Raw genomic sequence first — 113,485 nt, forward strand, 5'->3', positions numbered from 1 at the left:
CAAGGCAAAACCCGCCGCGAAGCCATCCGCTGCCTCAAGCGCTATCTCGCCCGCAGGATCTTCCGGGCCCTCGAAAACGGCCCAGCACCGGCTGCGAAGGCCGCTTGACAGAACATAGAAGCGTCAACCTCGCGGCCGCCGTCACCCGACCATGAGCCGGTACCGTTCCGGGCCGGTCAGCGTGGCGGAGGCCAGGTACCGCGTCGTGGCCGGGTCCCGGCCGGCCGGGTGGCGTGGCCCGCGCCCGGCCGGCCCCGGGGAACGGGCGGCGGCGTGCCGGCCGAGCGTCAGGCCGGACTCCTCGGTGAGGGTCTCTTCGCCCGTGGCGTGGGGATGCAGCGCCGCCAGCGCCTCCTCGACTTCGGGAGCGGGGTATCCGAAGAGGTCGATGCCCTCGTAGACGACCGGGACGGCCGCCGGGGCGTCCGGGAGAGGATCACTCCGCCGGGCGAAGCGGATCTCGTCGAGGCCGGGGGCATGTCCGCCGGGACCGGGACCACCGCTGACGCTGATGACGAGATCCTCGTACTCGGCGTAGAACGCCCACGCCACGCCGGCCGCTCGTGATCTGACGCAGAGCCGCTCCTCGCGGACGTCGGCCAGTGTCGAGGTCGCCCACTGGGCTCGCTGCTCGGACATCCCGAACCTCAGCAGCCCTGCCCGGTGGGGGAGCTCGACCCCGACCGCGGGCAGCAGGGTGAACATGAGAGGAGCTCCCTCCTGACCGCTCAGCCCCGGTGAGCCGGGGATCCGTCGGATGCCGAGGCCTCATCCCGGCTCGTCTCCGCTGTCCGTCCGGGCGTCCAGGCGCTGAGGATGCGCAGGGCATCGTGCGATGGGGAGCCGGGCTCGGCGGTGAGGAGCATGAGCCGCTGCCCGGAGCCGTCGGGGCTGCTCCAGGTGTCACAGTCAAGGGTGAGGTCACCGACCAGCCGGTGGTGGTAGCGCTTGGTGCCGTAGGCGGCGCCGTTGACACGGTGCTCGGCCCACCAGGTGCGGAAGTCGGCGTCCTGGACGGACAGCTCGCCGACGAGTCGTGCGAGCTCGGGGTCGTCGGGGTCCGCGGCGGCCTCCATGCGCAGCGCGGCGACGGCGTCGCGGGCGTCGTGCTCCCACTCCCGGTGCATGCCGCGGATGGCCGGGTGGGTGAACAGCAGGAGCAGGTAGTTGCGCCGGCTCGCCGGGATCAGCGAGAAGTCGGTGTACAGGGCCGCGGCGCCGGAGTTCCAGTCCAGGATGTCCAGCCGTCGGCCCAGGATGATGGCGGGGGTTCCGGTGAGCTGGTCGAGCAGGCGCCGCATGGCGGGCCGCACGCGCTGCGCGGGCCGCCGCCGGCGCGGCCGGGCGTCGGCCTTGCCCGCGAGCTCGTACAGGTAGCTCTGCTGGTCGTCGTCGAGGCGCAGCGTACGGGCCAGGGTGGCGAGCACCGACGCGGACGCTCGGACCCGGCCCTGCTCCAGCCGGGTGTAGTAGTCCACGCTGATCGCCGCGAGCTGCGCGACCTCCTCGCGGCGGAGCCCCGCGACCTTGCGACGGGAGTCCGTGTCCGGCGGGCCGAAGTCCTCCGGCGCCAGCTGCGCCCGGCGGGCCTTCAGGAACGCGCCGAGTTCGCTGCGATCAGGTGCGGGAGTCATGCCGTCCATTGTCACGTCCGCGGCGGGAATCTGAGAGGGCAGGTTCTTTCCCAGGCAGGAACCCGCCTCTTTTGCGCACCCGGGGACCGCGGCGACCGTGGAGACACGCCCGGCACGGTGCCGGGCCCGGAGCCCACTCTCTCGGCGCGGCTCCGGTGCGACAGTGAAACGGAGGACCCCGTGGCGAAGATCGACGTCACCTTCGACAGCGCCGGCATCCCCCTCGCCGGTCACCTCCACCTCCCCGGCGTCCCGGCGGAGGGCCCACGCCCGGCGATCGTCGTCGGCCACCCCGGCACGGGTGTCAAGGAGCAGACCGCCGGCCTGTACGCGCGGCTACTGGCGGACGCGGGCTTCGTCACGCTCGCCTTCGACGCCGCCTACCAGGGCGAGAGCGGCGGCGAGCCCCGCGGCCTGGAGGATCCCGCCCACCGCGTCGAGGACATCAAGGCCGCCGTCTCCTTCCTCACCACCCGCCGTGAGGTCGACCCGGACCGCATCGGCGTCCTCGGCATCTGCGCCTCGGGCGGCTACGCGCTTCCCGCCGCGGCGGGCGATCACCGCATCAAGGCCGTCGGCACGGTGAGCGCCGTCGACGTCGCCCGGCAGTTCCGCCTGGGGGCCGACGGAGCACAGGACCCGGCCGTCTTCCAGGGCATGCTGGACGCCGCCGCCCGCGCGCGGACCGCTGAGGCCCGTGGGGAGGACCCGCCGGTGCTGCCCCTCTTCCCCGACACCCCCGAGCAGGCCCGCACGCTCGGCGGAGAGCACGGCGCCGAGGGCTTCGAGTACTACCGCACTCCGCGCGGCCGGCACCCTCGTTCGGGGAGCTTCCTGACCTGGACCAGCATCGACAGGATGGCGGCCTTCGACGCTTTCGCCGCGGTCCCGCTGATCGCGCCGCGGCCGCTGCTCATGGTCGTCGGCACCCGCGCCGTCACCTCGTGGATGAGCGTCGAGGCGTTCCAGCGCGCCACCGGCCCCAAGGAGATCCACTGGGTGGACGGCGCCAGCCATGTCGACCTCTACGACCAGCGGCGGTACGTCGACCCCGTCGTCGAGAGGCTCGCCGGCTTCTTCGCGAAGAACCTGAGCCAATGAGGCGCTCCTGCCGGGAGGCTACGCCCGCGCGGCGGCGTGGCGGAGGTGGCGCCTGACGTCGCCCACGAGGGTGACGCGGACGTGCCGCTTCGAACGACGGCGTTCCTCCGAGCTTGGAACTCAGCGGTGGCGCTCCCTCGCGGATCGGAGCGCGTCGAGCGTGGACCGGTCCGGCTGGTCGAGAGCGGCTTTCGACTCGTCGACGAGGCCGGTCAGCCGGCTCACCTCGGCGTCGGTCAGCTCCGCCGCGATGTCGGCCGCGGCGACGTTGGCGCGCAGGTGCTCAGGATTCTTCGTGCCGGGGATGACGACCACGGCGGGAGACCTGCGCAGCAACCAGGCCAGCGCGATCTGCGCCGGGGTCACGCCCAGGCGCCGCGCGGGGCCGGTCAGCTCGTCGTAGCCGGTGAGGCCGCCGGAGGCCAGCGGGTAGTACGGGACGAACATGATGCCCTGCGCCTCACAGTCGGCGAGGACCTGCACGCCGCTGCGGTCGAGCAGGTTGAAGCGGTTCTGCACGGCGGCGATCGGCGTCATCCTCTGCGCGCGGGCCAGCATCTCCGGCGACGCGCCGGACAGCCCGATGCGACGGATGAGCCCTTGCTCGTGCAGCTCCACGAGCACGCCGAGCGAGTCCTCCAGCGGTACGTCGCTCGGCGGCCCCGGATAGTCGCCGCCCAGCCGCAGGTACGTCAGCTCGCTGGTCTCCGTGCCCAGGTCGGCCAGTGCCTCGTGCACCTGCCGGCGGACGGTGTCCGGGTGGTCGGTGATGATCCACGATCCGTCCGGGCCGCGCCCGGCGCCGACCTTGTTGCCCACGATCACCCCGTCCGGGAACGGCCGCAAAGCTTCGCCGATCAGCTGGTTGACCGTGCGCGGCCCGTAGGCGTTCGCGGTGTCGAAGAACGTCACTCCCAGCTCGACCGCCAGGCGTAGCACCTGCCGCGCCGAGTCGAGGTCGTCCGGTGGCCCCCACACGTTCGGCCCGGCAAGCTGCATGGCCCCGTATCCGACACGGTTCACTGGCTCTCCCTTGATGTATCACTGAAACGCTAAAATGCGTTGCACTGTTCGAGTCAGTGATACGCCTAATGCCGTAGCATTGCAACCGTGGACGACGTGAAGACCCGTACCCGGCGGCAGATCATCGAGGCGGCGGCCGAGATTCTGGAACGGGAGGGCACTCAGGCCCTCTCCACCCGCTCAGTCGCTGCGGCGGCCGGCATTCGCGCCGCCTCCCTGTATCAGTACTTCGGGGACAAGGACGGCCTCCTCGCGGCCCTGGCCATCCATGGCTTCGACCTCTACCTGGCCGAGAAGCACGCGCTGGCGCGCACCGAGGACCCGGTCGCCGACATGCGCCGAGGCTGGGACACCCACGTCGACTTCGGCTTGCGCCACCCGGCGCTCTACCTGCTGATGTACGGCACCGACCGCCCCGGCCGCCGCCCGCCCGCCGCCGATGAGGCCGGCGCCTTCCTGCTGAGATTCCTCGACCGTGCCGCCGACGCCGGGCGCCTCCGGGTCCCGCCCGTTCTCTCCGCCCGCCTCTGCCTGGCCGCCGTCACCGGTGTCACCCTCTCGCTGATCGGGACCCCGGCCGAGGACCGCGATCCGGAGCTCTCCCCGAGGACGCGCGACATCCTCATCGACTCCCTCATCACCGACCCGCCTCCGGCCGCCGACTCCGGCCTCGCCTCCCGAGCCCTCGCCCTCGACGCCGCCATCGCCACCGCCGGAGAGGGCGGTTTCCCCCTCCGTCCGGCCGAGACGGCTCTCCTGCGCGACTGGCTCGACCGGCTCGCCCGCTGATCTACATCGCCGCCTACGGCCGGCGGCCGCGGGTCTGGTGCTTCGTGTCGTAGTCCCGGCGTGCCTGTTCGACCTTGTCCAGGTTGACGGACCATTCGGCGAGTGTCACGAAGAGAGGTACCAGGCTGCGGCCCAGGTCGGTGATCTCGTACTCCACCCTGGGCGGGACCTCTGGGTGATAGGTGCGCGCGACGAGTCCGTCGCGCTCCAGCTGCCGGAGCCGCTGGGTCAGCACCTTGGGCGTGATCGTGCTGATGCGGCGTTCGAGTTCCACGAAACGCTGCCGCCGTGATCGCCCGGTTGAAGGCGCGTGAGAGCGACCGGCGCAAGGACTGGGTGGAGCAGGCCTCCACTGATCTGGCCCGCCGGTTCGATTTCATCCGGGTCGAGGACCTGAAGGTCAAGAACATGGTGCGGTCCGCGCGCGGCACGACCGCCGCGCCGGGCAGGAACGTCCGGGCCAAGGCCGGGCTGAATCGCTCGATTCACGCCGCCGGCTGGGGTCTGCTGGTCACCCGTCTGGAGGGTTCCGGTCCCATCATCGTCCCGGGGCCGGGCTGGAAGGTGAGCAACAGCTTCGGCACGTCGGCACTGTGCGCGAGCCAGTCGTCGTACCTGTCGACCCGGGCCACAACGTCGGCCGGTTCGCCGCCGAGCGGCATCGACCGCGAAAGGACGCCGTCTCGGCGGGCTGAGCACGAGTCGCGCCGGTTGACCTTGACACAGTGACAAGGTCTTCACTGTGGTCAGGGAGGTGGTCCCGGTGACCATGCCGGAACAGGACACGGAGACGATGCGAGTTCTCCAGGGGCTGGAGAGCGGTAATCCGTCCGTGCGGCTGCAGGCGGCGATGGCGGTCGGGTCGACCCCGGACCCGAGGTTCGTCGACCGGCTGATCGAACGATGCGCGATCGAGCCGGAGTTCTTCGTGCGGGAGATGCTCACGTGGGCGCTCACCCGCCACTCGTCGTCGATGACGCTTCCGAAGCTCGTCGATGAACTCCGCTCGGAACGGGTGCAGGCGCGCAGCCAGGCGTTGCACACCCTGTCCAAGATCGGTGATCGGCGAGCGTGGCCGGCGATCACCCGGACGCTGCTGACCGACACCGACGATGAGGTGGCGCGGAGCGCGTGGCGGGCGGCGGTCGTACTCGTGCCCGAAGGTGAGGAGTCCGAGCTGGCCGGAGTGCTGGCGACACAGTTCGGGCGCGGCGAGCGTGAGACGCGGCTGAGCCTCAGCCGGGCGCTGATCGCGCTCGGTGAGGCGATGGTGCCGCCCCTGCGCGCCGCGATGATGGATTCCGACCCTCGCGTGCGTGAGCACGCGATCGCCACGGAACGGCTGTCGCGCGACCCGGATGCCGGATTCGAGTCCGCGATCGAGGAGGCGAAGCGCCTCGTGGCCCTCGGCACGACCGGCGAGGAGGAGCGGTAGACGGTGTTGATCGGTGATGTGGCACGGCGGTCCGGGGTCAGCGCCCGCATGCTCAGGCACTACGAGTCGCTCGGCCTGGTGCGGCCGATGGGCCGTACCGAGGCCGGCTATCGGGCGTACTCCGGCGAGGACATCCGGCGGATCTTCCATATCGAGAGCCTGCGGTCCTTGGGGCTGTCGCTGCGTGAAGCCGGGTGCGCGCTGGATGATCCGGGTTTCAAGCCCTCGGAGCTCATCGACGACCTCATCCGCCGGACGCGAGAACGCATCGCGGCCGAGACGGAATTGCTCACACGACTCCGTCGGATCGATGCCGCGGAACCCACAGGCTGGGAGGACGTCCTCCAGACCGTCGCGCTCCTCCAGGCCCTGGGGTCGGAGAGCGCCGGGAAGCGCCAGCGGGCGGCCCTGTCCTCGGCCGAGGAGGTTCCGGTGCCGATGGAGGCGCTGGTCGAGGCGGTGCTGAGCGAGACGGACCCGAACGTCGCCGGTGCCCTTCGGTGGGCTCTGGCACGATCGGGCGATGCCGGATTGGCGCTGCTGGCGGAGGGCCTCGGCTCACCGGCGGCCGAGGTACGGAGACGCGCCGTCCAGTCCATCGCCGAGATCCCGGACGGTGCGGCCACCACGCTGCTGCACGAGGCCCTCACGAACTCCGACGTCGTGGTCCGCAGGTGTGCGGCTCTGACGCTCGGGGCACGTGGAGTGGCCGACGCGGTCCCGACGCTCATCGACATGATCGTCGAGGAGGTGAACGACGTCGACGCGGCCGATGCGCTGAGCGCGCTGGCGAGTGATCCCGCGCTGGCGGATCAGATCGCCACCAGGCTCGTCGACCGCCTCACCGACGGCGCCATCGGCACGCTCGCACGCCGGCGGCTGACAGAGGCGCTCGCGGACATTCCGGGGATCACGACGACCCGTGCCCTCGCGGAGCTGTCACAGGACGAGGACCGCGCCATCGCGCTCACCGCGACGTACATCCTCAAGCTGCGCGACGCGCGATAAGGGATCCTGAGGATGAGCAGGGCACCACGTGATCGACTCACCGTCTCCCCGGGATCCTGGTGCCCAGCACGGCGACGGCGGTGACGAGCCCCGTGGAGATCGGCAGCGCGAGGTGAAGGCCGTTGACCGGGCCGGTCCCGGCGGCGAGCGAGCCGAAGAGCGCGACGCCGAGAACGCTGCCCGTCTGGCGTGCGGCGTTGAGCGCTCCAGAGGCCAGTCCCGAGCGCGAGCGGTCCACGCCGCCGAGCAGGACCGAGGTCATGACGGGGACGATGAGGCCGAGACCGAAACCTTCGGCCAAGAGCGGGAGCGTCAACGCGGCATACGCGGTCCCGGCGGTGGAGCCGAGCATGGCAAGGCATCCCCCCCGCCAAGAGGGCGGCGCCGACGAGGATCACGCGGCGAGTGCCGAGCGCGCGGGTGAACCGGTTGGCCGTGAGGTTGGCGGCCATGATCGCCGCCATCATCGGTGCGAAGGCCAGACCGGTCCACAGCGTGGAGGCACGCTGTTCCTCCTCGAAGAACAGGCTGAGGACGAAGATCAGCCCGTAGAACGCCACGTTGACGAGCAGTCCGATCGCGACCGGCAGTCCGAACCGCGCCGAGCCGAACAGCCGTAGCGGAAGCATCAGCCGTGCCCCGTGGACTTCCACGACCACGAACACCGCGCCGGCGATGACGGCGACGGCGACGCTCACCAGCACGATCGGATCACCGGCCCCGTGTGAGCCCGCCTCGATCGTGGCCACCGCGACCGCGGTCAGTGCCACGACCGCGCTGATCTGCCCCCACAGGTCCAGGCCGCGGTCCCGGGAGCACGGTGAGGCGGCGGCGTACCTCAGGGTCAGCCATACACCGGTCACCCCGATCGGCACGTTGACGAAGAAGATCGACCGCCATCCCAGCGTCGCGATCAATACGCCGCCGGCGAGCGGCCCGGCCACCAGCGCCACGCTCGCGCCCGCGGCCCACAGGCCGACGGCCCGCGCCCGGCGGCCGGGCTCGGGGTAGGTGTGATCGAGCAGGCTCAGCGAGCAGGCCGCCAGCATCGCCGCGCCGACTCCCTGGGCCGCCCGCGCGGTGATCAGTCCGGTCATGTTCGCCGCCAGTCCGCAGCCTGCCGACGCCAGGACGAACAGCGCGAACCCGGCGACGAACAGGCGCTTGGCACCGTAGCGATCGCCCAGCGTGCCCGCCGTGAGGATCAGCGCGGCGAAAGCGATGGTGTAGGCATCGACCACCCACTGCAGTGCCGTGACGCCTCCTCCGAGCGCCGCGCCGATCGGCTTGATCGCCACGTTCACCACGCTCACGTCGAGCTTTGTCCGCGCGGATCGCGGGTCGGCGCCATCGGGCCGCGCCATGCGGCCCCCTGTCGAGGAGAAGCCATGAGCCTGTTCCGGCTGGACGCCAGCATCCTTCCCGGCACCTCGGCCAGCGCCGAGCTCGCCGACATCGTGGAGGCCAAGTGGAGCGCCGCCCACCCTGGGGAGCAGATCGTGCGCCGCCACCTGGGCACCGACCCGTTGCCCGCCGACGCCTGGACCCAGGCCACGCTCGCCGGATTCACGCCGGAGCCCGACCGCACCCCCGCCCAGCAGGAGGCGCTGGCCCTGGCCGCGACGCTGGCCGGCGAACTCCAGGCCGCCGACGCCGTCATGCTGGCCGTACCGCTGTACAACTACGGCGTCTCCCAGCACTTCAAGGCGTGGGTCGACCTGGTCATCGCCGGAGCAGGTGCCACCACCCCGATCCTGAAGGGCACCCCGACCGTGCTGGCCACCGTGCGCGGAGGCGGATACGGCCCCGGTACCCCGCGCGAGGGATGGGACCACTCCACCCCCTACCTGCGGCGGGTGCTGGCCGACATGTGGCAGGCCGACCTGACCGTCATCGAACGCGAACTCACCCTCGCCGCCGCCACCCCCGCCCTGGAGCCACTACGCGAGCAGGCCGCCCAACTCCACGGCCAGGCACTCGATGCGGCCCGCGACGCCGGCCGGGCACTCGCCGCCGAGTGACCGTGCTCTTCGGCGACGGGTGTCCGTTCCAGGCGAAGCTCGCCAACGCGAATCGGAGACGACACCGCAGCCGGGACGCCGCCATCCGCGGGCGAACTCCACCGAGTCCGGCCGCATCGGCTCGGGAACCGGCATCCGGGCCGGCGGCAGCGAGGCATCGACGGCCTTGGCGCCGACCGGGCGTAGCGATCAGCGCAGAACAAGCAGGACGGGACTGTCTCGTCCGGCCGAACCCTGCCAGCGGCCGGCGCGCTGAACTGCGTGTTGAACGGGAGGCCCGGACGGTCAGGTCGTGGTCGGGACGCCGGTCATGCGCGCGTCGTAGCCGGTTTCGGGGTTGACGACGCGGCCGGCGGCCCACCAGTTCTCGCGGGCCGTCTCGAGAACCATCATCATGACGTCCTCTTCGGGGACGCCGGCGAGCAGCCGGAGGTCGTCGACGATCGCTCGGAACAGTTCGTTCTTCTGCTCGGCCGTGCGCTGGTTGAAGGACAGCTGGATGAGCATGGTGCGCTCGCTGCGCGGCAGGCCGAACACGACCGGCTGCATGTGGAAGTTGTCGGGCGTGACCTCGTGGAAGACGTGGAACTGGTCGTCATCGGGGATCTTCAGGACATCGACCATGGCCTTGTGCAGGGCGGTGGAGACGTTGCGGCGGTGCTCCGGGGTGGTTCCCTGGCGCAGGTAGACGTTGATCAGCGGCATTGTCGTTGCCTTTCTCACGCGTTTCAGAGTCGGCGTCAGGCGGTGGGTGCCGCAGCGCGGTGCGGGGCGGGAGCGGGGACCTGGAAGCAGGCCAGCAGCGCACAGGTGTTGAGGTACTGGCCGATGAGGTTGACCAGGGCGACGAGCCCTTCGGCGCCGAACACGGCCACCGCTTCGGCATACAGTTCGTCCGGTACCTGGTGGTCGCGGACGAGAGCGACGGCCACGCGGTGGGCGGTGCCGGCCTCGGCGCGCAGGCCGCGGGGTGTGCCGCCTCGGCGGAGCGCCGCGATCGCGGTCCCGGGCACGCCGGCGCGCTCCGCACCCGCGGTGTGGGCGTAGAGCGCGTACTCGGCCTGCCAGTGGGCGGCCACCGTGAGGATGACCACCTCACGGACGTCGACCGGGATGCCGGATCCGGCGATCGCCTGGGCCCACTCCAGCAGGGGCCGGGCTATGCGCGGGCCGCGCAGCATGACGTTGAACGGGCCGATCAGCCTCCCATCGGACAGCGCGGCCATATAGCCCGCCCCGTCCGCACTGCGCAGCCGCGTGACCTGCAGCCTGGCGTGGAGGGCGCGTTGCTCCTCATCGAGGGCATCGGGAGAGAGGAGGGGCAACCGGCCGCCCAACCCGGAGGCTCCGTTGGTGACGTGCTCGTTCATGGCCTTCACGCTAGGAGTCCGGCAGCCATTCCGCCAGCGAATGCCCCGCATAGTGGATATGCTGATTCCTCATGGACTTCACGGTGGTCGGGCTGCGGGTACTGCGCGAGGTGGCCGAGCGGGGCACCTTCACCGCCGCCGCCCAGGCGCTGGGCTACACCCAATCGGCCGTCTCCCGGCAGGTGGCCGGCCTGGAGCAGGCCACCGGTGTCCGGCTGTTCGACCGCTATCCCGGCGGCGTGCGACTGACCACCGCAGGCCGGGCTCTGCTGTACCACGCCGTGACCGCGCTCGACGCGCTGGACGCGGCCGACCGGGAACTGCGCGGCGCGGAAGACGACATCGGCCATGTACGGCTCGGCTTCTTCCCCACCGCCGGGGCGGTCCTCGTGGCCCGCGCCCTGGCGACCCTGCACCGGCAGCGTCCCCGCATCCAGGTCACCACCCGGGAGGCGGGCACCCCATCGCTGGTGCGGGCGCTGCGCGCCGGCACTCTCGACCTCGCCCTGCTGTCCTCCCGGCCACCGCACCGCTCACCCGACACCGACGATCCACCCCTGCATACCGAGCCGCTGCTGGAAGACCGACTGGTCCTGGCGGTGCCGGCCGGCGGCCGGTTCGCCGACCGCGCCGGCGTCACCGCCCGGCACATCGCCGGCGAGACGTGGATCGCCGGCCCGGCCGGCACCGACGAGCCCCTGCTCGGCATCTGGCCGGGGCTGCCCGGACGGCCCCGCATCCACCACGCCACCCGCGACTGGCTGACCAAACTGCACCTGGTCGCGGCCGGAACCGGCGTCACCACCGTGCCCTCCACCCTGCGGTCCGTGATCCCGCCCGGAGTCCGCCTCATCACCATCGAGGACCTCCCCGAGGAACGGCGCCGCGTCAGCCTCGTTCGCCTGCCGGGCCCCACCACGCCGCCGACGGACGCACTCGTCCACGCCCTCCGCCAGCACGCCGCCGACCTCGCCGATCACGACCACCCGCCTGCCGGCCCAGGGGACCGGTGACAGCCGCCGGGCCCCGCAAGGTTCGCGCGACGGGGCAGGTCCCTTCCGTTCGTCATTCGCGGGAGCGCAGACCGTCGAGGACGACGTGCAGCAGGTGTCGGGCGCGGGTCTCCCATTCCTCGTCGAGCCGGGTCAGATGGCCGATGAGCAGGATGACGTCGCGGGCGTCGACGTCGGGCCGAATGGCCCCGGCGGCCTTGCCGGCGTCCAGTAGCGCGGTCATCGCGTCGCCGATCGAAGGACGGGGCAGGCCGGGCGCTGATCGCTGACGGCGAACGGGCCGGCGGAAATTAATCAGCGCTCTTCTTTCTTGAGTGTGGGTGACTCAAGCTTTGGAGGCCTGATGAGCAAGAACGTCACTCTGCCGGTGCTGCCCCTCGACGACGAGGTCGTGCTGCCCGCGATGGTCGTGCCGCTCGACCTGTCGGAGAGCGACGTGCGGGCCGCGATCGACGCCGCGCGGGCGAGCTCCGTCTCCCGGGGACCGGGCATCCGGTCGGAGGACAAGCCGCGGGTGCTGCTGGTGCCCCGGATCAACGGCAAGTACGCCGCCGTCGGCACGCTCGGCGTCGTCGAGCAGGTGGGCAGGCTGCCCGGCGGCGGCCCGGGCGCGGTCGTCCGCGGCGTCGCCCGCGTGCGCATCGGAGCCGGGACGACCGGCCCCGGCGCCGCCCTGTGGGTGGAGGGCACCGAGGTCGAGGACACCGGGCTCGGCGCCCGCGCCGACGAACTGGCCAAGGAGTACAAGGCCCTCGTCGTCGGCGTGCTGGAGAAGCGCGGCGCCTGGCAGGTCGTCGACATGGTCCAGCAGATCGAGGACCCGTCGGTGATGGCCGACCGGGCCGGCTATGCGTCCTACCTCGGCGCCGAGCAGAAGGTGCGCCTCCTGGAGACGGCCGACGTCACGGAGCGTCTCGAGCTCGCGATCGGCTGGACCCGCGAGCACCTGGCGGAGCTCGACGTCGCCGAGACGATCCGCAAGGACGTCGAGGAGGGCGTGGAGAAGCAGCAGAAGGAGTTCCTGCTCCGTCAGCAGCTCGCCGCCATCCGCAAGGAGCTGAACGAGCTCAACGGTGACCCCTCCTCGGAGGAGGAGGACTACCGGGCGCGGGTCGAGGCGGCCGACCTGCCGGAGAAGGTCCGCGAGGCGGCCCTGAAGGAGGTCGACAAGCTGGAGCGGACCTCCGACCAGTCGCCCGAGGGCGGCTGGATCCGCACCTGGCTGGACACGGTCCTCGACATCCCGTGGAACGAGCGGACCGAGGACGCCTACGACATCGCCGGCGCCCGGCGGATCCTCGACGAGGACCACACCGGCCTGGACGACGTCAAGGAGCGGATCGTGGAGTACCTCGCCGTGCGCAAGCGGCGGGAGGACCGCGGCCTCGGCGTGATCGGCGGCCGCCGGTCCGGTGCCGTCCTCGCCCTCGTAGGGCCGCCCGGCGTCGGAAAGACGTCCCTGGGGGAGAGCGTGGCGCGGGCGATGGGCCGCGAGTTCGTCCGCGTGGCCCTCGGCGGCGTACGGGACGAGGCCGAGATCCGCGGTCACCGGCGGACGTACGTCGGCGCGCTGCCCGGCCGCATCGTCCGGGCGATCCGCGAGGCCGGCACGATGAACCCGGTCGTGCTGCTCGACGAGATCGACAAGGTCGGCGCGGACTACCGCGGCGACCCGACCGCGGCGCTGCTGGAGGTGCTGGACCCCGCGCAGAACCACACGTTCCGCGACCACTACCTCGAGGTGGAGCTCGACCTGTCCGACGTCGTCTTCCTGGCGACGGCGAACGCGCTGGAGACCATCCCCGGCCCGCTGCTGGACCGCATGGAGCTCGTCGCCCTCGACGGGTACACCGAGGACGAGAAGGTCGCCATCGCCCGTGACCACCTGCTGCGCCGTCAGCTCGACAAGGCGGGCCTGACCGCCGACGAGGTGACGATCGGCGACGATGCGCTGCGGCTGCTGGCGGGCGAGTACACCCGCGAGGCGGGCGTACGGAGCCTGGAGCGGGGGATCGCCCGGGTGCTGCGCAAGGTGGCGGCGCAGGTCGCGCTGGAGGAGAAGACGCTGCCGGTGACGGTCGGCGCCGACGACCTGCGCGACTACCTGGGACGTCCGCGGTTCACGCCGGAGACGGCGCTGAACGAGTCCGAGCGGCGCACGGCGGTGCCGGGCGTCGCGACCGGCCTCGCGGTCACCGGTGCTGGCGGCGACGTGCTCTACATCGAGGCGTCGCTGGCCGACAAGGAGACCGGTGACACGGGTGTGACCCTGACCGGCCAGCTCGGCGACGTGATGAAGGAGTCGGCCCGCATCGCGCTGTCCTACCTTCGCTCGCGCGGCGCGGAGCTGGAGCTTCCCGTCGGCGACCTGAAGGACCGGGGCGTGCACGTCCACGTGCCGGCCGGTGCGGTGCCCAAGGACGGGCCGAGCGCCGGCGTCACGATGACGACCGCACTGGCGTCGCTGCTGTCCGGGCGGCTGGTCCGCGCCGACGTCGCGATGACCGGTGAGGTGTCGCTGACCGGGCGGGTCCTGCCCATCGGCGGCGTCAAGCAGAAGCTGCTGGCCGCGCACCGGGCGGGGATCACCACGGTGATCATCCCCAAGCGCAACGAGCCCGACCTGGACGACGTGCCCGCCGAGGTTTTGGAGCAGCTGACCGTCCACCCGGTCAGCGACGTGCGGGAGGTGCTCGGCCTGGCGCTGGAGCCGGCCACGACCCGCGACGCCGTCGCCGCCTGAGGCGCGGCGGCCGCCTGACCGGCGGGCGGCCCCGGCACGGCCGGAACCGCGCCCGCCCGACCACGGCGCCCCTCCCCATCGGGGAGGGGCGCCGTTCGCCTATGCGTGCCGGTCCCGTGGTTCGAGGCGGAAGACCCGCAGCTCCCGCCCGGAGCGCTCGACGTACCGGTCGTACGTGGGCCAGATCCGCACCAGCCGGGGCCAGACCTCGGCGCGTTCGTCTCCTTCGAGGAGCCGCGCGGTGACCGGGATCGTACGGCCACGGAAGTCGACCTCGGCGTCAGGCCCGTGCATGAGGTTCGTCGTCCACGCGGGATGGTGCTCGCGGCCGAAGTTGCTGCCGACCACGAGGAAGGAGCCGTCCGGTTCGGGCAGGCAGGCCAGGGGCGTCCGGCGGGGCAGGCCGCTGCGGTGCCCGACGGCCGTCAGCACGAGGCTGGGCACGATGTACTGCGGCAGAAGGAAGCGACCGCCGGTCAGCCGGTGCAGCGCGCGGTCCAGCGGCGGGACCACCTTCGGTCCCACCTTGGCGAACCACGCCGATCCGGCCATCCGCTGGACCGGCGGGGAGATGACGTCCTTCAGCCTGCTCGATGCCATGACGGGTCCTGCCTTTCTACGTCCCGCTCGCGCGGGGGCGAGCCGTCCGGCTCGCGCGGGGGCCAGGTGACCGGCGGAGGCGAGCCAGCGCAGGGAGTCCGCCAGGCTCTCCTCGACCGGCCGGAGCGGAACGCCGAGCGCGTCGACGGTCGCGGCGTCGTCGGAGGGGACGAGGGTCACCATGAGCCGCGCGGCGTCTCCGGTCAGCGGGTAGTCGAAGGGGCGTATCCGCTTGGCCGCGTCCAGCAGCGACCCGAGAGCGACCATCATCCCTCCGGGGACCGGGATCCGGCGGCAGCGCACGCCGGTGAGGGTGTCGCAGTGGTCGGCCAGCTCCGGCCACGTCAGGTAGTGGCCGCCGAGCATGTACCGGCGCGGCCCGAGACCGGGGGCGACCGCGCGGGCCACGGCCTCGGCGAGATCGCGTACGTCGAGGAGCGACACGCCGCCGCCCGGCGTCGGCCAGACGAGGTTGAGCGCCCCGGCCAGACCCTCCATCATCGCGTCCAGGTTCGGCTGCCGGGGGCCGATGACGCCGCCGGGGTAGAACGTGGTGACGGGGGCGCCGTCGGCCTGCAGGCGGCGCACGTAGTGTTCGGCCGCGACCTTCGAGCGGCCGTAGTCCGTACGCGGGCGCGCGAGGGGATCGTCGGCCCGGATCACCGGGCCCGCCGGCGGGACGAACACCGCGATCGTGGACAGGTGGATCACCGGATCGAGCCCGCGGGCGACCGCGCCGCCGATCACGTTGCGGGTGCCGGTGACGTTGACCTCCAGGACGCTCGTCCGCGGATCGGTGACGCCGAGCGCGGCAGCGGCGTGGACGACGGCGTCGCACCCGTCGAGAGCACGGCCGACCGCCTCCGCGTCGCGCATGTCTCCGGGACACGTCTCGACCGCCTCGGCGCCGACGTCGACCGCCACGCCGCCGAGGACCTTCGCCGTCCGGCCGGAGTCGCGGGCGAGCACGCGGACGCGGTGGCCGGCCCGGAGCAGCGCGGCGACGGTGTAGGAGCCCACGAACCCCGAACCCCCGGTGACGAGAACGCGCATGATCTCAAACTAACGCTTGGTGTGCGAGTCTGGGAGGACCGGCCCGGCCGCCGCGCCGGGCCCCCGGCCTGGTCCGGCCATCCCATGGACGGGGCGGAGGAAGCGGTTTAGCTTTGGGAAGCACCCCCTGAATTGTCCTGACAATATCGGTCCAGTGCATGGAACGTTCCAAAACGGCTGTCCCGCAGGACCGTGAGCGTCCGAATGGAGATCGCCGACCGGGAGGACTCTATGAGAATCGGGCTCGCCGGGGCCGGCCGTATCGGCGCCCGTCACGCGGAGACCCTCAACGCGCTCGACTCGGTCGAGGCGTTCGTGGTGGCCGATCCGGACGGTGAGCGGGCGCGCCGGATCGCGGGGGAGTACGGCGGCTCGGTCGCCGACTCGGTCGACGCGCTGTTCGGCGAGCGGCTGGACGGCCTGGTGGTCGCCGCCGCCACGGACGCGCACGCCGAGCTCGTGACCCGGGCCGCGCGGGCCGGGATCCCGACCTTCTGCGAGAAGCCGGTCGCCCCGGACAGTATTGGAACGCTCCAAGTCGTCCGGGAGGTCCAGGCGGCCGGAACCCCCGTCCAGGTCGGATTCCAACGCCGCTTCGACGCCGGTCACGTCGCGCTGCGGGACGCCGTCGCGGCGGGCCGCCTCGGCCGGCTGCAGAGCGTACGGTCCTGCACGCTCGACCCCGCGCCGCCGCCCGCCGCGTACGTCCGGGTCTCCGGCGGCATCTTCCGCGACTGCGCCGTGCACGACATCGACGCCGTCCGGTTCGTGACCGGGCGGCAGGTCGTCGAGGTCACGGCGACCGGGGCCAACAAGGGGGAGGAGTACTTCGCCGCGTGCGACGACGTCGACACCTGCGCGGCCGTGCTCACCCTCGACGACGGCACCCTCGCCATCATCGTCGAGACCCGCTACAACGGCGCCGGATACGACGTCCGCTTCGAGGCGTTCGGCGCGAAGGACAGCCTCGCGGCCGGGCTCGGGGAGGAGACGCCGCTCACGCCGGTCGACCGGGACCCGGCGGCCGCGACGCTCGGCGCCCGTCCCTGCGAGGGCTTCCTCCAGCGGTTCGGGCCGGCGTACGAGGCCGAGCTGGCGACCTTCCTTCAGGTCGCCGCCGGGCAGGCCGACAGCCCGTGCCCGCCGGAGGAGGCACTGGAGGCGTTCTACGTGGCCGAGGCGTGCGACCGTTCCCGCCGGGAGCGGCGCGCCGTGAGGATCGAGGAGGTCCGCCGGTGAGGATCGCGGGTGCGCCCATCTCCTGGGGCGTGTGCGAGGTGCCGGGCTGGGGCCATCAGATGTCCCCGGACCGGGTGCTGGCCGAGATGCGCGACACGGGCCTGACCGCGACCGAGTTCGGCCCGGACGGGTTCCTGCCGTCCGGGCCGGCCGAGCGCGCGGCGCTGCTGGCCTCGTACGGCCTCACGGCGGTCGGTGGTTTCGTCCCGGCCGTCCTGCACGAGCCGGACCGCGATCCGCTGCCGGAGGTGGAGCGGGCGCTGCGCGGGTTCGGCGACGCGCCGATGCTCGTGCTGGCGGCCGCCACCGGCCGGGACGGGTACGACGAGCGTCCCGTCCTGTCCGCCCGGAACTGGACGACGCTGCTGGCCAACCTCGACCGGATCGCGGCGTACGCGGCCGGCCTCGGGGTCCGGACGGCCCTGCACCCGCACGTCGGCACGATCGTCGAGGGCCCGGATGAGGTGGATCGGGTCCTGACCGGCTGCGGCGTGCCCCTCTGCGTGGACACCGGGCACCTCCTGATCGGCGGAACCGATCCGCTGGCCCTGGCACGGTCGGCCGCGGACCGCGTGGCGCACGTCCACCTCAAGGACGTCGACGCGAGCGCCGCCGACCGGGTGCGCGCGGGACGCGCCACGTACACCGAGGCGGTGCGCGGCGGGCTGTACCGCCCGCTGGGCGCCGGCGACGTGGACACGGCGGGGATCGTGGCCGCGCTCGACCGGGCCGGCTACCAGGGCTGGTACGTCCTCGAACAGGACACGATCCTGGCCGCCGAGCCCGCGCCCGGCGACGGCCCCGTCGCCGACGTCCGGGCGAGCGTGGCCTTCCTGAACGGCCTGAAAAGCGTTGCCGACGTGCGGGGGCGTTAACCGGCCCTCCCACGGGGAATGATCGCCCGCGTCAAGATGGGCGAACCACCCCCCGGCCCATGTCCGAGATCGGCCGACGCGGGGGTTGTGCGGTGTTCACTGGGTTCGTCGGGTCGGGATCCGTTCGTTCAGGCCGCCGAGGCTCGGCCGGCCCGAAGGTCCGGTGGCCGGCCGTCGTCACGATCGCCGCCCTCGGTTCGGCCGCCGGGTGTTCCGGCGGCTCCCACGACAAGCATGGGCCGATGCCCGCGGTCACGGCACTGAAGCCGGTCGCCGCCCAGGTGCAGGACGCCGCGGCACGGGTGTGGCCGGAGTCCTCGAAGATCTGGCCCGGCACCGTGCTGAAGGACCGGCGGGTCATCCTCGGGGACGGCACCCGCGCGCGGATGGTCACCGTGGACGGCGTGACGGACCTGAGCCCGGCCGAGCTGCGCAAACGGAAGATCGACATCCCGCGCGGCGGGTCCTCCTACGCCCTCTGGGACGGGCATCCGGCCGTCGTCCTGAACGTCGCCGACCCCTCGTACCGGACGGACTCGGCGACGTCGGGGATGCCGCTGGCCGCCACGCTGTTCGCCGCCGCGACGGACGAGCTGTTCCACGCCACGCAGCAGAAATGGCGGGCGTGGAAGAAGGGCGGCGGGGAGCTGCGCGGCACGGACTTCCCGCTCGCCGTCACGCCCCGGCTCTACCGCGCGATGGCCTACAACGACCTGGTGGCCGCCTACACCACGCCCCAGCAGCGGAGCCGGCGGCTGGCCGGCGCGGCCTACTGGTGGTCGCGGTGGCAGAAGGAGTTCCCCGATGAGGTGAAGCGGGCCGCGGTCAGCGACATCGGCGACGGCGCGGCCGGCTACTTCGGCGCCGTCGCGATGGCGATGGCGATGGGCGCGAAGCGCGGCGACCTCGCGGCGATCCGCAAGTACACGCAGCTCAAGCCCCTGGACGGGACGGTCGACCCCGGCCAGGTCACCCTGGACGGGGAGAGCACGGCGCTGGGCGGCGTCGCCGGGCTCCTCCTCGACGAGACCCGCAAGGACTGGAAGCGGCAGGTCACCCAGGGCCGCAGGACCCCGGTGGACCTGCTGCTGACGGGAGTGACCCCTGCCGCCGAGCCGGCGTCGGACACGCTGCGGCAGGCCATCCAGAACATCCTCAGCAAGCTGAACACCGACCTGATCCCGCGGGTGACCCCGCTCGTCGCCGCGTACCGGGACACCTCCCACGCGCTCGTCCTCGTCCCGATGAACACGGCGGAGGGCGACCTCGACGCGGGCGGCTACTACGTCTCCCGCGAGGTCCCGTACGAGATCCTCGCCCGGCTCAACGGCACGTTCCGGCTGCCGAGCGGGACGCTCCAGGCGAAGGAGGCGTCCGTGTTCGTGGGAACGGTCGGCGGCCGCGCGTACCTGATCATTCCTCTCGGCGACGCGGGCACCAAGGGCCGGGAGTCGTCGAACCGCGTCGAGTTCGGCGGCGGGACCCTGACCGGTTCCTTCCAGGTGTCGCCGCGCCACGCCGACGGCCGCGAACAACTCGTCGCGCGCTGACCCGATCCCGCGGAGTTCAGCGCGGCGGCGGGGTGGGGCCGGTGGCGGGCGCGCCGATCGTACGGGCGCGGATGTGGCCGATGCCCGACCGGGTGGCCAGCACGACGAGCCGGTCCCCGGGGATCAGCAGGTAGCCGTCCTGGAAGTCCCAGTCGAAGCGGGGGCGGCCGCGGCGGCCGAGCGCGAGCACGCGGGCCTCGCCGGCGAGGTTCGCCTCCCGCAGCGGCCGGCCGTCGAGCTCGGAGCCCTCGCCGATCGGCATGTCGGCGATGAGCATGACGCTGCGGCCGACGGGGATCGTCCCGATGACCTGGCGTTCCATCATGGCGGCGGCGAACGCCGGGGCCGCGAGGAAGGACACGCTGCGCGACACAGGGATCTTGAAATTGCGGTGCACGCGCGCCGCCAGGTCGTCGTCGAACAGCCGGAGCACGACGCGGACGTTGTCGCGCAGGGCCCGGGCGTTCAGCCCGGCCTCGAGGTTGGTGATGTCGTCGCTCGTGACGGTGACGACGGATCGGCAGGTGCCGACCCACGCCGTGCGCAGGGTCTCGGTCCGGGTCGCGTCGCCGAACACGATCGGCAGCCCCAGCCGGCGGGCCAGCGGTACGCCGACGGCGTCCTCGTTCGCCTCGACGCAGACGACGGGGACACCCAGGTCGTGCAGCTGTGACACGACGCGGAGGCCGACCTCGCCGAGGCCGACGACCACGACGTGCCCGCTGATCGGGTCGCGCAGCCGCTCGAGCGGCCCCGCCAGCCGGGCCCGGACGACCGCGTCGACGACCGCGGCGGTGATCGCGGGCACCAGCGCCAGGCTGCTCAGGGTGACGAACACCTGTGTCACCTTGGCCGCTCCGCTGAGCCCAGGTTCGGGGTTCGCGGCGCCCGCGATGTCGAGGAGGACGAGGTAGAGCGAGTAGGTGAAGCCCTGCCCGTCGCTGATGCTGAGGGCGGTGCTTCCCACGAGGATCAGCACGAGCAGGGCCACCGCCACCTGGAGCAGCCGCCTGCTGAGCAGCAGCCGCAGGCTGCGGGTGAGCCCGGACACCGGGCGGCTGGTCACCGGGGGACCGGCGAGGGACGTGCGCGACGTGCCGTCGGCGACCGCGAGCACCAGGTTCGCCCGGTCCTGGTCCACCGGCAGCAGGCGCGGCCTCCCGTCCGGCCCGCGGGTGTCCGCGAGCGCGCAGACGACGTTCCGTACGCGGTCGCTGCGGTGGGCGACGTAGAGGGTGCGGCCCGCGACGCGTACGTGGCTGGGCGGCAGGTCGCCGAGGGCGGCGGCCACGAACGACGGCGCGGCCACCGCGCCGTCGGACAGCACGGCGCAGTCCTTGAAGAGCGTGCGGATGCGGTTGCCCAGGGTGGTGTTCGACATCCGGACGACCAGCCGGATGTCGGGGTTGAGCTCCTGGACCCGCAGCGCGGCGTGGATGTTGCCGACCTCGCTGTTGCTCACGAGGGCCACCGCGAGCGCGGATTCGACGTGCACGGCGCGGAACGTCTCGTCGTTCAGCTCCGCCGCCTCGTGCACCCGGACGCGAGGCAGCTCGCTGATCTGCGGCGCGTGGTTGCGCCTCCGGGTGGGCACGATGACCGTGACGTCCTGCAGGTATCGCGTTGACAGCTCGTCGGCCAGCCGGAAGGCGAGCGGCGTGTCACCGCAGATGATCAGGCGACCGCGAACGGGGCTCCGGAGGCGGGGGACGACCGTCGGCACGGCGTGATCTTAACGGTCGCCGCTCCGACGCTGTGTGTACGGACGCACGCAGCGCGGATCCGATGTGCGGTGGCCTTGCCGCCGCGGAGCCGACTCTCTAGTGTCCCGAGCAAGCGCTTGGCGACGAACGACGGGAGCGGCGCATGCGGCGAGGCGTCTGTCTGCTGGAAGAGGTCGAGTTCCATCCGATGAACTCCCGGCGGCCGCTGGAGTACCTCCGATGGCTCACCGCCTACAAGAGGGAGGACGAGGCGCTCGAATCCGGTCGGCACGTGCTCACCGAGGGACGGTCCATCCGCTCCCGCGACATCGACCTGGTCGGCGCGTTCTACGCCGTCGGCATCACCGGGCACCCGCAGTTCAAGGTCGTCACGCTGTGGGACTGCCACGGCGGCTGGGACGGCGGGTGGCGGCAGATGCTGGAGATCTACACCGGAGTCAAGGAGAACCTCTTCCTGTCCGACATCGACGACCTGCGCTTCACCGCGTACTCCCGGCCGCTCGGCGCCGCGCCGGGCGGCCCCGCGCTGGCCGACGCGACGGGCGCGGAGTTCTTCGTCCTGGAGAGCGCGCGGGTACGGCCGGGCGCGGCGCTCGACTACCTGGCGGCGGTCCGCGAGGAGCGCGTCCCACTGCTCGCCGACCACGGCCACCGCCCCGTCGGCCTGTACGAGGTGCTGCTGTGCGACACCGAGGTGGTCACCGTCTGGGCGACCGACCTGGACTCCCACCTCGCGCTGCAGCGGTCCTACGACGCCGCGCTCGGGCTGGACGACGAGGTCGACGCCGACGAGCGCCTCCTCGCCTGGCGCAAGCGCGCCCGCGAGTTCCTCGACGGCACGTGGCGCGAGACGCTCCTGTCCCCGTACCCGGGCTCCCGCCTCGCGCCCGCCTGACCGGCCGGGTCCCCGCCTCGCGTCCGCTGGCGGGGCAGGTCCCCGCGTCGCACAGGCCTGGCGGGTCGGGTCCCCGCGTCGCGCCGGCCTGGCGGGTCGGGTCCCCGCGTCGCGCCGGCCTGGCGGGTCGGGTCCCCGCGTCGCGCCGGCCTGGCGGGTCGGGTCCCCGCGTCGCGCCGGCCTGGCGGGTCGGGTCCCCGCGTCGCACCGGCCTGATGGGTCAGGTCCCCGCCAGGCGCTCCACGACGGGGGCGAACGCGTCCAGGTCGGCCTCGTGGTGCAGGACGTAGTAGGAGACGCCGAGGTCGTCGCGCCAGCGGTGCAGCGCGTCGCAGACGGCCGGCGTGTCGCCGGTGAGGACCTGCGGGGTTCCGGACTGCGCGGCGGGATCGGCGGCGCTCCACGCCTCGGCCGTACGGTCCGGGCCGACCCGCAGCACCGACGTGCCCAGCTCGATCGCCGGGAACCGCGCCCCCGCCGCCTCCCGTACGATCTCCACCTTCCGCCGGAAGGCGCCGGGACCGCCGTCGCCGGTGTCCGGGCCGGAGCCGTCCGCCCGTACCCGCAGGGTGAGGTTGACGACGTCGGCCTCCCGGGCGGCCAGGCGCAGCATCCGCGGGCCCCCGCCGCCCAGGACCAGCGGCGGGTGCGGGCGCTGCACGGGCAGCGGCCGCTGCTCCAACCCGGTGACCGTGTAGTGCTCGCCGGCGAAGGAGCACGGGCCGCCGCGCCACAGCCCCTTGAGCACCTGGATTCCCTCGGCGAGGCGTGCGACGCGGGTGCCGGGCGGATCGAGCGGCAGCCCGGCGCCCGTGTAGTCCCCGGCCATCCACCCGGTGCCGAGGCCGACCTCGAGCCGGCCGCCGGACAGCAGGTCGAGCGTCGCGGTCTCCTTGGCGAGCACGGCCGGATGCCGGAAGTCGTTGGCGAACACGAGGGTGCCGATCCGGAGCCGCGTGGTCGCGCACGCGGCGGCGGTCAGCGCGGCGATCGGCGCGAACCGGGGGCCGACGAGGTGGTCGGGGACGAGGAGGACGTCGAAGCCGGAGTCCTCGAGCCGGCGGGCCTTGGCGGCCCACGCGGCGGCCGTGTCCGCGTCGCGGAGGACGGCGCCGAAACGGAACGGGCGCTGCATTCCTCCGAGCCTATACCAAGCGCTTGCTCGCTGGAGAGTGAGCGTCTATCGTCGCGGCAGGACGGCGTCGCGGCGCCGCCGACCGAGCGTGCCGGCCCCGGCGTCCGGCGGCCGGGCGGGCGGTTCGTGGCGGCGGCGTCCGGCGGCCGAAGTCCGTGACGGCGACTCGAGGCGGTGGCGATGGCTGCACCCGTACGGGACGTGACCGAGGACGAGGCCCGTTTCTTCCGCGACAACGGCTGGGTGCGGCTGCCCGGCCTGGTCGCCCCGGACCTCGCCGGACGGCTCCGGCGGCGGGCCCTCGACCGGCTGGCCGCGCGCCGCCGGACGGCGGGGAGCGGCCTGGTCGACCGGGCGTTCGGCCAGGACCGCGACATCGCCGAGCACGACGCGGAGTTCTGGGCGCTGGCCGCCTCGCCGGCCCTCGCCCGCGGCGCCGTACGGCTGCTGACCGGCGTCCAGCGGGTCCGCCTGCAGGTCACCAACCTGCTCGTGAAGGAGCCGGGGGAGCACGGGCGGACCGTCTTCCACCAGGACTTCCCCTGGATGCCGATGGACACCTCGGCGATGCTCACCGTGTGGCTGGCGCTGGCCGACGTGCCCGCCGACATGGGCTCCCTGCGGTTCTTCACCGGCTCGCACCGGTACGGCACCCTCGGCCGCACGTTCGTCCGGGAGGGTGACGACGCGCTCACCCGCCACCCGTGGCTGCGCGACCTGGAGTTGTCCCCTCCGCTCGATCTGGCGGCCGGCGACGCCACCGTGCACAGCGCGCTCACCGTCCACGGCGCGCCGCAGAACCGCCGCGACACACCGCGCCTGTCCTTCACCGCGACCTACTTCGACGCCGCCGCGCTCTACACCGGCGCGCCGTACGGCCAGACCGACGGGCTGGACCTGGAGGTCAACCGGCCCTTCGACCACCCCAAGTTCCCCCTCGTCCCGGTGGAGTGACATGGTGCAGACCGTCCGCGGCCCCGTGACCGACCCCGGGGCGACGCTGATGCACGAGCACATCTTCGGGCTCAGCCCCGAGATCCTGTGGAACTGGCCGGACCTCCCCGAAGGCTGGGACCTGGAGGAACGCGCCCGCGAGGCCGCCGGCAAGCTGAACGAGCTCAAGGCCGCCGGGATCGACACGATCGTCGACCTGACCGTCGTCGGCCTCGGCCGGTACGTCCCCGCCGTCCAGCGCGTGGCCGAGCGGACGGAGCTGAACATCGTCGTCGCGACCGGCCTGTACACCTACGACGCGCTGCCGCCGTACTTCGGCAACCGCGGGCCCGGCACGCTGTTCGGCGGCCCGGACCGGCTGGCCGAGTTCTTCGTCCGCGACATCACCGACGGCATCGGCCGTACGGGCGTGCGGGCGGGCATGCTCAAGTGCGCGACCGGACGGCAGGGCATCACCCCCGGAGTGGAGCGGGTGATGCGCGCGGTCGCCGAGGCCCACCGCGCCACGGGCGTGCCGATCACCACTCACAGCGAGTCGGCCACCCGCAACGGGCTGGACCAGCAGAAGCTCCTCGCCGCCGAGGGCGTCGACCTGGGCCGCGTCGTCATCGGCCACGCCGGCGACTCCACCGACCTGGCCTACCTGGAGCAGCTCATCGAAGGTGGCTCGTACCTCGGCATGGACCGGTTCGGCATCGAGTTCACCTCCTTCGAGGACCGCGTCGCGACCGTCGCCGCGCTGTGCGAGCGCGGCCACGCCGGCCGGATGGTGCTCTCGCACGACTCGTACTGCTTCAACGACCGCTTCGATCCCGACGTCGTACGGCGGCGGCACCCGAACTACCACCTGCTGCACATCTCCCGCGACGTCCTGCCCGCCCTGCGCGAGCGCGGCGTCACCGAGGAGCAGATCCACCAGATGCTGGTCGACAACCCCCGGCGCATCCTGGGAGGCGGCTCGTGAGCGGACCCGAGACGGCGACGGACTTCGACGTCACCGCCGACTGGCACGTCGCCGACCCGTACCCCTTCCTGGCCCGCCTGCGCCGCGATCGGCCGGTGTTCTGGAGCGACCACCTGCGCATGTGGGTGCTCACCCGCTACACCGACGTACGGGACGCGTACCGCGACCACCGCCGCTTCTCCTCGGTCGGCTCGCTCACCATCTCCCGTACGCTCACCGACGAGGTCAAGGAGTCGCTCGGCGAGCACCGGTCGTTCCTGGACGACTTCGCCGCCAACGTCGACCCGCCGCAGCACACCCGCATCCGCCGGGCCATCTCCCGCGCGTTCACGCCGCGCGCCGTCGCCCGGCTCGGAGAGGCGTTCGCGGCGCAGGTCGACGCGGTCCTGGACGCGGTCGTGCCCCGGGGACAGGCCGACTTCGTCGCGGACCTGGCGCATCCGCCGTCGGCCCGGCTGACCGCGGCGTTCATCGGCGTGCCGCCCGAGGACGAGGACCAGGTCAAGCGGTGGGTCTACTCCTGGTTCCAGCTCTTCCTGTCCCCGCAGCCGCCCGCACGCCAGCGCGACCTGGCGCAGGACTTCCTGAAGTACCTCGACTACGTCGATCGCCTCGTCACCGAACGCCGCGCCGAGCCCCGCGACGACTTCGCCGGGCTCATGGCGGAGCTCATCGACACCGGCCCGGACGGCCTGTCGCACCGGGAGGTCGTCGAGACCATCAGCGCGCTGCTGCTCGGCGGCAACGACACGGTCCCGAACGGTCTCGGCAACGCCGTCCACCGCATGCAGCGGGACCGCGCCTCCTGGGAGGCCGTCGTCGCCGACCCCGCGCTCATCCCCGGCCTGATCGAGGAGACGCTGCGCATCGACGGCGCCAGCCTCGGCAGCTTCCGCCGCACCACCGAGGACGTCACCCTGCACGGCGTCACGATCCCGGCGGGCGCGGAGGTCTTCCTGCACGCCGACTCCGCCGGCCACGACGAGACCGTGTTCCCCGACCCCGAGCGGTTCGACATCCACCGCGCGAACGCCCGCGACCACATGGTCTTCGGCTACGGCGTCCACCACTGCGTCGGCGCGGCGCTCGCCCGCCTCGAACTCCGCATCGCCCTGGAGCGCATCACCGCCCGCCTGCCCGGCCTGCGCCTCGTCCCGGACCAGGACATCGCCTACCGCAAGAGCCTCGTCGGCCGCGGCCTCCCGAGCCTCCTGGTCGAGTGGTGAGGTTCACGGGCCGCGTCGCTCTCGTCACCGGCGGCGGATCGGGCATCGGCCGCGCCGTCGCGGTGCGGCTCGCGGCCGAGGGCGCGCGGGTCGCGGTCGCCGACATCCGGTACGACACCGCACGTGAGACGGCCGAGATCCTGCGGAAGACGGGCGCCACGGCCCTCGCGCTGGCGGCGGACGTCGGCGACGAGGAGGCCGTATGGCGAATGGTCGCCGACACGGTACGGGAGTTCGGCCGCCTCGACGTGCTGCACAACAACGCCGCCGCGCTCGGCCAGGACGTCTATGGCCGGGACCTGGACCTCACCGCCATGGACGTCGAGGTGTGGGACCGGACGCTCGCCGTGAGCCTGCGCGGGGCGATGCTCGGCTGCAAGCACGCCGTGCCGGTGATGCGGCCCGGCGGCGCGATCGTCAACACGTCCTCGGTGTCGGGCCTGCTCGGCGACACGGACCACGCGGCGTACGGCTCCGCCAAGGCCGCGCTGACCTCGCTCACGCGGTACGTGGCGACCATGTACGGCGGCCGGGGCATCCGCTGCAACGCCGTCGCCCCCGGCCTCGTCCTGACCGACGTCGCCCGCGCCGTGATGACGCCCGAACGGCTGGCGGAGAAGGCCGCCGAACGCGTCCTGCCGTACGCGGCCGAACCCGCGGACGTCGCCGCGCTGGTCGCCTTCCTCGCCTCCGATGAGGCCCGCTGCATCACCGGCCAGACCATCGTCATCGACAGCGGCACCACCGCCCACCGCCCCGAACACGCCATCCGCCAAGCCCGGTCGCACATCTAGCGGCCATGGCTTGTATCGGTCTCATGAACTCGTCTTCTTCCGGCGCCCGTGCTGTAGGAAAGTGGGCTTCGTGCACGGTGAGCCGCTGGTGAGCTTTTCGTGTCAGGATCTCTGCGCTCCGGACCTTCGCCGCCGCGGACTGACCGTTGAGTCGGCGCCGCCGGCGGTCCTGCTCGTGGACATCGAGGCCGATCTGGTTCTCATAGACGGTGACCGAATCGTGTGGTCCGAAGAACGGTTTCCCGTCGCCGAGCTGGCCCGGCAACTCATGCAGTGGCTTCAGACCGCGGATGGTTCGGACTTCGAGTTCGACTCGATGTCCTATGCGGAGACGGGAGCGGTATGCGTTGTGCGCTCCGATGGGGGATGGCGAGTCGGGTCCGTGTTCGAGCCGCCGAAGCTGTGGACATCGCCGCTGCCCTGGGAGGCTCTGGCGGCGATGGTCAGGGCGTTCGTGGGCGAGGTGTGCATGAGCGTGCTCGCGATCGGCATCGAGCCCGGCTTCATCGCGGCTCCCTGAGCGGCCCACATCGGTGAGCTGGCGACCGGACCGCACGGGTGCCGGCGGGGCCGAGACGCCCGCTTCACCGCCGTGGCGGTCACCTTGCCGCCGGGGTGGACCAGGGCCGTCCCATTCGAGCCCTCTGTCCGGTCAACACCGACGGCAAGATTCCCACTGCTGATTCCCCCGCCGTTCAATGGGAGCGGCGGTCAGCGTTTCAGGAGCCTGCTGTCGAACCCGGCGTCGGTGAGCCGGTGGTAGGCGGCGGTCACCTGGTCGGGGATGTGCTGGGCGATGGCGAAGCCGAGCCTCGGATATTCGATGACGCGCTGGAGGTCGCCGACGAGCATGTCGATGACCAGGCGCTCGTCGCCGATGGACTTGACGTAGTCGTCGAAGCTCAACGGCTCGGACGCGCAGACGGGCTCGACCTCAGGCCAGAACTTGCGGCAGGTGACGTACGCTCGTCGTTCCATGTACGGCTTGCTGATCAACAGCACCGAGGAGGTCTCGATGCCCGCCTGCTCAAGTGCTTGGCGGGACATGGTGATGTTGTCGCCGGTGTTCTTCGCGCACGGTTCGATGATGATCGAGGAGCGAGGTACGTCCAGGGCCATGGCCTGTTCGGCGTAGTGGACGGCTTCGCCGCGTGGGAAACGCTCGGCGGTGGTCGGACTGTTGGCGCCGCTGAACACCAGCACCGGGAACAGACCGGCGCGGTACAGTTCGGCCGCGAAGGTCGCCACGCCCAGGTCGTGGCTACCGAGGCCGATCGCCGCCGAACATGGCCGGAGCCGGTGCTGCATCTGGTGGTAGTCCCAGATGAGTTCGGCGTCGGCGCGCTGGGCATCGGTCACGGCGATTCGCGCGTCGGTCACGAAGTCTCCCTTTCAGTCATCGTCTTACGTTGATCCCGCCGGAGTGCTCCGCTTCATGGCGGATAGCATCGATGCTGCGCAGTTGATGGTTCAGCCCGCAGGCACGGGCGAGCTGGCTCGCTTCCTCCAGTCCGGCAATGCCCTCGTCGCGCGTGGCGCGATCGGACACCAAGATGTGCGCGTATGCGGTGTTGAGCCGTACGCGCTGCATGGGCGTGTCCTGAGCTCCACCGGCGCGGGCAGTCTCGATCAAGCGCAGCGCATGATCGAGGTCACCGACGCCGCGGTAGGCCAGTGCGAGCTTTTGGTGGGCCACCGACCAGTCCTCGGCCTCATTGAGGTCTTCGAAGGCGTTCGTCGCCTCGGCCATCACCTGAGCGGCGTATTCGTGCTCACCGGCCTTGCTCAGTGCCGTCCCCACCCACAGCAGGGAGCGGGAGCGGTCGCGTCCGCTGAGCCGCTCGTCGTCGGAGAACAGTCGATAATTGTGTGCGGCACTCTGTAGATCACCGGCCATCTCGTCGATCACCGTCAACGCTAGTGAGACCTGAGCGATCCGGCATGGGATGTCCAGATCGACGAACATGCTCAGTGCCCTCCGGTAGGAGCGTCGCGCCGACCCGGGGCCGACCAGCATGCCCTGATCCCGCTGCACGTCACCCGCCAACACGAGCGAACGGGCATGGAGATATAGCCCTCGGGCGTCGAGCCGGTCGGCGGGGATCTGGAGTAACCATCGGTTGATCAGCGCGGATGCGGCCGGGAAGTTCTGCCGGCTCAGGTAGACGACGGCCCGTTCGATGTCATCGGCCCAGGCTTCGTGATCCCGCAGACGCGCGCTTGCCCAACCGGCCGGTGTACCGACCACGGTACCGGTTTCGGCCAGCAACAGTTGGAAGCGTTGCTGAGCAGCGGCGTCCGCGCGGCTCAGCGCAGTGTCCAAGATCGCCTGGCTGTCGGGCCGCGGCACGATCGCGGCCTGCAGTTTCTCCCACTTGGCAACCGTACGAACGCCGACCCCCAGCTCCTCGGCGAAGGCTCGAATGCTCATCCGGACGGCCCTGCGCAGTGCTCGGGCCTCCCGGCCAGTCCAGTGACGCACCGTGGGCACGCGTATACCACCTCCTCTCAACTCCGATCGAAGCATGACGCCCTCGCTTGATGCATCGAAAGTGCAACGCGAGTACAACACCTGGCCGTTTCGGCCGCGCTTTGCGGCGTCGATGCTCGTTGCCAGCACGAAACGGGGACGGGTACCGGCCGCGATGGCGCGAATGAGCCGCAGGCCGGGGAACAGGGGACAACCGATGATGAACGGAAGCGGTCACAGCCGGGATCTGTGCCGGTTGGTCGAGTTGTGCCGGGAGCTGGCGAAGCTCGGTGTGCACGTGGGGGTCAGCGACGCGCGGCCGGCGGTGTCGGTCCGTGGCGGTCTCACCGATCGGAAGGTGTGGGTCGAGGTCGATGCCGGGTCGTTCGTGTGGCGGCGGGATGACCTGGCGCGGCATCCGGCGGACGACCCGGCCGGCGCGGCGGCGTGCCTGGCCGACTACCTCAAGGACCGCGACGCCGGACCGGGCCGTCGGTCATGAGAGCCGATCAAGCCTGGCATCCGGCTCCCGCCGTGGCTTACCTGTCCGGTGGCCCGGCAGAGGCATCGGAGGCCGATCCGGTCGTTGTGCTTCGGTGGCGGTTCCCCGGCCTGGTCTTCTGGTACGGCCCGCGTACGCGCTCGTGGTGGGCGATGGTGCGGGTCCCGTCGGGGTGGCGTCTGGTCGAGGCCATGGATGCCGATGAGCTGACCCGGGCGGTCCTGACGGCGGCGACCTGGCCGTACCCGCCAGCGCGGCGACCGATTCTCACACCGAGGTGCTCGGGTCACCTCGTCTCGGCGTTCGACGAGAAGGAAAGTGTCATGGGCACATCGGCCAAGCGGCGGGGGAACCCATGACCGCGCTGGAGGACTTCGAGCTGTCGCGGGTGGACGCGTTCTTCCGCAGGATCACCAGTCGGTACGAGGCATCTGAGAGGGTCTCCGCTCTGGTGATCACGCATCTGCTGGGTGAGCGGCCCGCCTTCTTGCGGGCGGTCGGGCGGCTCGCTGAGATCGCCGCCGTCCTGCCCAAGCCGAAGTCGATCGACTCACGGGCGCTGGAGCAGATCACGGCCCTTTTGCCGGTGGATGGTCTGGAGCGTGCGGCGTTCGCCGACCCGGCCCGGGCGCTGGAGTATCTGGAGGTGCGGGCAGCGGGCCGGCGGATCGTGCTGCTGGACGTCGGCGGATACTTCGCACCCGGCCTGGAGCACGTGTGTGCCGACTTCTCCGGCCAGGTCGTGGGAGTGGTGGAGGACACCGAGAACGGACACCAGCGGTATGAGGCGCTGGGCAAGCTGCCGTGTCCGGTGTTCAGCGTCGCCCGCTCACCGCTCAAGGACCCTGAGGACTACCTCGTGGGACAGTCGGTCACCTTCTCCGCCGAGGCGCTGATCCGAGCGCGGGGCGACATCCTCCAGGGCCGCCCAGCGGCCGTCATCGGGTACGGAAAGCTGGGCCGGTCGGTGGCCGCGATGCTGCACGCCAAGCACGTCGGCGTTACCGTCTACGACTGCGACCCCATCCGGCGCACACAAGCCCTCTCCCAAGGGTTCCGCACCACCTCCACCCTGGCTCAGGCCATCGCCGGAGCAGGAGTGATCGTGTGCGCCACCGGCAACCTGGCCTTGCGCGAGGACGACTTCGCCAAGATCTCCAACGGCGCGTACATCGCCTGGCAGGACGCGGTAGCCCAGCCCGGCCACGACATCACCCCGGTGGACATCGACCTGCACACCATCCCCGCCAACCCGGCCAAAGGCGAACCCGAACACTGGCATGCCGACTTCCGCTGGCTGCTCCGGGTGCAGGAGCCGAAGGTCGTGCTCCAGGCCGAAGAGGTCGACGGCTACGCCTGGCGACCCTGCGCCGACGCCCCGACTCCGAAGCTGGCCAAGCTCGCGACCCGTCTTGTCCAGCACCCTCGAAGATGAGGAGTGACATGAGCGCCCGGAAGGCGTGGGCCGACAAGCGGGCCGAGATCCTGGGCCGACCGGGTGCCGGTGCGGCGTACGAAGCGGCGCGTGTCCGCTTCGATCGGCGTGCTGAGCGCCGTCTTGCCGGGACCTCAGGCAGCCGGGGTGAAGCGGGCGGCGATGTGGTCGAGGGTGCGGGCGATGGCGATGGTCTCGTCGAGGGGCATGCCGGCTGACTCGGTGCGGCCGTCGGCGAGGCAGCGGGCGACCTCCTCGGCCTGGTAGGTGTAGCCGTGGCCGGGCAGGTCGGCGGTGAACGTCTCCGGCTCGGCGCCCTTGCGGTACAGGGTCATGGCCGACGGCCGCCAGGCCGGTGACGCGACCTCGACGCGGCCGGTGGTGCCGACGATGGTCGCGGTCTGCGGTGAGTCGCCGAGCAGGCCGCAGTGCAGGAGCGCCACCGCGCCCGAGGCGTAACCCAGCAGGATGCCGGTGTTGGCGTCCACGCCGGTGGGCGCGGTGCTCGCGAACGCCTGAACGTTGTCGGGCTCGCCGAGCAGCATCCACGCGAAGGACAGCGGGTAGACGCCGAGATCGAGCAGTGCGCCGCCGGCGAGTTCGGGTGCCCAGAGGCGGTGCTCCGGGTCGTAGTCGGCGGCGAAGGAGAAGTCGGCGTACACGGCCTTGACGTCGCCGATCGCGCCGTCGGCGATCAGCTCGCGCATCCGGACGACGATCGGGTTGAACCGCGTCCACATCGCCTCCATGGCGAACAGGCCGCGCTCGCGTGCGAGGGCGGCCAGCGCCTCCGCGTGGGCGGCGTTCGTCGTGAACGGCTTCTCGACCAGGACCCCGCGACCGGCCTCCAGGCAGATCCGGGCCGCGTCGTAGTGGCCGCTGTGCGGCGTCGCGACGTAGACCACGTCGACCTGGTCGTCGGCCGCGAGCTCGGCGTAGGAGCCGTACGCGCTCGCGATGCCGTAGCGGTCGGCGAACGCCTGGGCGGTCTCCGGGGCCCGGGAGCCCACGGCCGCGACCTTGTGGCCGAGCAGGAGCAGGTCCTCGGTGAACGTGCGCGCGATGCCACCGGTCCCGAGGATTCCCCACCGAATCGTCATGAGCGGGATGGTACGGGATGATCTGCAGCCGCTTTTGTTATAGTTTTTCTATAACAAACAAGCGAGGTGGTTCCCCGGCATGATCGTGGTCCTTGACGTCGACGGTGAGGTGCCGCTCTATCAGCAGCTGCGCGATCGCATCGTGGAGGCCATCGCCGACGGCCGGCTGTCCGCCGGGGACGCCCTCCCCACGACCCGTCAGCTCGCGGCCGACCTGGGCATCAACATGCACACGGTCAACAAGGCGTACGACCTGCTGCGCCGCGAAGGGCTGATCCGGCTCGCCCGCCGCACCGGCGCGGTGGTGATCCGCGACGCCTCGACGGGCCCGCCTCCGGACGAGGTGGCGGACGAGTGGGAGGAACGCGCGCGCACCCTCCTCGCCGAGGCGGTGGCCAAGGGGCTCGCCCCGGCGGACGTCGCCCGGCGCGTGCAGCGGGTCCTGGAAGGTTTCCCCGCCGGATCGCCGATCCGGCCGACCGCTTGAGAGGCAGGGATGACCGGCTTCATGCTCTTTCCCGTGCTGCTGATCGGGGTCGCGCACTGGCTGATCCCGTCGCTCGTACCGCCGACCGTGCCGTTCGGGGTTCGCGTTCCGCGTGATCGCGCGGACGCTCCGGTCGTCGCCGGGTGGCGCCGCCGCTACCGGGCCGGTGCCGCGGTGGTCACCGTGCTCGCGGCGGCGGCCGTGCTCCTGGTCTCCGGCCCGGTGACCGGGCCGGCGGCCGTCGGCGGCGAACTCGTCGCCGGGCTCGTCCTCTACCTGCTCGCCCGGCACCGGATCACGGCGGTCAAGTCCGCCGAGGGCTGGTTCGACGGCCGGAGGCAGGTCACGGTCGCCGACACGTCGCTGCGCACCGACCCGGAGCGCTATCCGTGGCCCTGGGCCGTCCCCTCGATCCTCCTCACGGCCGCCACCGCGGTGATCGGGATCGTCGACTATCCGCGGCTGCCGAGCCGACTGCCCACGCACTTCAGGATGTCCGGCCACCCGGACCATTACGCGGCCAGGTCGGTCGTGACCGCCTTCGGGCCGGTGCTCGTCCAGGCGCTGCTCACCGTGCTCCTGCTGGCCATGGCCAGGGCCGCGCTGCGGAGCCGGGCGCAGCTCGACGCCGAGGATCCGCAGGCGGGCGTACGCCACCGCGGGTTCGTCTCCGCGATCGCTCGCGCGCTGCTCGTCATGGCGGGCTGCCTGAACCTGGCGTTCCTTCTCCTGGCGCTGCGGACCTGGAGCCTGATCGGCGGCGGGCGGACGATCGCGGTGGGGGTCCCGGCGCTGACGCTGCTGGCCACGGTGGCGCTGCTGACCGTCGCCGCGCACGTGGGGCAGGGCGGCAGCCGGCTCCGTCTGCCGGACCGGACGGGCCGGGCGCCGGGCGACGGCCGCCGGGGCGCGCCCGTCAACCGGGACGACGACCGGCTCTACCGGCTGGGACTCTTCTACTACAACCGCGACGACCCGGCGCTGTTCGTTCCTAAACGGTTCGGGATCGGCTGGACGGTGAACATGGCGAGGCCGCTCGCCTGGGCCTTGCTCGCCGCCACCCTCGCCGTGGCGGCCGCCGCGCCGCTGCTCGGCCGGTAGCCCGCGGGCCGGGGCCGGCGGGGGGAATGCCGGCCCCGGGGTTTGCAGGGGTCAGGCCATGCGGGCGATGGACTTGTACTCCAGGTAGGCGGCCAGTCCCTCGGGGCCGAGCTCGCGGCCGACGCCGCTGCCCTTGTAGCCGCCGAAGGGCGACGACGACTCGATCATGTACATGTTCACGCCGTACGTTCCGGCGCGGACCTGTCGGGCGATCTCCAGCCCGCGGTCGCCGTCGGCCGTCCACACGGTTCCGGCGAGTCCGTACTCGCTGTCATTGGCGATCCGGACCGCGTCGGCCTCGTCCTCGTACGGGATGACCGACAGGACGGGCCCGAAGATCTCTTCGCGGGCGATCCGCATGTCGTTCGTGACGCCGGCGAAGACGGTCGGCGTGACGTACCAGCCGCGGTCGTACGGCCGCCCGGACCCGCCGAGCGCCACCTTGGCGCCCTCCTCCTGGCCGATCCGGATGTAGCCCTCGACGCGTTCCTGCTGGCGCTTGGCGACGAGCGGGCCGATCTCGGTGGCGGGGTCGGCCGGGTCGCCGACCCTCATCCCGCGCACCGTCTCGGCGAGCGCGTCGACGACCTCGTCGTAACGGTTACGGGAGGCGAGGACACGGGTCTGGGCGACGCACGCCTGGCCGTTGTTCATCAGCGACGCCATCTTGAGCCAGCCCATCGTCGTGGCGAGGTCGGCGTCGTCGAGGATGATGGCCGCGGACTTGCCGCCGAGCTCCAGCGTGCAGCGTTTCAGCTGCTCGCCGCAGATCGCGCCGATCCTCCGGCCGGCCGCCGTGGACCCGGTGAAGGCGACCTTGTCGACGCCCGGATGGCGGACGAGGTGCTCGCCGGTCTCCCGCCCGGCGGCGACGATGCTCACGACGCCCGTGGGCACGCCGGCCTCGGTGAGCAGGTCGGCGAGGACGTACCCGTCCAGCGGCGTCTCGGGCGCCGGCTTGATCACGATCGTGCAGCCGGCGATCAGCGCCGGGGCGAGCTTGAGCGCGATGATGAACTGCGGGACGTTCCACGGCACGATCGCGGCGACCACGCCGACCGGCTCGCGGCGGACCGTGACCGGGCCCATCAGCCCCGCGCGCTCCTCCTCCCAGGCGAAGCCCCTGCCGAGCTCGGCGAAGTAGCCGTAGACGGCCTGGGCCTGCCCGGTCTGGCCGAGCTGGGAGAACGAGATCGGGCAGCCCATCTCCGCGGTGATCAGCTCGGACAGGTCGCCGAGGCGCGCGGCGTACAGCTCGGTCAGGCGGGCGACGACGGCGGCGCGCTCGGCCGGCGCCATGCGCGGCCAGGGGCCGTGGTCGAACGCCTCCCGCGCCGCCGCGACGGCCCGGTCCATGTCCTCCGGGACCGCCTCGGGCACCCGCCCGATCACCTCTTCGGTGTGCGGGGAGACGACGTCGATGGTGCCGGTGCCGGCGGGCGCGACCCACTCGCCGCCGATGTAGAGCCGATCGTGTTCACGCATGCCGTACCTCCGGAGGCGGGAGGAGCTTTGACCGAGTGCTTGCTTGGTATCTTCTCCATCCCCTCCCTCCCTGTCCAGGGTGGCATGGGTCACGGCACGTCCCGGCGCTCCAGCGCGATCCCGGCCGCGCCGAGAGGGACGACGACGTACGCGACCAGCACCGCGACCGCGGCGGCCGGCGGCAGCCCCGCCCCGTAGATCGAGTTCTGCCCGCCGGAGCCGGCGATCTCCTCGACGAGCGCCGCCGGCATCAGCGAGCCGAACCGGTCCGACCACGGCGCCGGGAGGAGGTGCACGAGCACCGGCACGATGTGCCAGAGCCCGGCCACGACGACGATGGCCCCGGCGGTCGAGCGCAGCAGCGCTCCCACGCTCAGCCCGACCAGCGCGAACACCATCACGACCACTCCCGACATCAGGATCCTGCCGAGGTGCGTCTCCTGCCCGTGGATGGGCCGGTCGCCGATGATCAGCCGGGCCGCGGCGAGCACCGTGAACCCGGTCGCCTCCCCGGCCGCCAGCGCGACCACGGCGACGACCCCCGCCTTGGCGACCAGGGCCGTACGCCGCCGGGGCACCGCGGTGAGGGTGGCGCGGATCATCCCGGTGGAGTACTCCGACGTGATCGCCAGCACGCCGAGGACGCCCATGACGAGGTAGGCCGCCCAGCACGCCTGTTCGGGCAGCGAGGACACCTCCATCGAGGCCCGCCGCGCCGGTGGGAGGCCGTCCCAGAGACGCGCCGAATACCAGGCCGGCAGCGCCATGAGGCCGGCGATCAGCGCGACGACGCCGAGGCAGTACCAGGTCGACCGGGCCGTACGGAGTTTCAGCCACTCGGCCGCGAACGCGTCGGTCATCGCGCCGCCCCGTACTCCAGGCTGCCGGCGGTCAGCGCCAGGTACGCCTCTTCGAGCGAGGCGGACCGCGGGGTGACCTCGTGCACCGGGATGCCGTCCCGGGCGGCCAGCTCACCGATCCGTACGGCGTCCAGGCCCCCGACGGCGAGCGCGCCGTCGGCCTCGACGAGGACGGACGCCCCGGCGGCCTCGAGCGCGCGGGCCAGCTCGGGGACGCGGCCGGTGCGCACGAGCACGCCCCGCTGGAACCGCGCGGCCAGCTCCCGCACCGTCGTCTCCGCGATCAGCCGGCCCCGTCCGATGATGACGAGCCGGTCGGCGGTGAGCTCCATCTCGCTCATCAGGTGGCTGGAGATCAGCACCGTGCGCCCTTCGGCGGCCAGCGCGCGTGTCAGCTCGCGGATCCAGCGGACGCCCTCGGGGTCGAGCCCGTTCACCGGCTCGTCGAGCAGCAGCACGCCGGGGTCACCGAGGAGCGCCGCCGCGATGCCCAGCCGCTGCCGCATGCCGAGGGAGAACCCGCCGGTCCTCTTGCGGCCGACGCCGGCCAGGCCGACCTGTTCCAGGACCGCGGCGACCCGGGAGGTCCCGATCCGGTTGGCGCGGGCCAGGCAGCGCAGGTGGTCGACGGCGGTACGCCCGCCGTACACGGCGCTCGCGTCGAGCAGCGCCCCGACCTCGTGCATCGGGAAGCGCAGGTCCGCGTACCGGCGGCCGTTCACGAGGGCGGTGCCGGACGTGGGGGCGGCCAGCCCCAGCAGGACGCGCATCGTCGTGGACTTGCCCGCCCCGTTGGGGCCGAGGAAGCCGGTCACGTGTCCCGGCCGGACCTGGAAGGACAGCCGGTCGACGGCGGGCGCGCCGCCGTACCGCTTGGTCAGTTCGGTCACTTCGATCACGGTCTCGACGCTGCCGTACGGCGGCCCGCCGGCGCTTCGGAGCGGCGGCCGAATCCCGGCCTCCGCCCGGGCGCGTACGACCCTCGCGGCCGGGGAGCGGGATCCGACCAGGGGAGGAGGGACTCAGGGCGGAGGCGGCGGCGGGCACGGGCCGGTACGGTTCGGGCCGTGCACGACCCCGATCCACCGCCGGTCTTCCCGCGCGACCCCGATCCACCGCCGGTCTTTCCCCGCCGGCTCGGCCGTGGCCGGCTGATCGCCCTCGACGCCGTGGCCGCCGCCGGATCGACGCTCGTCCTGCTCGTCATCGCCCTGGCCCGGCCGGCCGACCTGCCGGTCTGGGCGGCCTGCCCGCTCGCCGCGGCCGCCGGCCTGCCGGTCTCCGTACGGCGGCTGTGGCCGCTTCCCGTCTTCGGGGTCGTGTTCACGGCGTCGGTGACGGCGCTGCTCTGCGGGCTCGGCTGGGGCACCCTGCTCGTCGCGGCGTACGCGCTGTACATGGTCGCGCTGACCGAGCCCCGGCATCCGCGGGAGCCCACGTTGATCATCGCGGGGGTCAGCGCGTTCGGCGTGCTGGCCATGACGGCGGCGGGGCCTCGTGACGGCGCCGGGTTCGCGGACCTGCTGATCATCGGCCCGCCGGTGCTGGGCGGGGCGTGGACGATCGGCCGCGCCGTGCGGGAACGCCGCGCGTACGCCGAACGGTCGGCCCGGCAGCTCGCCGACCGCGCGGTGACCGAGGAGCGGCTGCGGATCGCGCGCGAACTCCACGACGTCGTGTCGCACACCCTCAGCCTGATCGGGGTCAAGGCCGGTGTCGCCGGCTACGTGCTGCAAGCGCGTCCCGCCGGGGCGACGGACCCCGGTGGCGAGGCGCGCGACGCCCTGCGCGTCATCGAGACCACGAGCCGGGAGGCGCTCGTGGAGATGCGGCACATGCTCGGCATGCTCCGCTCCGAGGACGCGTCCCCCGACCTGCGGCCGGCACCGGACCTCGCCGGGCTCCCGGAGCTCCGCGACCGAGCGGCGGCGGCCGGCGTCCGCGTCGACCTGACCGTCGACGGCGCCGGCGGGCTGCCCGACGGGCTGGGCCGTTCGGTGTACCGGATCGTGCAGGAGGCGGTGACGAACGTCGTCCGGCACGCCGCCCCGGCGCGCTGCGAGGTCGTCGTGACGGGCGACGCGGACGAGGTACGGATCCGGGTGACCGACGACGGGCCCGGGAACCGGGTGCTGCCCGGGCAGCCGGGGCACGGCATCATCGGGATGCGCGAACGCGCCCTCATGCACGGCGGCACGCTGACCGCCGGGCCGCGCCCCGAGGGCGGGTTCGAGGTGTCCGCCCGCCTGCCCCGTCGCTCCCCGGAGGATCCATGACCGAGCGAAGCGAGGGAATCAGGAAGCACAGCACCTTGGTCATGGGACCGACGAAGGAGGTCCCGTGACCGCACCCGTACGCGTCGTGGTCGCCGACGACCAGGCGCTGCTGCGCGGCAGCTTCCGCGTGCTCGTCGACACGGCTCCGGACCTGCTCACGGTCGGCGAGGCGGGCACCGGGACGGAGGCCGTCGAGCTCGCCGTACGCGAGCGGCCGGACGTCGTGCTGATGGACGTCCGCATGCCGGAGATGGACGGCATCGAGGCGACCCGGCGCATCTGCGGCCCGGACGGCCCGCCCGGCGTCCGGGTACTGATCCTCACGACGTTCGACCTGGACGAGTACGTCCACGCCGCGCTGCGCGCGGGGGCGAGCGGGTTCCTGCTGAAGAACACCCCGCCCGCCGACCTGCTCGCCGGAATCCGCGTCATCGCCTCCGGCGAGGCGCTGCTCGCGCCGGCCGTGACCCGGCGGCTGATCGCGGAGTTCGCCGGACGGCCGCTGCCCGCCCGGCGGCCGGCGCGGGAGCTGGCGGGCCTGACCGGCCGGGAACGCGAGGTGCTCGAACTGATCGCCCGCGGCCTGGCCAACGGCGAGATCGCCGCGCATCTGCACCTCAGCCCGGCGACCGTGAAGACCCACGTGGGCAACCTCCTCGCCAAGCTCGCCGCCCGCGACCGCGCCCAGCTCGTGATGGTCGCCTACGAGACCGGCCTGGTCACTCCGGCGCCGCGACGGGGCCTCGCCGACACGCCACCCCAGTGACAGGGGAAACATGTGTGACGTGCGATGATAGGGGTATCCCGCTTCCACCATCCGTCATCTGTCAGTGGATATCGCCATGCCTAAGTTCCGTCGAGTTGTACACCGTTTCGTTCACCGCCGCACCGTCCGGCCCCACCGACTCGTTGAGAGCTTGGAACAGTGGGAGAGGCTCGCCACCCCGGAGGAGCGAGCGCAGCTGCTCGCCAAGTCCGACCTGGGGAAAGCGGCCTGACTCGGCTCCACCCCATCGAATCGGAGGCCCCCGGCGAACCGTCGCCGGGGGTCTTCCGCGTCTCGGGGACTTCAGGGGGATGTTCCTCACGAAAGGGACCTCATGCGGCGTGTGAGGTCCGTGTTGTCGGCGGGGCCTGTTAGCTTGCCGGGCATGCCCCGCCTGCTGCACACCTCCGACTGGCATCTCGGCCGGTTCTTCCACCGCGAGGACATGCTGGGCGCGCAGGCGGCGTTCGTCGACCACCTCGTCGAGACGGTCCGGGCCGAGCGGGTCGACTGCGTGCTGGTGTCGGGCGACCTGTACGACCGGGCGCTCCCGCCGGTCGACGCGGTCGACCTGTGCGACCACGCGCTGCGGCGGCTCCTGGCCGAGAAGGTCCGGGTCGTGCTGATCAGCGGCAACCACGACTCCGCGCGGCGGCTCGGCTTCGGCGCCGACCTGATGGACGCCTCCGGGGTCCATCTGCGCACCGACCCGGAGACGGTCGGCCGTCCGGTGCTCCTCGACGACGGCACCGCGATCTACGGCATCCCCTACCTCGAGCCCGAGGTCGTCCGCGGCCGGTGGGAGCTGCCCGAGCGCGGGCACACGGCCGCGCTGACCGAGGCGATGCGCCGCATCCGCGCCGACGCGGCGGGGCGCGGCGGCCGGTCGGTGGTCCTGGCGCATGCGTTCGTCACGGGGGGAGAGGCGAGCGACAGCGAGCGTGACATCGCGATCGGCGGGGTGGCCAACGTCCCGGTGAGCGTCTTCGACGGCGTCGACTACGCCGCGCTCGGCCACCTGCACCGCTCGCAGAGCCTGTCCGACACCGTCCGCTACTCCGGCTCCCCGCTGGCCTACTCCTTCTCCGAGGAGGGCCATACCAAGGGCAGCTGGCTGGTCGACCTCGGCGAGACCGTGCGCGCCGAGTTCGTCGAGGCGCCGGTGCCCCGCCGGATCAAACGCCTCAAGGGCCGCATCGACGACCTGCTCACCGCCGAGCAGCACGCCGTGTACGAGGACCACTGGCTGCAGATCACCCTGACCGACGCCCGGCACCCCGTGGGCGCGATGGACCGGCTGCGGCGGCGGTTCCCGTACGTCCTCGCGCTGGCCTTCGAACCGGAGCGGGCCGTGGACACCGGCGAGCGTTCCTGGGCGGAGCGGGTCACGGGCCGCTCCGAGACCGAGATCGCCTGCGACTTCGTCACCGAGATGCGCGGCACGGCGCCGGACGAGGCGGAGCGCGCGCTGCTGCACGAGGCGTTCGAGCACTACCGGCGCGAGGAGGCGGCCCGGTGAGACCCCACGAGCGTGCCCGCCCGGTGAGTTTCCGGCGGGAGGTGGCCCGGTGAGGCTGCACCACCTGACGATCACCGCGTTCGGGCCGTTCGCCGGCACCGAGCGGATCGACTTCGACGCGCTGTCCGACGCGGGGCTGTTCCTCATCAACGGCCCGACCGGCGCGGGCAAGACCAGCGTGCTCGACGCGGTCTGCTTCGCGCTGTACGGGCGGGTGCCGAGCGTGCGCAACGACGCGAAGAACCTCCGCAGCCATCACGCGCCGCCCGACCGCTCGCCGGAGGTCGTCTGCGAGGTGACGATCCGCGGCCGCCGGTTCCGGATCGCGCGGTCCCCGCGCTGGGACCGGCCGAAGCTGCGCGGCACCGGCACCACGGAGGAGAAGGCCAAGGTCCTGCTCCAGGAGTGGCGCGCCGGTGAGTGGGCGGCCCTGTCCACCCGGTTCGACGAGGCGGGACAGCTGATCGGGGATCTGCTCGGCATGTCCGCCGAGCAGTTCTGCCAGGTGGTGCTGCTGCCACAGGGCGACTTCGCGGCGTTCCTGCGCGCCGACGCCGAGAAGCGGCGCACCGTCCTGGAGCGGCTGTTCGCCACCGAGATCTTCACCGACGTCGAGAAGTGGCTGCGCGAGAAACGCCAGGAGACCGGGCGCGAGGCCGAGTCCCTGCGCGCCGCCGCCGCGTCCATCGCCGACCGCGCGGCCGAGGCGGCCGGCGGCGAGCGGCCCGACCTCGACCCCGACGCGCTCGCCGCGTGGACGGTCGAGCTGTCGGCCCACATGGACGACGTCCGCGCGGCCGCCGAGGACCGGGTGGCGGCCGCCGCGGGCGTGCTGTCAGCGGCACGGGCCGCCGCGGAGCGGGGCCGCGCCCTCGCCGGCCGGCGGGCCCGGCGCGCCGCCGCCGAGGCCGGCGCCGCGGCGCTGGCCGAGCGGGCCGGCGAGCGGGCCGCGCTGGCCGGCGCGCTGCGCGACGCCGAGCGGGCCCGCCGCGTCCTCCCGATGCTGCACGCCGCCGAGGCCCGCGCCGCCCGCCGTGAGCAGGCCGCGACCGTGGTCGCCCGGCAGCGGGACGCCGTGACCAGGCTCGTCCCCGACACCGCCGACGCCGACGTCATGCGCAAGGAGGAGCGCGCCCGCCGGGACGAGGCCGCCGTCCTCGAACAGCGCCGCGACGACGAGCGGCGGCTCGCCGGCCTCGGCCGGGACCTCAAGCGGGCCGAGTCCGAGGGACAGGACCTCGACGCCCGCGAGGCCGAGCTGTCCCTCTTCCTCACCGACTCCCCGCGCTACCGCCAGACCCTCGCCGGGCAGCTGGAGCAGACCCGCTCCCGCCTCGCCGCCCGGCCCGTGGCCGAGGCCGCCGTCGACGCCGCCCGGCGACGGCTGGAGGCCGCGGAACGACGCGACGCGCTGGTCACGGCGCTCGCGGAGGCCGAGGAGGACCACCGCGCCGCCACCGACGCCGCCCAGACGGCCCGTGAGGCGTACCAGGAGATCCGCCAGGCGAGGCTGGACGGCATGGCCGCCTGGCTCGCCCGCGAACTGACGCCCGGCGAGCCCTGCGCCGTCTGCGGCTCCACCGACCATCCCGCGCCCGCGACCTCGGACCGGGACCTCCCGGACGGGGAGGTCGAGGCGGCGGCCCAGGCCGCGTACGAACAGGCACGGGAGGATCGGGAGCGGATCGCCGCGCGCCTCGCCGAGCTCCGGGCCGAGCACGCCGCGGCGGCCAGGGACGCCGGCGATGAGGTCACCGATGACCTGCGCGCCGCCCTCGCCGCGGCCCGGGAGGAGCTGACCGGTCTCACGGCCGCCGAGGCCGACGTCGAGCGGCTGGAGGAGGAGCTCCGGCAGGTCGACGCCGAGTACGAGGAGGCCCGCGACCGGCAGGAGGAGGTCAGGGCCGCGCTCGCGGAGAACCGCGCGCAGCGCGTCGCCCTCACGGCCGAGTCGCTCCGCCTGCGCTCCGGCCTCGACGACGCGCGCGGCGATGACCCGACCCTGGAGGCGCGGATCCGGCGGCTCGGGGCCGAGGCCGACCTGCTCCGTGACACCGCCGCCGCGATCGAGCGGCTCCGCGCGGCCGTCGACGACGCAGAGGCCGCGGAGCGTGAGGCCGTCGACGCCGCCGAGGCGGAGGGCTTCCCCTCGGTCGAGGCCGTACGCTCCGCCACCCTGGACGACGCGGCGCACGAGGAGCTGACGCGGCGTGCCAAGGCCCACGACGACGAGGAGGCCAGGGTCACGGCCCTCCTGAACGACCCGGACCTGGCCGCGGCCGCCGCCGAGCCGCCACCCGACCTGGGCGCCCTCGAGGCCGAGCTCGCCGACGCCGACCAGGCCCACCAGGCCGTCGTGTCGGCGCGCGACCGCGCCCGGCACCGCCGTGACCGGCTCGCCGCGCTCGCGGCCGAGCTGCGGCGGCACGCCGCCGCCTGGCGCCCTGCCGCGGAGCACCACGAGCTCGTGTCCCGGATGGCCGCGCTCGCGTCCGGCGACCCGGCCGTGAACACCGCGCGGATGCGGCTGTCGGCGTACGTCCTGGCCGCCCGGCTGGAGCAGGTCGTCGCGCGCGCCAACCACCGCCTGGCCCGCATGTCCCAGTCCCGGTACGTCCTCGAGCACACCGTCGAGCGCGCGGCGGGGGAGCGGGGCCGCCACGGCACCGGCGGTCTGGGGCTGCGCGTCATCGACGGCTGGACGGGGCAGCACCGCGACCCGGCCACGCTGTCGGGCGGGGAGACGTTCATGGCCTCGCTCGCCCTGGCCCTCGGCCTGGCCGACGTGGTGACCGACGAGGCGGGCGGCGCGGAGATCGGCACGCTGTTCGTCGACGAGGGGTTCGGCACGCTCGACGAGGAGACCCTCGACGAGGTGATGGACGTCCTCGACGGCCTGCGCGACGGTGGCCGCGCGGTCGGCATCGTCAGTCACGTCGCCGAGCTGCGCACCCGCATCCCCACCCAACTCCGGGTCCGCAAGACCCGCACCGGCTCGACCCTCGCCATCGCCGGCGCCGGTCAGGACGCCACGGCCTCGCGGACCGCCGGCACGATCTCCTGAGCCCACGGTCCGAGCGCGGCGTCCACCGGGCCGACCGGGAAGAGCGTGAAGCCGCCCGCGCCGTGGTCCAGCACGGCGCCGGTCAGCTCCTCCACCCACTGCCCGGCCGAGCCGCCGATCCAGCGCCCGTCGCCGTCCCGCGTGGCCGGGAGCGGATCGCGTGTGATGCGGCCCGGCAGGTTGTAGATCGTGGCGACGTCGCGGGGATCCCGCCCGGCGGCGGCCGCCGCCTCGTCGATGATCGGGCGGGACCTCCGGTACCGGTCGCTGAGCCAGTCCGCCGCGTGCCCGGGGATCCACCCGTCCGCGACCCGGCCGGTGACGGCCAGCGACCTGGGCCCGACCGAGCCGGTCCAGATCGGCGGGGCGGGGACCGGAGCGGGTTCGAGCTTCGTGACCTGGTAGAACTCCCCGTCGAAGGTCACCGGCTCGCCGCCGCCGCACAGCGCCCGTACGAGGTTGATCGCCTCCTCGAACGCCCGGACCGCGTCGGCGGGCGCGATCCTTTCCACGCCCATCCTGGCGATGTCGCCCCAGGAACCGCCCGCGCCCATCCCGAGCACCACGCGGCCGCCGGACAGCGCCGACAGCGACGTCACCGCGCGCGCCAGCATCGGAGCCGGCCGGGTCGGCAGGTTCGTGACGTTCACCATGCCCGCGATCCGCGTCGTCCCGCCGAGCACGATCCCGACGATCGAGTAGGCGTCCAGCCGGTCGCCGAAGTACGGGTGGTCGGACACCGTGAACAGATCGAGCCCCAGACGGTCCGCCTCGGCGGTGAGCCGCAGCGTCTCGGCCGCCTCGTCCAGCGCGGTACTGACCCCGAGCCCGAATCTGATCGTGCTTTCCGGCATCTTCGAAGTCTCTCTTTCTGAAGGTGTAGTTCGTACTGCGAACGTCGCTGTTCGCGTACTCTAAGGGAATGGCAAAGGACCAGGGACAGCAGATGTCAGTCGTCGCCGCGCTGGTGCGTTCGTCGTTCCTCGTGAACGCCGTGTACGCCGCGTCGAGCCGGAAATACGGGCTGACCCCGCAGCAGGGACAGCTGCTGTGCGTGCTGATGCCGCAGCCGTACGGGATGAGCGAGCTCGGCGCGATGCTGGGGCTGGCGAAGTCCAGTCTCACGGGCCTGGTCGACCGTACCGCCCAGCGCGGTCTCGTCCGCCGTGAGCCGGACCCGGAGGACGGGCGCGCGGTCCGCATCGCGCTCACCCCCGAGGGTGCCGAGCTCGTCGAGGAGTTCTACGACGAGACCTGCCGGCGGGTCGAGGATCTGCCGGCCGGCCTCGGCGACGACGAGCGCCGCCTGCTCGCCGACCTCCTCGGCCGCGTGGTGCTGGACAACCAGGTGCCGGTGGTCTTCGTGGAGCCGGACGAGGAGGCCGCGGCGCACGGGCGCTGAGCGGCCCGAACGCCCGGTCCGTGCCGCCCGTGCCGGCGGGCGGCGCATCAGGCGAGGCCGAACAGCTCCGTGAAGCGGCCGGTGAACAGGTCCCGGCCCTTGTGCTCCGCGACCGCCTCGGTGGGCAGGAGCGTCGGCCCCTCCGGAGAGGGGAACTGGCCGACGCCGCCGTTCGGGCCGAGCGGCAGGATGATCGCGGGAATCGGCGACGGCCGGTAGACGGCCGTGGGACGCTCGCCGCGCACCTGCGCGAGGATGTTCGCGGCGACGACTTCGGCGTGCCGCATCGCGTACCCGGCCATCTTCGCCTCGGCGAGGTCGGTGATGTCGCCGAGCGCGTAGACGTGCTCGTGGCCGTCGACGGTGAGGGTCTCGGCCACCCGGACCCGGCCCTGGGGCGTGAGCGCCGTGGCCAGGCCGTCGCGGAGATAGCCGGTGTTGACGCGGACGCCGTGGGCGCGGAACCAGATGTCCGCGGAGATCTCGCCGCCGGTGCTGCCCACCGTGAAGGTCTCCGCCCGGCCGGGTGCGACCGGCGGTTCGCCCGTGAGGGCGGTGCCCAGCCGCAGGTCCACACCCAGCGCGTCGAGCTGGCGGTGCAGGTCCGCGCGCATCTCCGCCGCGAATCCCGGGACCAGCTCCTCGGCCGGGTCGACGATGGTCACCTGCTTGTCCGGCCAGACCGCCTTGATCTCGCCGGACAGCTCCAGCCCGACGGGCCCCGCGCCCGCGATCAGCACCCGCGCGGCCCCGGAGAGCTCCTTGTGCGTGGCCCGGAGTCGCTCCAGTGCCTCGTCCGCGGAGTCGGTCTCCGTCTTGGCGGGATAGGGATAGCCGGATCCGGAGGCGAGGACCAGGTAGTCCGCGTCGACGCGTCCTCCCGAGGCCAGGGTGACGCCCTCCGGATCCACGGAGACCGCGCGATCGCGGACGACCCTGCCCCGCCGCAGCAGCCGGTCGTACGGGAAGAAGATGTTGCGCGCCCAGTCCGGCTGCACGAGCGCGCGCAGCGACCCGGCGGCGTGGACGAACGCGTCCTTCGGCTCGACCAGTACGACGTCGGTCTCCGCGTCCAGCGCCTTGGCGACCGCGGAACCCCCATAACCACCACCGATGACCACGACGGTACGACTCATGCCTTCTCAACTCCCGATGGAGATCAAGTTCGTAGCACGAACCATATAGTTCGCTCGACGAACTGTAAAGCCATGCGTTCCCTGTTTCGGTCTGGTGGGCGAGAAATGCGTGGCCGGAGCCGTCGGCGTGCCGCTACCGTGGCGCGGTGACGACTCAGGTGATCGTGCTCAACGGCGGGTCCAGTGCGGGCAAGTCCGGGATCGCCCGGTGTCTGCAGGCCGTCCTGCCGGACCCCTGGCTCGCCCTCGGCGTGGACACGCTGATCCAGGCGATGCCCGCGTCTCCGCGGACGCCGGCCGCGGGGCTCGAGCTCGCCGCGGACGGAGCGGTCGTCGTCGGGCCGGAGTTCCGCGCGCTGGAGGCTGCGTGGATCGAGGGCGTGGCCGCAATGGCGCGAGCCGGCGCCCGGATCATCGTCGACGAGGTCTTCCTCGGCGGCGCGGACTCCCAGGAGCGTTGGAAGAAGGCGCTCGGCGCGCTCGAAACGCGCTGGGTCGGGGTCTGGTGCGAGACCGCGGTAGCCGCGGGCCGCGAGATCGCGCGGGGCGATCGGGTCATCGGCATGGCGGCGTCCCAGGCCGAGATCGTCCATCGGGGCGTCGTCTACGACCTGCGGGTGGACACGACCACGACCGAGGCCCTGGAATGCGCCCGGGCGATCGCCGCCTACGTGCGATGAACGGCTTGCCGAGCCCGGGGGAAGCAGTGCGTCCACTCACGCGAGGATTCGTCCCGTGTCAGCCGGTGGGCCTGCTCCCGGGATGAACCACCCGCAAGGCGAGTTCCCCCGAGCGTTGAACCCGTCTCCCCGGAGGCGGGCGGTGACCCCATGGGGTCGTGCAGACCGTCCTGCCCGATCGGCGGAGTCCCGACCGGATCGATGAGCCGCTTTGACGCCGGTGGTGACGTGGCAGGCCCGGCAAACCGGTCATCGAGCCGTCACCGCCGACGGCGACGAGGCCGCAACAACGGCAAGGAGACGAAGACGGCGGCACGACGGCGATGGCGGAGTCGCAGCGGAGGCGGACGCCACAGGCGGATCCTCCGGCGCGGCCGGCCGGCGGACCTTCGTAGCGCGACTCAGTGGTCGCCGGGATCGGGCAGCGCTCGGTCCCAGGCGTCCTCGAAGGCCGAGGCGTCGATCTCCATGGCGGCGTACTGCGGGTCGTAGAGGTCGATGGGCGGGTTGATCGGCCAGTTCGCGGAGTCGGTCCTGATTCCGCGGCCGTCGCCGGTGAGCTCCACCTGGCGGAGCCACCGCCCGTCGGGGCCGAACTCCACCAGGTATCGGCTGTCCTCCCCATCCTCGCCCGGCATGTCGAGGTGGACGCGGTCCCGGCCGGCCAGGGCTCCGAACCCGGGCCGATGCCGGTGCCCGTCTCGCTTGTCGCGGAGTGCCGCCAGGGCGGGATCCGCCGACAGCGCGTCGATGTCGAGCTCGTCGAGGGACCACGTCTCGGCCCGCGCGACGGTCTCCGGGTCGGTGACCACCTCGACCTCGGCGCAGGTGTCGACGATCTGCTGGGCCGACGCGGCCCGGATCCACCACCAGAGCCCGCCCATTCCGTAGTCGTGGACGACCAGGTGGCGGGACTTCGCCGACCCGGCGGACTCGATCACATGGACACATTATCGAGCTTCGGCCCCGCCGAAAGGGCGGTCGGACCCTCCGTTTAGGCTCACAGCTGAGTTCGCCCAGACACGGAGGGGTACCGGTCGACCATGGATCAGCGGCACAGGGGCGATGACGTCCCCGTACGTCGGCGTGAGCCGTTGAGCGGACACCGCGCGTCCGCGTGATGCGGCCCGACGTGGACGACCGGCAGGAGGACAACGGCTCCGCCGACAGGTCGGCGGAGCGATCCGGCGTCGACCAGCCGAACCTGATCCCCCCGGCCGACGTGCCGCGCCTGTCGGTGCGGATGTGGCTGCTGGTCGCCGCCGTCGGCGTGGTGACCGGACTGGCCGGGGCGGCGCTCATGGAGGTGCTGCACCTCACCTCCCATCTGACCTACGGCTATCACTCGGGGCCGTTCCTGGCCGCGGTGGAGCGTTCCGACCCGGAACGCCGGGTCGTGGCGCTCGCGGTCGCCGGAGCGATCGCGGGGCTGGGCTGGTGGTGCCTGCGGCGGCGGTTCGGGTCCGGCGGTACGGAGGTCAGCGCCGCGTTGTGGCGGCGGGAGGGCCGGATGCCGCTCATCCCCACCCTGGCCACCGGGCTGCTGTCCATCGTGATCGTGGGAATGGGCGCCTCCCTGGGCCGGGAGGGCGCCCCGCGCCAGTGGGGAGCGGCGCTGGCCGGCCGGTTCTCGGACTGGGCCGGGATGACCAGCGCGCATCGCCGGCTCCTGGCGGCCTGCGGGGCCGGCGCGGGGATGGCCTGCGTCTACAACGTTCCGCTGGGCGGGGCGCTGCTGACGCTGGAGGTCATGCTGGGGACGTTCTCGCTGCGCCTGGTGCTGCCCGCGGTGGCGAGTTCGTGCATCGCGACCGCGGTCGCGTGGGTGGCGCTGCCGAACGCCACGACCTACCAGGTCGGCCAGCTCCACTGGAGCGCCTCGCTCACCGTCTTCGCGGCCCTGCTGGGACCGATCGCGGGACTCGCCGCGACCGGCTACACCCGCCTGATCGCGATCGCGCACCGCAACCGGCCGCAGGGCCGGGCCCTGCTCGTGGCGCCGCTGCTGATCTTCACCGTCGTGGGCGTCCTCGCGATCCCCTATCCGCAGGTGCTGGGCAACGGCAAGGGGATCGTCCAGCTGACGATGGACGCGAGCCTCGCCGCTCCGATGGCCGCCGCGCTGCTCGTCCTGAAGCCTCTGGCCACGACGGCCAGCCTGGGCAGCGGCGCGAGCGGCGGCCTGTTCACCCCGACCATGGCGACCGGTGCCGTGCTCGGCACGCTGGTCGGCGACGGCTGGTCCCACCTGTGGCCGGCGGCCCCCGTGGGCTACGCGCTCATCGGCGCGGCCGCCATGCTCGCCGCGGCCATGCAGGCGCCCATCGCCGCGGTGGTCCTCATCCTGGAACTGACCCGCAACATCGACGGCCTCATGGTCCCCCTGCTGTTCGCCGTGACCGGCGCCACCCTGATGTCCCGGTACCTGAACAGCCCGTCGATCTACTCCGTACGACTCCCCGCCCAGTGACGCCCCCTAGCGGCTGACCGGGCCGGCGACCTCGGGCTCATGGACCGCGGCGGCCGCCAGGCCGCCGGCCGGGCCGGCGAGGAGGATGACCAGGAAGGCGAGGACCCCGCCCGCGCCGGCCACCGCGAAGGCCGCGTGGACGCCGCCCGCGTCACCCGCCAGGCCGGCGAGGGCGGCCCCCGCCGAACTGCCGACCGCGAACGCCGTCACCAGCCAGGCGAACGCCTCCGTCACGGTGCCGCGCGGCGCGAGGTCGTCGACCAGCGTGAAAACGCACGCCAGCACCGGCGCGAGGAACAGGCCACTGACGATCGCCAGCACCGGCATCACCGGGAACCCCGGCGCCCACGTCAGCGGGACGTAACCCGCAGCGAGGCACGCCATCAACAGCACCAGCCGCCGGTACGCCGGCCCGGTGCGGGGCCGCAGCCCGTACGTGATCCCGCCGATCAGCGCGCCCCCGGACATCAGCGCCAGCAGCAGCCCCGAGGCGTACGAGGTGTGGCGCGCGTCGGCGTACGCGACCGCCGCGACGCTGAACACGCCGAGCGACACGCCCACGCAGCTCAGAGAGGCGATCAGGACGCGCATCCCGGGAGAGCGCAGCGGACCGGCCCAGTGCCCGCCGCCCGGCTCGCCGCGCCACACGCGCGAGGGCCGGGAGGTCGTGACCACGAGCGTTCCCGCGATGCCGAGGGCGCCGGTGAGGAGCAGCGCCGTCTCCGTCGAGACGATCGCGGCGGCGACCACGAGCAGGGGGCCGACCGTGAACAGCAGTTCCTGGGCGGCGGCATCCAGGGCGTACGCGGCCTGGACCTCGGCGGGGCCGTTCAGGACGGAGGGCCAGAGCGCCCGCAGGCCCGCCTCCAGCGGCGGCATCGCGAAGCCGGCCAGGACGACCGCGGCGGTCGCGACCACCGGCGATCGCCCGCCGAACGCGGCGAGCAGCGCGAACCCCGCCGCCGACGCCGTCGCCGCCGAGGCCAGGATCCTGGGCTGGCCGTAACGGTCCATCGCCCGACCGAGCACCGGCTGGCCCGCCGCCACCGCGAGGCCGTTCACCGCCGACAGCACGCCGGAGAGGGTGTATCCGCCGCCGTGCGCGCGGACGAACAGCACGATCGCGAGCGCGGCCATGCCGTTCGGCAGCCGGCCGAGGAGCGTGCCGCCGAGCAGCCGGGCGGCGTACGGCTTGCGCAGAAAGTCGAGGTAGACGCGCATCGGATCCTTGTCATACGTATTACGGAGGCTTCCGTCATACGTATCACCGATCGGTTCGCAGGTCTAATCTTTTTGCCGTGGACAAGAGACCGACCAGCAGAGACGTCGCCCGGGCCGCCGGGGTGTCCCAGTCGACGGTCTCGATCGTGCTGGCCGGGAAGGCCGAGGGCAGGGTCAAGCCCGAGACGCGGCAGGCGGTGCACGAGGCCGCGCGGCGCCTCGGCTACCGCCCCAACCTCGCCGCCCGTAACCTCCGGCTCGGCCGGACCCGCACGGTGCTGCTGGTCGTCCCGACGCTCACCGGCCCGGTCTTCGGCCCCATCTACGCGGGCGCCGCCGAGGTCGCCGCCGCCCGCGGCTTCGGCCTCATCGTCCATCCCTGGCCCGACGACGCCGGCCCGGCGCGCAGCCAGGTCGACACCCAGGCCATCGAGGGCGTCCTCGCCTCGTCCATCGTCGGCGGCGTCACCGACTTCGGCGACCTGCCCGTCGTCCTGATGGACAGCGACCCGGCCGCTCCGGCGCCGACCATCAACTTCGACGTCGCCGGGGGGATGCGCGCCATCGCCGGTCACCTGGCCGCGCTCGGCCACCGCCGGATCGGCCACCTGGCCGCCGCCGTCGACGCCTGGACCTTCCGCGTACGCGGCGAGGCGCTCGCCGACGCGTTCCCCGGTGCCCTCGTCCGCCGGACCACCGCGATCGACGTTGCGGCCGCCCGGCAGGCCGCCCTCGACCTGCTGGACCGGCCGGACCGTCCCTCGGCGCTCGTCTGCGACGACGACGTGATCGCCGCGGGCGCGTACAAGGCCGCCCGCGCGCTCGGTCTGGACATCCCCGGCGACCTGTCCGTCACCGGCTTCGACGACGTCCTGCTGGCCACCGCCCTCGAACCGGAGCTCACCACCGTCCGGCTGCCCGCCGAACAACTGGGCGCCGCGGCCATGACCGCGCTCCTCGAAGTCCTCGACGACCACCGCCCGTCCGGCGTCTCCCTGCCCGGCGAGCTCATCGCCCGCCGCTCCACCGCCCCGCCGGCAGGGTCCTAACGCGGCAGGTCGTCCAGGTCGATGTCGATCGGGAACGGCACGGGCACGCTGAGTTTGCCGTGGTGGATGCCCGTCACGGCGTACGTCCTGGTCGCCGGGTCCAGCTCGTACACATAGACGACCGGCCGACCGCCGTTGTCCTCGACGCGCCAGAAGTGCGCGATTCCGGCCTCGGCGTACCGCGCCGGCTTGAGCCTCCGGTCCCGCTCCTCCGACTCGGGTGACACCACCTCGACGACCAGATGCACCTCGTCGGGCGTGTAGAACGTCCGGTCCATGTCGTCCGCCGCCGCGGCGTCGATCACGAGCACGTCCGGGCATGGCCGCGTACGGCTCCCGAGCTTGACGTCCATTTCCAACAATGCGGTGAGGTGATCCGGGACCTGGGCGTTGAGGCTGTTCGTCAGCCCGCGGATCACCCGCTCATGGAAGCGTTTCCGGGGGGACAGGAAGACGAGGGCTCCATCGATGAGCTCGACGTGCTTGAAGAAGTCGGGTTCGCCGTTCGGACCCTCGGAGGGCAGGTGGTCCATGTCGTCGGCGCTCCATCCCCACGGGGGTGGGGACGGCCAGTACTCCAGTGCGCTGGTCACGTCGTGCATGGTGGATCGATTCCCGTCGCGATGCGTGCTCATTCGAATCTTTTCCGTAACCGGCTTGCCGTCCTCACCTCATTCTCCCGCAGGGCGGCTCGCCGGGGATATGGCGACCGGGCCCGTGCCCGGTGAAGGGCACGGGCCCGGTCGGAGACGGGACGGGGTCAGAGATGGGTCAGGCGCCAGAGGCCGCGGCCGTGGGTGGCGACCAGGAGGGCGGAGCCCGACGGGGAGAGCGACAGGTCGGCGGCGACGGCGTGCGGCAGGCCGCGGCCCAGCCGCGACCAGCGGGCCGGCGTCCGGGTGTCGGCGACGTAGACCAGGTGGTCGGTGGCGAGGACGAGGTGTCCCTGCCACACGACCAGGTCGTCACCGGGCACGTCGGGCAGGTTGCCGCTGATGTCGGTCCAGGTGGCGCCGCCGTTCCTCGACTCGAAGACGTGGCCGACGCCCGCGTTCGGGATCCAGTGGCGCGAGTAGCCGCTGAAGACGACGTAGACGTGGGCCGGGTCGGCCGGATCGGTGGTGATCGCCGCGACGTACCGGTTCGGCAGGTTCGGCGCGTTGATCGTGTGCCAGGTGCCGCCGTAGTTCGTGGCCAGGCCGCGGACGAACCCGGTGCCCTCGTCGTCGAGCGGGTTGCAGGGCCCGCACCAGCCCGCGTAGCTCACCCCGTGATTCGTCTCCACGGCCGTGATCGAGCTGCCGTCGCCGGCGTCGAAGACCGGCTTCCAGTCACAGGTCGCTCCGGAGCAGGTCGTGTCGAAGCCCTTCGTCGACTCCCATACATACCGGCCGCCGGTGATCCAGTGGTTCAGGTCGGCCGCGTCGTGCTCGAACGGCGCGATGAACCGGGGGCTCGGGTCGCAGCCGGGGAGGTCCGGGTTCCACTCGCAGGCGGGGGAGATCAGCCGGAACGACGGCGTGGTGCCGTCCGAGCGCCCGCCGTTGACGGTGACCGCGATCGAGGCGTCGGTGTACTCCACCGCGGCGCGGTCGGAGTCGCCCGGGTCGACCAGCACGTCCCCGCCGTCACCGCCGAACGGGGACACCATCTTCGGGGAGCGGCCCGGCAGGAGGCTGGTGCCGTTGTCCTGCAGCCCGCCCCAGATCCCGGTGCCGCCCTGCGGGTCGCGGCCGGTCTCGGCGTAGTAGTACTGCAGGGTGTGCAGGTCACGGTTCAGGTCCCGCCACCCCGCGACGGTGCCCAGGGACGTCGGCCGCGACCACACGCCGCCGTCGTTGCCGACGTACAGCGTGCCGTCGCCGCCGATGGCGATGCCGTGCTGGTCGGGGTGGGTCGTGAAGGGGCATTTGTCCGGCCCGCCCGGCGTGTAGCACTGCGGGACGAGGTTCCAGTACGGGGCGATGGCGTGCCAGGTCCGCCCGCCGTCACGGGTCTCGAAGACCTCCTCCAGACCGAGGTAGACGTGGTTCGGGTCGGCGGGATCGACCCTGATGTACTCGTCGTACCAGGCCTGGATGCCAGGCTCGTACGTCGAGGGGAAGCTCAGCGCGGAGCCCGACCGCGCGAGCACGGCCGCGTCGGCGACCTGCGTCCAGGGGCCGTTCGGGTCGCCGTTCGCCGACTTGTACACGCCCTTCAGCGCGGTGCTCTGCGCGGGGGCGGGCGGTCCGTCGTTGGTGTAGTCCGGCGACTGGATCACCGCGTACAGGGCGTCACCCTTGGGGGTGTAGGACAGACTCGTCCGGCCGATGTCGGAGTTGTCCAGGCCGGCCGGGGTGATCCGGGTGAAGCTGCCCGCCGCCCCGCCCCTGCCCGACAGGTAGAAGCCGTTGTAGTCGGATCCGCCGCGCCAGCCGAGGACGGCGAGGACGCTCTGCCCGCCGCTGCCGGGCCGGACCGCCACGTCGGTGATGAACGACGTCTGGTACGGCGAGTCGGTCGGGTTCGGGTCCGGCTTGAGGACCAGGCTCCAGGGCGTGCCGGCCGGATCCCGGCGGTCGCGGCGCCACAGGCCCCGGCTGGTCGCCGCGAAGACGTAGCGGTCGCTCGCGGTGATGGAGAAGATCAGGCTGTTGCGCAGCTCGGCCCCACCGACCTGCCGGAACGTACGGCCGTGGTCGGTGGAGCGCCAGACGCCCTGACCCGCGTACGAGTCGGAGCTCGTGTTGGCCTCGCCGGTGCCGACCCACAGCGAATGGTCCGACGGGTCGACCCAGAGCGCGCCGATGGAGGACGTCACCTCGTGCTGGAAGGTCGGGCTCCAGTGCCGGCCGCCGTCGCGGGAGGTCCACACGCCGCCGTCGGCGAACCCGGCGTACAGCCACCCGCCGTCGGTCGCGAGCGCGGTGTTCCGGCCGGACACCAGGCCCCAGCCCGCGCCGTAGTTCGACCAGACCGGGTCGGCGTACCCGGCGGCGTCGTTGTCGTACGGTCCCGTCGTCACCTGCGACCAGGCGCCACCGCGGACCGGCAGCCGGCCGGCCTGCGCGGCCGCCTCGCCGAGCGCGGCGCCGGGGACCTGGAGCCCGGGGGAGGTCCGGGCCTCCGACCACTGGGCGCTGCCCTCGAGCACCTCGCTGCCGGACTCGGCCTCCCGGTCCGTGGCGGCGGCGCGCTCGCGCGTCTTCTGCAGGCGGTGGTTGGCGTCGAACTGACGCCGCGCCGACGCGGGCGGGGTCGGCTTCGTCGACGGCGCGGCGAGCGCGGGAACCGCCCCGCCGACGAGCGCCGCGGCTGCAGCGAGGGAGATGAGCAGACGTCTTTGTCGCATCAGGGACCTTCCACGCAAGATCAGGGCCACGCGGAGCCTAGAGCCGCGTTGATCTACGCGGAAGGTGTCGAAGCAGGCCACGATCGGCCAATCCGGGCACCGGCGCCGGACGGCCGCCGGGACCGGCCCGCCCGACGCTCTGTGTGTGAACGGGAACGCCGGCCGTACGAACCAGCGGGTGCAGGCCTGCCTCGTTCGCTGACTCACCGTCGTCTCGTGCGGGCCGGGCGGGCGGAGCTGCGGGTTCGGCCGACCTCGGTCTTCGGAGGGCCGGACCGAGGGTGCAGACTTGCGAACCATGAGTTACCTGGCCGCCGAGAACAGATATGACCAGATCCCCTACCGCCGGACGGGGCGCAGCGGGCTGAAGCTGCCCGCCGTCTCCCTGGGGCTATGGCACAACTTCGGAGACGACAAGCCGCTGGAGACGCAGCGGGCGATCCTGCGCCGCGCGTTCGACCTGGGCGTGACCCACTTCGACCTGGCGAACAACTACGGCCCGCCGTACGGGTCGGCGGAGACCAACTTCGGGCGGATCTTCCGGGAGGACTTCCGGCCGTACCGCGATGAGCTCGTGCTGTCGACCAAGGCGGGCTATGACATGTGGCCCGGGCCGTACGGCGAGTGGGGGTCGCGGAAGTACCTGCTCGCCAGCCTGGACCAGTCGCTCGCCCGGATGGGCGTGGACTACGTCGACATCTTCTACAGCCACCGGTTCGACCCGGAGACGCCCCTCGAGGAGACGATGGGCGCGCTCGACCACGCCGTGCGGTCGGGCAAGGCGCTGTACGCCGGCATCTCCTCCTACTCGCCGGAGCGCACCGCCGAGGCCGCCGCGATCCTGCGCGAGATGGGCACCCCGCTGCTGATCCACCAGCCGTCGTACTCCATGCTGAACCGCTGGATCGAGGGCGGCCTGCTGGACACCCTCGAACAGGAGGGGGTCGGCTGCATCGCGTTCTCGCCGCTGGCGCAGGGCATGCTGACCGACAAGTACCTGCACGGCATCCCCGAGGGCTCGCGGGCCAGCCAGGACAAGTCGCTGTCCCCGGACCTGCTCACCGAGCAGACCCTCAAGCACGTCCGCACGCTGAACGAGATGGCCGAGGAACGCGGCCAGACGCTGGCCCAGATGGCCATCGCCTGGACGCTGCGCGACCAGCGGGTCACGTCCGCCCTCATCGGGGCGAGCAGCGTGGCGCAGCTGGAGGACAGCCTCGGCGCGCTGAAGAACCTGGACTTCAGCGCTGAGGAACTCGCCGCGATCGACCGTGACGCGGTCGAGGCCGGCATCAACCTCTGGGCCGCCTCCAGCGCCCACTGATCTTCACACGGCGATGAGCAGGGTGGCCGCGCCCGCGCCGATGAGCGCGGCCGCCCACAGCCGGTCGAGGTTGAACCAGGCGCGGCGCAGGATCGCCAGGCCGACGACCTCGTACACGATCACGGCGATCGTGCCGGCGACGACGAACATGGCGAGCGTGTGCACGCCCGTCACGAAGATCGCCGCCGTCACCGCGCTGCCCGCGCCCGACGCCATCCCGTGGGAGTGGCCGGGCACGGTCACCGCGCCGTGGGTCAGCACGGGCAGCAGCATGAGCCCGGCCCCGTGCGCCGACGACATCAGGAACGACCAGCAGGCGAGCTGCCAGAGCGTCAGCCGCATGCCCACCCACCGGAAGTGCCGGCTGGACAGCAGCCGCCACAGCCCGAATCCGACCAGCACGGCCCCGCCGCCGATCGACACGATCCGGGAGGTCAGCACCGATCCCGTGACCGTGACGACGGCCGCGACCAGGAACACCGACGCGGCGTGCCCGGCCGCGATCGCCGGCAGCGACTGCAGGACCAGGGCACGGGACCGCTCCTGCAGGCCACGGGCCACGGCGAACAGCCAGCCCATGCCGGGGTTCAGCCCGTGGAAGGCGCCGAGAGCGACCAGCGCCACGAGCGAACCGTCGTTCATGGTCATGGGTAGCAGTACGAGTCGGAGGACGCGTCTCCGCCCTGGAGGCGGGTCTGATGCGGGCGCAGCCCGCGGAAGTCGTCGCCGTGCGGGAAGAACCTCTCGTCGATGGTGAAGCCGTCACCCGAGTCGATCTTCGCGGCCCAGGCGCCGACGCCGTCCGGGTAGAACTGGTCGTCCCAGGAGCCGTACAGCGAGTTCGTGACGTAGACGCGCCGGCCGTCGCGGCTGACCTCGACCATCTGCGGGCCGCCGGCGAGCGGAAGATCGGGTGCCGCCGGGTGCGGGGTGCGGCGCACGATCCCGCCGATCCGCACCGATCCGGCCTCGACCGGGTGGAAGGGGTCGGACACGTCGTACCGCTTGAGCTCGCCGGTGCCCCAGCAGGAAACGTAGAGGTAACGGTCGTCCACCGACAGGTCGATGTCGGTGACGAGCGGCGGCACCGCGCCGAACGGCGCGATCACCGGCGGCAGATCCGCGGCACCGGGAGGTCGGTCGGGGCCGGTCGGTCGGGGTGAGACAGCGGGCTCGGCGGGAATGGTGATGACCTTGCGGGCCTTGAACTCGCCGTCCTCGCGGTACCACATCCAGACCGAGGCGGACAGGTCCTCGACGCTGACGACGACGCCGGCGAAGCCGTAGGTCTTCGTCGGGTCATGTGCGGGGCGCAGCTCCAGGACCATCTGGTGCTCGTCGCCGAGGTCGACCGTCTGGACGTGGCGGCGCTTGCGCAGGTCCCAGAAATGCAGGGCGTGGCCGTACTTGCGGCCGAGCAGCAGCTCGGCGTTCACGCCGTCCTCGATCATCGACGGCGTGCCCCACTCGGAGGTGACCATGACGTCCTGCGTGAGGTGCCACCAGAAGTCGTACGCGAGGTGCTGCGGTCCTCGGTCCGCCTCCCAGGCCCCCACGACCTCGAACGAGTCGTGGTCGAGCACCGCGATCCCGCCGGGCCCGTCGCTTCCTTCCCGACCAACCGACCCCGACCGACCTCCCGGCCCGTTCGCACCGCCGAGCGCGGAGACGTACAGCCCGTCGGGTCCGCAGTGGACCGTGTGCGGCCGGGAGTACCCGGCGCGGCCGGCCAGCTCCTCCGGCTCGATCACCTTGACGATCGACGGTTTGAGGGGGTCGTCCTTGACGTCCAGGATGTGGATCCGGGAGGAGCGCAGGCCCGGCACGACGAGGTAGCGCCGCTCGACGTGGGGGTGCGGGGCGTTGGGGCACAGGGCGCTGCTGCAGGCGTTCCACCCGAAGTGGTGCAGCTCGTCGCCGGTGTGGGGCAGGTCCGTCCAGCCGACCACGGAGCCGTACGAGGTGGAGTCCGGGTCGACGTCGACGACGGCGATCGCGTCGGGCCGCCGGGCCGACCGGTCGAACGCCGCGATGTACGCGAGCGTCTCGGGCGGGGCGTTCACCGCTTCCCGGGGGGACGGATAGAAGGTCGGGTCCGGTCTCCACAGAGCCATGTCAACGCTCCTTCGGACGGTGGTGTCGTCACTCACCGTGCAGGCGCTCTTACGGATTCATCCTGTCCCAAGTTCCCTATTGAATCAATGGGGATTACGGCGGCGCCCGAAACCGGCATTGGTGCTGGCTGCCGGACCTCCGGCCCGGGGCCGTGGCGCCGGCGCGGCCGGAGCGACGCGTCCCGAGCATCGGGCCGGATGGGACTCCAGAGGCGCTGGGGTACCCGGGTGACCAGACACCGCACTCGATGCTGGCAAAATCAGATCGTGTGACCGACCTCGTGCAGCTGCTCACCCCCGAGGGGGAGCGGATCGACCATCCCGGATATCCCTTCGAGATCAGCGCGGAGGAGGCCCGGGCCCTGTTCCGCGACATGACGCTCGTGCGACGGCTCGACCTCGAGGCGATGGCGTTGCAGCGGCAGGGCGAGCTGGGCCTGTGGGCGCCGCTCCTCGGGCAGGAGGCGGCGCAGATCGGCACCGCCCGCGCCCTGCGGCCGGAGGACTTCGTCTTCCCGAGCTACCGCGAGCACGGCTTCGCCTACTGCAGGGGGATCCCGCCGGCCAACCTCCTGGAGCTGTGGCGGTGCACCTCCTACAGCGGCTGGGACGCCGAGAAGTTCCGGATGGCCGGGTACACGCTGGTCATCGGCGCGCACACGCTCCAGGCCGTCGGCTACGCCATGGGCGTGCAGCGCGACGGGGCGGCGGAGGCGGTGCTGGCCTGCTTCGGTGACGGCGCGACCAGCCAGGGCGACGTGAACGAGGCGTTCGTGTGGGCGGCCGCGCAGAACGCGCCCGTCGTCTTCCTCTGCCAGAACAACCACTGGGCGATCTCCGCGCCGACGGAGACGCAGGCCCGGGTGCCCATCTACCGCCGGGCGGCGGGCTTCGGGTTCCCCGGCGTGCGGGTCGACGGCAACGACGTGTTCGCCTCCCTCGCCGTGGCCCGCACGGCGCTGGAGCGGGCGCGGGCCGGTGAGGGACCGACGCTCATCGAGGCCGACACCTACCGGATGAGCGCGCACACCAGCTCCGACGACCCGAAGCGCTACCGGGCCGACGCCGAGGTCGAGGAGTGGCGGCTGAAGGACCCGATCGAGCGGCTCCGCCTCTACCTGACCAAGAACGAGCTGGCCGGCGAGGACTTCTTCACGGCACTCGACGCCGAGGCGGACGAGCTCGGGGCGCGGGTCCGCGCGGAGTGCCGGGCGCTGCCCGACCCGGACCCGCGCGAGATGTTCGATCACGTGTACGCCGACGCCCACGCGCAACTGGCCGAAGAACGGGCGGCCTTCCTCGCCTACCTCGACACGTTCGCCGACTGACGGGAATGATGGTGCCGAACGCCGCACGTGGCGGGCGCGCCGCCGGCCGGTCCACCGGTCCGGGGGAGGGGGATGCCGCCGCGCGCGGACCGTTCGTCTACGATTTTTTGCGTCTCGGCATCCGCGGTGGTGACCGTGCCGACGACGGCCCGCACCGCCGCCACTCCAAGGAGAACCGTTGAGCAGCCCGAGTACCAAAGACAACCTCGATCTCGCCGAGCACGCGCGGGATCTGGCCGACCGCGCGCCGGCCGGATCGCTGGAGAAGGCCGCCGCCGGATCCGTCGCCGTCACGTGCGCGACCACCCGTGACTTCGCGCAGGCGCGGACCGTCCTGGACGGCGTCGTCCCGGCCGACGTACGCCAGGCGGCGATCGCCCTGCTCGAACGGCTCGCCGCCGACCAGGCCTGATCCTGGATCTTTGCGGTGAGCCCGGGGAGACCTCGCCCCGGGGCGCCGTGGTGCCGTCCTGCCCGGCCGTCGTCTCCGGCCGGGACGGAACACAGGGTGCCATCTCGGTAGAATCCCGACTGTGGCCGAGCCCAAGTTCGAGATACAGATGCTGCACGACCGCGTCATGGTGCGCCCCGAGAAGGAGTCGGGAGAGCGCCGCAGCAGCGGAGGCATCGTGATCCCCGCGACCGCAGAGCAGTCCAACCGGCTGGTGTGGGGCGAGGTCTGCGGAGTCGGTCACAACGTGCGCAGCGTCAAGGTCGGCGACATGGTGCTGTACCACGACGAGGACCAGTACCAGGTCGAGGTGCAGGGTGAGCAGTACCTCGTGATGCGCGAGCGCGACCTGCACGCCGTCGCCAACGAGCGCCCCGAGTACGGCACCGGCCTCTACCTCTGACCTTCGCCCGGCCCGTCACCCGGCGGCGTGCCGGGCCCGTTCACCCGGCGATGCGCCGGGGCCCGCGTCAGCGGGGCAGCGTGTAGGCCGACAGGCGGGTGTAGACGCCCGGATAGCCCGGACGCGCGCAGCCGTACGCCCAGGAGGTCAGACCGGCGAGCCGGCCCTGCAGGATGAGCGGGCCTCCGCTGTCGAACTGGCACGTGTCGGCCTGCGGCGAACCCGCGCACACCATGCCCTTGGCGTCGAAGGCGTGGCCGTACGCCGACGCGCACCGCGTGTCCGAGACGATCGGCACGGTCGCCTCGCGGAGCCGTGCGTTGAACAGGTCCCGCTCCGAGGTCGTGCCCCAGCCGAGCACCCGGGCCTCGGCCCCCGGCGGATACGCGCCGTACGAGCCGATCAGCGGAACGGGCAGGCGGCTCACGGGCCGGGTGAGCGTGAGGAGCGCGACGTCGTCGTGCTCGACCGTCTCGCCCTGGAACGACGTCTCGTGGAAGCCGGGGTTCACCCAGATCTTCTTGACCTGGACGCTCTCGCCGTCCTTCTTCGTCAGGTCGGCGCGGCCGAAGACGGCGCTGAGCAGACCCGGCACCTGGCGCAGGAAGTTGACGCAGTGCGCGGCCGTCACGACCTTGTCGGGCGCGACGAGAGCGCCGCCGCAGAACTGCCCGGACGGCCTGATCAGGAACGCCGGAGTGCCGATCGCCGCGAGCCACGGCGGCGGGGCGGCGGGCGATCCGCCGACGACGGCGTTCGCCGGGGGCGCCGTCAGGCCGGCGCACAGGGCCAGGGCCGACAACGCGACCGCCGCGGTGCGGCGCGGGAACAGGGGCATGGGGGGACACCTCCGTTCGGTCCGCCTGAAAACCTAACGGCACCGGGCCCGTCGCGCGAGGGGCATCGGCGGGCCGGGGGGCGGCCGCGACTCGGCGCATCGACCCCGGAGCGGCTGGACTGGCGCGTGATCCGGGGTCGGCGGGCGACGGCCGCGGCCGGTTCAGTCGTATCGGCGGCCGGTGCGCGAGGAGAGACGTCCCGCGAGATTTCGGGGAATCAGCTTGCCGAGCCCGACCAGGGCCTTGTACTGCGCGCCGGGCACGCTGACCGTGACACCCCGCCGGAGGTCGCGCAGCGCGTCCGCGACGACACGGTCGGCGTCCAGCCAGAGGGGCTCCGGGATGCGCGAGACGTTCATCCTCGCCCGGTCGTGGAACTCGGTGTGCACGAAACCGGGGCACAGAGCCATGACGTGGACGCCCGGGACGTCCGCGGCGACGCCCTGGCTGAACCCCACCACCCACGCCTTCGACGCCCCGTACGTGCCGCGCGAGAAGAACGCGGCCACCGAGGCGACGTTGATGACGCCGCCCCGGCCGCGCTCCCGCATGCCCGGCAGGGCCGCGTACGTCAGCCGCAGCACCGCCTCGCAGTGCACGCGCAGCATCGTCAGTTCGTCCTCGAGAGGCACCTCCAGGAAACGCCCCTTGTTCCCGAAGCCGGCGTTGCCGCAGTCCTCGGCGGTGCGGGCCAGCCGCTCCCCGTCGCGGGCGAGCAGGATCAGATGGAAGCCGTCCGCGGCGAGCCGCCGGGCGAACGCCGCGCCGATCCCCGAGGTGGCGCCGGTGATGAGGGCAGTGGGCATGGCCTCAGGGTATCCGCCACCCGATTCACCGATCTTGCCGTCGGCGTACCGACGTGGGCGCCTCGGCGCGGGCCCACCGACGTGGGCGCCCCGCCGGGGGCGTACCGACGGGCGCCTCGACGCGGTCGCGGAGCACCGGGCGCCGCGTGGAGCCGCCCGCCCGTGCGCGTGTGGCCGGCGCGCCGGTCAGGCGAGGCAGCGCAGGGCGTCGCGGAGGCCGGGGTCGAGCGGGTGGTCTCCGGGCAGGCGGCCCACGGTCGCCTCGACGAACTCCGCCGGGGTGAGCCGGCCCAGCGCCTGCGGCGTCCGCACGATCAGGTCGCCGTCGTCGTCCTCGGCGACCTCGGCCGGGGAGCCCTTCTCCTCCAGCGCGAACCGGCCGACCACCACGCGCCAGGCCGTGCGCTCGCGGGCGTCGTCGACCGGCACGCCGACGTCGTCGCCGTGGGTGGCGTACTCGGAGGCGTAGTGGAACGCCTGGAGGCCGACGGGGTACGGCCCCGCCATCGTGGGCAGCCGCGCATCGCGGCCGAGATCGCGCATCCGCCGGCGGGTGTCGCCGTTCCGGGTGCGCCACTCGTCGAGCACCTCTTCCACGGGCATGGTCCGGCGGGTGCGCACGCACCAGTCGTTGAAGCCCGCGAGGCCGGAGACGCCGTTCTTCTCCAGGCGGGTCCACAGGCCTTCGAGGTCGTCGTGGAGGCAGGCGTGGTTGTAGTCCTCCTCGCCGGCGAGATGGGCGAGGACGTCGCGGACCGTCCAGCCCTCGCAGCGGGACGGCCGCGCCCAGTCGTCGTCCTTCAGGCCGCTGAAGAAGCGGTCGAGGCGCTCGGCCTCGGCGTCGAAGATGGCGAACGGGTCGAGATCATCGAGTGTTGTCACGCTCGTCCTCCTGCCCTGAAGACACCGGTCCATTCCGGTACGGCATCCGCCCGGCGCGGTCTCCCGGGGAACGCCGGCTCAGTGGCGGTAGTGGAAGCCGACGCCGTACCGCGCGAGCTTGGCGGACCTGCTGACCTTGACCGCGGTGAGGGTGAAGTGCCCGACCGTGACGGACTGCGGAGTCGCCGAGGCGGTGATCCTGCGGCTGGCGTGGCCGGACACGTCGGTCAGGATGATCTTCACCTGCCCGGCGTGGACGGCCCCGGTCTGCACGCGAAGGCCGGCCGCGGTCCTCGTCGTGCCGGCGGCCTGCCACCAGGCCGCCGCCTTGCCGTGGCGCTTCGCGGGCGAGTGCGACGCGGTGGGCCGCGGGGACGGAGACCTCTTCCGGGCGGTGGCCTGTTCGCGCCGGGCCGCGCCGGCCGGGTCGCTGCAGCCCGCCAGCAGCCCGAGCGCGACGATCAAGGCCGGAAGGCGTACGCCTCCGCGCATTCTTCCTCCTCGTTGAGCGACGGTAGAACCTTAGTCGCTGGCGGGCGCCCCGGTGACCACGCCCGTTCTCCGGGGCGGTCCGACCGGCCCGAAGTCTCCTGGCGACCGTCGGGGCGCACGGCCTACAGTCGGCAGTGAAGGTGATCGACGCTTTTCCGAGATCCGGAGTGTGGAGATGCCCTACTACCGCGCCGTCGGGGAGATCCCCCGTAAACGGCACATCCAGTTCCGCAGACCGGACGGCGGGCTGTACGCCGAGGAACTGATGGGGGAGGAGGGGTTCTCATCCGACTCCTCGCTGCTCTATCACGTGAACCCGCCGACCGCGATCGTCAAGAGCGAGGGCGTGGACGTGCCCTCCCACGCCGCCGGGACGTCGCCCAACCACCCGCTCCTGCCACGCCATTTCAAGATGCACGAGCTGACGGCCGGGGGAGACCCGGTGCTCGGACGGCGGCTGCTGCTCGCCAACGACGACGTCCGCATCTCGTACGTGGCCGCCGACACGGACGGCGACCTGTACCGCAACTCGGCCGGTGACGAGTGCGTGTACGTCGAGGCCGGCCGGGCGCGGCTCGAATCGACGTACGGGGCGCTGGACGTCGGCCCCGGCGACTATGTCGTGATCCCGACCGGGACCATCCATCGGTTCGTGCGCACCGACCCCGCCGCGCCGCTGCGCCTCATCGTTTTCGAGGCGTCCGGGCACATCCGGCCGCCGAGGCGCTACCTGTCGCAGTACGGGCAGTTCCTGGAGCACGCGCCGTACAGCGAGCGCGACCTGCGCGGTCCGGCCGAGCCGCTGGTCCTGGAGGGGGAGGACGTGCCGGTGCTCGTCCGCACCCGCGCGGGCCTGTCCCGGCTGACCTACCGGAACCATCCGCTGGACGTCGTCGGCTGGGACGGCTGCCTCTACCCGTTCGCCTTCAACATCGCCGACTTCGAGCCGATCGTGAAGCGCACCCACGCGCCGCCGCCGGTGCACCAGACGTTCGAGGGGCCGAACTTCGTCATCTGCTCCTTCTGCCCGCGGCCGCTCGACTTCGACGCGGCGGCGATCCCGATCCCGTACAACCACCACAACGTCGACTCCGACGAGGTGATGTTCTACGTCGGCGGGGATTACACGGCGCGCCGGGGATCGGGAATCGACATCGGGTCGATAAGCCTGCATCCCTCCGGATTCACCCACGGCCCGGCGCCCGGCGCCGTGGAGGGCGTCATCGACGCGGTCGGGAAAGGTCACACGACGACCACGGAAACGGCCGTGATGATCGATACCTTCCGGCCGCTGAATATCGGCGGAGAGGCGTTCGCCGTCGAGGCGTCCGATTACGCCTGGACCTGGGCTCGCTGACCTTTCCGGCTCCGGGTGAAACGCCGGAGATGTCGAGGTGAGCGTGGCTCGAATCGGCCATTAGCGGCCTTCTCGGCATCTCCGGTCGGCGTCGCCAGTCTTACCTTTCCAACATCTCCCCAGGAATGCGACGCCTGCAAAAGTCGCAGGCGGTAATCGACGATGACCGAGTGTGAGCAAAGGTCGTCCGGGTAGTAGTGGCGATGGATCCGAAAGGCCACCGATAAAGGCGGCCGAAAAGGTCCGGGCAACGCAGTTCCTGCTACCTCAAAACGGAGATCTGCATGCGAAAGATGTACGCGCTCGGAACGGGAACGATGGCTCTCGCCGCAGTCGTGGGGACCGGTCTCGCCGCCCACGCCGACAAGGGCGTGACGCCCGCACGGCCGGCCGCCCACAAGGCGGCGACCGACGGCTACCAGATCGTCAACCTGCCCAACGCGAACGTCCCCGCCTTCCAGCGGCGCACCGTCTACTGCCCGGCCGGCAAACGCGCCATCGGCGGCGGTGGCGAGGCCCAGGGCAACGGGGCCATCCTCGTCGGCAGCTTCCCCACTCCCGACGGCCGCGGCTGGATCGCCCTGGGCCGGCAGATCGGCTACAGCACGGTCGGGATCAGCGTCTACGCGATCTGCGCGTACTGATCCGGACGCGGGCCGTTGCCCCGGGAGGGGACCGAGGGCCCGCGTGACCCGCACATTCGCGTGACCCCACGGCGCCGGCCGCCCGTTCCACGGGCGGCCGGCGTCTTCGTCGCCGCCCTCAGGCCAGAACGGGCACCGCCGCGAGAAGGGAACGGGTGTACTCATGCGTGGGAGAGGCGTACAACTTCTCCACGTCGGCGAGCTCCACGAGCGCGCCGCCGCGCAGCACCGCGACCCGGTCGCTGACCTGGCGGATCACCGCGAGGTCGTGGGACACGAAGACGATCGTCAGGCCGTACTCCTCCTGCACGTCGCGGAGCAGGTCGAGGATCTGCGCCTGCGTCGAGACGTCGAGCGCGGAGACCGCTTCGTCGCAGACCAGCAGCCTGGGCCGCAGCGCCAGCGCACGGGCGATGCCCACGCGCTGGCACTGCCCGCCGGAGAACTCGTGCGGGTAGCGGTCATGCCGCGCCGGGTCCAGGCCGACGCGCTCCATCAGCTCCCGCGCCGTCCTGCGCGCCTCGCCGTCGGGCACGCCGCGGACCCGCAGCGGGTCGGCGATGCCGTCGCCGACGGTGCGCCGGGGATTCAGCGAGGACGCCGGGTCCTGGAACACCATCTGCATGTCCCGCCGGATGCGGCGCAGCCGCCTGTCCGGCAGCCCGGTGATCGTCTCGCCGCCGAAGACGATCCGCCCCGACGTCGGAGGCAGCAGCCCCACCATCATCCGTACGAGCGTGGTCTTGCCGCTGCCGCTCTCCCCGACGACGCCGAGGGTCTCGCCGCGCCGTACGTCGAGCGAGACGTCGTCCACGGCACGCGTCGTCTCGCGTCGCAGGCCGCGTCCGGGCCGCCGGAACTCCCGCGTGACGCCGGCCACGGTCAGCAGGGGCTCCCCGGGCACGGGCCGGGCGTCCCGTGGGGCGTCGATGCGGGGCACGGCGTCGAGGAGCGCCCGGGTGTACGGCCGCGCCGGAGCGCGCAGCACCTCACGCACCGGGCCGCGCTCGACGATCTCGCCCCGGTGCATGACGAGGACCTCATCGGCCGACCGTGACACGACGCCGAGGTCGTGCGTGACGAGCAGCAGCGCCATCCCGGTGTCGGCGCGGAGTTCGTCGAGCAGGTCCAGGATCTGCGCCTGCACGGTGACGTCGAGGGCGCTGGTGGGTTCGTCGGCGACGAGGATCTCCGGTTCGCAGGCCAGCGCCATCGCGATGAGGGCCCGCTGCCGCATGCCGCCGGAGAACTCGTGCGGACGCGCCCGGGCCCGCCGCGCCGCGTCCGGGATGCCGACCCGGTCGAGCACCTCCACCGCCCGCGTCCACGCGGCCCGGCGATCGGCGCCCGAGTGGACGCGGTACACCTCGGCGATCTGGTCGCCGATCCGGTAGTAGGGATCGAGCGCCGTCATCGGATCCTGGAAGATCATCGCGATGCGCCCGCCCCGCACCCGGCGGACTCCTTCGTCGTCGAGCCCGTTGACCTCCACGCCGTCCGGGCCGCCGAGGAGGATCCGGCCGGTGACCCGCGCGTCGGTGTTCCGGTGCAGGCCGAGGAGGGCGAGCGCCGTCGTGCTCTTGCCGGACCCCGACTCCCCGACCACGCCGAGCGCGGCACCGGCGGTCAGGTCGAACGAGACCCCGTCGACGGCGCGGAACGCGCCCGCGCCGGTGGAGTACTCGACGCTCAGCTCGCGCACCGACAGGACGACGTCCCCGCCCTCCCCGCCGTTTCGCCCGGTGCCGGGTTCGCCGACCGGCGAGGTCATGTCAGGACCACCCTTCGATCGACCGCCGCGTACAGGAGGTCGGCGGCGGTGTTGGCCAGGACGACGGCCAGTCCCGCCGTCAGGGTCAGCCCGGCCACCACCGGCAGGTCGACGTTGTTCGACGACTGGACGATCAGCTGACCGATGCCGGGGAGCCCGAACAGCGTCTCGGTGAGCATCGCGTTGACCAGGACCGCGCCGAACTCCACCGCGTTGATCGAGATCAGCGGGGTGAGGGCGCCGCGCAGCGCGTGCCGTCCGATGACGCGGCGCTCGGGCAGGCCGTACGCGCGGAAGGTCCGGATGTGGTCCTCCGACAGGGTCTCCAGCATGCCGGTGCGCGTCAGCCGCGTGAAGATCGCCGACTGCAGGATCGTCAGCGTCAGCCACGGCAGGATGAGGTTGCGCGCCCAGCCCACCGGATCCTCGGTCAGCGGCACGTACACCGGGAAGTCCAGCCACTTCAGCCAGCCGCAGAACACCATGAGCAGCAGCAGGCCGCTCACGAACACCGGGGTGCCGAGGCCGCCGAGAACGAAGACGGTGACGAGGCGGTCGGTGAGCCGTCTCTCGCGCAGGGCCGACACCAGGCCGAGGGCGACGCCGGTGACGGTCCACAGGACGAGCGCGCCGGTGGTGAGGGACAGCGACACCGGCAGCCGCTGGGCGATCAGCGAGAGCACCGGAAGGTCCGTCTGGAACGAGTAGCCCAGGCACGGCGCCGCGCAGTGGCTGACGTCCGGCCCCGAGCTGTAGTCCCGGCCGACGATCAGGCCCTCCAGGAAGTGCCAGTACTGGGCGGTGATCGGCTGGTCGAGACCGAGCTCGTGGTGGATGGAGGCCAGCCGGCCGCCGTCACAGCCCTTCCCGCAGACGAGCACCGCCGGGTCGGCGGGGATGGCGTAGAAGATGCCGTAGACGATGGCGGTCATGACGAGCAGCAGCACGAGCAGGCTGCCGAGACGGCGGAGCAGGTAGAGGGTCACCGGCCGCCTCGCAGGGACGCCTTGGGATCCAGGGCCGCGCGCAGCCCGTCCGCGAACAACGTGAACGCCAGCACGGCGGTCAGCAGCGACAGGCCCGGTACGAGCACGTACATCGGATCGGCGCGGAACCAGGTCGTGGCGGTCGACAGCATCTGCCCCCAGGAGGAGGTCGGCGGGTGCACGCCCACGCCGAGGAAGGACAGTCCCGCCTCGGACACCATGTTCGCCGGCAGCAGGATCGCCGCGTAGGTGAGGACCTGCGGCAGCGCGCCGGGCAGGATCTCGCGCAGCGCGATCCGGGCCGGCGACGCGCCCGACAGCCGGGCCGCGGCGACGTAGTCCCGGCTCTTGAGGGACAGCACCTGCCCCCGGGTGAGCCGGGCCGTGCCGCCCCAGTTGAACAGCCCGATGACCAGCATCAGCAGCACCGGCCGGGGGAACGACTGCGGCACGATCGCCAGCAGCGCGATGGCGAACATCAGCTGCGGGAACGAGATGGCCAGATCGATGAGCCGGCCCAGCGTGGCGTCGACCCACCGGCCGCCGAACCCCGCGGCCAGCCCGATCGCCACGCCGAGCAGCAGCTGCACGACGAGCGTGCCGAAGGCGACGGTGAAGGAGATCCGCGCCCCGTACAGCGCACGCGCGAAAAGGTCGCGCCCGGTGGTCGGCTCGACGCCCAGCCAGTGCTCGGCTCCGAGCCCTCCCAGCGCGCCGCGCGGCACGCCGCCGCGCGCGGAGTCCAGGAGCTGGGTGTGGAAGGTGGTCGTGTCCTGTCCCTCCAGCGCGGCCAGCAGCGGCGCGAGGACGGCGGCCAGGATGAGCACGGTGGTGACGACCAGGCCGGCCATCGCGGGCCGGTCCGACCGCAGACGGCGCAGCACCTGCCGGGCCCGGGCCGGCGACCCGGAGACCGCGGCCCCCGGATCGCCGATCTCCGCGACGAGCTCGGTCACGGGACCTCCTTCGTCGGAGAGGTGACCAGAGGTGCTGTGCTCATGGTTCGCTCGCTGCGCCCACTCACTTGACCGAGACCATGGCGACGTCGTACGAGCCGCGCCACTCGTCGAGGTAGGTGTTCTTGACGTTCTTGCCGTACAGCCGCAGGTAGACCGGGTGGAACAGCGGCACCGTGAGCGCCTGCCGGCCGAGCTCGGCGTCCAGCGCGCCCCAGCGGGGCCGCGCCTGCAGCGGGTCGGAGATCTTGTTGATCGCGTCGAACTCGGCGTTCACCTTCGGGTCGTCGTACTGCGCGAAGTTGTAGTTGCCGCCGTCCTGGAGGATCTGCCGCCCGTCGAAGATCGGGGCCAGGAAGGGACCGCCGGTCGGCCAGTCCGCGCCCCAGCCGGCCAGGAAGATGCCCGGCTCGGTGGACGGTTTCGTCTGAACCGACCGGTAGCTCGCCTGGTCGTAGGCCTGCAGCTTGACGGTGACGCCCGCCTGCTTCAGGGCCTCCTGTACGGCCGTGGCCACCGCCGGGCCGTCCTGACTCGCGTCGTTGTTGCGGTGGGCGAGCGTGATCGTGAGGTTTGAGTGCCCCGCCTGGGCCAGCAGCTCCTTGGCCTTGGCGGGGTTCCCCGTCGGGCCGGCGGGGAAGGCGTCGTACGGCTGGTAGCCGAACGCGGCCTGGTCGGGCAGGAACGTCGTGGCCGGCTTGGCGAGCGAGCTGCCGCCGACCGCGTTGACCACCGCCTGCCGGTTGACGGCGTAGGAGATCGCCTCCCGCACGCGGACGTCGTCGAACGGCTTGACCTTGGTGTTGAAGGCGATGAAGTTCGTGTAGCCGAACTGGCCGCGCACGGTGCGCTTCTTCAGGGTCGGATCCGTGGAGATGCGGGCCAGCTCGGCGGGGCTGAGGTCGGTGTCGGTGGTGACCGCGTCGGCGTCCTTGCCCGCGCCGGTGCTGAGCCGCTGGTTGATCACGGCCGCGCTGAGGCCGTACGTCGCCTCGATCCGGTCGGGGCAGGCCAGCCGCTGGTCGTCGACCGTGCGCGACCAGTTGGGGTTGCGGACCAGCGTCAGGCTCTTGTCCTGTACGTGGGTCTGCACCTTGTACGGGCCGCTGGAGATCGGGTGTCTCTCGTACGCGGTGCCGCCGTCCTTGGCCTTCGGCACCGGGGTGAACTGCGTGGCCGTCGCGACGTACGGGAAGTCGCCCTCGGGCTTGCGCAGCTTGAAGACGATCGTCTTGTCGTCGGGGGTCTGGATCGAGTCCAGCTCCCGCCCCTTGTACGGCCCCTTGTAGTCGGTGCCGCCGACCAGCCAGTCGCGCAGGTAGGGGATGCCGCCCGACAGCTCCGGCGCGAACGACCGCTCCACGCCCCACTTGACGTCCTTGGCGGTGATGGGCGTGCCGTCCTCGAACTTCAGGCCGTCGCGGAGGTGGTAGGTCCACGTCCTGGCGTCGTCGCTCGGCGTCCCGGTGTCGGTGGCCAGGTCCGGTGCGACGGTCGTGCCCGCCTGGCCGGGGACCCGCTTGCGGGTGGTCAGGGTCCGGAAGACGAGGGACGGGACGGCGCCGCCTCCCGAGGTGTAGATCCGCGCCGGGTCGAAGTGCTCGTCGGTCGCCGAGGTCTGGTTGAGGATGTACAGCGTCCCGCCCTGGCAGCTCTTCGGGTCGAACGCCGTTCCGGCGGAGGAGGAGGCCGAACCGCCGCCCGAGCAGGCCGTCGCGGCGGCCAGGAGGGTGGTGGCGGTGAGCAGGGCGGGGACTCGACGCATCATCGGTGGTTTCTCAATCGGGAGACAGTGACGGTGGCGGCCTGTCACGGCAGGCCGGGACCGAAATATATACTTTCTCAGTAGGAAAACCAAAGAACTGTCCGTGGCGACACCGACCGCTCCACTCCGGTGTTCCTTCGCGGCCGGATCCGTGATCGACTAGGGGCCCGACCGTGACCGCGCGGCCCGGCCCCCGGTCCCTGCGGCGCGGCCCGCGAACGGAGAACGATGAATCCACGGTGGGAGGCCTGGGATCTGCTGGGCGGCGAGTACGACGTCCGGGTGCTCGAACCGTCCCCGCCCGCCGTGGCGACACCACCGTGGTACGCCGACGACCCCCTCGCCGGCCCGTACGGCGCCAAGCTCGTGACCCCCGTGTGCGGGCTCGGCCGCACCTGGGACGACCTGGCGCGGGAGCGCCCTGAGCTGGCCGGCTTCTGCGCGGATCGCTGGCTGGGGGCCTGGCGCCGCCTCGCCCCGCTGCCACGGGACTTCGCCGCGACCCGCCGGTCCCTGCACGCCCTGGCCGAACACGTCGTCGCTGTCGCCCGCCGCGCCGCCAACGGGAAGATCGGCCTGCGGTTCACCCGCGGCGGCTTCGGCACGCCCTACTTCGGCGACGACCGGCAGATCCGCGTCGAGAACGGCCGCCTCGTCGTCGGTGACGTCGTCGCGTCGCCGTGGACCCTCGCGGACGCCGCCGCCCTGGCCGGCGTCCCGCTGGGGATGCCGCCGGACCTCTACTCTCCGCAGACCCCCGCCGACCCCGGGCTGACCCTCACGGTGAGCCCGCCCGCCGCCGAGGCGCTCGGCGCGTGGTACGGCTTCGCCTGGTCGGTGCTGGAGCAACTGCGCTTCGACGCCGCCGCGCTCGGCCCGGGCCGGGTGCAGCTGTGGCCGGAGCACTTCGACGCCGCCGTGGATCTCGGCGACGAGGCCGCAGGCCGGCGGGCCGCGTTCGGCGCGTCGCCGGGCGACGCCGCGCACCCGGAGCCGTACCTCTACGTCGCGCCCTGGGCCAGGCGGAGGGGCGCGTACTGGAACGACGACGCGTTCGGCGGCGCGTCCCTCCCGTACGCCGCGCTCATGGCCGCCGACGACCAGCGCGCCACCGCGCTCGACTTCTTCCGCCGGGGCGTGGACACGCTGTCGGCCTGACCCGGTCTCCACGGTCGGGCCCGGTCTCTCCGGGCCGACCGGTTCGCAGGGGCCGGCACCATCTTCGTGGGCCGATCCCGTCCACACGGTCGGCGAAGAGGTCTTCCCCGACCCCGTCATGTTCGCGTCCGGTCTCGGCATGTCCGGTCAAACATCCGCCTTGCCCGTTAAAGAAGTCGGCCGTTTCCACTTCACGGGCCGTCGCGATGGGTAACCGAATCGCCGGGGCACATTCCCGGCTCGCGGACGCGGGGGATGACGGCGAACCACGGCGTGCGTCCGTACGTGCCCGCCTACGTCATCGGGGGAAAGGAACGGACAATGCGTAACGGAGTCATTGCCGCCGGAGTGCTGGCCCTGGGCCTGCTCGGCTCGGCCTGCGGCGAGGGCAGCAAGACCACGCCGGAATCGCAGGGCGGCGGGGGACCGTACGCCCAGCCTTCCAGCCCACAGGTTTCGCCTCCCGGGGTCTCCCCGACGGGGCCCGCGTCGCCGGGTCCGTCCGCGCCCGCGTCGGCTGCGCCGTCCGAGTCGATGCCGGCCGCCGGTGCCGGGGTGCTCAACGCCAAGAAGACGAGCCTGGGCACCATCCTGGTCGACGGTACGGGCCGGACGCTCTACGCCTTCGAGAAGGACAAGGGCCAGGGCGGCAAGTCCGCCTGTGAGGGCGCCTGCGCCAAGGAGTGGCCGCCGTTCGCCGTCGGCGGCGCCGCGCCCGGTTCGCCCGGCGCGTCACCCGGTGGCTCGCCCGGCGCGTCGCCCGGTGGTTCGCCTGGTGGGTCGCCCGGTGGTTCGCCCGGCGCGTCGCCCAGCGCGGGCCCCGGGGTGAAGTCGTCCATGCTGTCGACGACGACCCGGTCCGACGGGACCAAGCAGATCGTCTACAACGGCTGGCCGCTGTACTACTACGCGAAGGACACCTCGCCCGGCGACATGAAGGGCCAGGGCGTCACGTCGTTCGGCGCGCCGTGGTACGTCGTCGGCGCCGACACGGGCGCTCCCATCACCAAGCACTAGGGTCTGCTCGGCCGTTCACCAGCTCGGCAGCTGCGGCATCGTGTCCGGCAACAGCCAGGACCCGCCGGCCAGCAGCGCGGCGACGGCGACCACGCCGAAGCCGAACACCCACAGCAGTCCGGGCATGCCGGTCAGGCGGGCCAGCTGGTCGGCGTCGGAATCGGGTGCGCGGCCCCCGGAGCGCTTGCTCTGCAGCTCCACCACGGGCCGCGCCCCCGCGAGCAGGAGGAACCACGTGAACGCGTAGGCGAACGCCGCCTGCACGGTGGCCGAGCCGTACCACGACACGGCGAAGATGACCGCGCCGGTCGTGACCACCGACACCACGCCGTACGCGTTGCGCACCATCACGAGGATCGCGGCGAGCAGGACGATGCTCGCCCACAGCAGGGCCGTGATGTGCCCCGCGGCGAGCAGCCCCGCCGCGCCCAGGCCCAGCAGCGGTGGCGTCACGTACCCGGCGAACGCCGTGACGATCATGCCGGGCCCGTACGGCCGGCCGCGCGACACCGTGACGCCCGAGGTGTCGGAGTGCAGGCGGATGCCCTGCAGCTGCCGCCCGGTGACGAGCGCCGCGAACGCGTGCCCGCCCTCGTGCGCGATGGTGACGACATTGCGCAGCACGTGCCACACCGAGCGGAAGGACACCGCCACGAGCGCCACCACGCCGGTGACCCCGACCAGCCACCACGACGGGTGCGGCTGCGTGCCGACGACCTCGTGCCAGACACCGCCGATCGTTGACGTGTGCAACGTCTCACCTCTCCTCATCGACCTGCTCACCGCCCCGTACGAGGTACGACGTGTCCCGCCGCGACGAAGTTTCGCCCGATCGGCGAACCGGCGTCCTCCTTGGAGGCGGACAGTAGGGTAGGGGACCTATGAGCGACCCGTTGATGAGCGTTTATCCCCCGCTGGAGCCGGCGACGCTGGTCACCCGGCGGTCTCTGCAGTTCCCGTTCAACTCGGACGGGCTGACGCTGACCCACCTGGGGCGCGGCGCGATCTGGCTGGCGCTGAAGGCCCTCGGCCTCGGGCCGGGACACCGGCTGGCCATGCCCGCCTACCACTGCGGCTCGGAGGTCGAGGCCGCCCGGCTGGCCGGCATCGAGGTCATGTTCTACCGGGTGCTCCCCACACTCGAGGCGGACCACGAGGACCTGTTCCGCGTGTCGCGGCAGTGCCACGCGACCTACCTCATCTCCTACTACGGCTTCCCGATGCCGCCGCTGCCGCCGGGCACGCTGGTGATCGAGGACGCCGCGCACGCGCTGTTCTCCTACGACGGCGGGGCCGCCATCGGCTCACGCGGCGCCGCGGCGATCTTCTGCCCGCGCAAGTCCCTGGGCGTGCCGGACGGCGGCGCCGTGCTGATCCGGGACGGTCACATCGAGGCCCAGGGCCGTCCGCCGTGGAAGCGCATGGCCCGGTCGATGGCGTCGCAGAGCATGGGCTGGGCGGCCCAGTCGCGGGCCGGCGTGCTGCGCGCGCCCGCCACGAAGGTGTTCCGCAAGGTCAGCAAGGCCGAGCAGGCGGTCGAGGAGGGCACGCTCACCGAGGTCGTCATCGGCGAGTGGAACCTCGAGGTCGCCGACCTGGAGGTCGCCGCCTCGAAGTCCTCCCGGATGACCGAGTGGGCCGTCCACGGCGCCGACGGCGAGGCGATCCGCCAGCACCGCCGCCGCAACTACGCGATCCTGCTGAACTCCCTGCCCGACCTGGTCCCCCCGCGTTTCCGCGGCCTGCCCGACGGCGTCGCGCCGCTCTACTACCCCGTGCGCGTTCCGCAGCGCGACCGGACCATCGCCGAGCTGCAGAAGCGCGGCGTGCGCTCGATCGAGATCTGGCCGGTGCCGCACCCGCTCCTGGACCGCCACCGGTTCGCCGAGCTGGAGCCGCTGCGTCACGAGATGCTCGCCCTGCCGGTCCACCAGGGCCTGTCACCGTGGCACATGGAGCAGGTCGCCAAGGCCGCCCGCGAAGCCGTGATCGCCGCGCACCGGTAGGAGGCCGTCAGGGCGTCTGGGTGCAGAGCGGATTCCGGTCGCCGTTCCGGTCGATGCAGGGCGGGTAGCCCCGGATGCTCAGCTCGGCGCGGGCGTTCGCGCTGCCCAGGAAGGCGATGAGGTTCCGCAGCAGCGACGAGCCCTCCGGAGCGCCGGCCGTGTAGAGGTACTCCACGGTCCAGAACGGATAGCCCTGGGCGATGCTGGTCGCCTCGGGGAGCCGGCCGTCGAGCGTCACCACGTGGAACCTCTGCAGCCGGGCGGCCTCGGCCTTGGCCGTCGGCGCGTCCGCGTACCCGATCGCGCCCGGCGTCTGGGCGACCTTGTCGATGAGCTCGCCCGTGGTGCGCAGCTCGCACCGGATCGTCGGCGCGTGCAGGGGCGGGCTGCTCTCCCGGCACTCGGTCGAGGACGCCGCGCCCTCCGACCGCCCGAGCAGCTTGCTCTGGAAGATCTGGCGGCTGCCGGACTCACCGTCCCGGCCGACGATCCGGATCGGGACGTCCTTGCCGCCGAGCTGGCTCCACCGGTGGTACCGGCCGCGGTAGATGTCCCGGAGGTGCGCCAGGCTGAGGTTCGTGACCCCGGTGGTGTCCGAGAGGATCACGCTGTAGACCACCACCGCCACCGGATGACTCCGCAGGTCGATCGCCGGGTGGGTGGTGTCCGGCCCGTCGTTGAGCACCGCGAGCCCGCCGCGACTCTGAGCGCCGGCCGCGGACAGGTCGTGCATGCCGGCCCGGCTCCCCGCGAGCTGCAGGTCGATCGACGCCGAGGCGCAGGCCCTGCGGTACTGCCGGACGATCTCCTGGAGCGGGTCGGAGAAGGCGCTGGACCCCTCCAGGCGCAGATGGCCGCTCGCGCAGTGCAGCGCCGGGTCCGACCTCCGCTGGTAGTAGTTGGCGACCACGTTCCCGGTCAGGGCGAGGGTGAGCACGACGCCGGCGGCGATCGCGGCCACGGGCCAGCCCAGCCTCCGCTGGCGCTTCTCGTCCTTCACCCAGCCACTCGTCAGGGCGCCGTCCGCTTCGATCTTCTTGCTGATCGCGCCGTCCGCCGGGTCGTCCTGCTCGCGCAGGACGACGACGAGCTTGAAACGCTGCCGCCGCTCCAGCGACAGGCCGGTCAGCCGGACGCCGTTCCACTGCCGGACGTCCTCGGGCGGCCCGGCGGCCGGGCTCTTGACCAGGCCCGTCAGACGGTCGGCCAGTAGTCTGCGGAGCGTTCTCACATCGGGACCGCCGTTTCCCGCGACGACGGTTCCGTTGGTCGTCGCGAAGAATTCCAGGTGGTCCCGTACGGCGTCGTGCAGCCGGTCGGTGCTGGCGTCGGAAATCCGCGCGTTCCAGATCACCCGGTCCTTGAAGGTGAACGACAAGGGCCTGGTGAAGTCGGACGGCTCGATGTCGTAACCGCCGGTGTTCCGGACGCGGATGATGACGATGCTGAGCCGGTCGAAGGTCCGCGCGTACTCCCGCAGTCTCGGGTCCGTCACCGTCGAGCGGTCCTCCACGTCGTGCAGGGCCACGGGACTGAGACCGATCTTCGAGTTGTACAGCACCCGGTAGGTGATCCGCCTGCGCCGGACGAGGTAGCGGTCGGCGAGGGGACTCGTCACGAGCAGGACGATGAGGAGCCCCAGGAGGACGTTCTCCTGACGCTGCGCGACGAGTTCGGCGATCGCCTGGACCATGGTCAGCATGCCGCCCGTGAACCCCTCCCCGTGTGAGCGGTTCCATGACTCTAGAGCGCATGAGGAAGGGCGCCGCCCGGCGGCGGCTCAATTCACCGGCCTTTCACAGGCACGCCATTCCCGCGCCGCCGGCGGTCCATTTCAACGACGGCGCCACTCCTTTCGGGAATTCCGTCGCGCAGCCGAAGGACGCCGATCCGGCACAAGAAGGGTGCCCGCCCGGGATCGAGCGCGTACGCGGAAGGGCGCCGGCTCCACGCGAACCAGAGGCGTCCGCCCCGGACGGGGCGCGTACGCGACGGCTCCGGAGCGCCGGAGGCGGTGCCGCGGCGCCGGTCCTCAGATCTTGCGGATGAGGACGATCGGGGTCTGCTCGTCCTCGTTGCCGGCGGGGTTGTCGGACAGGACCTTCTCCACCCACTTGCGGTCGACGCCCTTGGACGCCCCGACGACCCACGCGCCGGTGAGATGGTTGGCGTCGACGACGCAGACGTGGCAGCCGAGCGCCGCGGACAGGTCCTCCGACAGCTTGTCCGGCCGGCCGGGACCGAACAGCAGGTGGTGGTCGTGCGGCGGGAGGGCCGCCGCCACGTCGTCGATCATGGCCGCGCCGGGGCCGGCGACGCGGTAGAACCAGCCGCGCTTGCCGACCAGCTTGCCGGCCGCGCCCGCGGCCGCGCCGAGCAGGACCTTGGCCCGGCCCGCCTCGAGGATCGCGCCTTGCATCCCGGCCGGGCTGTGCAGCGGGCCGATCTTGCCGACGAACTTGCTGAGCTGCTTGGCCATGCCCTCCGGCGTGATCAGCTCCAGCGGGATCATGCGTCCCTGACCGGCCGACGCCGGGCTCTCCGACAGGGCGAGGATGTCGTCCGGCTGCAGCATCCCCTGCGTCGCCTCCTGGATGACCGGGAGGATGCCGGTGCGCAGAGTGATCATCCTGGTTTTGATCGGGATGCGGCGGGCACCGACCGCGCGCTCGTCGACCGGCGGGATGTTCGGCGCCTTCTCCGGCGCGAGCTCGCCGAAGTGCTGGTGCAGCATCTCCTTGATCTGCTTGTTGCGCGGGTAGATGGACGCGCCGCGCTGGAGGATGTCACGGGCGCCCGCCGGGTCGCCGGCCTCCAGCCGGAGCGCGGCGAGGAGCGTGTAGTCCGAGGCGTACACCAGGTAGTCGGGGGCCAGCGCGATCAGCTCGGTCTGGTACTTCAGGGCGCGCGGCTTGTCGCCCCGGTCCACCGCCCACTTCGACAGGCGCTTGAGCGAGTGCCGGCGCAGCTGGGAGTCGTTCACCACCGATTCGAGGATCGCCTCGGCGTCGTCGACCCACCCGCCGTCCTTGAGGACGTCGGCCAGCGTCAGGGCGTACCACGGGATCGTCGGGTACTTCTCACGGGCCTGCCGGACGATCTGGGTGGCCCGGCCGTAGTCACCGCGCCACTTGTACGCCTCGGCGAGCGCCGCCGTGGCGAACCGCGTGTCACCACCGGCCGCGACCGCCTGCTGGGCGATCTGCTCGGCCTTCCGGTCGTCGCGCTCGTTGGTGAGGACCAGCCAGGACAGCAGCGACAGGCCGTCACCGTCGAGATCGGACCGCTTGGACTCGAGGAGCTGCTGGGCCTCCTCGGGCTTGCGGAGCCAGATGTCATAGGCGCGGCTGCTCGTGCTCATTGTCGAAACCTCATGCGTCGTCGGCGATCTGCGGGAGTCGGCCCATCATCTCAGAGTTTCCGGGCGGCCGAAGCGGGACCCGTTCACCGCCGGTTCACCGCCGCGGGATGGGCGGATCGTGGAAAGGAGGGGGGATTTCGCAGGTTGCATGACCCGGGCTTGTGGCCCGGTCGATACCCTTGGGTCTCGTGGACCTCCTCGATTCCTGGCGCGACCTTCCGGCCGCACAGCAGCCCGACTGGCCCGACCCGGCCCGGCTCCAAGACGTCGCCGCGCAGCTGCGCAAACTTCCGCCGCTGGTGTTCGCCGGCGAGTGCGATCGGCTCAAGGCCCACCTCGCCGCCGTGGCGCGCGGTGAGGCGTTCGTCCTGCAGGGCGGCGACTGCGCCGAGACGTTCTCCGGCGCGACCGCCGAGGACGTGCGCAACAAGCTGAAGACCCTGCTGCAGATGGCCGTCGTCCTGACCTACGCCGCGAGCGTCCCGGTCGTGAAGATCGGCCGGATGGCGGGGCAGTTCGCCAAGCCGCGGTCCAAGCCGTCCGAGGTGCGCGACGGCGTGGAGCTGCCCGCCTACCGGGGCGACATGGTCAATGGGTTCGACTTCACGCCGGAGAGCCGCGTGCCGGATCCGGAGCGGCTGCTGCGGGCCTACCACGCCGCCGCGGTCACGCTGAACCTCACCCGCGCCTTCACCCAGGGCGGCTACGCCGACCTGCGGCAGGTGCACGCCTGGAACCACGACTTCGTCGCCGAGAGCCCGGCCGGCCGCCGGTACGAACGGCTGGCCGCGGAGATCGACCGGGCGCTGGCCTTCATGCACGCCGCCGGAGCGGACCCCGAGGAGTTCCACCGGGTCGAGGTCTACTCCAGCCATGAGGCCCTCCTCCTGGACTACGAACGGGCCCTGACCCGCATCGACTCGCGGTCCGGCCTGCCGTACGACGTCTCGGGCCACTACCTGTGGATCGGTGAGCGCACCCGGCAGCTCGACGGCGCGCACGTGGAGTTCATGCGCCACATCCGCAACCCCATCGGAGTCAAGCTCGGGCCGACCACGACCGCCGAGGAGGCCCTCGCGCTCATCGAGCGGCTCGACCCCGACCGCGAGCCCGGCCGGCTCACCTTCGTCACCCGCATGGGCGCCAAGCGGATCCGCGAGCACCTCCCATCCCTGGTCGAGAAGGTCACCGCGAGCGGCGCCCAGGTCGCGTGGATCTGCGACCCGATGCACGGCAACACCTTCGAGTCGGAGAGCGGGTACAAGACGCGCCGGTTCGACGACGTGCTCGACGAGGTCGCCGGCTTCTTCGAGGTGCACCGGGCGCTCGGCACCCACCCGGGCGGCGTGCACATCGAGTTCACCGGCGACGACGTCACCGAGTGCGTCGGCGGCGGCCACGACATCGTCGAGGACGACCTGCACCAGCGGTACGAGACGGCCTGCGACCCCCGCCTCAACCGCGGACAGGCCCTCGACCTTGCGTTCATGGTCGCGGAGATGTACCGCGTCGGGAAGTGATCCCCGGCTCACGCCGCTGAGCGGGTCCGCGTGGCCGTCTGATGCCACGCGGACGACGCCGGCGGAGAGGCGGATCGGCGGGCGATCCGGGTGTGCTCGTCTCCGACCACCCGGACGACGCCGGCGGAGAGGCGCGGGCCGGGGCGGGCGATCCGGAACGCGGTCGTCTCAGACCACGCGGACCGCGCCCGCGAAGGGGCGGGTCGACAGATCGGCGATCCGGACGTGGTCGCCGGTGTGCGGCGCGTGGATGAACTTCCCGTCGCCGATGTACATCCCCATGTGGTGGATGTCGGAGTAGAAGAAGACGAGGTCTCCCGGCTCCAGCTGGTCCCGGGAGACGTGCACGCCCGCGTTCCACTGGTCGCCGCCGTAGTGCGGCAGGTTGATGCCGACCTGTTCGTAGGCCCACATGGTCAGGCCCGAGCAGTCGAAGCCCTGGCCGGGCGTCGCGCCGCCCCAGACGTACGGGACGCCGAGCTGGCTCAGCGCGGCCCGTACGGCGCCGACCGCCTTGCCAGGGCCGCCGGGGATCTCGGGCACCTTCTCGCCCTTGCCGGCGCGCTCGACGGCGTCCTGCAGGAGCGGCTTGCGGACCTTCTCCAGCTCGGCGCGGATGGTGGCGCGCTGCCGGGCGAGCCGGCTTCTGAGGGCGGCCGCCTCCGCGGCGCGGTCACGGGCGTCCTGGCCGGTCCGCTGGGCGTTCTGGATCGCCTCGGTGAGCTGCCGGATCTCGGTGTCGTCCTGCTGCGTGAAGTAGTGCAGGGTCGAGGCCCGGTCCAGCAGCGCGCGCGGGTCCGAGGACGCGAGCAGCGCGGGCGCGTCGTCGGCCGTGCCGTTCATGTAACGGATCGCGGCGAACCGGCCCACCCTGCGCTGGATGGCCTTCAGCGTTCCGGCGGCGCGGGCCGAGGTCTGGCCGGCGACGACGGCGGCCCGCTGGGCCTGCTCCAGGCGTACCTTCAGCCCGTTGTACTGCTCGGTGAGCTGTTCGAGCCGGTCGCTCAGTTGGCCGGCGCGCTGCCGGAGCGCGTCGATGCGGGGACCGGGGCGTGCCGTGTCGGCCAGTGCGGGCGGCGCGAGCCCGGCGACGACGAGGGCGAAGGTCACGACCGCCGTACGGCGGGCCGTGCCCTTCCCGGGATGAAGAGGGTCGCGGGTGTCCGCGGCGCGGGATCGATCCATCCAGATGCTCCTCTCCTCAGGCCGCCTACCGGGTTAGCTGACGGGTTCGGACGAGAAGGAGCCCTACCACGGGCCGTCGGCGACGGACGCGGATTCACCCCGGTGCGAAGACGAGGGAACGCCCCGTGCCTCCGCGAGTGGGTCCCCGGTTCCCCGGCGCGCCACGGCGCGACGGGCGATTCGGCGGTCCGGCCGTCTCTCGGCCGGTGACGACTCGCTGGAGATTAACGGATGGTGACGGGGCGTCCAACGAGAACATGCGGAGATGGCCCGGGGGATCGCAGGATGGTCACTCCGGGTGATGTACGGCTGGTCCTTTGCGCCTAGACGCCGCGGTCCCCGCCTGCCTCCGGGTGGGAGGAGACGGGGACCGCGCGGACGGCGCTGCGAGCGGCCCGGCGCCGCGGCTGAGGCCACGGACCGCGGGACGATTGCCGCAGTGCCCTCGTCCTCAGGCCACGGACCTCAGGGGGAGGGCCTCAGGACAGAACGGACTCGGACTCGGACTGCGTCTCGGACTCGGTCTCGAGCGAGCCGTTCTGTGACACCGCGGCGTGCAGGGTGTTCCAGAACGCCAGCTCGACGTCCTCCTCCAGCTCCGCGATCTTGCCCCAGAACTCCTGGTCCTCGGCCTTCGCGGCGGCCTCGGCGGACAGGACCGGCATGAGCTGGGTGCTGGCGTCGGCCGCGTCCATGTCGGCCACGCTGACCTCGGCGGGCAGCTCGACCGGCGTACGGTGGTGCTTGCCGCGCTTGCGGACCCGGACGTTCGGCGCCGAGACGGGCACCTTGACCTTCGACTTGCCGACGGCCAGGGCCACCGTCCCGAACAGCACGACGGCCAGCAGCCCGGTCAGGGCGGCCTGCTGGTCCGGCAGGGGCGCCGACGGGGCGGACGGGTCGTGGGCCGCGGTCGTGTGCGCGTCGACCTGCGCCTGGACGTCCTTGCCGATCTCCTTGACGGCGGGCGGGGGCGCGGCGTGCTTCGGAGCGTAGTTCTGGTCGGCCTGGGCCGTCTGCGGGGCGGCCGGTGCCGCCTTCACCTTGACCTTCGAGGGATAGCCGAACCCGACCACCTGGCTGATGTCCCGGGTGGCGCGCGTCAGCGCGTTGTTGTGGTTGGCCTCGATGGTGTGCAGCGTGTGGCCGTCGACCCGCTCGACGATGCCGACGTGCTCGATGTCGCCGATGCTCTTGCCGCCCGACCAGGAGAAGAAGACGATCGCGCCGGGCTCGGCCTTGTGGCCCCAGGCGCCCTGCTTCTTGAACCACTTGGCGTGGTCGGGGGTGTAGGCGAACTGGCCGGTCCAGTCCTCGACGCCGGCCTTGTCGGCCGCCCACGCGAGGAACATGTCACACCAGGCCGACGTCTTGTAGACCGGGTCCTTGCCGACATGCGTGCTGTACCAGTCGCCGAATTTCGTGTAGCCGCTGGCTTTCTCGTGATAGCCCAGCTGACTCTTGGCGACCTCTAGCAGTTTGTGACCTACTGAATCCATTCGCTCCCCTTTTACCGCCTACCGGGTTAGCTGACGGGTTCGGGCCAGAGGTAGCCCTACCGTGCGTGACGGATTCACCCCGAGGGACTGATGGGTCCCCGGCTCCCACGACGCTGGTTGCGCCGCCGGGACTCGGCGGTCGGCCTGCAACCCCCTGGTTGGAGGTTGGTCACAGCCCGATCTCGGCGAAATCTAGCCGAACTCTCGCAACAACGGCAACGCGTTCGGAAACGAAAGTCTGACACCGATTGCTCACCGAGCGTAGCCGGGCGTGGAGGTGCCCGGTCGGGTAACGCACGAAAAGGCGCTCTCACGTGCGGCGAAGCACGCCTGGCGAAGCCGGCGGCGGTTTCGGGCGGGGCAGAGCCCAGCAGCGTGCCGTCCCATAAAAAGTGATGAACACGGCATTCAGTCGGGTCCTCTCGGCGAACATCCGGGTCCCACGGGGGTATACGCCGGCGAGTCGTGCGCCGGTTCTCCCGCCGCGCGACCCGTGAGGTGGCGCCGGCCGCCGGCGCTCGTGCACCGGCGCTCGTTCATGGGCGCCCTAACCGATCCTGAAGCGCACCTTAAGCCCCTTACGCGGCGGTTCCCCCGCCGCTTCGCTGAACCCCTGACGCGGTCGTTCGAAGTCGTTCGAAGTCGCATGAAGGAGAAGGGGAAGACGTGAACAGCAGGATGATCGGCAGAAGGTCGTTCCTGGCCTCGACGGCCGCCCTCGGCGCCCTGGCCCTCGGCGGGGGAGCGACGGGATGCGCCCCGTCGTCGCGGGCCCGGAGCACGGCGGCGACCGCGGGCGGCCTGCCGCTCACCGCCGTGAACCGGACCGGCGCGCATGCCGCCGCGCCGGTCTACATGTACGTCCTCGGGGTCGACCCGGCGACCGGCGCCCAGGGGCGCGTGACGGCGGACGGCGCGTTCGTCCCCTGCGCGGCGTCGGACAACGGGCCGGACGGGTTCGCCGACTACGCGATCCCGTTCCGCGACTCCGGCAAGGCGACCGTCGTCCTGCCGAAGATGTCGGGCCGGGTCTACTTCTCGATCGGCGATCGGCTGCGCCTGAAGGTCGTCACCGACGGGAACGGCAGGCCCGCCCTGCAGTATCCGGCCGGCTGGGTCGGCACGGACCCGAACTACCGGATCCTGCACGACTGGATCGAGTTCACCTACAACGACGCCGGGATGTTCTGCAACACGACCGCGGTCGACATGTTCAGCGTCCCGCTCGCGATCCGGCTCGCCGGAACCCGCACCCGGACCACCGGCACCCTGGCGTCCGGAGGCCGTGACCGGATCTTCGCCGCGGTGGCGGCGCATCCGGACTTCGCCCGGCTCGTCGTGGGGGACCGGCTGCGGGTCATCGCGCCCGGACACGGCATCGAGGCGGGCCTGTTCCCGGCCGACTACTACGATCCCTACATCGACGCGGTGTGGAGCAGGTACCGGGGGACGCCGCTGACGGTGCGAACGGACGCCGGCACGTACACCGGGACGGTCACCGGGGAACGCCTCACCTTCAGCGGCGGCGCCCGGACCCCCGGGTCCATCGCCAGGCCGTCGACCCGCGACGTCCTGTTCTGCGGTGGCGCGCTCGCGGCGCCGAACGACGGCGTCACGGGACCCGTCGCCGCGATCCTCGGCGCGGCCTTCAACCGCTCGACGCTCCTCTCGGACGCGTCTCAGCCGGTCACCGATCCCGCCCGGTACTACCGGGAGGCCGTGACCAACCACTACGCCAAGGCGATGCACGAGGCCGCCGCGGGCGGCGCCGCGTACGGCTTCGCCTTCGACGACGTGGCCGGCCACGCCTCCTACATCCAGGACGGCGCGCCCACGTCGGTGACGGTGACGCTGACGCCGTTCTGAGCCGGCGCCCTGATGGCCGGAATCGGTCACTGAGGGACCTAGGGGGCGAAACGTCGCCTGCCCGCGCCCGTCCGGCTCCGGCCGGTCGCGGACGGCGCTCCGGCCGTTCCCGGGGGGTCCGGTGTCGGCCCAGGTGAGACGCGATGTCCCGGCGCGAGCCCGGCACCGGCCGCGGCGTGTCCCGCCGGGACGGGACTCGCCGCGGCCGACCGGTTCCGCGGCGGCGCCTCGTGCTCCGTACGGCCGGGCGGGACGGCGGAACGCGTCTCCGGCCGGGCGGCGGCCGTTCGTCTTCCTGTTTGAATCATGACCCGGGAGATGGAGGGGTGCCGGTGACGGAGGAGGCCGCGGTCATGAGCGAGACGACGTCCGGAAGTCAGGCGGGCGGGCCGGCCTGGTGACGGGGAGGCCCCACCGGCCGGAGCGCCGTGCGGGACTCCGCGTGAGACGCCGTGCGGACGAGCGGGACGGTGGGTGACCCGTGGCGTTCTACGGTGGCCGCGGGCTGCACGGCCAGACCGTCGAGGCCGTCGCCGACATGATCTTCGCAGGGGAGTTCCGGGAGGGCGACGGCATCGACGTGGCCGCACTCCAGGAGAGGCTCGGCGTGAGCTCCACCGCGCTGCGCGAGGCGTTGAAGGTGCTGACGGCCAAGGGCCTCATCCTGGCCCGGCCCAAGCGCGGCACGTTCGTCCGGCCCCGCTCGGACTGGAACCTCCTGGACGGCGACGTCATCCGGTGGAAGTTCGCCGCCGGACCGGACGACGCCTTCCTCCGCGACCTGCACGAGATCCGCTCCATCATCGAGCCGAGCGTCGCCGGGCTCGCCGCCTCCCGGCGCGACGCGGTCCAGCTGATCACCCTGGAGCGGGCGCTGCAGCGGATGGAGCGGGCACGCGGGGACGCCACCGAGGTCACCGCCGCCGACGTCGAGTTCCACCGCGCGCTGCACCTGGCCACCGGCAACGAGATGCTGATCCGGATGGACGTCATGATGAACGCCGGCCTGGCCGGCCGCGACGCGCTGACGCACGGAGCGGCCGGCGGCGCCGACACGGTCCCGGGCCACCGGGCGGTCCTGGAGGCCGTGCGGGCCGGCGACGGCGATGCCGCCGAGGAGGCGATGCGGGCGCTGCTCCTGCGACGCGTGCGGACATGACGACCGCAGGCGCGAGCGGTCTCCCCGGCCAGGCCGACGCGGGCCCGGGTTCGACCGGTGAGCTCAGGCGCGACCCGGGCGGCCTCCCCGGCCAGACTGACGCGGGACCGGGTTCGACCAGCGGGCTCAGGCGCGACGCGGGCGGCCTCCCCGGCCGGCACCGGCCCGGGTCTGGCCGGTGACCTCAGGCGGTCGCGGACGGACCAGGACTCCCCGGGCGGCGCGGCCTCGGGCCCGGCCGGGGGCCTCAGGAGCGGGCGCCGGCGCGGACGGCGTCCTCGATCGGCGTGTCGCCGCCGACGAGCTCGAGTGTCCGCCCGGCGGTTCCGGGGGTGTCGAGCAGCGCGGCGATCACCCGAGCCACGTCGGCGCGGGTCACCGCGCCCCGCGGCACGGACTCCTCCAGCCGCACGCGGCCGGTCGCCGGGTCGTCGGTCAGCCGCCCCGGCCGCAGGATCGTCCAGTCCAGGTCGCGCCTGCGCAGGTCCTCCTCGGCCGCCGTCTTGGCCTCGATGTAGGCGGCCCAGACCTCGTCGCGACCGGGCTCCGGAGGCCGGCCGGCGCCCATCGAGGAGATCTGCACGAACCGGTGGACCCCGGCCCGCTCGGCCGCGTCGGCGAGCAGCACCGAGGCGGCGCGGTCCACCGTGTCCTTGCGGGCGGTGCCGCTGCCCGGCCCCGCGCCCGCCGCGAACACCACCGCGTCGGCCCGGTCCAGGTGCACCGCGACGTCCTCCAGGCTCGCGGACTCCAGGTCGCAGACCACCGGGGCGGCGCCGGTGCCCGCGACGTCGGCGGCGTGGTCCGGATTGCGGATCAGCCCGACGACGCCGTCACCGCGTGCCGCCAGCAGCTCTTCGAGGAGGAGGGCGATCTTGCCGTGCCCTCCGGCGATCACGATTCTCATGCGTTCCTCAACGCGCCGATGCGGCGACGCTCTTCCCCGGTGTCGCCGGTCTCACCCGATCTCCAGCACGATCTTCCCGCGGGTGTGCCCTTCGGCGCTCAGCCGCTGCGCCTCGGCCGCCTCGCCGAGCGGGAAGGTCCTGGCGACGGTGACGTTCAGCCGCCCGTCGTCGGCCAGTCCCGCGAGCGCGGCGAGATCGGTCGGATCCGGCCGGACGAAGACGTACCGTCCCCCGCGGTCCCGGACGGACGGGTCGACGATCGACGCCCAGCGTCCCTTGTCGGTCAGCAGCTCCGGCGTGACGTCGATGGCCTCCCCGCCCACGAGGTCGAGCGCGGCGCTCACCCCGGTCGGGGCCAGGCGGCGGACCTCGTCCGCGAGGCCGGGCCCGTACGCCACCGGCTCGGCGCCGAGCTCGCGCAGGTAGTCGTGGTTGTGCGGGCCGGCCGTGCCGATGACGCGGGCGCCCTTGGCCCGCGCGATCTGCACGGCGAACGAGCCGACGCCGCCCGACGCGTTGTGAATGAGCACCGTGTCGTCGGGAGTGACGGCCAGGGCCTTCGTGAGCGCCTGGTAGGCGGTCAGCCCGGCCAGCGGGATGCCCGCCGCCTCCGCCCAGGACAGCCTCTTCGGCTTGCGGCCGAGCGTGCGCACCGGTGCCGAGACCAGCTCGGCGTACGTGCCACGGCCGATGTGGTCCTCCCGGACGTAGCCCATGACCTCGTCCCCGGGCGAGAACTCGCTGACGGCCGGCCCGACCCGCTCGACCACGCCCGCCACGTCCCAGCCGGGGATGACGGGGAAGTCCGTGGCGAACAGACCGTCGAGGTTGCCCTCCCGGATCTTCCAGTCGACCGGGTTCACGCCGGCCGCCTTCACCCGGACCAGCACGAAGTCGGGTCCGACCTTCGGCTCGGGCACGTCGGTGAGCTCGAGTACGTCCGGGCCGCCGTATCGCTGCATCGTTATCGCTTTCACACATCCAGCCTTACCAGCGCCCGCTCGCTCACACCTCGACTATCGCCGGACCGCGCCGGGGAAGAGGTGCTTCGGGGGCGTGTCGATCCAGCCCGCCGTCCGCCACATCCGCAGGTACTGGCGGCGCCCGGCGCCATCCGGGGGTTCTTCCGGCCGGGCCGGATCACCACCGCGCGCGTCACCATGAGGAAGTCGCTCGACGGGCGGATGAGGAGCTGCCAGTCCAAGGTGCCGTACGCGGAGGTGCGCTCGGTCATCGCCACCCCGAGGGCGGGGCGGCCCAGCGGATCGCGGACCCGCCCGAGGCTGCGGACGCCCGGAAGCCCCGCGAGCATCCGGTAGATCGCCGCCCGGATCGGCGGCTCGGCGCAGGGCGTACGCGAGGACCCGCGCGTGATATCGCCGGAACATCGCCGTGAACCGATCCGCGTCCTCTTCATCGCTCATCTATGAGATCTCCGCATTCCGTCGTCGTCCGTCTCTTTAGGTCCGGCGGACCGGGGACGGTTACCACCCCGACCGGCCGGGCTTTTCGAACGGACCGCGGCGCGCGCCGGATCGCGGCGGACGAGGCCGGACCCCGGCGGGCCCGGGCATCGCCGGGTCGGCGGGGCGCCGCTCAGCGGAACCGCGTGTAGCCGGTGAGTCCCAGCAGGAGGAGCGCCGCCGGGCCCAGCACGACCAGCGCGGTGAGCAGGACGCCACGGCCGAGCTGGTACCCGAGGGGCACGAGCCGTTCGGGCCGTCCCGGGGCGCGCCACGGAACGCGTCCTTCCGCGCCGGCCCGGTCGTCGATCTCCCGGCCGGGCGAGTCCGCCTCCCGCCGCGCGGAATCCGCCTCCCCGCCGGGGAAGTTCGCTTCCCGGCGCGGGGAGTCCGGCTCGCGGCGCGGGGAGTCCGGCTCGCGGCGCGGGGGATCCGGCTCGCGGCGCGGGGAGTCCGCCGGCGTGCGCTCCCGTCCGTCGAGCGGCAGCCCGGCCGCCCAGCCGAACAGGTCGGCGAGCGCGGCCGGCGGGGTGTCGAGACCGGAGGCGAGATAACGCACCTGCCCGGCGGTGCGTTCGAGCGTGCGGATGGTGTTGCCGAGGCCGACCCCCTCCAGCCAGCCGCGCGCGTCCTCCTCGACGCCCCGGCCGATCGACGTCCGGCGCAGGACGTCGGCCTTGGTGACGACCACGGCGATGCGACGGTGACGGCCCTGGTCGTCGCGGGAGCGCAGATCGGCGAGCAGCCGCTGCAGCGTGTCGGCGGGGTCCTCCTCGGACGTCGCGGTGGCCTCCACCAGCAGCCGTTCCTCCCGGGACAGCGCGGGGCGCAGCTCCGGCAGGGCGAACGGGTCGATGACGAACAGCAGCGCCTCGCCGTGGTCGAGGTAGCGCAGCCGCTCGACTCGTGTCGCGCCGGTGTGCAGCTCACCGGCCGGGTCGAACAGGTAGAGGATCCGGTGGCCCGCCGGCAGGGTCACGTCCAGCATCATGGCGGCGGGCAGTTCGGGGCCGGTCTTGGCGAGGCGCCCGCCCGCGCCGAGCTCGGCCAGGGCGTCGGCGTACCCGCGGGCGTCCCGCGCCTCGACGAACTCCGCCCGGCCGCCGGCCGCGTCGGTGCCGGCGCGCAGTGCCCGTACCGCCAGGAACATCAGCGTCGTCTTGCCGGCGGCGGGGCCGCCGACGAACGGCAGCGGCTCGACCCGCGCCCGGCCGATCCGCGCGGGCAGGGGGCGTCCGCAGTGCGGGCAGTACGCGCTGAGCCGGAACCGGCCGAGCAGGATCGTCGTGGGCAGCCGGGCGCCGCACCGGCAGACGTGCCGGAACGCGCCCAGCCGGTTCGGCACCAGGTGGCGGTGCCGTGCGTGGCAGTTCGGGCAGGCGTACGCGGGCAACGCCAGCCGCTCGTAGCAGCCCGGATGCGGGCAGGCCAGCAGGATCCTGCGGTAGGCCGCCCACAGCCGCTCGACCGTCCCGAGCACCAGGACGCAGACCGACCAGGCGACGAGGCCGGCGCCCGCCACCGCCACGGTCACCACCGCGAAGGCCAGGGCGGCGACGGCCAGCGGCAGGGCGGCCAGCAGGATCCCCGCGCACAGCGCCAGCCAGATCGGGAAGACGGCGAGCCCCTGCGGGAGGCGGAGCATCCGCGCCGTCAGCGTGGTGACGGCCCGGCGCGCCTCCGCCAGGCACCAGGGGATCGTACGGCGCGTCAGCGTCCGGACGTCCCGCCAGACCTGGTCGAGGAGGTACTGCGGGTAGGCCGGGTCCGCCGCGTCGGCGGCCGGGCGCGGCACGGCGGAGGGCCCTTCCAGCCCGGTGGCCGTCAGGGTCCGCCACGTGACGAGGAAGAACCGGCCGATCCCGGCGCCCGTGGCCACCACCAGGGCGACGGGCACGGCGAACGGGACGACGAACACGAACTCGACCCACACCAGGCCGACCCAGAGGAAGAACAGCAGGGCGTAGACGACGGGCACCGTGTCACGCCCCCCGCCGGGCGCGCCGCCACGCCGCGGCCAGTCGCGGGTCGCGGTCGGTGAGCGCCGACTCGACCTGCCGCCGGGCGAACCTGCCCAGCGCGTTCGCCCACGCGTCGAGCGCCGCGACGGTCACGCCGGCCTCCGCGAGACGCGCCCCGACCTCCGCCAGGTCCGCGCGGCCGCGCCGGTCCAGGTCGGCCAGCCATGGCTCCAGCAGGCCGTCGCACACGGTGTCCGGCACCGCGGCGAGAACCCGGGCCCGCGCCGCGGGCGAGCGGCCGGCGAGGAACCGCGCGACGCCGGCCAGCGCGCGTTCGTGCAGCGGATCTCCCCGCCGCAGCGTGGTGAGGAACCGGGCCACGTCATCCTCGGACCCGGCCCGCAGCGTCCGCTCCAAGGTCAGGACCGTACGCGCGGGGCCGGCCAGCGTGGGCAGCCGGTCATGGATCAGCCGCGCGAGCCGTACGCCCTCCTCGGCGTCCAGCGGCACGCCGTCGAAGACCCGGCGCGGCAGGGCGCGCAGGACGGCGAACCGCCGCATCACCGGGCCCAGCCGCTCGACCAGCCACCGGCACTCCGGCACGGTCGGCGCCTCGGCCCACAGCACGCCGAGCAGGTCCTCGATGTCGGGCAGGCCGTGGGGTTCGAGTTCGACCAGCGCGGCGGTGGCCGTGAGGCGGTCGGCGCGCGCGGACAGCACCAGGCCTCCGGTGCGCGGGGCGCGCGTCCAGTCCTGATCGCCGAGCGCGGCGCACGCCTCAGGCGTGAGCATCGCCCGCCGGACCGCGGGGACGCTCGCCTCCAGTCCGGACACCAGCCCCTGGATCAGGGCCTTCCGCCAGAGCGGCGGAGTCGCCTCGACCGCTGCGGCCACGTCGCCGTCGCCCCGCCGCGCGCAGGCGGCCGCCGCGGCGGCCACGCACTCGGCGTCGACCGCGCCGTCCACCCGGACCGCCAGATCGACGAGCCCGGCGAGCGCGCGCAGGTCCGGCGCCTCGCTCATCGCCGTGCGGAAGTCCTCCGGGAGCCCGTCGCGCAGCCGTGTCCGGGTCAGCCGCGGCCGTACCGCCGGGTCGGCCAGGGCGAGGCGCACGCAGCGCTCGGCGGCCTCCGGCACCGCGTCCGCCAGGGCCTCCGCCAGGTCGAAGCCGACCGCGGGCAGGGTGGGGCGCAACGACGGCCAGACCCAGCCGGGCACTCCGCGGGCGCGGATCAGCGCGGCGGACACCGCCTGCTCCCCGGCGGAGACGGACGCGTCCCCCCGGCACAGCGCGAGCAGCGCCGCCGCGCCGTCGAGCGGGGAGACGTCGCCGTCCGTGACCCGGCCGGGGCGGCGCGAGTCCGGCGCCGTGACTCCGGGAACCTCGCCGCCCGGCGGCCGGCCGGGCGGATGGGAGCCCGCCACCACGCCTCCCGGCACCACGTCCCCCGAGACCTCACCGTCCGGCACCGGGCCGGGGCGAGCGGGGTCCGGTGCCGCCGCGTCATCGGGCGCGCAGATCAGCTCACCGACGGCGTCGATGCCGTCCAGGTCACCGGTCCGCCAGCATTCCGCGATCACCCGGGCGAACCGGCCCGGCCGTACGCCGTCCGGGATGAAGGGCCCGTCGAGGCGGAACCCGCCCTCCGGGCAGGCGGACGGGACCGTGCCGACGATGACGTGCGGCGCCGTGTCCGGGTCGGCCGCGTAGGTCGTGAACGACAGGTCGGCCGCGAGCGCCGCGGGCAGTGAGTACGACACGACGGCGATCCACCGGGCGACCACCTCGGCGTCCTCGGCGACGAGGACCACCCGGCCATGCCCGGCGTCCACCACCGCGGCAACGGCGTCGAGGAGCGCGGCGAGCCGCTCGTGCGCCTGTTCGCCTCCCAGCCGATCGAGGAGCGAGTCCGGGTCGAACGCCGTGCCGGGCGCCAGGACGGCCGGCGCCGCGTCATCCGCCGGCGCCGGACCGCCCGCCGCTCCCGGACCGTCGGCCGCCGCCGGATCGTCCGCGACGGGGGAGTCCCACAGGGGGGAGTCCCAGAACTCGATCGGCCGCAGACCCTCCATCTCCTCCGGTGTGGCCACGATCGCCTGCCCGAGGAAGTTGCCGTACCGGCCCGAGTAGTCGCGGCCGGTGTAGCGGCAGCGGGCCAGCACGAGGTACCCGTCCGCGCGGCCGTAGGTCAGCGCGGTGGGGAAGCCCGCCAGCTCCTCGGGGCCGGGTGCGGACGGCGCCCCCGGCGGCGGCCGGTACGCCATGGACGGCGTCACCGCGCCGACCACGCCGGGCGGCGTGCCCGGGGTCATGCCGACGAACTGGAAGCCGGACCGGCCCGTCGGGCCGCGCTCGGCCGAGGTGTAGGTCAGCCGCCAGATCATCCGCGGACCTCGTCGAGCATCCCGAACCGGTACAGCAGCCACAGCAGCGGGTCTTCGACGCGGTACGGGCGGATCCCCCCGGTGCCGACGGCGCCGTCGCGGGGCACGCCGCCGAGGGCGGACACCCCGAACAGGCCGTACTCGGCGTACTCGTGCCCCAGGTAGCGGTCGAGCTCGCCGGCCTGCCAGTCGTGCAGCAGCGCGCGCACCTGCTCGTGCACGGCCTCCCGGTCGTCCAGGTCGAGGACGTCGGACCGCTCGGGGTGGCGCTGCAGCGCTCCGTCGAGCGGCAAGGCGTCGATCTTGGTGAGGGCCACGGCGGCGGGGACCGGCAGCCGCCTGCCGTGCGGGACGTCCCGGCCCGCGCGCAGGAGTTCGGTGACCCGGGCGATGACGTTGACGGGGTCACCGTCGGGGTCGCCGTTCCCCGTCTTCAGCTCGATGGGGTCGACGAGGAAGATGATGGCGTCGGCCGCCGCGAGGTAGCGCAGGTGCAGGTCGGTGACGTCACGGCTGCGCAGGTCCTCGCCCGCCGTGTCGAACAGCACCAGTGTCAGGGACATGTCCCGCTGCCGCAGGCGGCGGCGCCGGGTCCGGGTGAGGAGGTACACCAGCGGATCGCGCGGGGTCGTCACGGCGCTGGCGGTGGCGGGCAGCAGCCGCCGCTCCCCGAACAGCGGCCGGTGGAAGTCGCGCTTGTAACGCTCGATCGTGCGGTCGTCACAGGCGACGAGCGAGGTGCCGAGCTCCGCGCCGATCCGGTGGGACAGCTCGTGCAGCAGCACCGCGATGTAGGTGCTCTTCCCGGAGTTCTTCGCGCCGACCAGAGCGACGATCTTCCCTGGCGTCTCGCAGTACGCCGCGGGCAGCGGGTTGTGACACTCCGGGCACGCGCGGCGCGCCGTGGTCTGCCCGCACTCGGGGCAGACGGCGCGGCGGGCCGGGGCCCGGCCGACCCGGAGCCGCGCCGCCGGCTCCGGCGGGCCGAACACGGGAGGCAGCGACGCGGCCGCCGCGGACCCGGTGTAGGCGGCCAGCCGCTCGTCGAGCCGCGGCGCGCAGCCGGGACCGCGTCCAGGACTGCCCGCGCACCGGAACGCGATCCGGTCGCGGTCCACTCTCGCGAAACAGTAGGGACAGGTGATCGACGGCATCAGCCCACTTTCAGGTGGCGGACCGGAGGGTCGCGCAGGTCGATTGTGTCGTCTTCGGCGAAGCAGCGCAGCCAGAACGGCCGGGGCAGGCGCGGCAGCGCGACCTCCAGGCGCGCGGGCACCTCCACGTCGTTCCAGGACATCACGGTCCGGCCGTCGCCGGGCCGCTGCGGCATGGGCCCCGACCGGGTCACGAGGACGAGCCGCCGCAGGCGTACGGGGGCGGCGGCGGACAGGGTGACGGTGAGCGGGCCGCGCAGGCGGGGGCGCCGCACCTCGTAGCCGACGGTCGTGCGGCCCGGCACCATCGTGGTCACGGGCGTGCCGGTGACCCGCCGTCCCTGCGCCGTACCCGCCGCGGCGACCTCGATCGTGACCGTCTCGTCCGGCGGCGCCGGGAGGCGCACGCCGCCGTGGGCGTCGTAGCCGGCGCGGCCGACGGGCAGGCGGCGCTCGTCGCCGGTGTCGGACCACCAGGCCACGTCGACCTCGGTGACGTCCGGCGGCCAGTCGAACCCCAGGATGATCACCTCGCCGCGCCGCTGGGCGACCAGCTCGCGCGGCGGCGTGAGACTCACGTGCTCACGGTGGTCGCCGATCGTGGCGAGGTCCCCGGCGACGGACACGGCCAGCAGCACGCCCGGGCCGGTTTCCACGGTGAGGCCGCCCGGAGCGGGCGCCGCGCGCAGGACCCGGCCGATGCGGCGGACGTCGTCCAGCGGCAGGGTCGTGCCGGGCGGCCAGGGCGGCGGCCCGTCCATCGCGACGAGCTCCACCTCGCCCTCGGCGGGCGGGTCGAAGGTGACGATGAGCCGCCCGGCGGGGTCGTGCTCGACGCCGAGCCCGGTCACGGGAGCGGGACGGGCGGCGGGCGTCGCGGCGGCGTGCACCCCGGCCGTCACGGTCTCCCGGCCGTCGGCGCCGAGGTACGCGGCGGCGATGCGGTAGTGGTAGGTCGTCCCGTTGCGCACGGTCTCGTCGCGGAAGCCCGTGCGCGCCGCCGGGACGGGCGTGCCGTCCCGGGTCACGATGACGCGGACGGCCTCGGGTGGGCAGGACCAGCGGCCCGCGACCACGCGGTCCGCGGCGGTCACGATGACGTCCGCCGGCTCCGGGCGTACGAGGACCGGCCCGGCGACCGCGGGCGCCGACGCCGCCGAGCCGCGTACGGCGAACACCGCGTAGTAGACGGGGGCGTTCAGCGGAGGCGCGGGGTCACGGGCGTGGGCGGCCTCCGCCGCGAGCCGCTCCCCGTCACCGGGATGCCGGGGGACCCGCCCCAGGCAGCGCAGCACGACGTACCCGATCTCGCCGACGCGTGACGGCGACGGCGACCAGGACAGCGCGACCGCGGCGCCGTCGACGGCCGCCTCGAGCCGCCCGGGCGCCTGCGGTGGCAGCCCGGCCTGCAGCTCGGCGGCGCCCGGCAGGTCGCCGACCAGCCGCAGCGCGTCGGCCAGCCGCAGCCACGCCCCGTCGGGATCGGACAGCAGGAGGGACGCCGCCTCCTGGCGCAGCGCCGTCGCCGCCGCCACCCGGCGGCGCGCCTCGTCCGCGAGGACCCGCGCGTCGCCCTCCGGCTCGCCCGCCTGCCCGGCCACCTCGGCCAGCTCGGCGGCCGCCTGGACCTCGCCGGCGTCGATGAGGTCGCGCAGCCGCGCGGTCAGGCCGCCCGTGGGAGCGGTCTCCCGCCGGATCGCGAAGACGAGCCGGCGCGCGTCGTCGCGGTCCACCCCGAGCTCCTCGACGGCGTACCGCAGCAGCGCGCCCTCCGAGGCCCGCTGCTGGTGCCGCTCGCGCAGCCGCGCCACCACGTCGTAGCGCACGAGCTCTCCCAGCCGGGCGCCGACCTGGCGCACCGCGACCAGGACCGTGTCGGCGTTCGTGCGGTTGCCGTCGTGCGGGTGCCGGCTCCACTGCTCGCCGACCCGCCGCGCCGCGGGCCGCAGGTCGGGGATCTCACCGAGGACGCGCCCGGCGCCCGGCTCACCGGTCAGGAACTCGCGCAGGTGGCGCGGGCCGAGGGCGTCCAGCGCGTCACGGGCCCGTGCGTACCCGGCGTAGGGCGGCGCGGCCGGCAGCGGGTCCGGCTCCCGGATCTCCACGCCGACGGCGCGGGCGACGTCCGCGGCCTCACCGCCGATCTCCCGCAGGTCGGCGGGCGACAGCATGCGCAGGTCCCCGGCGGCGTCCAGCAGCCGGTCCCGCAGGTCGGCGCGGCGGCGCGCGGCCCGGTCGCCCGCCGCGTCGATCTCGGCGCGCAACGGGGCCAGGTCGCCCGCCGCCGCCCGCTCGAACAGCGGCGCGAGCCTCAGGTGCTCGCCCTCCAGGCGGTCGACCAGCCGGCGGAACCGCAGCCGGCCCCGCGCCTTGCGCCAGCAGGTGCGGACCTGCTTGACCCGGTCGGCCACCTCGCGGGGGACGAGCGGGTCCGGCAGGGCGTAGCGCAGGCGCAGGTCGTCGGGCGGCTGGTCCCCGGCCGCCCGGGCGGGCTCCAGCACCTCACGGACGTAGCGCCGTTCGTCAAAGACCACTAGTCGACGCGTATGCCGGCCAGGTCGGTGCGCGACTGGTGCACCTCTTCCTCGGACATTCCGCCGACCCGCACCTCGAGCGTCAGCTCCTCGGCGGTCTCCTTCTCCACGGCCGTGACGTGCAGCAGCCCGGAGGTGTCGAGGGCGAACGTCACCTCGATGGGCCAGCCGGCGGGCTTGCCGGGCGGGATCTTCAGCTCGCCGTCGGCGATCGGCGTGTTGTGGGCCACCTCGGTCGACTCCGCGCTGCCCGCCTGCTCGACCACGATGATCTTCACGATCGTCTGGTCCTCCTCGATCGTCCCGAACTCGCGGGTCTTGCCGCGCGGGAGCGCGTCGTTGGCGTGCACCAGGTGGACGACGTGCTCCTGCTCGGTGTCCGGGTCGAGCGCGATGACGCCGAACGCGCGGGAGGCCACGGTCGTGATCTGCCGGGCCGCCATCCGCTCCTGCTCGCTCTCGGACAGGCCGGCCCGGGTCGCCAGGTCCAGGGCCTTGTCCGTCTCGCCCTTGGCCAGGAGCTGCCGGTAGGTCTCCTCGAAGGCGTACAGCGCGGCGCCCTTGGCGACCGCCAGGTCGGGGTCCTGCAGCCGGGGGCTCAGCGCCAGCTCGTCGGCCAGCCGCCGCTGCACGGCGGGCATCTTCGTGGAGCCGCCGACGAGCACGAGGTCGTCGTAGTCGGACACGCCCTTCCCGGCCGCGGTGGCGAGCGTACGGCCGGTGATCTCGATGGTCCGGTCGAGCAGGTCCTTGGTGATCTCCTCGAACTTCTCCCGGGTCAGCTCGACGGTGGCGACCCGGCCCTCGTGCATGACGCGGACGACGTGCCGGGTGCGCAGCGACAGGGCCTTCTTGGCCTCCTCCGCGTCGTGCCGCAGCTGCTGCTCGGTGTGCTTGTCGTCGAGGGGGTCGCCGACGTCGGGGTGCTCCTCGGCGAACCGGCCGGCGAGGTACTCGACGAGCCGGGCGTCCCAGTCGGCGCCGCCGAGCTCGTGGTCGCCGTCGGTGCAGACGACGGAGATGTCGCCCCCGCGCAGGGTGATGACGGTCGTGTCGAAGGTGCCGCCGCCGAGGTCGTACACCAGGATCGTGCGGTCCGCGGACCCGGCGCCGTCCTTCTCCTCGTCGGCCGCCGTCGCGGGGTTGAGCACCCCGTACGTGATGGCGGCGGCGATCGGCTCGGAGATGATGTCGATGACGTTGAGCCCGGCGATGCGGCCCGCCTTGCGGGTGGCGTCCCGCTCAGCGGCCCCGAAGTAGGCCGGCACCGTGATGACGACGTCGCGGACGTCCTCGCCCGTCGTGGCGGTCGCGTCGGCCACCAGCTTGCGCAGGACGAACGCGGAGATCTCCTCGGGGGAGTAGTCCCGCTCGTGCAGCTCGCGCGGCACCTCGTGGCCCATGTCCCGCTTGATCAGGCTGACCACCAGGTCGGGGAACAGCACGGCGGTGTCCTTCGCCGGCGCGCCGACGACGACGTTGTCGGCGGATTCGAAGTAGACGACCGACGGCGTCGTGTCGGTGCCCTCCATGTTGCGCAGCACGGCCGGGCGGCCGACGTCGTCGACGCGCGCGATGCACGAGTGGGTCGTGCCCAGGTCGATACCGTAGACAGCCATCTCATTCTCCTCCGACGGGTTCGGCCGCCATCCGGGCGACGATCACCTCGGCGCGTCGTGCGATCCGGTCACCGCGGACGAAGCCGGCCCGTTGCACCCTGGCCACCGTGCCGTCGAGCTCCGCGTCGTCCACGTCCTGGGTGCCGGCCGGGCGGTGCCGCGCCGGGTCGAACGCCTCACCGGTCTCCACGGGCATCGGCTCCACGCCGGTGCGCGCGAGGATCTCGGCCAGCTCCTCGGCGATCGCCGCGAGCAGCACCGGCGTGTGGGCGGGGTCCACCGTCTCCCGCTCGGCCTCCCGCCGGACCAGGTCGTACAGGCGGTACAGCGCAGCGCGCACCGGCTCGAACGCGGTCTGCAGCTCACCGTGGCGCAGCCGCTGGTTGTCCTCGTGCAGCCGGTCGATGACGCGCTCTCGGTGCGCCGCCCGCTCGTGCTCCCTGCCGACGGTCTCGGTCAGGCCGGCCAGCAGCGACCGGATCTCCTCGAGCGACACCGCGACGCGCCGGCCGGGCTCGTCCGACGCCGGCTCGTCGGCCGGCGGTTCACCGGCCGGGGACGTGTCCGCCGCCGGCGCGCGCCCGGGGCGCCGGCGCCGGGGCGCGCGGGAGTGCCCGGGGGCGGGCGGCGGAGGGCCGGCCTCCTCGGCGGGAGGGTCGTTCGGCACCCCGGCGGACCGGCCCGGGTCGCCGGCCGGCGGGGAGCCGCTCCCGCCGCGGGGGGACTCGGGGTCAACGGGCATGGCCTCGCACCATAACTCTGAGTGAGCAGGGACGTCAGCCCATTGTCTCCATCACCGGAAGCGGGCACCACCCTTCCGGGCAGTTCGATGTCCCCGCCCGTCACTTTTCCGCGCCCGTCGACCCGGCATTAACCCCCAGACCTGGCGTTAATCACAGAGAGTGATAAACGGCCTGTTGAACGTCTTACTCCTCGAATTCGGGCATGTTGCGTACGGCGTGCCCGCGCCGCTGCGCGGCTGCCGCAGCAGACAACGTTCGCCCCGTTGACGACGGTGTGGGGGCGGTCGGTGGCGTGTTCGTTCCGCCGGATGAACGCCGCGCCAAATGACCTTATTGGTGTCATGGCCGGGATTGTCCGGTGGCCCTGGCTGGGCCGGTGTTTCCCGGGGGCGCGGGTTTTGTCGTAGGCACCTGCTGTAATCGTCTCGTGCCTCGACGTGTCGACCCGGATGCTCCCCGGACGGTGTTGCGCACCGCCCGGGTCGGCCTGCGCCTCGCCCCCGCCCAGCGACGGCGCTGCTTCGGCCTGCTGGTCGCCGCCGGGGACGTGTGGGCCTGCGTCCTGGACATGAACCGGTGGCGACGCCAACGCGGCCTGCCAGCCATCGTGGGGTATCAGGCGTTGTGCCGGGAGTTGTCGGCGGCAGGGCCGGGCACCTTCGGCGACCTTGACACCACCGGAGCGCGGTCGGTGCTGCGCCGGTACAGCGATGCGTGGTTCGCCGCCGCCAAACGCCGCACCGGCGGCGATGTCTCCGCGCGGTTCCCGCGCCGTAAACGGCGTCTGATGCCGGTGCGGTATTACCACGGCACCTTCACCCTCACCGGCCGGCACCTGCGGCTCCCCGTCGCCCGCGGTCGCCCGCCGCTGTGGGTCCGCCTGGACCGGGACCCGCCCTACCCGGCCGAACAGGTCCGCTCGGTCACGTTGCTCAACGAGGGTGCCCGGTTGTTCGTCGAGGTGACCGCCGAAGTCCCTGTCGCCACCTACCCGCCCGGCCACGAACCCGACCCTGAGCGTGTGGCGGGCGTGGATCTGGGGGTGATCCACCCGTATGCGGTGGCCGGACCCGGCGGGGAGGGTTTGTTGGTGTCGGGGCGGGCGCTGCGCGCCGAGGCCCACCTGCACCTCAAAGATGCCAAGTACCGGCGCCGTGCCGTCGCCCGGCGCGCGCCGAGACCGGGGCAGGCGGGGTCGCGGCGGTGGCGTAAGTACCGTGCCCGTCAGCGCAAGCTCGAAGCCCGGCACAAACGCCGGATCAAACAGGCCCAGCACGAGGCCGCCAAACAGGTCATCGAATGGGCCGTTACACGGCGGATCGGAACCTTAAGGGTCGGCGATCCCCGCGGGGTCCTGGAGTTGAAGGCGGGGCGGCGGCACAACCAGCGGCTGCGGGACTGGCGGCCCGGCTACCTGATCCGCTGCCTCAAAGACAAGGCCGAGCAGGCCGGGATCCGTCTTGAGCTGGTCGATGAGCGTGGGTCGTCTTCGACCTGCCCGGTGTGCGGGCGGCGGGTCCCTAAACCCGTTGGCCGTCGCTTCCGTTGTATGCATTGTGGTTTCAGCGGGCACCGCGACTTGGTCGGCGGCGCCAACATCGCCCGGCGTGGTCCGGGCGACACCATCACCACCGACACCGACACCGAGGATCGGTTTCCGGTGGTGATCACGCACCGTCGAGCCGGACGGCACCTGCCCGGTGCCGGACCGGCACGGCGTGACCCCAGACGACGCCCCCATCACGGCACCGCCCACAGGTCCCCTGGCCGGCCGAGGCCCGCCCCACCACCCCCGGCGGGGAGTCGCTCGCCCACAGCGAGGATCAACCAACACGGTCACCACACGACCAACGTTGATTGAAACGGCACTAGCGGATGACCGCGCCGGCCTGGCGCTGGCGCTCGGCCATCACGGACAGGACATGCTCCACGAGGGCGATCAGGACCTGCTTGCCGGACTCGCGCCGACGCACGTCGCACAGAATGATCGGGACCCGGGGGTCCAGGTCCAGCGCGGCGCGGATCTCCTCGGTGTCGTACTGGATCGCGCCGTCGAAGCAGTTGACGCCCACGATGAACGGCAGCCGCCGCCGCTCGAAGTAGTCGATGGAGGGGAAGGAGTCGGCGAGGCGGCGGGTGTCGGCGAGGACGACCGCGCCGAGGGCGCCGAGGGCGAGCTCGTCCCACATGAACCAGAACCGGTCCTGGCCGGGAGTGCCGAACAGGTACAGGACGAGGCCGTCTCGGATGGTGATGCGGCCGAAGTCCATCGCCACGGTGGTCGTGGTCTTGCGCTCCACGCCGGAGGTGTCGTCGATGCCGACGCTGCGGTCCGTCAGTTGTTCCTCGGTCCGCAGCGGCTTGATCTCGCTGACGGCGCCCACCAGGGTCGTCTTTCCCACGCCGAATCCGCCCGCGACGAGGATCTTCACGGCGAGCGGCATGGCGGCAGCGCCCCGTGAGGGGTCAGAGCGCCTGGAGTCCATTGAGCACTTCCTTCAAAACCCGTTCGTTGGGAAGACGGTTCTCTGTTTCAGGACGGCGTACGACGATCAGCCCGAGATCGAGCAGGTCTCCCAGCAGGACCCGCACGACGCCCAGGGGGAGTTTCAGCTTCGCCGAGATCTCCGCCACCGAGAGCGGGCGCACGCACAGGTCGAGGATGGCGACGTGCTCCGGGCCGGCGTTCGGCGGAGCGAACGTCGACGTCGCCGCCGTCGCGATGATCGCGATCAGGTCGAAACCCTCACGCGAGGCCCTGGTCCGGCCTCGCGTGAGAGCGTAGGGCCGGACCACCGGCCCTGCTTCGTCGTCGAGCCATTCGCTCATTCAGCCGTCCCGCCTCGTGGGCCGTCGTGGGGAGGGCGACATCGCCGGGTGTCCGTTGTGTTGTCCTCGCACGATCACTCGGCCTCACGATTCCACGGCTGAGCGAGGCAGGGTCGACATGTGCTGGCCGACCCGCTTGACCAGCATCGCCATCTCGTAGGCGATCATACCGACGTCGGCGTCGGCTCCCGCGAGCACCGCGAGGCAGGCGCCCGAGCCGGCCGCCGTGACGAACAGGAAGGCGTTGTCCATCTCGACGATCGTCTGGCGCACGCCGCCGCCGCCGAACTGGCGTCCGGCGCTCCGGGCGAGGCTCTGGAAGCTCGCCGCGACCGCCGAGAGGTGCTCGGCGTCCTCCCGGGTGAGGCCGGCGGATGCGCCGACCAGCAGGCCGTCGCTGGAGAGCACCACCGCCTGCCGCACCTGGGCGACGCGGTTGACGAGGCTGTCCAGCAGCCAGTTGAGTTCCCCCGCAGAACCCGCTGACATCAGATGTCCTCCTCTTCGTGATGGGTGGCGGTCTGCTCGGCGTCCGAGCGGCCGCGCAGCCATCCCTTCTGAATCGAGCTCAGCATGGTGCGGAGCTCCTCCGGCGAACGCTCATTGCTGGTCGCATTGTTCACGGGCTCGACCTCTTCGCGAAGCTGGGGGGCCAGGTTCGCCTGCCGGACCCGGCGCGGCAGGGCCGGCCTGGTCCCGGAGGTCCCGGACCCTGCGGTCGCGGATCCGGAGGTCGCGCCGGGCGACGCGGTGGTCTCGGGAGAAGCGGTGTCCGCGGGCTCTTCGGCCGGGTCGAACAGGGAACGGCCCGGTGACGGCGCTCCGCCGAACCGGCTCGGGAGCGGTGGCCGCTCCTCGGAGGACCCGCCGCGGCGGGTCGGCAGCGGCGGCCGGTCACTGCCGGAGCCCGCGCCGGGCAACGGCCACTGGCCGCTCGGCGTGTCCGTCCGCGTACCGCCCAGGCCCGTGCCGCCGCTGTCGTACGACGACGCGCCGGGGGAGTACCCGCCCGTTCCGGACGAGTAGCCGCTCCCGATCTCGTTGTCGTCGGTCTCCTGCGGCTCCTCGCCGTACGCGGAGGGGACGGCGTCGTAGCCGCCGAGGCCCGTGGAGTACGTGCCCGGCTCGTATCCGGCGGCCGGGAACGAGCCCGTGTCGGATCCGGCGGTGGGGAACGACCCCGTGCCGGCTCCCGCGTCCTGGCCCGTGGAGTCCTGGGACCGGGAGCCGGTGCCGTACGGCTTCGCGTCGTACGGGCCGGTGCTGTAGGTGGCCTGCCCGCCGGTGTCGGAACGACGCTGGGGGAGCGGCGGCCGGTCGCCCCGGATCGCCTGAATGGGGCCGGTGATCGGGCCTGTGATCGGGCCGCCGTCCGTGGGGGCCGGGCCGCCGATGGCGCCGATCGGGACCAGCGCCTCCTCGCCGCGCCGGGTGGTGGCGGGCGGGCCGGCCTCCAGCTCGGGCCGCTCGTCGCCGCGGGCGACGACCGTGTCGGGCAGCAGGACGATCGCCGTGGTCCCGCCGTACGGCGAGGTGCGGAGTGTGACCTGGACCTGGTGCCGCTGGGCCAGCCGGCCGACGACGAACAGGCCGAGCTGGGCGCTGTTGGACAGGTCGAAGTCCGGCGGGTTCGTCAGCCGCTCGTTGGCGCGGTCGAGGCTGGCCTGGTCCATGCTCAGGCCGCGGTCCTCCACCTCGAAGGCGAAGCCATGCGCCACGATCTGGCCGGTGACCTGGACGGTCGTGTCCGGCGGGGAGTAGAGCGTGGCGTTCTCGATGAGCTCGGCGAGCAGGTGGATGAGGTCGGCGACGGCGGGGCCGGGGACGGCCACGCGGGGCATGGCCGCCACGGTGACCCGTGCGTAGTCCTCCACCTCGGCGGCGGCGGCGCGGGCGACGTCGACGACCGGGACCGGGTTGCGCCAGCCGCGGCCGGGCGCCTGCCCGGACAGGATGATGAGGCCTTCCGCGTGGCGGCGCATGCGGGTCGCGAGGTGGTCGAGGCGGAACAGGTCGTCCAGCTCGTCCGGCTCGGTGACCCGGCGCTCCATGGAGTCCAGCAGGCTGAGCTGGCGGTGCAGCAGCGCTTGGTTGCGGCGCGCCAGGTTCAGGAAGACCTCGCTGATGCTGCGGCGCAGCCCGGCCTCCTCGACCGCGCCCTGGATCGCGGTGCGGCGGGCGGCGTTGAACGCCTGGCCGACCTGGTCGATCTCCTGGGTGCCGAAGGACAGCGGCGGTGCCTCGGCGGCGACGTCGACGTCGTCACCGCGGCGCAGCCGGCGGATGACGCTGGGCAGCCGCTCGTTGGCCAGGTCGAGGGCGGCGCGGCGCAGGCCGGTCAGGTCACGGACGACCGAGCGGCCGACCCAGAGCGACAGGATGAGCGAGGCGATGACCGCGACGAGACCGAGGGCGCCGGCCAGCGCGACGTTCCGGATGATGCCGTCCGAGACGGGCTTGGCGCGCTCGGCGGCGCTCGCGGTCGACGACAGCTCGAGGCCGCGCAGCCGCGTGATGATGGAGCTGACCTTGATCTTCCACTTGATGTCCATGCCGGCCAGCGGCTTCGCGGCGGCCTTGCCGGCCATGCCCGCGTGGGGCTGCTGCGGCATGTTGTCGGTGAACTGGTCCTCCAGCGCCTGCAGGCCGGTGTACTCGGGCGTCGAGACGATCCGCTGGTAGTAGGCGCGGTCGGCGGGCCGCAGGTCGGGGATGATCTGGTCGTAGAGCTCGCGCTGGGTCCCGACGAGCTTGGTGAACTCCACGTGCTCGGAGAACGTCAGGCGGCCGGTGGCCAGCGCGCCGGCCAGCAGCGCGTCCTCCTGGGAGAGGACCTCGCGCGCTCGCGCCAGGGCGACCTCGTTCTTGGCGTCCTTGGTGACGTCCGGATCGCTCAGGGTCGACAGAGACGACTGCAGGGAGATGACGTCGGCGATCGTGTCGGTGTAGTCGTTGAACGCCTGCATGCGGCTTTCCTTGCCGCTGTCGATCGCCCGGCGCTTGGTCTGCAGACTGTCGAGGTGCACGAGCACCTCGTGCGTCCACTGCCGCGCCTGGGCGTTCGCGTCCTTCTGTGCGCCCGGGTCGGTGGCCAGCCGCCGGAACAGGTCGGCCTGCCGGTCGGTGACGAGGCGGCCGGACTCCATCGACGCCCGGTCACCCGCCGACTTGGTGGCCAGGAAGACCACCGCCAACCGGCGCTCCTGCTCCAGGGCGCTGCCCAGACCCCCGGAGGGGTAGTTCAGATGGTCCTGGATCGTGTTGACATGTCGCAGGTTCAGGCCGTCGCCCAGGGTGATGCTCGCCGCGAACACCCACAAGGTGCTGAGTGACACCAACGGGACGATGAGCAGCAGAACTATCTTGAAGCGGACTGACCTGAAGATGCGGCCGACCCTGGACCGGGACGACCGCCGACTGACATCTGATCCCACGCGTCGGTCCTTAGATTGCACCGCGACAGGCTCGACTTTCAGTGAGGCGGGGGAAACACCGTGTGAACGCGCGGAACTCTACTAGACATCACGGCGCACACTGGCCGCCTCTGTAAATATCGGGCATCAAACTCCTGGGCGCGGGAGGGTGAACAGTACGCCTTTCGGGACGAATAACTGCAGGTAGAAGCGTACTTATCGCACTAAGCATCTCGGGTCGGTCCCAGAACCGGATTTCGGACGATCGGTGACAAGGACTCCGCATCCTCCGCCGGACACCCCTAGAATCCGCGATCGTGATCCATGACGACCAGCCCCCGGAGACGCTCCCCGTACGTGGACGCTCGCCGCTACCCGGCGGGCGTCACCGCCGGCCGGGCAGCGGTGATCTTCCCCCCGACGCACCGGTCCTCGTTCTGGCGGTACCCGGAACGGCCCCGGACACCGGCGACGAGATCGCGCGGTTCATCCGCACGTCCCGTACCGACATCGACATCCGGGTCGCAGCCATCGCCGGTCCCGCGTTCGCGGAGGTCCTGCGCGGCCTGCCCGAGGGCCGGTCGGCGGTCGTGGTCCCCCTGGTCACCGGCCCGCACCCGCAGATCTACCAGGCCATCAACACGGTGGTCGCGGAGACCGGCGCGCGGGTGACCGTCACCGATCCGCTCGGCCCCCACCCGCTGCTGGCCGAGGCGCTGCACGTGCGGCTCGCGGACAGCGGCCTGGCGCGCGCCGACCGGATCCGGCAGTTCAGCATCGGCGCGTCCGTCGACGGCGTCGTCGTCGCCACGGTCGGCGGCGACCCGGCCGTCCGGGAGGCCGACATGACCGCCGTCCTCCTCGCCGCGCGGCTCGCCGTCCCCGTCGTCGCGGCGTCCATCGACGGCCGTCCGACGGTGTCCGACGCCGTCTCACGGCTGCGCGAGTCCGGCGGTCAGCGCATCGCCATCGCCCCGTTCGTCATCGGACCGGAGATCGACTTCGAGCGCCTCGCCAAGCTCGCGAGCGACGCCGGCCTCGGCTGCGCCGAGCCGCTGGGCGCCCACTCCTCGGTGGTGCGCCTCGTCAACCTGCGCTACGAGGTCGCCCTGGACGAGGAGTTGTCATGAGGTTCACCGGAGCGCGGGGCCGTACGGCTCGCGGGTCCATGAGGTTCGTTCCGAAGGCGAAGTCCTTCACCAGGCTCGCCTGCGCCGCGGCGGTCGTGCTGGCCGCGGCCGGGTGCGGCGGCGGTTCGGGCGGCGCCAAGGCCCAGGCGGTGCCGCACCTGCCCGTGCAGCAGGAGATCGGGGCCTCCGAGGGCCGGCTCAACCTGGTGATCTGGGCCGGGTACGCCGAGGACGGCTCCACCGACAAGCACGTCGACTGGGTGCACGCCTTCCAGAGGAAGACCGGCTGCAAGGTCAACGCGAAGGTCGCCGACACGTCCGACTCGATGTACGCCCTGATGAAGACCGGGCAGTACGACGGCGTCTCGGCCTCCGGCGACTCGTCGCTGCGGCTCATCTACGGCGGCCTGGTCGCGCCGGTCAACACCAACCTGCTGAAGAACTACCGCGACATCCCGTCGTACCTGAAGAACCAGCCGTACAACTCGATCAAGGGCCAGATGTACGGCGCGCCGCACGGCTACGGCGCGAACTACCTGACGTACCGCACGGACAAGATCCAGAACACGCCCGCGTCCTGGAGCATCGTCTGGGACAAGGGCAGCGCCGCCGCGGACCACGTCGTCGCGTACGACTCGCCGATCTACATCGCCGACGCCGCGCTCTACCTGAAGGCGCACCGTCCGGACCTGAAGATCACCGACGTGTACGAGCTCTCCCAGAAGCAGTTCGACGCCGCCGTCGACCTGCTCAAGCAGCAGCGCCCGAACGTCAACCAGTACTGGTCGAACTACCTCGACGAGGTCGAGGCGTTCAAGGCCGGCGACAACTACGCGGGCACGGCCTGGCAGGTGACCGCGAACCTCGCCAAGACGGAGAAGGCGCCGATCGGCACCACAATCCCGTCGGAGGGCGCCACCGGGTGGTCGGACACCTGGATGATCGCGGCCCACGCCGAGCACCCGAACTGCATGTACAAGTGGATGAACTGGATCGAGTCGCCCAAGGTGCAGGCCGCGGTGGCGCAATGGTTCGGTGAGGCCCCGGCCAACCCGAAGGCCTGCAAATACGCCGCCAAGGGCTTCTGCACGCAGTTCCGCGTGGGCGACGTCGACTTCTACAAGCGTCTTGCGTTCTGGAAGACTCCGGTCGCAGACTGTGGTGATTCTCGCGGAACGAGTTGCGTCGACTACTCGAAGTGGACGGAACTCTGGACGCAGATCAAGGGATAGATGATTCAGATGAACACCGAAGAGCCCGGCGTCTCCGCCGCGGTCGAACTCCGCGCGGTGCGCAAGACCTTCGGCGAGGTCACCGCCGTCGACGGCGTCGACCTGGAGATCGGCGACGGGGAGTTCTTCGCCATGCTGGGCCCCTCCGGGTCGGGCAAGACGACGGTGCTGCGCATGATCGCCGGGTTCGAGACGCCGACCTCCGGGTCGATCGGCCTCGGCGGCCGCGACGTGACGAAACTGCCGCCCTTCGAGCGCGACGTCAACACCGTCTTCCAGGACTACGCGCTGTTCCCCCACATGAACGTCCTGGCGAACGTCGAGTACGGCCTCAAGGTGAAGAAGGTCCCGAAGGCCGAGCGCCGCGAGCGCGCCCTGCAGGCGCTGGCGTCCGTCCGTCTCGAGGGGTTCGAGACGCGTAAGCCGGGCCAGCTGTCCGGCGGGCAGCGGCAGCGCGTGGCGCTGGCACGTGCGCTCGTCAACCGCCCCAAGGTACTGCTGCTCGACGAGCCGCTCGGCGCCCTCGACCTGAAGCTGCGCGAGGAGATGCAGGTCGAGCTGAAGGCCATCCAGCGGGAGGTCGGCATCACCTTCCTGTTCGTGACGCACGACCAGGAGGAGGCGCTGACCATGGCCGACCGGGTCGCGGTGTTCAACGCGGGCCGGATCGAGCAGGTCGGGACTCCCGCCGATGTGTACGAGGAGCCGGCGACGGCGTTCGTGGCCGGGTTCGTCGGCACCTCGAACCTCATCGAGGGCGAGGCGGCCCAGTCGATACTCGGCCGGCCGGGCGTGTACAGCGTCCGGCCGGAGAAGCTCCGCGTCGACACGGATCTCGACGCGGAGCTGCCCGAAGGCGAGCACTCCGCGACCGGCACGGTCGCGGAGGTCGTCTACGCGGGGGCGGCCACTCGGTTCGTCGTCGATCTCGACGCCGGGGGCCGGTTGGTGGCACTGCAGCAGAACCTGCAGTCCTCGTCGATGGACGTGCTGAAGTTGCGCGAAGCCCGGGTCAGGCTCGCGTGGCGTCGTGAGCACGAGTTCGCCATCCCCGGTCCGACGTGATGCCGGCCGGTCACCGCCCGACCGGCCGTCTCGCCGCGGCGTGAGTCGCGGTCTTCCCCGAGAAAACCCCTCATCTGATCGGAGTTCTCATGCGCGCCACGCGCCTCGCGCTCGTCGCGGTGGCCGCCGTGTCCCTTCTCGCCGCGGGCTGCGGCGGCAACAGCGGCGGGTCCCATCACGGCGGGACCGGTGCCGGAGGGTTCACGCCCCCGAACATCCCCGCGCTGCAGTCGCTCGGCCAGGGCGAGGGCCAGGTCAACCTGGTCTCCTGGGCCGGCTACGTGGAGGACGGCTCGAACAACAAGGCCCTCGACTGGGTCCACCCGTTCGAGCAGCAGACCGGCTGCAAGGTGAACAACAAGGTGGCCGGCACGTCGGACGAGATGGTCAGCCTGATGAAGACCGGCCAGTACGACGCGGTCTCCGCGTCGGGCGACGCCTCGCTGCGACTGATCGCCGGGGGCACCGTCGCTCCGGTCAACACGGGCCTGGTCCCGAACTACGCCGACATCTTCCCGGACCTGAAGAACAAGCCGTGGAACTCCGTGAACGGCAAGATGTACGGCATCCCGCACGGCCGTGGCGCGAACATGCTGATGTGGCGGACGGACAAGGTCAACCCCGCGCCCGACTCCTGGAGCGTGGTCTTCGACCCGAACTCCCCGTACAAGGGCAAGATCACCGCGTACGACTCGCCGATCTACATCGCCGACGCCGCGCTGTACCTCATGTCCACCCAGCCCGCGCTGGAGATCAAGGACCCGTACGCGCTGGACCAGAGGCAGTTCGACGCCGCGGTGAACCTGCTCAAGGAGCAGAAGCAGATCGTCGGCGAGTACTGGTCGGACGCCACCAAGATCCAGCAGTCGTTCAAGGCCGGTGACACCGTCCTCGGCACGACGTGGCAGGTCATCGCGAACGGGCTGTCGGCCGACAAGACCCCGGTCCAGACGGTCCTGCCCAAGGAGGGCGCGACCGGGTGGTCCGACACCTGGATGGTCGCGGCCAAGGCGCAGCACCCGAACTGCGCCTACAAGTGGCTCAACTGGGTCGTCTCCCCGAAGGTGAACGCGCAGATCGCCGAGAGCTGGGGCGAGGCGCCGGCCAACAGCAAGTCCTGCGACCTGACCGACGACAAGAACTTCTGCACCACCTACCACGCCGCCGACGCGCCGTACTGGACGAAGGTCCACTACTGGAACACGCCGATCACGCAGTGCCTCGACGGGCGCAAGGACGTGAAGTGCGTGGACTACGCCAAGTGGACGCAGGCCTGGACGCAGATCAAGGGCTGATGAGCACCACTGTCACGCCCGGCGGACCGGTTCGCCGGTTCGCCGGGCTGCTTCACCGCAGGCCGTACCTCCGCCTGGCCGCGCTGCTGTCCGCGCCGCTGCTCTGGCTCGTCGTGGCCTACCTCGGGTCCCTCGCGGCCCTGTTCGCCGCGGCGTTCTGGACCACGGACGACTTCACCGGCGAGGTGGTCAAGCAGTTCAACCTGGGCAACTTCCAGGAGCTGTGGAACCAGAGCGTCTACCGGACGATCACGCTGCGGAGCGTCGGCGTGGCCGCCGCGGTCACCGTCATCGACACTGCGGTCGCCTTCCCCATGGCCTTCTACATGGCCAAGATCGCCTCACCGCGCGCGCAGCGCTGGCTGGTGATCGCGGTGCTGACGCCGCTGTGGGCGAGCTACCTGGTCAAGGCATACGCCTGGCGGATCATGTTCTCCGGGTCCGGCGTGCTCAGCTGGATCCTGGACCCCTTCGGGATCCACGGGCCCGGGTACGGCCTGCCGGCCACGATCGTGACCCTGGCCTACCTCTGGCTGCCGTACATGATCCTGCCGATCTACGCGGGCCTGGAGCGGCTGCCGAACTCCCTGCTGGACGCCGCGGGTGACCTCGGCGCCCGCACCTTCCGGACGTTCCGCACCGTCATCTGGCCGGTGGCCGTCCCCGCGGTGATCGCGGGATCGATCTTCACGTTCTCGCTCTCGCTCGGCGACTACATCACGGTGAAGATCGTCGGCGGCAAGAGCCAGCTCATCGGCAACGTCGTCTACGACAACATCGGCGCCGCCGACAACCTGCCGTTCGCCGCGGCCGTCGCGACGATCCCGGTGGTGATCATGGTGATCTACCTGGTCGCCGTACGCCGCACCGGCGCGCTGGACAACCTCTGACCGCCGGGGGAGACCTGCAATGACACTGTCACGAGGGGCGCGCGTCGCGCTCCGGATCGGGATGATCATCGGCCTGGCCGTCATCTACGTGCCGCTGTTCGTCGTGCTCGTCAACTCGTTCAACGCCGACAAGGCGTTCGCGTGGCCGCCGTCGCACCTGACCGGGCACTGGTGGTCGACGGCGTGGGGCAACGGCGGCGTGCGCACGGCGCTGTGGACGTCGGTGAAGGCCGGGCTCGGGGCCACCCTGGTCGCGCTGGTGCTGGGCACGATGGCGGCGTTCGCCGTGCAGCGGTACCGGTTCTTCGGCCGCGACACGGTGTCGCTGCTGGTCATCCTGCCGATCGCGCTGCCCGGCATCGTCACGGGCATCGCGCTGAACAACGCCTTCCGTACGGTGCTGTCGCCGCTGGGGATCCAGCTCGGCCTGTTCACCGTCGTCGTCGGTCACGCGACGTTCTGCGTCGTCACCATCTTCAACAACGTGCTGGCCCGGCTGCGCCGGCTCGGCACGCGCGTCGAGGAGGCGTCGGCCGATCTGGGCGCTGACACCTTCCAGACATTCCGGTACGTTACTTTTCCGCTACTGCGTTCCGCGCTGCTGGCCGGCGGGCTGCTGTCGTTCGCGCTGTCGTTCGACGAGATCATCGTGACGACGTTCACGGCCGGGGCGGGGGTGCAGACGCTGCCGATCTGGATCTTCAACAACCTGTTCCGGCCGAACCAGGCACCCATCGTCAACGTCGTGGCCGCCGCCCTGATCGTGCTGTCCGTCGTTCCGGTGTACCTCGCTCAGCGCGTCTCCGGGGACACCCGCGGCCTGTAGCCCCGGGTGTGCCGGGACGACGCCATGAATCCAGGAAGGACCGCTCGCAATGAAGCGCACCGTCCGTAACTTCGTGAACGGCTCGGCGGTCGACGCCGCCGACGGCCGCACCGCGGACCTGATCAGCCCCGTCACCGGCGAGGCCTTCGGCACTGCCCCGATCTCGGGGCAGGCCGAGGTCGACGCGGCGTTCGACGCGGCGTCGCGCGCGTTCGAGACCTGGCGCGACACCACGCCCTCCGAGCGGCAGCTCGCGCTGCTGCGCATCGCGGACGCCATCGAGGCCCGCGCCGAGGAGCTGATCGCGCTGGAGTCGGAGAACACCGGCAAGCCGATCGGCCTGACGGCGTCGGAGGAGATCCCGCCGATGGTCGACCAGATCCGGTTCTTCGCCGGCGCGGCGCGGCTCCTGGAGGGCCGCTCCGCCGGGGAGTACATGGCCGGCCACACCTCCTGGATCCGGCGCGAGCCGATCGGCGTGTGCGCGCAGGTCACGCCGTGGAACTACCCGATGATGATGGCGGTGTGGAAGTTCGCGCCGGCCATCGCCGCGGGCAACACGGTCGTGCTCAAGCCGTCCGACACCACTCCCGCGACGACGGCGCTGCTCGCCGAGATCGCCGCCGAGTTCCTGCCGCCGGGCGTCTTCAACGTCGTCTGCGGCGACCGCGACACCGGACGGCTCCTCGTCGAGCACCCCGTGCCGCAGATGGTCTCCATCACCGGGTCGGTGCGCGCCGGGACCGAGGTCGCCCAGTCGGCCGCCGCCGACCTGAAGCGCGTCCACCTGGAGCTGGGCGGCAAGGCGCCGGTCATCGTCTTCGACGACGCCGACATCGAGGCCGCGGCCGAGGCGATCGCCGTCGCCGGCTACTTCAACGCCGGCCAGGACTGCACGGCCGCGACCCGCGTGCTGGCCGCCCCGGGCGTCCACGACGACTTCGTCGCCGCGCTGACCGAGCAGGCCGCTCAGACCCGTACCGGCCTGCCCGACGACGAGGAGGTCCTCTACGGCCCGCTGAACAACGCCGTGCAGCTCGACCGGGTCGCCGGCTTCATCGACCGGCTGCCCGACCACGCGTCCGTGACCGCGGGCGGCTCCCGTACGCGCGAGCAGGGCTTCTTCTACGAGCCGACCGTCGTCTCCGGGCTGCGGCAGGACGACGAGGCGGTGCAGCAGGAGATCTTCGGCCCCGTCATCACCGTGCAGCGGTTCTCCGACGAGGACGAGGCCGTCCGCTGGGCCAACGGCGTGAAGTACGGCCTGGCCTCCTCGGTGTGGACCCGCGACCACGGCCGGGCGATGCGCGTCTCGCGGCGGCTGGACTTCGGCTGCGTCTGGATCAACACCCACATCCCGCTCGTCGCCGAGATGCCGCACGGTGGGTTCAAGCACTCCGGGTACGGCAAGGACCTGTCGATGTACGGCTTTGAGGACTACACCCGCGTCAAGCACGTGATGTCCAACATCGAGGCCTGACCGTTCCCGTGCCTCCGCGCCGGTCGCGGCATGGCGAACGCCCATGCCGCGGCCGGGCGCGCTCGCGTCACCGCGCGCGGGACCTCGGTCGCCCCGGTCGCCGGCCGGCGTTGGCCGGAATCCGACGTCACGCTCCGATCCGGCCCGGACCGGGCGATGCGGCGGG

At 72.5% G+C, this 113,485-nt stretch carries 98 protein-coding genes, 1 pseudogene and 2 riboswitches; of the genes and pseudogenes, 49 read left to right on the forward strand and 50 right to left on the reverse strand.

Translation table 11 applies throughout. From position 1 onward, the window contains the following. Positions 1–141: 141 nt before the first annotated feature. Together NDW01_RS14325 and NDW01_RS14330 are read right to left on the reverse strand one after the other, a co-directional pair. The gene (locus NDW01_RS14325) at positions 142–705 is read right to left on the reverse strand and encodes a hypothetical protein (protein ID WP_252820701.1); all 564 of its coding nucleotides are present in this window, start codon (positions 703–705) and stop codon (positions 142–144) included. 23 nt (positions 706–728) lie between these two features. Then, positions 729–1,634, reverse strand: a complete 906-nt coding sequence (locus NDW01_RS14330) for a helix-turn-helix domain-containing protein (RefSeq protein WP_252820703.1) — start codon at positions 1,632–1,634, stop codon at positions 729–731. Positions 1,635–1,814: 180 nt separating this feature from the next. Here NDW01_RS14330 and NDW01_RS14335 point away from each other — a divergent pair, with 180 nt between their 5' ends. Continuing rightward, complete coding sequence (locus tag NDW01_RS14335) at positions 1,815–2,735, forward strand: alpha/beta hydrolase (protein WP_252820704.1); 921 nt, start codon at positions 1,815–1,817, stop codon at positions 2,733–2,735. 120 nt (positions 2,736–2,855) lie between these two features. On the opposite strand, the gene NDW01_RS14340 is transcribed toward NDW01_RS14335, so the two are convergent. Further along, entirely contained in the window at positions 2,856–3,758 is a 903-nt protein-coding gene (locus NDW01_RS14340; protein WP_252820706.1) for an aldo/keto reductase, read from the reverse strand. Positions 3,759–3,845: 87 nt separating this feature from the next. On the opposite strand from NDW01_RS14340, the gene NDW01_RS43780 reads away from it, so the two are divergent. Beyond that, positions 3,846–4,547 carry a TetR/AcrR family transcriptional regulator gene (locus tag NDW01_RS43780; protein WP_252820709.1) on the forward strand — a complete coding sequence of 234 codons (702 nt, stop codon included), beginning with the start codon at positions 3,846–3,848 and terminating at the stop codon, positions 4,545–4,547. Between the two features lie 13 nt (positions 4,548–4,560). Here NDW01_RS43780 and NDW01_RS14350 read toward each other — a convergent pair whose 3' ends face one another. Continuing rightward, on the reverse strand, positions 4,561–4,821 hold the full coding sequence (locus NDW01_RS14350; protein WP_252820711.1) for a winged helix-turn-helix transcriptional regulator: 261 nt from the start codon (positions 4,819–4,821) through the stop codon (positions 4,561–4,563). 14 nt (positions 4,822–4,835) lie between these two features. Between NDW01_RS14350 and NDW01_RS43785 the strand changes: the two genes are divergently transcribed. Genes NDW01_RS43785 through NDW01_RS14370 form a run of 3 tightly spaced genes read left to right on the forward strand, consistent with a single transcriptional unit; the run spans position 4,836 to position 6,990 of the window. Beyond that, positions 4,836–5,276 (forward strand): hypothetical protein, encoded by a 441-nt coding sequence (locus NDW01_RS43785; protein WP_308211697.1) that lies wholly within the window; start codon positions 4,836–4,838, stop codon positions 5,274–5,276. 40 nt (positions 5,277–5,316) lie between these two features. Continuing rightward, positions 5,317–5,982, forward strand: a complete 666-nt coding sequence (locus NDW01_RS14365) for a HEAT repeat domain-containing protein (RefSeq protein WP_252821435.1) — start codon at positions 5,317–5,319, stop codon at positions 5,980–5,982. A 3-nt stretch (positions 5,983–5,985) separates the two neighbouring features. Next, positions 5,986–6,990, forward strand: coding sequence for a HEAT repeat domain-containing protein (locus NDW01_RS14370; protein ID WP_252820713.1), 1,005 nt, complete (start codon positions 5,986–5,988; stop codon positions 6,988–6,990). A gap of 374 nt (positions 6,991–7,364) precedes the next feature. On the opposite strand, the pseudogene NDW01_RS14375 reads toward NDW01_RS14370, so the two are convergent. Beyond that, a pseudogene (locus NDW01_RS14375) lies at positions 7,365–8,354 on the reverse strand (MFS transporter); the annotation flags it as partial. 24 nt (positions 8,355–8,378) lie between these two features. Between NDW01_RS14375 and NDW01_RS14380 the strand changes: the two are divergent. Then, entirely contained in the window at positions 8,379–9,011 is a 633-nt protein-coding gene (locus NDW01_RS14380; RefSeq protein WP_252820715.1) for an FMN-dependent NADH-azoreductase, read from the forward strand. A gap of 285 nt (positions 9,012–9,296) precedes the next feature. Here the strand turns inward: NDW01_RS14380 and NDW01_RS14385 are convergent, their stop codons facing one another. Further along, the gene (locus NDW01_RS14385) at positions 9,297–9,734 is read right to left on the reverse strand and encodes a tautomerase family protein (RefSeq protein ID WP_252820717.1); all 438 of its coding nucleotides are present in this window, start codon (positions 9,732–9,734) and stop codon (positions 9,297–9,299) included. A gap of 17 nt (positions 9,735–9,751) precedes the next feature. Continuing rightward, entirely contained in the window at positions 9,752–10,381 is a 630-nt protein-coding gene (locus NDW01_RS14390) for a carboxymuconolactone decarboxylase family protein (RefSeq protein WP_252820719.1), read from the reverse strand. Between the two features lie 71 nt (positions 10,382–10,452). Here NDW01_RS14390 and NDW01_RS14395 point away from each other — a divergent pair, with 71 nt between their 5' ends. After that, positions 10,453–11,394: a LysR family transcriptional regulator gene (locus tag NDW01_RS14395; protein ID WP_252820721.1), complete on the forward strand. Its 942-nt coding sequence runs from the start codon at positions 10,453–10,455 to the stop codon at positions 11,392–11,394. A 52-nt stretch (positions 11,395–11,446) separates the two neighbouring features. Here NDW01_RS14395 and NDW01_RS14400 read toward each other — a convergent pair whose 3' ends face one another. Next, entirely contained in the window at positions 11,447–11,692 is a 246-nt protein-coding gene (locus NDW01_RS14400) for an SbtR family transcriptional regulator (protein ID WP_406567725.1), read from the reverse strand. 45 nt (positions 11,693–11,737) lie between these two features. Between NDW01_RS14400 and lon the strand changes: the two genes are divergently transcribed. After that, the gene (gene lon / locus NDW01_RS14405; RefSeq protein ID WP_252820725.1) at positions 11,738–14,137 is read left to right on the forward strand and encodes an endopeptidase La; all 2,400 of its coding nucleotides are present in this window, start codon (positions 11,738–11,740) and stop codon (positions 14,135–14,137) included. 99 nt (positions 14,138–14,236) lie between these two features. Here the strand turns inward: lon and NDW01_RS14410 are convergent, their stop codons facing one another. Further along, positions 14,237–15,790: a nitroreductase family deazaflavin-dependent oxidoreductase gene (locus NDW01_RS14410; protein WP_252820727.1), complete on the reverse strand. Its 1,554-nt coding sequence runs from the start codon at positions 15,788–15,790 to the stop codon at positions 14,237–14,239. A 231-nt stretch (positions 15,791–16,021) separates the two neighbouring features. On the opposite strand from NDW01_RS14410, the gene NDW01_RS14415 reads away from it, so the two are divergent. The 3 genes from NDW01_RS14415 (at position 16,022) to NDW01_RS14425 (ending at position 19,454) form a co-directional block, all read left to right on the forward strand. Further along, a complete protein-coding gene (locus NDW01_RS14415) occupies positions 16,022–17,029 on the forward strand; it encodes a Gfo/Idh/MocA family protein (RefSeq protein WP_252820729.1) in 1,008 nt (335 codons plus the stop codon). Further along, entirely contained in the window at positions 17,026–17,904 is an 879-nt protein-coding gene (locus NDW01_RS14420; protein ID WP_252820731.1) for a TIM barrel protein, read from the forward strand. Before NDW01_RS14415 ends, NDW01_RS14420 begins: the two co-directional genes overlap by 4 nt. 242 nt (positions 17,905–18,146) lie before the next feature. Next, positions 18,147–19,454, forward strand: coding sequence for a hypothetical protein (locus tag NDW01_RS14425; protein WP_252820733.1), 1,308 nt, complete (start codon positions 18,147–18,149; stop codon positions 19,452–19,454). Between the two features lie 16 nt (positions 19,455–19,470). Here the strand turns inward: NDW01_RS14425 and NDW01_RS14430 are convergent, their stop codons facing one another. Beyond that, positions 19,471–21,177, reverse strand: a complete 1,707-nt coding sequence (locus NDW01_RS14430; protein ID WP_252820735.1) for an NAD-binding protein — start codon at positions 21,175–21,177, stop codon at positions 19,471–19,473. 143 nt (positions 21,178–21,320) lie between these two features. Between NDW01_RS14430 and NDW01_RS14435 the strand changes: the two genes are divergently transcribed. Beyond that, entirely contained in the window at positions 21,321–22,073 is a 753-nt protein-coding gene (locus tag NDW01_RS14435; protein WP_252820737.1) for a hypothetical protein, read from the forward strand. A 220-nt stretch (positions 22,074–22,293) separates the two neighbouring features. Here the strand turns inward: NDW01_RS14435 and NDW01_RS14440 are convergent, their stop codons facing one another. After that, a complete protein-coding gene (locus tag NDW01_RS14440; protein WP_252820739.1) occupies positions 22,294–23,208 on the reverse strand; it encodes a TIGR03621 family F420-dependent LLM class oxidoreductase in 915 nt (304 codons plus the stop codon). Positions 23,209–23,388: 180 nt separating this feature from the next. Here NDW01_RS14440 and NDW01_RS14445 point away from each other — a divergent pair, with 180 nt between their 5' ends. From NDW01_RS14445 to NDW01_RS14465, 5 genes are all read left to right on the forward strand, one after another. Next, positions 23,389–24,162 (forward strand): phytanoyl-CoA dioxygenase family protein, encoded by a 774-nt coding sequence (locus NDW01_RS14445; protein WP_252820741.1) that lies wholly within the window; start codon positions 23,389–23,391, stop codon positions 24,160–24,162. 1 nt (position 24,163) lies between these two features. Continuing rightward, the gene (locus NDW01_RS14450) at positions 24,164–25,126 is read left to right on the forward strand and encodes a phosphotriesterase family protein (RefSeq protein ID WP_252820743.1); all 963 of its coding nucleotides are present in this window, start codon (positions 24,164–24,166) and stop codon (positions 25,124–25,126) included. Beyond that, positions 25,123–26,352, forward strand: a complete 1,230-nt coding sequence (locus tag NDW01_RS43790; protein WP_252820745.1) for a cytochrome P450 — start codon at positions 25,123–25,125, stop codon at positions 26,350–26,352. The genes NDW01_RS14450 and NDW01_RS43790 overlap by 4 nt, the downstream gene beginning before the upstream one ends. After that, a complete protein-coding gene (locus NDW01_RS14460; protein WP_252820747.1) occupies positions 26,346–27,146 on the forward strand; it encodes an SDR family NAD(P)-dependent oxidoreductase in 801 nt (266 codons plus the stop codon). The genes NDW01_RS43790 and NDW01_RS14460 overlap by 7 nt, the downstream gene beginning before the upstream one ends. Positions 27,147–27,207: 61 nt before the next feature. Next, positions 27,208–27,666, forward strand: coding sequence for a DUF7878 domain-containing protein (locus NDW01_RS14465; RefSeq protein WP_252820750.1), 459 nt, complete (start codon positions 27,208–27,210; stop codon positions 27,664–27,666). Positions 27,667–27,857: 191 nt separating this feature from the next. Here NDW01_RS14465 and NDW01_RS14470 read toward each other — a convergent pair whose 3' ends face one another. Further along, positions 27,858–28,526 (reverse strand): YdcF family protein, encoded by a 669-nt coding sequence (locus tag NDW01_RS14470; protein WP_252820751.1) that lies wholly within the window; start codon positions 28,524–28,526, stop codon positions 27,858–27,860. 16 nt (positions 28,527–28,542) lie between these two features. Further along, a complete protein-coding gene (locus NDW01_RS14475; RefSeq protein WP_252820754.1) occupies positions 28,543–29,577 on the reverse strand; it encodes a helix-turn-helix domain-containing protein in 1,035 nt (344 codons plus the stop codon). A gap of 94 nt (positions 29,578–29,671) precedes the next feature. Between NDW01_RS14475 and NDW01_RS14480 the strand changes: the two genes are divergently transcribed. Both NDW01_RS14480 and NDW01_RS14485 read left to right on the forward strand, forming a co-directional pair. Further along, entirely contained in the window at positions 29,672–30,118 is a 447-nt protein-coding gene (locus NDW01_RS14480) for a hypothetical protein (RefSeq protein ID WP_252820755.1), read from the forward strand. 355 nt (positions 30,119–30,473) lie between these two features. Further along, positions 30,474–31,553, forward strand: coding sequence for an NAD(P)-binding domain-containing protein (locus NDW01_RS14485; RefSeq protein ID WP_252820757.1), 1,080 nt, complete (start codon positions 30,474–30,476; stop codon positions 31,551–31,553). Between the two features lie 134 nt (positions 31,554–31,687). Here NDW01_RS14485 and NDW01_RS14490 read toward each other — a convergent pair whose 3' ends face one another. Further along, on the reverse strand, positions 31,688–32,653 hold the full coding sequence (locus NDW01_RS14490) for a Gfo/Idh/MocA family protein (RefSeq protein ID WP_252820759.1): 966 nt from the start codon (positions 32,651–32,653) through the stop codon (positions 31,688–31,690). Positions 32,654–32,732: 79 nt separating this feature from the next. Between NDW01_RS14490 and NDW01_RS14495 the strand changes: the two genes are divergently transcribed. Together NDW01_RS14495 and NDW01_RS14500 are read left to right on the forward strand one after the other, a co-directional pair. Continuing rightward, entirely contained in the window at positions 32,733–33,140 is a 408-nt protein-coding gene (locus NDW01_RS14495; RefSeq protein WP_252820761.1) for a GntR family transcriptional regulator, read from the forward strand. Between the two features lie 21 nt (positions 33,141–33,161). Then, positions 33,162–34,241 carry a DUF1648 domain-containing protein gene (locus tag NDW01_RS14500; protein ID WP_252820763.1) on the forward strand — a complete coding sequence of 360 codons (1,080 nt, stop codon included), beginning with the start codon at positions 33,162–33,164 and terminating at the stop codon, positions 34,239–34,241. Between the two features lie 51 nt (positions 34,242–34,292). Here the strand turns inward: NDW01_RS14500 and NDW01_RS14505 are convergent, their stop codons facing one another. From NDW01_RS14505 to NDW01_RS14515, 3 genes are all read right to left on the reverse strand, one after another. Next, positions 34,293–35,726: an aldehyde dehydrogenase gene (locus tag NDW01_RS14505; RefSeq protein ID WP_252820765.1), complete on the reverse strand. Its 1,434-nt coding sequence runs from the start codon at positions 35,724–35,726 to the stop codon at positions 34,293–34,295. Between the two features lie 89 nt (positions 35,727–35,815). After that, positions 35,816–36,586, reverse strand: a complete 771-nt coding sequence (locus NDW01_RS14510) for an ABC transporter permease (RefSeq protein ID WP_252820767.1) — start codon at positions 36,584–36,586, stop codon at positions 35,816–35,818. Beyond that, positions 36,583–37,485 carry an ABC transporter ATP-binding protein gene (locus NDW01_RS14515; RefSeq protein WP_252820770.1) on the reverse strand — a complete coding sequence of 301 codons (903 nt, stop codon included), beginning with the start codon at positions 37,483–37,485 and terminating at the stop codon, positions 36,583–36,585. The genes NDW01_RS14510 and NDW01_RS14515 overlap by 4 nt, the downstream gene beginning before the upstream one ends. 168 nt (positions 37,486–37,653) lie before the next feature. Here NDW01_RS14515 and NDW01_RS14520 point away from each other — a divergent pair, with 168 nt between their 5' ends. The 4 genes from NDW01_RS14520 (at position 37,654) to NDW01_RS14535 (ending at position 44,211) form a co-directional block, all read left to right on the forward strand. Next, entirely contained in the window at positions 37,654–38,862 is a 1,209-nt protein-coding gene (locus tag NDW01_RS14520; RefSeq protein ID WP_252820772.1) for a sensor histidine kinase, read from the forward strand. Between the two features lie 64 nt (positions 38,863–38,926). Further along, positions 38,927–39,628 (forward strand): response regulator, encoded by a 702-nt coding sequence (locus NDW01_RS14525; protein WP_252820774.1) that lies wholly within the window; start codon positions 38,927–38,929, stop codon positions 39,626–39,628. A gap of 385 nt (positions 39,629–40,013) precedes the next feature. Next, positions 40,014–41,147, forward strand: coding sequence for an exonuclease SbcCD subunit D (locus NDW01_RS14530; RefSeq protein WP_252820776.1), 1,134 nt, complete (start codon positions 40,014–40,016; stop codon positions 41,145–41,147). Between the two features lie 49 nt (positions 41,148–41,196). After that, a complete protein-coding gene (locus NDW01_RS14535) occupies positions 41,197–44,211 on the forward strand; it encodes an AAA family ATPase (RefSeq protein ID WP_252820777.1) in 3,015 nt (1,004 codons plus the stop codon). Here NDW01_RS14535 and NDW01_RS14540 read toward each other — a convergent pair. Continuing rightward, positions 44,169–45,065: an LLM class flavin-dependent oxidoreductase gene (locus tag NDW01_RS14540; RefSeq protein ID WP_252820779.1), complete on the reverse strand. Its 897-nt coding sequence runs from the start codon at positions 45,063–45,065 to the stop codon at positions 44,169–44,171. The genes NDW01_RS14535 and NDW01_RS14540 overlap by 43 nt on opposite strands. Before the next feature lie 68 nt (positions 45,066–45,133). Between NDW01_RS14540 and NDW01_RS14545 the strand changes: the two genes are divergently transcribed. Then, positions 45,134–45,613 carry a MarR family winged helix-turn-helix transcriptional regulator gene (locus NDW01_RS14545; protein ID WP_252820781.1) on the forward strand — a complete coding sequence of 160 codons (480 nt, stop codon included), beginning with the start codon at positions 45,134–45,136 and terminating at the stop codon, positions 45,611–45,613. 47 nt (positions 45,614–45,660) lie between these two features. Here the strand turns inward: NDW01_RS14545 and NDW01_RS14550 are convergent, their stop codons facing one another. Continuing rightward, entirely contained in the window at positions 45,661–46,749 is a 1,089-nt protein-coding gene (locus NDW01_RS14550) for an NAD(P)/FAD-dependent oxidoreductase (protein WP_252820783.1), read from the reverse strand. Between the two features lie 146 nt (positions 46,750–46,895). Between NDW01_RS14550 and cpt the strand changes: the two genes are divergently transcribed. Continuing rightward, the gene (cpt, locus tag NDW01_RS14555; RefSeq protein ID WP_252820785.1) at positions 46,896–47,429 is read left to right on the forward strand and encodes a chloramphenicol phosphotransferase CPT; all 534 of its coding nucleotides are present in this window, start codon (positions 46,896–46,898) and stop codon (positions 47,427–47,429) included. A gap of 401 nt (positions 47,430–47,830) precedes the next feature. Here the strand turns inward: cpt and NDW01_RS14560 are convergent, their stop codons facing one another. Continuing rightward, complete coding sequence (locus tag NDW01_RS14560) at positions 47,831–48,370, reverse strand: hypothetical protein (protein ID WP_252820787.1); 540 nt, start codon at positions 48,368–48,370, stop codon at positions 47,831–47,833. A gap of 179 nt (positions 48,371–48,549) precedes the next feature. On the opposite strand from NDW01_RS14560, the gene NDW01_RS14565 reads away from it, so the two are divergent. Next, a complete protein-coding gene (locus NDW01_RS14565) occupies positions 48,550–49,899 on the forward strand; it encodes a chloride channel protein (RefSeq protein ID WP_252820789.1) in 1,350 nt (449 codons plus the stop codon). Between the two features lie 6 nt (positions 49,900–49,905). On the opposite strand, the gene NDW01_RS14570 is transcribed toward NDW01_RS14565, so the two are convergent. After that, a complete protein-coding gene (locus NDW01_RS14570) occupies positions 49,906–51,120 on the reverse strand; it encodes an MFS transporter (protein ID WP_252820791.1) in 1,215 nt (404 codons plus the stop codon). Between the two features lie 77 nt (positions 51,121–51,197). On the opposite strand from NDW01_RS14570, the gene NDW01_RS14575 reads away from it, so the two are divergent. Then, a complete protein-coding gene (locus tag NDW01_RS14575) occupies positions 51,198–52,169 on the forward strand; it encodes a LacI family DNA-binding transcriptional regulator (RefSeq protein ID WP_252820793.1) in 972 nt (323 codons plus the stop codon). Here the strand turns inward: NDW01_RS14575 and NDW01_RS14580 are convergent. Together NDW01_RS14580 and NDW01_RS14585 are read right to left on the reverse strand one after the other, a co-directional pair. After that, positions 52,166–52,771: a Uma2 family endonuclease gene (locus tag NDW01_RS14580; protein WP_252821437.1), complete on the reverse strand. Its 606-nt coding sequence runs from the start codon at positions 52,769–52,771 to the stop codon at positions 52,166–52,168. The two genes, NDW01_RS14575 and NDW01_RS14580, sit on opposite strands and share 4 nt — an antisense overlap. Positions 52,772–52,929: 158 nt before the next feature. Then, positions 52,930–55,503 (reverse strand): hypothetical protein, encoded by a 2,574-nt coding sequence (locus NDW01_RS14585; protein WP_252820795.1) that lies wholly within the window; start codon positions 55,501–55,503, stop codon positions 52,930–52,932. A gap of 298 nt (positions 55,504–55,801) precedes the next feature. Between NDW01_RS14585 and mgrA the strand changes: the two genes are divergently transcribed. Next, the gene (gene mgrA, locus NDW01_RS14590; RefSeq protein WP_252820797.1) at positions 55,802–56,827 is read left to right on the forward strand and encodes an L-glyceraldehyde 3-phosphate reductase; all 1,026 of its coding nucleotides are present in this window, start codon (positions 55,802–55,804) and stop codon (positions 56,825–56,827) included. Positions 56,828–56,830: 3 nt separating this feature from the next. Here mgrA and NDW01_RS14595 read toward each other — a convergent pair whose 3' ends face one another. Continuing rightward, positions 56,831–57,469, reverse strand: a complete 639-nt coding sequence (locus tag NDW01_RS14595; RefSeq protein WP_252821439.1) for a hypothetical protein — start codon at positions 57,467–57,469, stop codon at positions 56,831–56,833. Between the two features lie 2 nt (positions 57,470–57,471). After that, positions 57,472–58,941, reverse strand: a complete 1,470-nt coding sequence (locus tag NDW01_RS14600; protein ID WP_252820798.1) for a selenium-binding family protein — start codon at positions 58,939–58,941, stop codon at positions 57,472–57,474. A gap of 248 nt (positions 58,942–59,189) precedes the next feature. Between NDW01_RS14600 and pdhA the strand changes: the two genes are divergently transcribed. The 3 genes from pdhA (at position 59,190) to NDW01_RS14615 (ending at position 61,123) form a co-directional block, all read left to right on the forward strand. Continuing rightward, positions 59,190–60,269: a pyruvate dehydrogenase (acetyl-transferring) E1 component subunit alpha gene (gene pdhA, locus NDW01_RS14605; RefSeq protein WP_252820799.1), complete on the forward strand. Its 1,080-nt coding sequence runs from the start codon at positions 59,190–59,192 to the stop codon at positions 60,267–60,269. Between the two features lie 178 nt (positions 60,270–60,447). After that, positions 60,448–60,681: a hypothetical protein gene (locus NDW01_RS14610; RefSeq protein WP_252820801.1), complete on the forward strand. Its 234-nt coding sequence runs from the start codon at positions 60,448–60,450 to the stop codon at positions 60,679–60,681. Positions 60,682–60,802: 121 nt separating this feature from the next. Then, a complete protein-coding gene (locus NDW01_RS14615; RefSeq protein ID WP_252820802.1) occupies positions 60,803–61,123 on the forward strand; it encodes a GroES family chaperonin in 321 nt (106 codons plus the stop codon). 67 nt (positions 61,124–61,190) lie between these two features. On the opposite strand, the gene NDW01_RS14620 is transcribed toward NDW01_RS14615, so the two are convergent. The 4 genes from NDW01_RS14620 to NDW01_RS14635 all read right to left on the reverse strand — a co-directional run bounded on the left by NDW01_RS14620 (position 61,191) and on the right by NDW01_RS14635 (position 64,142). After that, positions 61,191–61,961, reverse strand: coding sequence for a serine protease (locus tag NDW01_RS14620; protein WP_252820804.1), 771 nt, complete (start codon positions 61,959–61,961; stop codon positions 61,191–61,193). A 162-nt stretch (positions 61,962–62,123) separates the two neighbouring features. Beyond that, on the reverse strand, positions 62,124–62,768 hold the full coding sequence (locus NDW01_RS14625; protein WP_252820806.1) for an SDR family NAD(P)-dependent oxidoreductase: 645 nt from the start codon (positions 62,766–62,768) through the stop codon (positions 62,124–62,126). A 186-nt stretch (positions 62,769–62,954) separates the two neighbouring features. After that, positions 62,955–63,650, reverse strand: coding sequence for a maleylpyruvate isomerase family mycothiol-dependent enzyme (locus tag NDW01_RS14630; RefSeq protein ID WP_252820808.1), 696 nt, complete (start codon positions 63,648–63,650; stop codon positions 62,955–62,957). A 78-nt stretch (positions 63,651–63,728) separates the two neighbouring features. Next, on the reverse strand, positions 63,729–64,142 hold the full coding sequence (locus tag NDW01_RS14635; RefSeq protein ID WP_252820810.1) for a hypothetical protein: 414 nt from the start codon (positions 64,140–64,142) through the stop codon (positions 63,729–63,731). Positions 64,143–64,317: 175 nt separating this feature from the next. Between NDW01_RS14635 and NDW01_RS14640 the strand changes: the two genes are divergently transcribed. Continuing rightward, positions 64,318–65,499 carry a homogentisate 1,2-dioxygenase gene (locus NDW01_RS14640; RefSeq protein ID WP_252820812.1) on the forward strand — a complete coding sequence of 394 codons (1,182 nt, stop codon included), beginning with the start codon at positions 64,318–64,320 and terminating at the stop codon, positions 65,497–65,499. Between the two features lie 284 nt (positions 65,500–65,783). Next, on the forward strand, positions 65,784–66,143 hold the full coding sequence (locus NDW01_RS14645) for a hypothetical protein (protein ID WP_252820815.1): 360 nt from the start codon (positions 65,784–65,786) through the stop codon (positions 66,141–66,143). A gap of 118 nt (positions 66,144–66,261) precedes the next feature. Here the strand turns inward: NDW01_RS14645 and NDW01_RS14650 are convergent, their stop codons facing one another. The 4 genes from NDW01_RS14650 to NDW01_RS14665 all read right to left on the reverse strand — a co-directional run bounded on the left by NDW01_RS14650 (position 66,262) and on the right by NDW01_RS14665 (position 71,624). Continuing rightward, on the reverse strand, positions 66,262–67,914 hold the full coding sequence (locus tag NDW01_RS14650) for an ABC transporter ATP-binding protein (RefSeq protein WP_252820817.1): 1,653 nt from the start codon (positions 67,912–67,914) through the stop codon (positions 66,262–66,264). Next, positions 67,911–68,900: an ABC transporter permease gene (locus tag NDW01_RS14655; RefSeq protein WP_252820819.1), complete on the reverse strand. Its 990-nt coding sequence runs from the start codon at positions 68,898–68,900 to the stop codon at positions 67,911–67,913. Before NDW01_RS14655 ends, NDW01_RS14650 begins: the two co-directional genes overlap by 4 nt. Then, positions 68,897–69,856, reverse strand: a complete 960-nt coding sequence (locus NDW01_RS14660) for an ABC transporter permease (RefSeq protein ID WP_252820821.1) — start codon at positions 69,854–69,856, stop codon at positions 68,897–68,899. Before NDW01_RS14660 ends, NDW01_RS14655 begins: the two co-directional genes overlap by 4 nt. A gap of 64 nt (positions 69,857–69,920) precedes the next feature. Continuing rightward, positions 69,921–71,624 (reverse strand): ABC transporter substrate-binding protein, encoded by a 1,704-nt coding sequence (locus tag NDW01_RS14665; RefSeq protein WP_252820822.1) that lies wholly within the window; start codon positions 71,622–71,624, stop codon positions 69,921–69,923. A gap of 225 nt (positions 71,625–71,849) precedes the next feature. Between NDW01_RS14665 and NDW01_RS14670 the strand changes: the two genes are divergently transcribed. Together NDW01_RS14670 and NDW01_RS14675 are read left to right on the forward strand one after the other, a co-directional pair. Next, positions 71,850–72,779, forward strand: a complete 930-nt coding sequence (locus NDW01_RS14670) for a hypothetical protein (protein WP_252820823.1) — start codon at positions 71,850–71,852, stop codon at positions 72,777–72,779. Positions 72,780–73,100: 321 nt separating this feature from the next. Further along, a complete protein-coding gene (locus NDW01_RS14675; protein WP_252820824.1) occupies positions 73,101–73,796 on the forward strand; it encodes a COG4315 family predicted lipoprotein in 696 nt (231 codons plus the stop codon). Between the two features lie 15 nt (positions 73,797–73,811). Here the strand turns inward: NDW01_RS14675 and NDW01_RS14680 are convergent, their stop codons facing one another. Continuing rightward, positions 73,812–74,567: a M50 family metallopeptidase gene (locus tag NDW01_RS14680; RefSeq protein WP_252778230.1), complete on the reverse strand. Its 756-nt coding sequence runs from the start codon at positions 74,565–74,567 to the stop codon at positions 73,812–73,814. A gap of 110 nt (positions 74,568–74,677) precedes the next feature. On the opposite strand from NDW01_RS14680, the gene NDW01_RS14685 reads away from it, so the two are divergent. Further along, on the forward strand, positions 74,678–75,802 hold the full coding sequence (locus tag NDW01_RS14685) for a DegT/DnrJ/EryC1/StrS family aminotransferase (protein WP_252820825.1): 1,125 nt from the start codon (positions 74,678–74,680) through the stop codon (positions 75,800–75,802). 7 nt (positions 75,803–75,809) lie between these two features. Here NDW01_RS14685 and NDW01_RS14690 read toward each other — a convergent pair whose 3' ends face one another. Next, the gene (locus NDW01_RS14690) at positions 75,810–77,504 is read right to left on the reverse strand and encodes a substrate-binding domain-containing protein (RefSeq protein WP_252820826.1); all 1,695 of its coding nucleotides are present in this window, start codon (positions 77,502–77,504) and stop codon (positions 75,810–75,812) included. 330 nt (positions 77,505–77,834) lie between these two features. Continuing rightward, the gene (locus NDW01_RS14695; protein ID WP_252820828.1) at positions 77,835–79,163 is read right to left on the reverse strand and encodes a tetratricopeptide repeat protein; all 1,329 of its coding nucleotides are present in this window, start codon (positions 79,161–79,163) and stop codon (positions 77,835–77,837) included. A gap of 188 nt (positions 79,164–79,351) precedes the next feature. Here NDW01_RS14695 and NDW01_RS14700 point away from each other — a divergent pair, with 188 nt between their 5' ends. Continuing rightward, positions 79,352–80,683, forward strand: coding sequence for a class II 3-deoxy-7-phosphoheptulonate synthase (locus NDW01_RS14700; protein ID WP_454923395.1), 1,332 nt, complete (start codon positions 79,352–79,354; stop codon positions 80,681–80,683). A 168-nt stretch (positions 80,684–80,851) separates the two neighbouring features. Here the strand turns inward: NDW01_RS14700 and NDW01_RS14705 are convergent, their stop codons facing one another. Beyond that, positions 80,852–81,868, reverse strand: a complete 1,017-nt coding sequence (locus NDW01_RS14705; protein ID WP_252820829.1) for a C40 family peptidase — start codon at positions 81,866–81,868, stop codon at positions 80,852–80,854. A gap of 5 nt (positions 81,869–81,873) precedes the next feature. Continuing rightward, positions 81,874–82,056: riboswitch (cyclic di-AMP (ydaO/yuaA leader) on the reverse strand. Between the two features lie 291 nt (positions 82,057–82,347). Further along, positions 82,348–83,367: a CHAP domain-containing protein gene (locus NDW01_RS14710; RefSeq protein ID WP_252820831.1), complete on the reverse strand. Its 1,020-nt coding sequence runs from the start codon at positions 83,365–83,367 to the stop codon at positions 82,348–82,350. Beyond that, positions 83,368–83,515, reverse strand: a riboswitch (cyclic di-AMP (ydaO/yuaA leader). 530 nt (positions 83,516–84,045) lie between these two features. Here NDW01_RS14710 and NDW01_RS14715 point away from each other — a divergent pair. Continuing rightward, entirely contained in the window at positions 84,046–85,233 is a 1,188-nt protein-coding gene (locus NDW01_RS14715; RefSeq protein WP_252821441.1) for a beta-1,3-glucanase family protein, read from the forward strand. 481 nt (positions 85,234–85,714) lie between these two features. Beyond that, positions 85,715–86,392: a FadR/GntR family transcriptional regulator gene (locus NDW01_RS14720; RefSeq protein ID WP_252820833.1), complete on the forward strand. Its 678-nt coding sequence runs from the start codon at positions 85,715–85,717 to the stop codon at positions 86,390–86,392. Positions 86,393–86,639: 247 nt separating this feature from the next. Here the strand turns inward: NDW01_RS14720 and NDW01_RS14725 are convergent, their stop codons facing one another. From NDW01_RS14725 to NDW01_RS14760, 8 genes are all read right to left on the reverse strand, one after another. Continuing rightward, positions 86,640–87,299 carry an SDR family oxidoreductase gene (locus NDW01_RS14725; RefSeq protein ID WP_252820835.1) on the reverse strand — a complete coding sequence of 220 codons (660 nt, stop codon included), beginning with the start codon at positions 87,297–87,299 and terminating at the stop codon, positions 86,640–86,642. A gap of 51 nt (positions 87,300–87,350) precedes the next feature. Continuing rightward, a complete protein-coding gene (locus NDW01_RS14730; RefSeq protein WP_252820837.1) occupies positions 87,351–88,277 on the reverse strand; it encodes an NADP-dependent oxidoreductase in 927 nt (308 codons plus the stop codon). A 619-nt stretch (positions 88,278–88,896) separates the two neighbouring features. Then, the gene (locus NDW01_RS14735) at positions 88,897–90,741 is read right to left on the reverse strand and encodes a zinc ribbon domain-containing protein (protein ID WP_252820839.1); all 1,845 of its coding nucleotides are present in this window, start codon (positions 90,739–90,741) and stop codon (positions 88,897–88,899) included. A 4-nt stretch (positions 90,742–90,745) separates the two neighbouring features. Next, complete coding sequence (locus NDW01_RS14740) at positions 90,746–93,109, reverse strand: GAP1-N2 domain-containing protein (protein ID WP_252820841.1); 2,364 nt, start codon at positions 93,107–93,109, stop codon at positions 90,746–90,748. Next, complete coding sequence (locus tag NDW01_RS14745) at positions 93,106–94,227, reverse strand: TRAFAC clade GTPase domain-containing protein (RefSeq protein WP_252820843.1); 1,122 nt, start codon at positions 94,225–94,227, stop codon at positions 93,106–93,108. The genes NDW01_RS14740 and NDW01_RS14745 overlap by 4 nt, the downstream gene beginning before the upstream one ends. A 35-nt stretch (positions 94,228–94,262) precedes the next feature. Then, on the reverse strand, positions 94,263–96,797 hold the full coding sequence (locus tag NDW01_RS14750) for a hypothetical protein (protein ID WP_252820844.1): 2,535 nt from the start codon (positions 96,795–96,797) through the stop codon (positions 94,263–94,265). After that, complete coding sequence (locus tag NDW01_RS14755; protein WP_252820846.1) at positions 96,797–98,416, reverse strand: Hsp70 family protein; 1,620 nt, start codon at positions 98,414–98,416, stop codon at positions 96,797–96,799. Before NDW01_RS14755 ends, NDW01_RS14750 begins: the two co-directional genes overlap by 1 nt. Before the next feature lies 1 nt (position 98,417). Next, on the reverse strand, positions 98,418–99,158 hold the full coding sequence (locus NDW01_RS14760; RefSeq protein ID WP_252820848.1) for a nucleotide exchange factor GrpE: 741 nt from the start codon (positions 99,156–99,158) through the stop codon (positions 98,418–98,420). A 359-nt stretch (positions 99,159–99,517) separates the two neighbouring features. Between NDW01_RS14760 and NDW01_RS14765 the strand changes: the two genes are divergently transcribed. Further along, complete coding sequence (locus tag NDW01_RS14765) at positions 99,518–101,020, forward strand: RNA-guided endonuclease InsQ/TnpB family protein (RefSeq protein WP_252820850.1); 1,503 nt, start codon at positions 99,518–99,520, stop codon at positions 101,018–101,020. Between the two features lie 7 nt (positions 101,021–101,027). On the opposite strand, the gene NDW01_RS14770 is transcribed toward NDW01_RS14765, so the two are convergent. The 4 genes from NDW01_RS14770 to NDW01_RS14785 form a co-directional block, all read right to left on the reverse strand. Then, positions 101,028–101,645 carry a GTP-binding protein gene (locus NDW01_RS14770; protein ID WP_252778215.1) on the reverse strand — a complete coding sequence of 206 codons (618 nt, stop codon included), beginning with the start codon at positions 101,643–101,645 and terminating at the stop codon, positions 101,028–101,030. Next, positions 101,626–101,988, reverse strand: coding sequence for a DUF742 domain-containing protein (locus tag NDW01_RS14775; protein ID WP_252778214.1), 363 nt, complete (start codon positions 101,986–101,988; stop codon positions 101,626–101,628). The genes NDW01_RS14770 and NDW01_RS14775 overlap by 20 nt, the downstream gene beginning before the upstream one ends. 84 nt (positions 101,989–102,072) lie before the next feature. Beyond that, entirely contained in the window at positions 102,073–102,477 is a 405-nt protein-coding gene (locus tag NDW01_RS14780) for a roadblock/LC7 domain-containing protein (protein ID WP_252778213.1), read from the reverse strand. Next, the gene (locus NDW01_RS14785; RefSeq protein ID WP_252820853.1) at positions 102,477–105,323 is read right to left on the reverse strand and encodes a nitrate- and nitrite sensing domain-containing protein; all 2,847 of its coding nucleotides are present in this window, start codon (positions 105,321–105,323) and stop codon (positions 102,477–102,479) included. Before NDW01_RS14785 ends, NDW01_RS14780 begins: the two co-directional genes overlap by 1 nt. Positions 105,324–105,718: 395 nt before the next feature. Here NDW01_RS14785 and NDW01_RS14790 point away from each other — a divergent pair, with 395 nt between their 5' ends. The 7 genes from NDW01_RS14790 to NDW01_RS14820 all read left to right on the forward strand — a co-directional run bounded on the left by NDW01_RS14790 (position 105,719) and on the right by NDW01_RS14820 (position 113,319). After that, entirely contained in the window at positions 105,719–106,531 is an 813-nt protein-coding gene (locus NDW01_RS14790) for a sirohydrochlorin chelatase (protein ID WP_252820854.1), read from the forward strand. After that, a complete protein-coding gene (locus NDW01_RS14795) occupies positions 106,528–107,763 on the forward strand; it encodes an ABC transporter substrate-binding protein (protein ID WP_252820855.1) in 1,236 nt (411 codons plus the stop codon). Before NDW01_RS14790 ends, NDW01_RS14795 begins: the two co-directional genes overlap by 4 nt. A gap of 9 nt (positions 107,764–107,772) precedes the next feature. After that, on the forward strand, positions 107,773–108,828 hold the full coding sequence (locus NDW01_RS14800) for an ABC transporter ATP-binding protein (protein WP_252820856.1): 1,056 nt from the start codon (positions 107,773–107,775) through the stop codon (positions 108,826–108,828). A gap of 89 nt (positions 108,829–108,917) precedes the next feature. Further along, complete coding sequence (locus NDW01_RS14805) at positions 108,918–110,123, forward strand: ABC transporter substrate-binding protein (RefSeq protein ID WP_252820857.1); 1,206 nt, start codon at positions 108,918–108,920, stop codon at positions 110,121–110,123. After that, positions 110,123–111,013, forward strand: a complete 891-nt coding sequence (locus NDW01_RS14810; RefSeq protein ID WP_252820859.1) for an ABC transporter permease — start codon at positions 110,123–110,125, stop codon at positions 111,011–111,013. Before NDW01_RS14805 ends, NDW01_RS14810 begins: the two co-directional genes overlap by 1 nt. A 19-nt stretch (positions 111,014–111,032) precedes the next feature. After that, positions 111,033–111,839: an ABC transporter permease gene (locus NDW01_RS14815; protein ID WP_252820861.1), complete on the forward strand. Its 807-nt coding sequence runs from the start codon at positions 111,033–111,035 to the stop codon at positions 111,837–111,839. Between the two features lie 49 nt (positions 111,840–111,888). Further along, positions 111,889–113,319: a gamma-aminobutyraldehyde dehydrogenase gene (locus NDW01_RS14820; protein ID WP_252820863.1), complete on the forward strand. Its 1,431-nt coding sequence runs from the start codon at positions 111,889–111,891 to the stop codon at positions 113,317–113,319. The last annotated feature ends 166 nt before the right edge of the window (positions 113,320–113,485 follow it).

The sequence above is a fragment of the Actinoallomurus soli genome (genome assembly GCF_024055715.1).
Lineage (GTDB): Bacteria > Actinomycetota > Actinomycetes > Streptosporangiales > Streptosporangiaceae > Actinoallomurus > Actinoallomurus soli.

Bases quoted from the DNA above. Each gene is read 5' to 3' on its own strand.
- NDW01_RS14325 (WP_252820701.1), bottom strand. From the start codon at position 705: ATGTTCACCCTGCTGCCCGCGGTCGGGGTCGAGCTCCCCCACCGGGCA.
- NDW01_RS14330 (WP_252820703.1), bottom strand. From the start codon at position 1,634: ATGACTCCCGCACCTGATCGCAGCGAACTCGGCGCGTTCCTGAAGGCC.
- NDW01_RS14365 (WP_252821435.1), top strand. From the start codon at position 5,317: ATGCCGGAACAGGACACGGAGACGATGCGAGTTCTCCAGGGGCTGGAG.
- NDW01_RS14380 (WP_252820715.1), top strand. From the start codon at position 8,379: ATGAGCCTGTTCCGGCTGGACGCCAGCATCCTTCCCGGCACCTCGGCC.
- NDW01_RS14390 (WP_252820719.1), bottom strand. From the start codon at position 10,381: ATGAACGAGCACGTCACCAACGGAGCCTCCGGGTTGGGCGGCCGGTTG.
- NDW01_RS14395 (WP_252820721.1), top strand. From the start codon at position 10,453: ATGGACTTCACGGTGGTCGGGCTGCGGGTACTGCGCGAGGTGGCCGAG.
- lon (WP_252820725.1), top strand. From the start codon at position 11,738: ATGAGCAAGAACGTCACTCTGCCGGTGCTGCCCCTCGACGACGAGGTC.
- NDW01_RS14410 (WP_252820727.1), bottom strand. From the start codon at position 15,790: ATGCGCGTTCTCGTCACCGGGGGTTCGGGGTTCGTGGGCTCCTACACC.
- NDW01_RS14415 (WP_252820729.1), top strand. From the start codon at position 16,022: ATGAGAATCGGGCTCGCCGGGGCCGGCCGTATCGGCGCCCGTCACGCG.
- NDW01_RS14425 (WP_252820733.1), top strand. From the start codon at position 18,147: ATGCCCGCGGTCACGGCACTGAAGCCGGTCGCCGCCCAGGTGCAGGAC.
- NDW01_RS14435 (WP_252820737.1), top strand. From the start codon at position 21,321: ATGCGGCGAGGCGTCTGTCTGCTGGAAGAGGTCGAGTTCCATCCGATG.
- NDW01_RS14440 (WP_252820739.1), bottom strand. From the start codon at position 23,208: ATGCAGCGCCCGTTCCGTTTCGGCGCCGTCCTCCGCGACGCGGACACG.
- NDW01_RS14445 (WP_252820741.1), top strand. From the start codon at position 23,389: ATGGCTGCACCCGTACGGGACGTGACCGAGGACGAGGCCCGTTTCTTC.
- NDW01_RS14450 (WP_252820743.1), top strand. From the start codon at position 24,164: ATGGTGCAGACCGTCCGCGGCCCCGTGACCGACCCCGGGGCGACGCTG.
- NDW01_RS14475 (WP_252820754.1), bottom strand. From the start codon at position 29,577: ATGAGCATTCGAGCCTTCGCCGAGGAGCTGGGGGTCGGCGTTCGTACG.
- NDW01_RS14480 (WP_252820755.1), top strand. From the start codon at position 29,672: ATGACGCCCTCGCTTGATGCATCGAAAGTGCAACGCGAGTACAACACC.
- NDW01_RS14485 (WP_252820757.1), top strand. From the start codon at position 30,474: ATGACCGCGCTGGAGGACTTCGAGCTGTCGCGGGTGGACGCGTTCTTC.
- NDW01_RS14490 (WP_252820759.1), bottom strand. From the start codon at position 32,653: ATGACGATTCGGTGGGGAATCCTCGGGACCGGTGGCATCGCGCGCACG.
- NDW01_RS14495 (WP_252820761.1), top strand. From the start codon at position 32,733: ATGATCGTGGTCCTTGACGTCGACGGTGAGGTGCCGCTCTATCAGCAG.
- NDW01_RS14500 (WP_252820763.1), top strand. From the start codon at position 33,162: ATGCTCTTTCCCGTGCTGCTGATCGGGGTCGCGCACTGGCTGATCCCG.
- NDW01_RS14505 (WP_252820765.1), bottom strand. From the start codon at position 35,726: ATGCGTGAACACGATCGGCTCTACATCGGCGGCGAGTGGGTCGCGCCC.
- NDW01_RS14510 (WP_252820767.1), bottom strand. From the start codon at position 36,586: ATGACCGACGCGTTCGCGGCCGAGTGGCTGAAACTCCGTACGGCCCGG.
- NDW01_RS14530 (WP_252820776.1), top strand. From the start codon at position 40,014: ATGCCCCGCCTGCTGCACACCTCCGACTGGCATCTCGGCCGGTTCTTC.
- NDW01_RS14540 (WP_252820779.1), bottom strand. From the start codon at position 45,065: ATGCCGGAAAGCACGATCAGATTCGGGCTCGGGGTCAGTACCGCGCTG.
- NDW01_RS14545 (WP_252820781.1), top strand. From the start codon at position 45,134: ATGGCAAAGGACCAGGGACAGCAGATGTCAGTCGTCGCCGCGCTGGTG.
- NDW01_RS14550 (WP_252820783.1), bottom strand. From the start codon at position 46,749: ATGAGTCGTACCGTCGTGGTCATCGGTGGTGGTTATGGGGGTTCCGCG.
- NDW01_RS14565 (WP_252820789.1), top strand. From the start codon at position 48,550: ATGCGGCCCGACGTGGACGACCGGCAGGAGGACAACGGCTCCGCCGAC.
- NDW01_RS14570 (WP_252820791.1), bottom strand. From the start codon at position 51,120: ATGCGCGTCTACCTCGACTTTCTGCGCAAGCCGTACGCCGCCCGGCTG.
- NDW01_RS14580 (WP_252821437.1), bottom strand. From the start codon at position 52,771: ATGCACGACGTGACCAGCGCACTGGAGTACTGGCCGTCCCCACCCCCG.
- NDW01_RS14585 (WP_252820795.1), bottom strand. From the start codon at position 55,503: ATGCGACAAAGACGTCTGCTCATCTCCCTCGCTGCAGCCGCGGCGCTC.
- mgrA (WP_252820797.1), top strand. From the start codon at position 55,802: ATGAGTTACCTGGCCGCCGAGAACAGATATGACCAGATCCCCTACCGC.
- NDW01_RS14595 (WP_252821439.1), bottom strand. From the start codon at position 57,469: ATGAACGACGGTTCGCTCGTGGCGCTGGTCGCTCTCGGCGCCTTCCAC.
- NDW01_RS14600 (WP_252820798.1), bottom strand. From the start codon at position 58,941: ATGGCTCTGTGGAGACCGGACCCGACCTTCTATCCGTCCCCCCGGGAA.
- pdhA (WP_252820799.1), top strand. From the start codon at position 59,190: ATGCTGGCAAAATCAGATCGTGTGACCGACCTCGTGCAGCTGCTCACC.
- NDW01_RS14620 (WP_252820804.1), bottom strand. From the start codon at position 61,961: ATGCCCCTGTTCCCGCGCCGCACCGCGGCGGTCGCGTTGTCGGCCCTG.
- NDW01_RS14625 (WP_252820806.1), bottom strand. From the start codon at position 62,768: ATGCCCACTGCCCTCATCACCGGCGCCACCTCGGGGATCGGCGCGGCG.
- NDW01_RS14635 (WP_252820810.1), bottom strand. From the start codon at position 64,142: ATGCGCGGAGGCGTACGCCTTCCGGCCTTGATCGTCGCGCTCGGGCTG.
- NDW01_RS14640 (WP_252820812.1), top strand. From the start codon at position 64,318: ATGCCCTACTACCGCGCCGTCGGGGAGATCCCCCGTAAACGGCACATC.
- NDW01_RS14645 (WP_252820815.1), top strand. From the start codon at position 65,784: ATGCGAAAGATGTACGCGCTCGGAACGGGAACGATGGCTCTCGCCGCA.
- NDW01_RS14650 (WP_252820817.1), bottom strand. From the start codon at position 67,914: ATGACCTCGCCGGTCGGCGAACCCGGCACCGGGCGAAACGGCGGGGAG.
- NDW01_RS14665 (WP_252820822.1), bottom strand. From the start codon at position 71,624: ATGATGCGTCGAGTCCCCGCCCTGCTCACCGCCACCACCCTCCTGGCC.
- NDW01_RS14670 (WP_252820823.1), top strand. From the start codon at position 71,850: ATGAATCCACGGTGGGAGGCCTGGGATCTGCTGGGCGGCGAGTACGAC.
- NDW01_RS14675 (WP_252820824.1), top strand. From the start codon at position 73,101: ATGCGTAACGGAGTCATTGCCGCCGGAGTGCTGGCCCTGGGCCTGCTC.
- NDW01_RS14680 (WP_252778230.1), bottom strand. From the start codon at position 74,567: ATGAGGAGAGGTGAGACGTTGCACACGTCAACGATCGGCGGTGTCTGG.
- NDW01_RS14685 (WP_252820825.1), top strand. From the start codon at position 74,678: ATGAGCGACCCGTTGATGAGCGTTTATCCCCCGCTGGAGCCGGCGACG.
- NDW01_RS14690 (WP_252820826.1), bottom strand. From the start codon at position 77,504: ATGCTGACCATGGTCCAGGCGATCGCCGAACTCGTCGCGCAGCGTCAG.
- NDW01_RS14695 (WP_252820828.1), bottom strand. From the start codon at position 79,163: ATGAGCACGAGCAGCCGCGCCTATGACATCTGGCTCCGCAAGCCCGAG.
- NDW01_RS14705 (WP_252820829.1), bottom strand. From the start codon at position 81,868: ATGGATCGATCCCGCGCCGCGGACACCCGCGACCCTCTTCATCCCGGG.
- NDW01_RS14710 (WP_252820831.1), bottom strand. From the start codon at position 83,367: ATGGATTCAGTAGGTCACAAACTGCTAGAGGTCGCCAAGAGTCAGCTG.
- NDW01_RS14715 (WP_252821441.1), top strand. From the start codon at position 84,046: ATGATCGGCAGAAGGTCGTTCCTGGCCTCGACGGCCGCCCTCGGCGCC.
- NDW01_RS14725 (WP_252820835.1), bottom strand. From the start codon at position 87,299: ATGAGAATCGTGATCGCCGGAGGGCACGGCAAGATCGCCCTCCTCCTC.
- NDW01_RS14740 (WP_252820841.1), bottom strand. From the start codon at position 93,109: ATGATCTGGCGGCTGACCTACACCTCGGCCGAGCGCGGCCCGACGGGC.
- NDW01_RS14755 (WP_252820846.1), bottom strand. From the start codon at position 98,416: ATGGCTGTCTACGGTATCGACCTGGGCACGACCCACTCGTGCATCGCG.
- NDW01_RS14760 (WP_252820848.1), bottom strand. From the start codon at position 99,158: ATGCCCGTTGACCCCGAGTCCCCCCGCGGCGGGAGCGGCTCCCCGCCG.
- NDW01_RS14770 (WP_252778215.1), bottom strand. From the start codon at position 101,645: ATGGACTCCAGGCGCTCTGACCCCTCACGGGGCGCTGCCGCCATGCCG.
- NDW01_RS14775 (WP_252778214.1), bottom strand. From the start codon at position 101,988: ATGAGCGAATGGCTCGACGACGAAGCAGGGCCGGTGGTCCGGCCCTAC.
- NDW01_RS14780 (WP_252778213.1), bottom strand. From the start codon at position 102,477: ATGTCAGCGGGTTCTGCGGGGGAACTCAACTGGCTGCTGGACAGCCTC.
- NDW01_RS14795 (WP_252820855.1), top strand. From the start codon at position 106,528: ATGAGGTTCACCGGAGCGCGGGGCCGTACGGCTCGCGGGTCCATGAGG.
- NDW01_RS14800 (WP_252820856.1), top strand. From the start codon at position 107,773: ATGAACACCGAAGAGCCCGGCGTCTCCGCCGCGGTCGAACTCCGCGCG.
- NDW01_RS14805 (WP_252820857.1), top strand. From the start codon at position 108,918: ATGCGCGCCACGCGCCTCGCGCTCGTCGCGGTGGCCGCCGTGTCCCTT.
- NDW01_RS14810 (WP_252820859.1), top strand. From the start codon at position 110,123: ATGAGCACCACTGTCACGCCCGGCGGACCGGTTCGCCGGTTCGCCGGG.
- NDW01_RS14815 (WP_252820861.1), top strand. From the start codon at position 111,033: ATGACACTGTCACGAGGGGCGCGCGTCGCGCTCCGGATCGGGATGATC.
- NDW01_RS14820 (WP_252820863.1), top strand. From the start codon at position 111,889: ATGAAGCGCACCGTCCGTAACTTCGTGAACGGCTCGGCGGTCGACGCC.